We start from the raw sequence: 101,864 nt of genomic DNA, 5'->3' as shown, positions 1-101,864 counted from the left end.
TCGCCGTACCGGGATGGCCGTTGCCGACCCTCTGTACGGCATCGGCGGCCAGGACGCGGGCGGTGTCGACGGCCCGCTGGTCCAACTCGGTCCACTCGAGGTCTGTGGTGGTCGGCTTGGTGCTCACCCTGGGTCAGGGCTCCTCTCCACATGTCACACATGTCGAATTTGCCGGTGCACTGGGCGCCCCGGCCGCTGTCGAGCCTACCCCCGTAAGAACGTGCCTTTTTTCGAGTCATTCCAGACTGCCGGGACTCGTCGGGATCCGCCTCCCGACCGGGCCGTTCTGCGTTCGGCAAGTGAATACGGAGCCGCTCGTCCGAGTGCTCAATCGAGTGCTGACCGGCTCCTTCGACGGCACTGCCCAACACGACCCGACCCCCGCGAATGTCCGGGTCTGGGCAACGTCTACAGTGGCGTGGTACGCGCGAGCCTTTACCCGGACTTCACACGGGGAGGCTTGCTGGGATGTCTCTGTCAGGGGTGTGCGTGACGGCCGTTGAATCCCGTCCAGCGGGGATTATCGGGACGAGCCAGAGCCCGAGCCACCGGCCGTTCGGGGCCCGTGTCAAGGCGTTCGTGGCGCTGACCAAGCCACGGATCATCGAGCTGCTGCTGATCACCACGGTTCCGGTGATGTTCCTTGCGCAGCAGGGTGTCCCCGACCTGAAGCTCGTCCTGCTGACCTGCATCGGCGGCTACCTCTCCGCGGGTGGCGCCAACGCGCTCAACATGTACATCGACCGCGACATCGACGCGTTGATGGACCGCACCTCGCAGCGTCCGCTGGTCACCGGGATGGTCAGCCCGCGCGAGTGCCTCGCCTTCGGTATCGCCCTCGCCGTCGTCTCCACGCTGCTGTTCGGCCTCGCCGTCAACTGGCTCTCGGCCTGGCTGTCGCTCGGAGCGCTCCTCTTCTACGTCGTCGTCTACACGATGATCCTCAAGCGCCGTACGTCGCAGAACATCGTGTGGGGCGGCATCGCCGGCTGCCTCCCCGTGCTCATCGGCTGGTCGTCCGTCACGAACTCCATGTCGTGGGCGCCGATCGTCCTCTTCCTCGTCATGTTCTTCTGGACGCCGCCGCACTACTGGCCGCTGTCCATGAAGGTCAGGGAGGACTACGCGCGCGTCGGCGTGCCGATGCTGCCGGTCGTCGCCTCCAACAAGGTGGTCGCCAGGCAGATCGTGTTCTACAGCTGGGTGATGGTCGCGGTGTCGCTGCTGCTCACCCCGCTCGGCTACACGGGCTGGTTCTACACGGCGGTCGCGCTGCTGGCCGGCGGCTTCTGGCTGTGGGAGGCGCACGGCCTGCAGAACCGGGCCAAGGCCGAGGTGACCGGCGCCAAGCTCAAGGAGATGCGGCTGTTCCACTGGTCGATCACCTATGTGTCGATCCTGTTCGTGGCGGTCGCGGTGGACCCCTTCCTGCGCTGACCGACCGACGGGTGGGGTGCGTGGTCAAGGCCACGCACCCCACCCGTCGCCGTTTGATCTACCCGTCGGTAGCATCCTGGCCATGGCAGACACGCAGCAGGTGGACCCCAAGGACGAGCGCAAAGTGACCCGGCTCGCCAAGCAGATCAGCGGCTTCTCCAAGGAGCACGGCGGGGCCGAGGGGCAGGTCGCGTACATCGGCGAGCGCGGCGCCCGCATCGTCCTCGTGGGCGAGGACGGCGCCTGGGGCGACCTCGTCGCCCCCTCGTACGCCCTCGCCGAGAAGGCGGTCGAGAAGTCCGGCATCACCGTTCACGAGGACTTCGACGGCGAGTTCGCGGCGAAGGTCAGGACGGGCCCGTACGAGTGGAGCCGCATGGCGGGAATCCAGGTCGGCGGCCCGAGCAACGACTGAGACGCGGCGGCCGTTCGCACGGGGTGTGTGACTGCAACACCTCGTGCCCGGTTCACCCGTTAGGACCTGAGAAGGACAGAGTCCGAGCGCGGGGAGTCCGGGATGATCGAAACGCCGTCCCTCGTGGACCAGTACTGTCACGGCGTCCTGAGAACGGAGCTGGGCCTCGGTACCTTCGAGGCCCAGCTGGCCCGGACCGAGGGACCGCCGGCGCCGGGCACGACGCTCTTCGACACGCAGACGGGGTTCGCCGTACGCCGTTGGTGCCCCCCGCTGCTCGGTCTGGAGCCGCACTGCCCGCCCGCCCGTTATCTCGCCCGGCGCCGTGAACTAGGCGTACTGGAATCGGGCCGCAGACTGCTGCGGGGCAGCGGAATCACGACGTATCTCGTCGACACCGGGTTGCCCGGAGACCTGACCGGCCCCGTCGAGATGGCCTCCGCGGCGGACGCCCGGGCCCGGGAGATCGTGCGCCTCGAACTCCTCGCCGAACAGGTCGCCGACACCTCCGGCACCGTCGAGTCCTTCCTCGCCAACCTCGCCGAGTCGGTGCACGGCGCCGCCTCGGGCGCCGTGGCCTTCACCTCCGTGGCGGGCGTACGGCACGGACTCGCGCTGGCGCCCGAGCCGCCGGGACCGGGCGAGGTGCGCGGCGCCGCCGGCCGCTGGCTCGCCGAACGCCGGGTGGGCGGGGAGCTGAGCGATCCGGTGCTGCTACGGCATCTGCTGTGGATCGCGGTCGCCTCCGGACTGCCGCTCCAACTGCACGCCGGGCTCGGCGAACCGGGGCTGCGCATCGACCGTACGGATCCCGTGCTGCTCACGGACTTCGTCCGGGCCACAGCGGGCCTCGGCACGGAGCTCGTGCTGCTGCACGGCTACCCCTACCACCGGCACGCCGCCCACCTCGCCGGGGTCTTCCCGCACGTGTACGCCGACTCGGGCGCCGCTCTCGTACGGACCGGGGCCCGCGCCGCCACCGTCCTCGCGGAGATCCTGGAGCTGGCCCCCTTCGGCAAGATCCTCTTCTCCAGCGGGGCCCAGGGCCTGCCCGAGCTGCACGTGGTGGGGGCGCGGCTGTTCCGGGAGGCGCTGAGCCGGGTGCTGGGCACCTGGGTCGCCGAGGGGGCGTGGTCGCTGGCGGACGCGCAGCGGGTGGCGGGGATGATCGCGGCGGGGAATGCGCGGCGGGTGTACGGGTTGGAGTGAGCTACCGGCTGTGAGCTACGGCTGTGAGCCACGGCTGTGAGCTCACTCCTCCAAGCCCGGGGCAGCGTCTAAGCCCGGGTCAGCGTCGGCTCGCTCGAAGGCCCCGGCACATCGGCCGACGCCTGCGGCCGCTCCCGCAGGGCCAGCAGCACGCGCAGTACCGCGATCCACACCAGGGCCGAGCCGAGCATGTGCAGGCCGACGAGGATCTCGGGAAGGTCGGTGAAGTACTGGACGTAGCCGATGACGCCCTGCGCGAGCAGGATCAGGAAGAGGTCGCGGGTGCGGCCCAGCGGGCCCTTCGGGGCGTCGACCGCCTTGAGGACGAACCACAGGGCGAACGTCAGCGACACCACGATCCAGGCCAGCACCGCGTGCACCTTGCTGACGGTCTCCCAGTCGAGCGGCATCCGCTCGACCTCGCTGGAGTCGCCCGCGTGCGGTCCCGCGCCGGTCACGACCGTGCCGACCAGGATCAGCAGGACGGAGGCGGCGACCAGGAACCACACCAGTTGCTGCACGGACTTGCCGACCAGCGGGCGCGGCGTTCCGTCACCCTCCCGGGTGCGCTGCCACATCACCGTGGCGATCGCGATCAGGGCGGACGTCGCCACGAAGTGCGCCGCGACCGTGTACGGGTTGAGGCCGACGAGGACCACGATGCCGCCGAGGACCGCGTTGCTCATCACGACCCAGAACTGTGCCCAGCCCAGCCGGGTCAGGCCGCGTCGGGACGGCTTCTCGGCGCGCGCGGCGATGATCGCCCAGCCGACCGCCGCGCACAGCACGTACGTCAGCATGCGGTTGCCGAACTCGATGGCGCCGTGGAAGCCCATCGCGCTGGTGGCGGTGAGCGAGTCGGCGGTGCACTTGGGCCAGGTCGGACAGCCGAGCCCGGATCCGGTGAGCCGTACCGCCCCGCCGGTGACCACGATCACCACCGACATGACGAGCGCGGCGAGCGCCGCCCGCTGGACCGTCCGGGGGGTCGGGGTCCAGCGTTCGGCGATGAAGGCGAGCGGGTTGCGGACGGCCGCTACGGCGTCGGCGCGGGTCACGTTTGGCACGCGCCCATCGTAGGGGGACCGCTTGTGCACGCTTTCACGAGGGTCCCTCGCGGGCTTACTCCCAACGGAAGAAGCGCCCCGCGGCGGCCAGCCCCACGACCGCCCACACTGCGAGGATCCCCAGGTCGGCCCACGGCATCCCGGCGCCGTGCTGAAGCACGTCCCGAAGCCCGTCCGACAGGGCCGAGATCGGCAGCAGCCCGAGCACGTCCTGGGCGCCGGCGGGGAACTTGTCCAGCGGCACGATCACCCCGCCGCCCACCAGGAGCAGCAGGAAGACCAGGTTGGCGGCGCCCAGCGTGGCCTCCGCCTTCAGCGTGCCCGCCATCAGCAGGCCGAGCCCCGAGAAGGCGGCCGTGCCGAGGACCAGCAGAAGCAGCACGGCGAAGGGGTTGCCATGCGGCGACCAGCCCAGGGCGAAGGCGATCACCGTCAGCAGGACGACCTGGAGGACCTCCGTGACCAGCACGGCCAGCGTCTTCGCGGCCATCAGGCCCCAGCGGGGCAGCGGGGAGGAGGCCAGGCGCTTCAGGACGCCGTACCGGCGCTCGAAGCCCGTGGCGATGGCCTGCCCGGTGAACGCCGTCGACATCACGGCGAGCGCGAGGACGCCGGGGGTCAGGAAGTCGACGGCCTCGCCCGCGCCCGTGTCGACGATGTCCACCGAACTGAACAGCACCAGCAGCAGCGTGGGGATGACCACGGTGAGCAGCAGTTGCTCGCCGTTGCGCAGCAGCATCTTCGTCTCGAGCGCGGCCTGGGCGGCGATCATGCGGGGGAGGGGCGCGGCCCCCGGCTTCGGGGCGTACGCGCCCGTGGCGGCGGTGGTCATGAACGCAGCTCCTTGCCCGTGAGCTCCAAGCCGTGCCTTCCCGGGGGACGACCCCCGGGCCCCCGGCAGGTCCGTGTGTGAGCCGGAATCATGAGCGCAGCTCCTTGCCCGTGAGCTCCAAGCTGTGCCTTCCCGGGGGACGACCCCCGGACCCCCGGCAGATCCGTGTGTGAGCCGGAATCATGAGCGCAGCTCCTTGCCCGTGAGCTCCAAGCCGTGCCTTCCCGGGGGACGACCCCCGGACCCCCGGCAGATCCGTGTGTCAGCCGGAATCATGAACGCAACTCCTTGCCCGTGAGCTCCAAGAAAACGTCTTCCAGGGTGTGCCGTTCGACCGAGATCTTCTCCGGCATGACTCCGTGCTGCGCACACCACGAGGTGACCGTGGCGAGCAGTTGCGGGTCGACCTTGCCGCCGACCCGGTACGAGCCCGGCGTCAGTTCCGCGGCCGTGCAGTCGGCGGGGAGGGCCTTGAGCAGGGAGCCGACGTCGAGCCCCGGCCGGCCGGAGAAGCGCAGGGTGTTCTCGGCACCGCCGCGGCACAGCTCCTCCGGGGAGCCCTGGGCGATGACCCGGCCCGCGTCGATGATCGCGACGTCGTCGGCGAGCTGCTCGGCCTCGTCCATGTAGTGGGTCGTGAGGATCACGGAGACGCCGTCCGCGCGCAGGTCCCGCACCAGGTCCCAGGTGGCGTGGCGGGCCTGCGGGTCGAGGCCGGCGGTGGGCTCGTCCAGGAACACCAGTTCCGGGCGGCCGACGACCGCCATGGCGAGCGCGAGCCGCTGCTGCTGGCCCCCCGAAAGGCGCCGGTACGTGGTCCGGCCGCAACTGCCCAGCCCCAGACGCTCGATCAGCGCGTCCACGTCCAGCGGGTGGGCGTGCAGCTTGGCCACGTGCCGCAGCATCTCGTCGGCCCGGGCGCCCGAGTAGACGCCCCCGGACTGCAGCATCACGCCGATCCGGGGGTTCAGCTGACGCGACTGTCTCACCGGGTCGAGGCCCAGGACGCGCACCGTGCCGGAGTCCGGCTTCCGGTACCCCTCGCAGGTCTCGACCGTCGTCGTCTTGCCCGCGCCGTTGGGGCCGAGTACGGCGGTCACGCCCGCCTTGGCCACCAGGTCGAGGCCGTCCACCGCGGTCTTCGTGCCGTACCGCTTCACCAGGGCCTGGACCTGGACCACGGGCTCACTTCGCATGGGTCCAGAGTCTAGGTTCGCGATCGGCGGCCCAGACCGGCGGGTGCGAGATCTCCACCTCCGCCCCGGGCGGGGCCTCAGACCTCGTCCTCACGCGACCGGTGCACCGCCAGCCACCGCTCCGCGTAGGCCACCGCGTCCGCCAAGGGGAACAGCCGTACGTCGGCCGCGCCCACCTTTCCGCGTACGACGGGACGGTCGCGCTCGAAGTCGTACCCCAGCTCGTCGAACCGGTCCGAGTCGATCGACACCTCGGTCACCACCTCCCAGCCCGTCGGTCCGGGGCGGCCCACCTTCACGCGCGGGGCCGGTATGCGGTACTCGGCCAGGTGGAAGCCGGTGCAGGCGTCGTAGCCGGCGCCCAGCAGGAGCACCCGGGCGTCGAGTGACTCCAGGCGGGCCAGGGGGCTGTGCTCGCCGAGCCGGCAGTCGGTGCCGTGTCCCTCGGTCACCTCCGCCGCGCGCGGGCCGAGCGCCGCGAACGAGGTCTGGGGGTGCGCGCTGCGCAGGGCGCCCGGCCAGGTCCGTACGGTCTCCGGGATCACGCCGACTCCGCGGCTGGGGGTGACGTGGGGGTCGTACCCGGGCATGGTGGCCCGGATCGTCTCCCACCAGGCCTCGGGCACCGGCGGGTTCGCCCAGTGTGCCGGGTCCGAGAGGTCGCCGGACTGCGTGGGGACCACCAGGGTGCCGTCCGGACCGAGCGCGTCGAGCACTCCTTGGACGACTGCCACGGCTCCTCCGCAGACCCAGCCGAGCGAGCTGAGAGAGGAGTGGACGAGGAGGGTTTCGCCTGGTTCGACACCCAGTTGGCGCAGCTGGGCCGCGATGGTGTCGCGGGTGACAAGAGGGCCGGTGGGAGGGGGTGTGGGCATGGTTCCGGAGTGTCCCGGACCGAGGTCTCCGGCGCCACCGATTTGATCGATCAAAGATCGTTTGCGCAGGTCAGCTTAGGTAAACCTAAGTGACGCAGGGCACCGCCCGGTGGTTCGGGCACGGCTTGCCTGCCTCAGAGGAATTACGCAACAATGGCGTTGTGAAAAACGTCGGCGAGGCTCGGGAGACCCCCACGGGGGCCCCGCAGGAGGAGCTAGCGACCGGTGAGCGCTCGACGCGCAACCGGGTCGCGCGGTCCATCCTGGACCACGGGCCGTCGACCGTGACCGAGCTGGCTGGACGCCTGGGGCTCACCCCGGCGGCCGTACGCCGGCATCTGGACGCCCTGGTCGCCGACGACGTCGTGGAAGCGCGCGAGCAGCGGGTGTACGGAGCGCGGACGCGCGGCCGGCCCGCCAAGGTCTTCGCGCTCACGGACTGCGGCCGTGACGCCTTCGACCAGTCCTACGACAAGCTCGCCACGGACGCCCTGCGCTGGATCCAGGATCGGTTCGGCGGGGACGAGGCGGTCGTCGCCTTCGCCCGCGCCAGGATCGCCGAGCAGGCCACCGCCTACCGCAAGGCCATCGAGGCCGCCGCGCCCGAAGAACGGACCGAAGCGCTGGCCAAGGCCCTGAGCGCGGACGGGTACGCTGCTACGGCGCGAAGCGCACCGGTCGGCGAGCAGCTCTGCCAGCACCACTGCCCGGTGGCCCACGTCGCGGAAAAGTTCCCGCAGCTCTGCGAAGCGGAGACCGAGATCTTCTCCCAGCTGCTCGGCACGCACGTCCAGCGACTGGCGACCATCGCGCACGGCGACGGCGTCTGCACGACGTTCATCCCCAAGATTTCCCACACCACTGATATCGCATCTGCAAGCACGGCCGGGAGGAACCCCGCATGACTCTCCCCACGGAGACTGCCCACCCCGAACTCGAGGGCCTGGGTAAGTACGAATACGGCTGGGCCGACTCCGACACGGCCGGCGCCTCTGCCAAGCGCGGCATCAACGAGGACGTCGTCCGCGACATCTCGGCGAAGAAGTCCGAGCCGGAGTGGATGACCAAGCTCCGCCTCAAGGGCCTGCGCCTGTTCGGCAAGAAGCCCATGCCGAACTGGGGCTCGGACCTGTCGGGCATCGACTTCGACAACATCAAGTACTTCGTACGCTCCACGGAGAAGCAGGCGGAGTCCTGGGAGGACCTGCCCGAGGACATCAAGAACACGTACGACAAGCTCGGCATCCCCGAGGCGGAGAAGCAGCGCCTCGTCGCCGGTGTCGCGGCCCAGTACGAGTCCGAGGTCGTCTACCACCAGATCCGCGAGGACCTGGAGGAGCAGGGCGTCATCTTCCTCGACACCGACACGGCCCTGAAGGAGCACCCGGAGCTCTTCAAGGAGTACTTCGGGACCGTCATCCCGGTCGGTGACAACAAGTTCGCCTCCCTGAACACCGCCGTGTGGTCGGGTGGCTCCTTCATCTACGTGCCGCCGGGCGTGCATGTCGAGATCCCGCTCCAGGCCTACTTCCGCATCAACACGGAGAACATGGGCCAGTTCGAGCGGACCCTGATCATCGTCGACGAGGGTGCCTACGTGCACTACGTCGAGGGTTGTACGGCCCCGATCTACAAGTCGGACTCGCTGCACAGCGCCGTGGTCGAGATCATCGTCAAGAAGAACGCCCGCTGCCGTTACACGACCATCCAGAACTGGTCGAACAACGTCTACAACCTGGTCACCAAGCGCGCCGTGGCGTACGAGGGCGCGACCATGGAGTGGATCGACGGCAACATCGGCTCCAAGGTGACGATGAAGTACCCGGCCGTCTACCTGATGGGCGAGCACGCCAAGGGCGAGACCCTCTCCATCGCCTTCGCGGGCGAGGGGCAGCACCAGGACGCCGGCTCCAAGATGGTCCACATGGCGCCGAACACCTCCTCCAACATCGTCTCCAAGTCGGTGGCGCGCGGTGGCGGTCGTACGTCCTACCGTGGTCTCGTCGAGATCGGCGAGGGTGCCCACGGCTCCAAGTCGAACGTGCTGTGCGACGCGCTGCTCGTGGACACCATCTCCCGCTCCGACACGTACCCGTACGTGGACGTCCGCGAGGACGACGTGTCCATGGGGCACGAGGCGACCGTCTCCAAGGTCTCCGAGGACCAGCTCTTCTACCTGATGAGCCGTGGTCTGACCGAGTTCGAGGCGATGGCCATGATCGTGCGTGGCTTCGTCGAGCCGATCGCGAAGGAGCTGCCCATGGAGTACGCCCTGGAGCTCAACCGGCTGATCGAGCTGCAGATGGAAGGCGCGGTCGGTTAAGACCCGCCGCACCACAGGCAGCAGCGAATTTCTGACGTAGGAAGAGAGCAGACCGACAGCCATGGCTGAGGCTCAGAACATCCCGGTGGGGTCCACCACCGCCGGCCAGATCGCGGTGGCCGCCGAGTCCACCGTCGCCACGCGCATGAGCGCGCCCCCCTCCTTCGACGTGCAGGACTTCCCGGTCCCGCACGGCCGCGAGGAGGAGTGGCGGTTCACCCCGCTGGAGCGGCTGCGCGGGCTGCACGACGGCACCGCGGTCGCCACCGGCGACGGCCTGAAGATCGCCGTCGACGCCCCCGAGGGCGTCGTCGTCGAGCTCGTCGGCCGTGACGACGCCCGGCTCGGCAGGGCCGGCACCCCGGTGGACCGCGTCGCCGCCCAGGCGTACTCGGCGTTCGAGAAGGCGGGTGTCGTCACCGTCCCCAAGGAGACGGTGCTCACCGAGCCGATCCGCATCGCCGTGCACGGTGAGGGCGGGGTCGCCTACGGCCACCAGGTCGTCGAACTGGGAGCCTTCGCCGAGGCCGTCGTCGTCATCGACCACACCGGTGACGCGGTACTCGCCGCCAACGTCGACTACATCCTGGGCGACGGTGCCAAGCTGACCGTCGTCTCCGTCCAGGACTGGGACGACAAGGCCGTGCACGTGGCCCAGCACAACGCGCTGATCGGCCGGGACGCCACGTTCAAGTCGTTCGTGGTCACCTTCGGCGGCGACCTCGTGCGCCTGCACCCGCGCGTCGCCTACGCCGGCACCGGTGGCGAGGCCGAGCTCTTCGGCCTGTACTTCACGGACGCCGGCCAGCACCAGGAGCACCGCCTCCTGGTCGACCACAACACCCCGCACTGCAAGTCGAACGTGGCCTACAAGGGCGCGCTCCAGGGTGAGGGCGCCCACGCGGTGTGGATCGGCGACGTGCTCATCGAGGCCAAGGCCGAGGGCACGGACACGTACGAGATGAACCGCAACCTGGTTCTGACCGACGGCGCCCGTGTCGACTCCGTGCCGAATCTCGAAATCGAGACCGGCGAGATCGTCGGCGCGGGACATGCCAGCGCCACCGGCCGCTTCGACGACGAGCAGCTCTTCTACCTGATGGCCCGCGGTATCCCGGCCGACGAGGCCCGTCGCCTGGTGGTCCGCGGCTTCTTCGCCGAACTCGTCCAGCAGATCGGTGTCGACGACATCGAAGAGCGCCTTCTCGTGAAGATCGACGAGGAGCTGGAGGCGTCGGTCTGATGACTGCCTCTTCGACGTTCGTACGCGTCTGTGGGCTGAGCGAGCTGGAGGAGGACACCCCGAAGCGGGTGGAACTCGACGGCACGCCGGTCTCGGTCGTGCAGACCGAGGGGGAGGTGTTCGCGATCCACGACATCTGCTCGCACGCGAACGTCTCGCTCTCCGAGGGCGAGGTGGAGGACTGCCAGATCGAGTGCTGGCTGCACGGCTCCAGCTTCGACCTCCGCACCGGCAAGCCGTCCGGCCTACCCGCGACGCGCCCCGTCCCCGTATACCCCGTAAAGATCGAAGGGGACGACGTGCTCGTCTCCCTCACCCAGGAGTCCTGAGGCACCCATGGCAACGCTTGAAATCCGAGACCTGCACGTCACCGTCGAGGTCGAGAACGGCACGAAGGAAATCCTCAAGGGTGTCGACCTCACCGTGAAGCAGGGCGAGACGCACGCCATCATGGGCCCGAACGGCTCCGGCAAGTCGACGCTCGCCTACTCGCTCGCGGGTCACCCGAAGTACACGATCACCGGCGGCACCGTCACCCTCGACGGCGAGGACGTCCTGGAGATGGCGGTCGACGAGCGCGCTCGTGCCGGCCTCTTCCTGGCGATGCAGTACCCGGTCGAGGTCCCCGGCGTCTCGGTCTCCAACTTCCTCCGTACGTCCGCCACCGCCATCCGCGGCGAGGCCCCCAAGCTGCGGACGTGGGTGAAGGAGGTCAAGGAGACCATGGAGCGTCTCAACATGGACCCGGCCTTCGCCGAGCGCAACGTCAACGAGGGCTTCTCCGGCGGTGAGAAGAAGCGCCACGAGATCCTCCAGCTGGAGCTGCTCAAGCCGAAGGTCGCGATCCTCGACGAGACGGACTCCGGTCTGGACGTCGACGCGCTCCGTGTCGTCTCCGAGGGCGTCAACCGCGTTCGTGAGACCGGCGAGGTCGGCACCCTGCTGATCACGCACTACACGCGCATCCTGCGCTACATCAAGCCCGACTACGTCCACGTCTTCTCCGGCGGTCGCATCGTCGAGTCCGGCGGCGCCGAACTCGCCGACAAGCTGGAGAACGAGGGCTACGAGGCTTACACGAAGGGCGGACCCGTGCGCGGAGCGAACTCAGAGGAGGATGTCGCGTGACACAGCTGCCGGGCCTCCTCGACACAGAGGCGATCCGCAAGGACTTCCCCATCCTGGACCGCCAGGTCCACGACGGCCGGAAGCTCGTGTACCTGGACAACGCGGCGACCTCGCAGAAGCCGCGCCAGGTGCTCGACGCCCTGAACGAGTACTACGAGCGCTACAACGCCAACGTCCACCGCGGTGTGCATGTGCTCGCCGAGGAGGCCACGGCGCTGTACGAGGGCGCGCGCGACAAGGTCGCCGCGTTCATCAACGCGCCGAGCCGCGACGAGGTGATCTTCACCAAGAACGCCTCCGAGTCGCTCAACCTCGTGGCGAACATGCTGGGCTGGGCCGACGAGCCCTACCGCGTGGACCACGAGACCGAGATCGTCATCACGGAGATGGAGCACCACTCCAACATCGTGCCGTGGCAGCTGCTCGCGCAGCGCACGGGCGCGAAGCTGAGGTGGTTCGGCCTGACCGACGACGGCCGGCTCGACCTCTCCAACATCGACGAGATCATCACGGAGAAGACGAAGATCGTCTCCTTCGTGCTGGTGTCCAACATCCTCGGGACGGTCAACCCGGTCGAGGCGATAGTGCGCCGCGCGCAGGAGGTCGGCGCGCTGGTGTGCATCGACGCCTCGCAGGCCGCGCCGCACATGCCGCTGGACGTGCAGGCCCTCCAGGCCGACTTCGTGGCCTTCACCGGCCACAAGATGTGCGGCCCGACGGGTATCGGCGTGCTGTGGGGCCGCCAGGAACTCCTGGAGGACCTGCCCCCGTTCCTCGGCGGCGGCGAGATGATCGAGACGGTGTCGATGCACTCGTCGACGTACGCTCCCGCCCCGCACAAGTTCGAGGCGGGCACCCCGCCGATCGCGCAGGCGGTCGGCCTGGGCGCGGCGATCGACTACCTGAACTCGATCGGCATGGACAAGATCCTCGCCCATGAGCACGCGCTCACCGAGTACGCGGTGAAGAAGCTCGGCGAGGTTCCGGACCTGCGGATCATCGGCCCGACCACGGCCGAGGACCGGGGCGCGGCGATCTCCTTCACGCTCGGCGACATCCACCCGCACGACGTGGGCCAGGTCCTGGACGAGCAGGGCATCGCGGTCCGGGTCGGTCACCACTGCGCGCGGCCGGTCTGCCTGCGGTACGGAATTCCTGCGACCACGCGAGCGTCGTTCTATCTGTACTCCACGCCGACCGAGATCGACGCTCTGGTCGACGGCCTGGAGCACGTACGGAACTTCTTCGGCTGAGGAGCTGGCTGAGTCGTGAAGCTTGATTCGATGTACCAGGAAGTCATCCTGGACCACTACAAGCACCCGCACGGGCGCGGTCTTCGGGATGGCGACGCCGAGGTGCACCACGTCAACCCGACGTGCGGCGACGAGATCACGCTGCGCGTGAAGTACGACGGCGACAAGATCGAGGACGTCTCGTACGAGGGCCAGGGCTGCTCGATCAGCCAGGCCTCGGCCTCCGTGCTGAACGAGCTGCTCGTCGGCAAGCAGCTCGCCGAGGCCCAGAAGATCCAGGAGACCTTCCTGGAGCTGATGCAGTCCAAGGGCCGGATCGAGCCGGACGACGCGATGGAGGAGATCCTGGAGGACGCGGTCGCGTTCGCCGGTGTCTCCAAGTACCCCGCCCGTGTGAAGTGCGCCCTGCTGAGCTGGATGGCGTGGAAGGACGCGACGGCCCAGGCCCTGGGCGAGGCCGACGCCGAAAGGAAAACGGCATGAGCGAGACCGTTGAGATGAAGCCGGCCTCGGAGGAAGAACTCCGCGAGGCCCTGTACGACGTCGTCGACCCCGAACTGGGCATCGACGTCGTCAACCTCGGCCTGATCTACGGCATCCACGTCGACGACGCGAACATCGCGACCATCGACATGACCCTGACCTCGGCGGCCTGCCCGCTGACCGACGTCATCGAGGACCAGGCCAAGTCCGCCACGGACGGCCTCGTCAACGAGCTCCGCATCAACTGGGTCTGGATGCCCCCGTGGGGTCCCGACAAGATCACGGACGACGGGCGGGAGCAGCTGCGGGCGCTCGGCTTCAACGTCTGAGCTCCACCTGCAACCGGAGTGAACGGCGACGCCTCATGGGCGTCGCCGTTTCTCGTTCTCAGGCCAGCCCGCCCACCAGCCGGAACGCCGAGTCCGCCTGGTACTGGCCGCTGTACTGGTACGGGTCCAGGCGGAGCTTGAAGTCCTGGTGGCGCAGGAAACGGCCCGGGTAGTTCACCGACTCCAGCATGATCGCGCCGGACACCGAAGAGGTCTTGGGGCAGAACGTGGCGTCCTGCTCGAAGAGCGACGAGCCGTCGTCGCGTTCCGAGCGGAGGACGAATTCGCGGTGGCGGAGGTAGGTGCCGTCGGTCGTGGCGAAGGAGTAGCAGGAGGCGTCGGCGAGGCCCTTGACCAGTTTGAAGGTGGCGTCCTCACGGGCCGAGGCGGAGTTGATCGGGTCGAGCCTGACGTAGCTGCCGCTGACGTGCCAGTAGCGGTCGGGATAGTTCACCGAGCTGACCGAACGCCATGTCGTGGCGGGCTTCGGGCTGGACGAACCGGGTTGCGGCGTAGGCGACTTGGGCGGGTCGGCGGGCGGGGATGCGGACGCCGAGCCCTGTGGTTCGGGGGCGCTTGTGCTCGTCCGGGCGGACGGGGAGCTCTTCTGGGCGGGTGTCGAGGCGCCCGTCGTGGAGGGCGTGGCGTAGGAGATCAGGCCGGGGCCGCTCGGGTCCGCGGCGGCCGCCGGGTCCGGGGCGGGTGACGGGCTGTCGGACTGGTGCTCCGTCATGACGATCGCCGTCACACAGGCGGCGACCGTGGCTATCGCCAGCGCGCCGGCCAGCCACAGGCGTCGCGTTCCCGGCACCCGGGAGGCGTCCGGAGTCCAGCCGCTCTCCCATGGCTGGTTCTGAGCGGGCCGGGACTTGCTTCTTGGCATGCGCGGTTCCTCCGGCGGGCACCCGGGGCGGCGGCTGCGGCCGTGACGGGGAGGTAGGTGAACGGTGAAACACTAGTGGAGCCTGGGAGTTCCCGGCAGCCGTTTGCGGCGAGCGGTTTCCGCCCTCTCCGGTTTCACATCCCTCCCGGTGTTCACATCCTTTTCTCAGCGCCGTCCCAGGCTCCCGACATTCGGCCACGACAGCGTGTGAGCGTGGCTACCTCTGCACCTGCCTCCGTACGCCCTGTCTTCGTGCTCGGCTGTCCGCGTTCCGGGACCACCTTGCTGCAGCTGATGCTGCACGCGCACCCGAGGATCGCGCTGCCCCCGGAGACCCTCCCCCATAGCCTTAAGGGCATGGGGGACCCCCATCGTGCTGCCCGCCTACGAACGGCGGCTGCACTTCGGGGACTTGCGGGATCCGGGCAACCGGGCCGGGCTCGCCGCCTGGATCACCGGGCGGAAGGAGACCCGGTTCCACGAGCTGGGGCTCGACGCCGACACCGTGGCCGAGCGGGTCGAGGGCGGGCCGCCGACGCTGCGCTCCGCGCTCGGGATCACGCTCAAGGCGTACGCGGAACGGCACGGCAAGGTCCGCTGGGGCGACAAGCGGCCCGCGTACGCCCTGCACGTGGAGGAGATCCTGCGGCTCTTCCCGGACGCGCAGTTCGTGCACCTCGTACGGGACGGCCGCGACTGCGTCGCCTCGCTGCTGGGGATGCCCTGGTGGCACCGCGGCTTCCACGAGGCCGTCGCGACCTGGGCGCAGGTGATGGATGTGACCCGGCGCTACACGCGCCGGCTCGGGCCGGACAGCTGGCACGAGCTGCGCTTCGAGGATCTGGTGTCCGATCCCGAGCCTCGACTGCGGGAGCTGTGCGGCTACTTGGGCGAGGAGTACGCCCCTGAGATGGCCGAGCCGCACCGGCTGGCTCGAACGGCCGTGCCCGCCCGCAAGACCTGGCACCGGCGCACCCACGGCACCCTGGACAGCTCACGGGCGGGCAGCCGGCAACAGCGGCTGACGCCCGATCAGATACGGCTGTGCGAAGCGGTGTTGGGCGAGCGGCTGGAGCGCAACGGCTACGAGCTGAGTGGAGCGGTCCGGCCCGACCCGGCCGAACTCCTCCACTACCGCAAGGTGTCCACCCTGCGACGCGCCGCCCACGCCAGACGGCGGATCGCCGACCGCCTGGCGCGGGTGCGGGAACCGGGCCCGGTGGAGGCGCGGTGGGTCGGCACCTCCGAGTTCCGGGCGAGGCCGGGGCGGGACCGGTTCGGGGCGTGACGCGCACGGTGGCGTAGTCGTACGACGTGATCACCGGTCCGGGCTCCGTGCGAGCGCCGTTATGTACACTCGTACATATGGGATACCTGTTGCTCGCCGGCGCCATCGCCGCCGAGGTGGCCGCCACGACCTCCATGAAGTACAGCGACGGCTTCAGCAGGCTGTGGCCCTCGCTGTTGACGGCCCTGGGGTACGTCGTCGCCTTCGCGCTGCTCGCGCAGACGCTGAAGACGGTCTCGGTCGGCACGGCGTACGCGATCTGGGCCGGTGTCGGTACCGCGGTCATCGCGGTCATCGGGATGGCGTTCCTGGGGGAGGGCATGAGCTTGGCGAAGGCCGCCGGCGTCGCGCTGATCATCGTCGGCGTGGTGGTGCTGAACCTGGGCGGGGCGCACTGATGCCCCGTCGCTACGACCCCGAGCGGCGGCAGCGGATCATCGACGCGGCGATCCGGGTCGCCGGGGAGAAGGGCCTCGCCGGGCTGAGTCACCGCTCCGTCGCGGCCGCGGCCGATGTGCCGCTCGGCTCCACGACGTACCACTTCAAGACCCTCGACGAACTGATGGTCGCGGCGCTCCGCCAGGCCAACGAGGGCTTCGCCAAGGTGATCGCCTCCCGCGGCGGCCTCGCCGACCCGCGCACCGACCTGGCCGCCGAACTCGCCGGCCTGCTGGGCGAGTGGCTGGCGGGCGAGCGCACCGGCGTCGAGCTGGAGTACGAGCTCTACCTCGCCGCCCTGCGCCGCCCCGCCCTGCGCCCGGTCGCCGCCGAGTGGGCCGACGACCTCGCCGCCCGGCTCGCCGCCCGCACCGACCCGGTCACCGCGCGGGCGCTGGTCGCGCTGACGGACGGGATCTGTCTGCAGGTGCTGCTGACGGGAACGTCCTACGACGAGGAGTACGCGCGGGAGATGCTGGCGAGGGTCATCGACGCGGGCACGTGAGCGCCGGGCGGTCGCGTGAGTCCGGGAGGGGCCGTGCACCCTGGGGGGTAGCCGTGTGCCCGGGCAGGTTGGTGGGCTTGGTCGGATCGGCCGTGAGTCCGAGCCCGGTCGTGTGAGTCTGAGCCCGGTCGCGTGAGTCCGGGCCGACCCCGTGTCCGGGCCGACCCCGCGTCCGGGTGGGCCCCGCGTCCGGGTGGGCCGCGTGCGCCCCGGTTCTCGTCGGTCCCCGGACCCCGGTCTTCCGTCGACCGTGAACCGCTTTGCCGACGTCGGGGAACAGCGGGTGACATCCTCGCCCCGACCACACCCACGGAGGCCGCTACGTGACCGGACCACCGGACCCGTCCTCGCCCGAGGACGCCCAGGTCGTCGCCCAGTCTCTGGAGGAACCGGAGCTGTTCGCCCGCCTCTACGACCGGTACGCCCCCGACATCCACCGCTACGTGGAACGCCGGCTGGGCGTGGGCGCCGCCGACGACATCACGGCGGAGACCTTCCTGATCGCCTTCCGCATCCGGGCGCGCTACGACACCACCCGTCCCAGCGCCCGCCCCTGGCTCTACGGCATCGCGGGCAACCTCGTCGGCAAGCAGCGCCGCGCCGAGGTGCGGGCGCTTCGGGCGCTGGCCCGCACCGGGCACGACCCGGTCGCCGAGACCTGGTCCGAGCGCGCCGACGCCCGCGTCACCGCGCAGGCCGTGCAGGCCCCGCTCGCCGGGGCGCTGGCCGCGCTGTCCGTGGGCGACCGGCATGTGCTGTTGCTCGTGGCCTGGGCGGACCTGACGTACACCGAGGTCTCGGAGGCGCTCGGCATCCCGGTCGGCACCGTGCGCTCCCGGCTCAACCGCGCCCGCCGCAAGGTCCGTTCGGCATTGGGCGCCGACCCCGCATTCACGCTCGACGCCACGGAGGTGGTCTGACATGGACGAGATGACGGCGGTCCGCGAACTGCGGGCCGAGGCCCCGGCGGCCGAGCGCGCACCCTTTCTCGCCGGGCGTGACCGGCTGCTGCGGGAGGCGACGGGCCGCACCCGCGTCCGCCGGCTGCGGGGCGACTGGCGGCTGATGGCCGCGGCGACGGCGGCCCTGATCACGGCGGTGGCCCTGATCGGGACACAGGTGGTGGACCGCGGCCCGGACGGAGTGCAGCCCGGCGCCCGGCCCGGGTACACCCTCGAACTCGGCAGCGCCAAGGACCTCCTGAACGACGCCGCCGACGCGATCGCCGCCGGTCCCGCGGTCACCGCGCGCGACGGTCAGTGGATCTACGTCAAGACCGTCGAGACCAACGAGACGGACGACGAGCCCGGGCCGCAGACGAGCGAGGACTGGTGGCCGTACGCCGATCCGAAGATGGAGAACGGCAAGGCCGGTGACGACCACTCGCCGCGGGAGGAGTACGCGTTCCTCAGGAGCCTGCCGGACGACCCGGCGAAGGTGCGGGCGAAGGCCCGGGCCTTCTTCTACGCCACCGACAAGTCCGAGACCCGTCCCCTGCACGAGTACCGTGCCCTCGTCGCCGTCCTCAGCCGCGCCTACGCCTACGACCCCGCCGGCCTCGCCAAGGTCTACCGGGCGCTCGCCACGATCCCCGGCGTACAGGCCGCGGAGGTCGAGGACGCGGCGGGGCGCAGCGCCTACGCGCTGTACCTGAGGGACCCCCTCAGCACCTACCGGGACGAGGTGCTCCTCGACCCGGCCACCTACCTGTACTCGGGGTACCGGTCGGTGGCGGAGGGCGGCAACGGGGAGTGGGGCAAGGGAGACGTCGAGCTCGGCGGGGCACGGCTCGCGACGGCGGTGGTGGACGAGAAGGGGGAGCGGCCCTGATCCGGGCCTTCGGCAACGCCTGAGCCCGGTCGGACACGGGCCGGATGCCGGACGGTGCGCCCGGCACATGAGACGCCGTGCGCACCGGTTCGCCCTCACCCCGCCCGGCCGGTTAGGTTGCCCTCATGACCGACACGACTGCTCCTCGCACCACCGGCGCCGTTGCCGCCGGCCTCGCCACGATCGCCGCCGACGGCACCGTCCTCGACACCTGGTTCCCCGCGCCCGAGCTCACCGCAGAGCCCGGCCCGTCCGGCACCGAGCGGCTGGCCGCCGAGCGTGCCGCGGAGCTGCTCGGCCCGGGCGCGACCGCGGCGATCGGCCCGGACGCCCGCCGGGGCGTCGAGGTGGTCGCGGTCCGCACGGTCATCGGCTCCCTCGACGACAAGCCCATCGACGCGCACGACGTCTACCTGCGCCTGCACCTGCTCTCGCACCGCCTGGTCAAGCCCCACGGCCAGAGCCTGGACGGCATGTTCGCCCACCTCGCCAACGTCGCCTGGACCTCGCTCGGCCCGGTCGCCGTGGACGACGTCGAGAAGGTGCGGCTGAACGCCCGCGCCGAGGGCCTGCACCTCCAGGTCACCTCGATCGACAAGTTCCCGCGAATGACGGACTACGTGGCCCCGAAGGGCGTCCGCATCGCCGACGCCGACCGGGTCCGCCTGGGCGCACACCTCGCCGAGGGCACCACCGTCATGCACGAGGGCTTCGTGAACTTCAACGCCGGCACGCTCGGCACGTCGATGGTCGAGGGCCGTATCTCGGCCGGTGTCGTGATCGGCGACGGCTCGGACATCGGCGGCGGCGCCTCCACCATGGGCACGCTGTCCGGCGGCGGCAACGTCCGCATCACCATCGGCGAGCGCTGCCTCATCGGCGCCGAGGCGGGCGTCGGCATCGCCCTCGGCGACGAGTGCGTGGTCGAGGCGGGGCTGTACGTCACCGCGGGCACCCGCGTCACCATGCCCGACGGGCAGATCGTCAAGGCGCGCGAGCTGTCCGGCGCCTCCAACATCCTCTTCCGCCGCAACTCGGTCACGGGCACGGTCGAGGCCCGCCCGAACAACGCGGTCTGGGGCGGTCTGAACGAGATCCTGCACAGCCACAACTGAGCCCTTCGAGATCACGTATGGGTTGCTCGGCGTGACCTTCCCGTGGTTTCGGCAGATGAGACCGAAGCCCCGGCACCCTCACCACGAGGGCGCCGGGGCTTCGGTCGCCTCGCACAACGGCCCGGCTGATCGCGCCCGCAGTGGACCGGGGCCCGTACCGCACACCCGTGCGGTACGGGCCCCGTTCTGTCCGCCGAAAAAAACTTCGGAGGGGTGGCATAGCGGGGGGCGGTCGTACGCGTCACAAGGGGCACAGGGGCGGAGCGCAGGGGCCGCCGGGGAAGAGAAGGTGACGATGAATGCCGAAGGGCTGGAGAGCTTCCGGGAGTTCGTGGACAACCGGTCGTCGGCGCTGCTGAAGACGGCCGTGCTGCTCTGCGGGGGAGACCAGCACGCCGGTGAGGACCTGCTGCAGAGCGCCCTGGTCAAGGCGGCGGACAAATGGCAGCGGATCGACGAGCCCGAGGCCTACGTACGCCGGATCCTCTACCGCCAGCAGGTCAGCCGCTGGCGGCTGAAGTGGCGCAGACGGGAGGTCAGCGTCGCCGAGCCGCCGGAGGCGGGCGCGGGAGGCACCGACGCGGCGGCCGCGGCCGAACTGCGCGTCGTGATGCGCGAGGCGTTGTCCCGGCTCACCGCACGCCAGCGGACCGTGCTCGTGCTGCGCTACTTCGAGGACCTGCCGGAGGCCGACGTGGCCCGGCTCCTCGGCTGCACCGTCGGCACCGTGCGGTCCACCACCCACCGTTCCCTCGCCCGGCTGCGTTCGCTGGCGCCCGAACTGGCCGCCCTGGGCCCGGCCGGCGCCGAGTGGCAGCCGTCCCGTGACTACTCATCCGTGGAGGTGCGTCCGTGAACGTCGAAGAACTCGTGCGGGACGCACTGCGGGAGCAGGCCGCCGAACAGTCCCCGGCGCGGCCGGGGTTCGCCGACCGGGTGCTCGCGGCCCGCCGGCGCCGCCGCACACGCAGGATCGCGGCCGTCGCCGTCGCCACGGCCGCCGTGGTCGCCGTCGCGGTGGGCGTGCCGATGCTGGACTCGGGCCGGGGCACCGACGTACGCCCCGCGGACGTCGTACCGAAGACCGAGGTCAACGCCCGTCCGGACCAGTCGCCGCCGCGCGAGCTGATCTCCGCCGGGAACACCGGACTCGCCGCGTACTTCGTCCCGAAGACCGTCAAGAAGACGGCCGACAGCGCCGTCTACGAGCGCACCTACTGGCTGCTCGACCAGAAGACCGGCAGGTACGAGAAGACCACGAGGTGGTCCTGGGTGGCCGTCGCCCCCGGTATGAAGACCGCCGCCGTCCTGGAACAGGACCTGCCCGCCTCGCGGATCGGCCTGCTCGACCTGACCACCGGCAAGGTCGCCCGGTGGATCCGGGTCGACCACCCGGTCGGCGGACTCGCGTTCTCGCGCGACGGCCGGAAGCTGGTCGCGACGACCTACGACGAAAACCCCGACCTACGGGTGAAGACCGAGGGCTCCGACGGCTGGGACCAGAAGGAGCCGTCGAGCCGCACCGGGTTCCAGGTCCTCGACGTGGCCTCCGGCAAGGGCTCCTGGACCGAGGTCAAGCTCGGCGGCGACCCCGAGGACCCCATGGGAGGCTTCCTCAACTCCCGCCAGGACTTCGCCCTCACCGCCGACGGCAGGCACGTCTGGTCCGGCAACCCCATGGGAGACATCGGCAAGCAGTTCTACGACCTCTCGGGTGCCGAGGTCTCCGCGCCGGCGAACGACAAGTACCTGGAGTGGTACGTCGACGCGGGGAAGTCGCCCGACGGCAGGCTCGTCGCGGGTGACTTCGCGGGCGAGAAGTGGAAGACCTCCTCCTGGGTCGTCGACGCCGCGACCGGCAAGAAGACCGAGGTGCACGGGCAGCAGCTGCTCGCCTGGGTCGGCAACATGTCCCTCATCGCCTGGGACATCGCCAAGGGCGGCAAGAACGAGTTCCACCAGCGGCTTGTGCTGGTCACCATCGGCAGCGACAAGGTCGTACCGCTCAGCGGCTTCCGCAAGGGCAACGACGGGGACGCCGGGCGCTGGGAGCCCGTCTTCGCCGAGCGCTGATCAGGCGGCCATGAGCTGTTCGTACGCCGCCAGCAGCCCGTCGACCGTCTCGCGGTCGGCGGGTCGCAGCGGTGCACGGACGGGGCCCGCCGGCAGGCCGAGTGCGTTGAGGAGGGCCTTGGCGGTAACCGCGCCGGGAAGGCCCGCCGACATCATCGACTCGATCAGCGGCGTGGCCCGTTGTTGGAGGCGGGCGGACACGGGGGTGTCGCCCGCCTCGAACGCGTCCAGGACCGCACGGAGCCGGGCCGGAACGACGTTGGCGACCGTGCTGACGTATCCGGCGGCGCCCACCGCGTAGAGGGCGAGGTTGTGCTCGTCGCAGCCCGCGTAGTACGCCAACTCCGTGCGGTCCAGGACCTTCTGGGCGCCGAGGAAGTCGTAGGAACAGTCCTTGACCGCGACGATCCGGGGATGCTCGGCGAGGCGGATCATGGTGTCCGGCTCGATCCGGGTGCCGGTGCGGCCCGGGATGTCGTAGAGCACGAGGGGCAGCCCGGACGCGTCCGCGACCTCCCGGAAGTGCGCCTCCAGGGCGTCCTGCGGGGGCCTGCTGTAGTACGGGCTGACCACCAACAGGCCGTCCGCGCCCGCCTTTTCGGCCGCCAGGGCCAGCTCGACGGTGTGCCGGGTGTCGAAGGTGCCCACACCCGCGACGATCGACGCCCGCCCGCCCACCGCCTCTCGTACGGCCGTGACGAGCGCGGCCTTCTCCGCGTCCGTCGTGGTCGGCGACTCACCCGTCGTACCCGACAGGACGAGCCCGTCGCACCCCTCCGCGACCAGTCGGTCGGCCAGCCGCTGCGCGCCGTCGAGGTCGAGCGCGCCGGCGTCGGTGAAGGGCGTGATCATGGCGCAGAGGGTGCGGCCGAAGGGGCGAGGTGTCGTCATGGGGGTAGTCTCGGCGCGCCGACAGTGAAGCTCCACTTAATTCTTCTACGAGGTATCGCTAAGTGATGCTGAGAGGTTTTCAGGTCTGCGTCGATCGCAGGCCCTATGTGCAAGTCGGTCCCTCATGGGTCACCATGGCCAGGACGGTCATCGGTCCCTGGTCATGGGAGGCGTCATGAAGCTCGGCAAGGCACTCGCCACCGGAGTCGCGGAAGAGCGGCCGCAGGTCCACGAGGAGGAACTCGAGCTCCGCGCGGAGATCGAGGAGCTCAAGGAACTGAAGGCGCCCGAAGAGGTCCCGGCCGCCCGATGAGACTGCGGCTCCCCGAGGAACGCCCGACGGAGCCGCCGACCGGATACAAGATCGCCCACCCGGTGCTGTCCCAGGACGGCGCCCGGGCCGGGTTCACCGGTGTGTCGCTGGGCGGCGCGCTGCCGTACGGAGTCCTGGCCGACGCGTCCTGCGTCTACGGCCTGCGCCACCGGGCACCGCACCGCCGCTGCGACTGCGGCTTCCACTGCGTGCACGACCGCACGACGGCCGAGGCGCTGCTGTGCACGGCCGAGCACCGTACGGCCGTCCTGCTCGAGGTCTCCGTGCTCGGCCGGTACATCCGCTTCGAGCGCGGCTTCCGGTACGCCCGTCAGCGCGTCCGCACGGCGACCGTCGGCCCGTGCGCCTGCGGCGCGGTCGCGGCGGCGCTGGCCGACGCCGGCTGGGGCAGACCGGGGTGGTGCGCGCTGGCCCCCTCCTGCGCGGGGTGCCTGCGCGGCCGTACGTCCGTCTCGCCGGCAGGGTTCGCCCGGCTGGCCGGAGAGGGGCTGCGGGTGGTGGCGGGGGACGGCCTACGGCCGGCGGGGGGCGGGCTGCCGCCGGTCGTCGGTCCAGGGGCGACCGAGGGGCTCGGGGTGCCCGAACTGGTCGCGGAGGCCGCCCTGTTGCAGGCGCGGCTCGACTGGTTCCAGAGCCAGCTGGCCCGGCTCGGCGAGCACGGTCCGGGAGGCGGGCCGCAGGGGTAGCGGGGGCAGGTCAGGGTACTCGGGGGGTCCGATACCGAGAGGAGGCGGAACCGTGACCGGGACCATGGCCCCCAGGCCGGTACATGACGAACATCATTCGGTGGGCGACCTCGTCGGACAGGCCACCGAACAGCTCTCCCGGCTCGTACGACAGGAAGTGGCCCTCGCCAAGGTGGAGCTCGCGCAGAAGGGCCGTCGCGCAGGACGCGGCGGCGGGCTCATCGGCGCCGCGGGCGCCGTCGCCTACGCCGGCTTCCTCGCCCTGGCCGCCACGGCCGCCGCCGCGCTCTCGCTGACGCTTCCCGTCTGGGCGGCGGCGCTCATCGTGACGGCCGTCCTGTTCGCACTCGCGGGCCTGCTCGCGGCGACCGGCCGCGCCCAGCTGCGGCGCGCCGCACCGCCCACGCCGGAGGAAGCGCTCGGCAGCGTCAGGGCCGACGTCGAGGAGATCAGGGAAAGGGCGCACCGATGACCGACAAGGCAGCGCAGGGACACGAGTCGGGCGGCGAGGCCGCGCAGGATGTCGGCGCCAAGGGGCCCGACGAGCTGCGCCGGCAGATTGAACGCACCCGCAGCGAACTCGGCGACACGGTTGAGGAGTTGGCCCAAATGGTGGATGTGAAGGGTCGTGTCCAGGCGAGGGCCGCCGACCTCCGCGACAAGGCGGGCGCGATGACGGTGCAGCTGCGCAGCAGTGCGGCGCAGGCCGGGCACACGGTCCAGGACCGGGCGAGCCATGCGGGGCAGGCCGTTGAGCACACCCTGCCCGGGCCGGTCCGCACCGCCGTGCATGTCGGGGCACGTCATCCGCGACCGGTGCTGGTCGTGGGGGCGGCGGCGGTGGGTGCGGTGGTCGCGGTGGGGGTGGTAAGGCGGCGTCACGGACGGTGACGGTTGGGGTCGGGAGCCGGGGTTGCCCTTGGGTGGGGGACTCCGGCTCCCGGCGTTGGTGCCGACGTCACCTGGGGCTTTGCCTCCGGTGACGTCGGCCTGTACTCACCCGCCACCCGGCTCGGTCGGCCGAGGGGTGACGTCGTCACCCCTCCCCGTCACTCTTCCCGTCACTTTCCCCGCGCCGCCCGCAACCTCGCGGGCCACTTCCTCGTGTCCCTCGGCTCCACGTACGGCTCCTCCGTCGCCGGACGGCCGTCCGTGATCGCCCGCTCGCGGGCCAGTTCGGCGTCGAACTCCAGGCCCAGGAGGATCGCGATGTTGGTCAACCAGAGCCAGACCAGGAACACGATGGCGCCCGCCAACGTGCCGTATGTCTTGTTGTACGAGCCGAAGTTGGCCGCGTAGAGGGCGAAACCGGCGGACGCGCCCAGCCAGATCAGGGTGGCGAGGACGCTGCCGGGGGAGATCCAACGGAAGCCGCGGCCACGGACGTTGGGGGCGGCCCAGTACAGCAAAGCGATCATCAGGATCACCAGCAGAAGCAGTACCGGCCACTTCGCGACGTCCCACACCGCGATCACCTCGTCACCGATCCCGATCGTGGTGCCGGCCCGCTCGGCCAGCGGCCCCGTGAACACCACGATGAGCGCGCTCGCGGCCAGCATCAGCATCAGCACCACGGTCAGCGCGAGCCTGAGCGGCGTCAGCTTCCACACCGGGCGGCCCTCCGGCAGGTCGTACACCGCGTTGGACGCACGGATGAACGCGGCGACATACCCGGACGCCGACCACAGGGCGAAGAGCAGGCCGAGGACGGCCAACACGCTGCCGGTGCCGCCGCTGTCGCCGAGCTGGACCACCGCGTCCCGCAGGATGTCCCGGGCGGGGCCCGGGGCGAGGTCCCCGATGTTGTCGAGGATCTTGTCCGTCGCGCGCTGTCCCAGCACGCCCAGCAGAGAGACCATCACCAGCAGCGCCGGGAAGAGCGACAGGACGCCGTAGTACGTCAACGCGGCCGCACGGTCGGCCAGTTCGTCGTCCAGCAACTCCTTCAGCGTGCGCCACACCACCGCCCGCCACGACCGCGCGGGCAACTCGGAAGGGCTGTCCTTCTCGGACTTCTCGGACTTCTCCGCCTTCTCCGGCTGCTCCGACTTCTCGTCCCGCTCGTCTTTCTCGTCCCGCTCGTCTTTCTCGATCCGCTCGTCCCTCTCGGCCCATTCGGCCTTCTCGTCCATGACCAGCCGGGTCTCCCGAATTCCCGCCCCGAATCGCGGACTTGACCTGAATCTTGGTTGAGGTTGAAGGGTGGTCGGTGCACGCATCCCGTACCGACCGACGGAGGCCCGCCGTGACCCGCCGTACCGACGCCCACCCCGATCTCACCCGCCCCGACGTCGGCGCCCCCTTCTTCAGCACCTGGCGCGTGGCCACTCCCGAGCGGCAGAAGGCGGCCGTCGAGGCGATCGCGCACACCTGGGAGCACAGGCCCTGGCCCGCCGCCGATCTGCTTGGCTACCACGTCTACACCGGCCACGACGGTGAAACGCTGATGCACCATTCGCAGTGGGCGAGCGAGCAGGCCTACGAAGCCTTCGTGCAGGCTCACCGCCAGGAACGCAACGACGAGATCGACACCGCCGTACCGGGCATCGAGCGCGTCGAACTGAACCGGTACCGGTACTACCGCAGCGAGGAGCGCGCCGCCTGCGACCATCGTGTGCCCGGCCTGATCGTGGCCGTGCGGATCGACTTCGAGCCCGGCACGGCCGAGCGGCGCCGCGACTGGATCGACCTCCTGCTGCGGACCGACCCCGGCCCGGTCGCCCACCGCGGCCTGATCGCCGCCCACTTCCATCTCGCCGGCGACGGCACCCACGTCCTCAACTACGCGGAGTGGGAGACCGCAGAGGCGTACGACAAGGCCATCGCCGTGCCGGTAGACGAGGAGTGGGAACGGGTGCGGTCGTACCCGGGCGTGAAGGGCTTCACGGGCAGGCGCTACGACCACGCCCTCGGCCTCGTGCCCGAGTGAACCCGGAGGGTCGACCGAACACTGGAATCGTCTGGACAAAAAAAGTGTTCGGTGAGACGCTGGATCCATGCTGGACGTGACCGTGATCGAGGACCCCGAGGCCGCAGCCGTCTCCCTGGACCCCATAAGGGCCCGGCTGCTCGCCGAGCTGGCCGCAGGCCCCGCGTCGGCGGCCATGCTGGCCGGCAAGGTCGAACTGCCCCGGCAGAAGGTGAACTACCACCTGAAGGCGCTGGAGCGGCACGGCCTGGTCGAGCTGGCCGGCGAGCGCCGCAAGGGCAATGTCACCGAGCGGCTGATGCGGGCGACCGCCGCGTCGTACGTCATCTCGCCGCTCGCCCTCGCCGCCGTGCAGCCGGACCCGGACCGCTTCCGGGACCAGCTCTCCGCGCGCTGGCTGCTCGCGCTCGGCGCCCGGCTCGTCCGTGACGTCGGCTCGCTGATCACCGGCGCGGCGAAGGCCCGGCAGCGGCTGGCGACGTACGCGCTCGACGGCGAGGTCCGCTTCGCCTCGGCCGCCGACCGGGCCGCGTTCATCCAGGAGCTGACGGCCGGGGTGAGCGCGCTGATCCGCAAATACGACGCCCCGGATACGGAGGAGGGCCGCGATCACCGGATCGTCGTCGCCGTCCATCCCACGCTCAAGCCCACGGGCGACGCCGCCCGACCTGCATCGGAACCGCACGAGTAGTTCTCAGGAGCCCGCCATGTCCAAGGAATTCGAGATCGCCCGCGAGTTTGAGGTCGACGCCTCACCGCAGCAGGTGTGGGAGGCCATCACCGCCGGGACCGACGGCTGGCTGTGGCCGATGGAGGCCCCCGAACCGCGCGAGGGCGGCAAGGGCCCCTTCGGTTCCACGGTCACCGCCTGGGACCCGCCGCACCGCTACACCAACCGGGTCGAGGACGTAGAGGGCATCTCCGAACAGACCCTCAACCAGCTCGACTACACGATCGAACCGCGTGACGACGGCCGGCGCGCCTGGGTGCGCTACGTGCACAGCGGCATCTTCGTCGACGACTGGGACAACCAGTACGACGGCGCGAGCAAGCACACGGACTTCTACATGGCGACCCTGCGCCAGTACCTGCTCCACTTCGCGCCCCGCACAGCCGCCTTCACCACCTTCGACGGCCCCGACGCGTCCAAGACGCCGGACGCCTTCGCCGTCGTCGGCCGGGCGCTCGGCCTCTCGGACGACACCGCCGAAGGGGCGCCCGTCCAGGTCCGTGGCCCTGAGGGCCGAGTGCTGGACGCCGTCCTGGACTTCCGCAACCCGTACTTCATCGGGCTGCGTACCGACGACGCCCTGATCCGCTTCTTCGGGCGCAACCACTGGAGCTACCCGGTCGGGATCAGCGTCCACGACTTCGCGCCCGGCGCCGACGCGGCGGCGGACGAGGCAGCCTGGAAGGGCTGGCTGAACGGCGTGTTCAGCCAGCCCTGAGCACTGCGAACCGGTCGGCGGCTACGGCTCGAACCGCAGTACCTGCGGGTCGTGGTCGCTGATCTGGTCGTTGAACTCCGCGTTGATGTGCACGCTGTCGTACTCGAAGTCGCAGGACCGCCGGATCGACGGGCTGACCAGGATCTGGTCGAGGACCTGGGCGTTGCCCTGGTAGACGTACGAGTAACGCTCGCTCTTCGGCAGCGACTTGATCGCCGACCAGAGCGCTCCGTCGCTCTCCAGGATTTCGGCGGTGCCGGAGAACTCGAAGTCGTTGATGTCGCCGAGGGTGATGACGTCCGCGCTCTTCTGGGTCGCCAGGATGTCCTTCACGAACGCGTTCACCGCGGTCGCCTGGAGGGCGCGCTGGGTCTCCGAGCTGCGCACCGGCGGCTGGTACTGCGAGGTCAGCCCCTGGTCGCCGCCCTTGGAGTTGAAGTGGTTGGCGATCACGAAGACCGTCTTCCCACGGAAGACGAACTCGCCGGCCAGCGGCTTGCGGCTGCTGTTCCAGGCGGTGTTCGTCGGGTCGATGCGGCCCGGGGAGACCGTCAGCGCGGCCTTGCCCTTCTCCTTGGTGACGCCGACGGCGGTCGTGGCGTCGCCGCCCGCGCGGTCGGTGAAGGAGACCCGCTCCGGGTTGAACAGGAACACCTGGCGGATGTTGCCGCCCGGCTCGCCGCCGTCGGTGTTGTTCGCCGGGTCGATCGAGCGCCAGTCGTACTCCGGGCCGCCGGCCGCGACGATCGCGTCGATCAGCTTGGTCACCGTCTGGTCGGCGGCGACCGTGCCGTCGTTCGTCGCGCCGTTGTTGTCCTGGATCTCCTCCAGGGACACGATGTCGGGCGACCGGAGATTGTGCACGATCGCGGAGGCGTGCTCCTCGAAGGTGGCGTCGCTCGGGTCGAGGTTCTCGACGTTGTACGTCGCGACCGCGAGCTCGCCCTTCTTCTGCTTCTCGGTGGTCTCGCGCGCCAGGCCGGCGCTCTTCAGCGTGCCGATCCGGTTGGCGACCAGGGTGTAGCCGCCGAACTGGTTGTAGTCCAGCGGGCCCGCCGTGGTGCCGGTGAGGACGTCACCGACGTTCGCGGTCGGGAAGTCGGCGGTCGCGCCCAGGGACTGGATCTGGAGCCGGCCGGTGTTCTGCGACTCGTAGGAGCCGTAGAGCGTGGCGCCGCGGCGGTTGTTGTTCTCGCGCGGCTTCACCGTGACCCACAGCTCGGTGTACGGGTCGGTGGCGCCCACCACACGGGTGTCGGCGACCTGGACGTTCATGCCCTCAAGGGACTCGTAGTAGTCCAGGGCGTACTTCTTCGGCTGCAGCGTCAGAGCGTTGACCGAGCCGCTCGCGGCACCGTCGCCGGCCGGGGTGTAGGCGCTCGGCACCGACCTGGCGTCGACGACGGTGGCGGCCGGGACCGCGTTGCCGCTGGAGACGACGGTGACCGTCGGCTTGGTGATCTCGGTCAGCGCCTGGTTGCCGGAGGAGGAACCGCCCGGGACGTACTCCGAGACGGTGCCGGAGACGGTCACGGCGTCGCCGACCGCGACCTTCGGGGCGGAGCTGGTGAAGACGAAGACGCCCTCGCTGGTGGCGGGGTCGGCGTCCGGGTTCGGGTCCTGGATCCAGAAGCCCCTGGAGGAACCGTAGGTGCGGACGCCGGTGACGATTCCGGCCACGTCCGTGACCGCCTTGCCGGCGTACGGGGATATCCGGGTCGTGCCCTGGATGTCATGGATGCTCACGGAGTCCGCGTGCGCGGGCGAGGTGAGCACGACGGTGGACGCCGCGGAACAGACGGCGGCGACGGTGAGCGCGGCGAGACGCGCGGAAGACTTGCTCGGCAACGGGATCCCTCCGGGGACGTGCATGGGCGCCGGGACGAGGGTGAAGCGGGAGGCGCGTATGACGCGCGTAGAAAGAGAGTGAACACTTGTCCCCCCGACTTCTACGCGCGTCAATCTCGTGCCTGGTCAGGCCACTTGTCAAGGTTTCAGCCATGTACGGGCCCTGACCGGGAGATGAACCGGGCGGCATGGGTGGAAAGCGGTCTAGGCTGAGCGGTTGAGTGGTACGACGCGCCCCATAGGAGAACCAGCCGATGTCAGACAGCTCCCCCCTGCCACCGGTGCGGCTGCACCCCGAAGCGGAGCTGGCGCGGGACGCCCTGTCCACGCCCCTGCTGTCACGGGCCGCGCGGCTCGCCCGCTGGGCCGGACCCGAGACGCGGATCGACGCCGGGGGCGGACTCGTCGAGGAGCAACTGCCCGCCGCGGCTCAGGTGCTCGGGCTGAGCGGGGACGACGCGGCGGCGTACGCGAGCGAGGCCTGGCGGGTCGCCGTCGACACCGGGCTCGTCGAGGTCGTGGACGAGGAAGCCGGCACCGTCGCCGCGGGCGAGGATCTGGCCCTGCTCACCGGCGGCGCCCCGCACGACGTGCTCGGCGTGTGGCTGGCGGCGCTGGAGACCGTGCTCGCCGACGCGAGCGTGCCGGACCTGGACGACCTGGTCGGCGCGGTGAACCCCGAAGAAGGCGTCGGCGAGATCGACTTGTCGTCCCTGGACTGGGACCCGGAGGCCGAGGCCGAGTTCCTGGACGGTGTACTCGGCAACCTCTACCTCCTCACCGCCGGCGAGGACGGGCCCGGCCAGGCACCGGTCCCGCTGCCCGCGCTGGCCGCCTCGGTGATCGTCCCCAGCGACATGGGCGAGCCCACCAACGACGTGCTGGAGCAGGTCTCCGACGCGATGATGCGGCTCGACGACCAGTTCCGGCTGCTGGAGCCGGTCGGACTCGTGGTGTACCAGCCCGTCGACGAGGCGCTGATGGCCGACACCGACGAGGAGCCCGCGTCCACCGTCGACGACACCGACGTCTCCCGCTACGGCATGGTGCGGCTGACCCCGCTCGGCCTGTACGGGCTGCGGGCGCGGCTCCTCGAAGCCGGGTTCGAGGCACCCGCGGTCGGCGACCTCGTGGACAAGGGCGCCGACGCACTGCTCGACGGCACCGCCACCTTCCCGCCGACGGCCGCCCAGGCCGAGACCGAGCAGTGGCTGGCCCGCCGCGAGTCCCTCGCCGCGGCACGGGAGTTGCTGGCGGCGGCACGGGGTCTGGATGCCGGTGCACCGCTGCGGCGACTGCGCTGCCAGCAGGCGCTGTCCCTGGTGGGCGACGAGGCCGAGCCCGCCCTGCGCGAGGTCCTCGACGACCCCGAGCTCGGCGGACTGGCGAGGGTCTGGCTTGCCGAGCGGGGCGCCTTCGACGTGCCCGCACCCTCCGAGGAGCTGGTGTTCTGGCTGACCGTCGACACGCTCGCCGCGCAGCTCGCTGCCGAGGGCAACTCCGACGAGCTCAGGGGCCTCGTGGAGGGACTCGCCCAGCAGCACAGCGGGTTCTTCGCGGCGGCCTGGCGGGTCGACCACCCTGCGACGCCGGACGTGCTGGAGGCGATGGGGCGGCTGCATCCGGACAAGAAGATCGCGAAGGAAGCGCGGAAGGCGGCGTTCAAGGCGCGGTCGCAGCAAGGGGGTTGAGCCGGATGAGCCGGACAGTCGCAGCCCTCGGGGCCTGTCCGGCGGATCAGGCCGGAGGCGGGCACGGGCGGGTGTGAAGTCCCGTTGGGGATCTCCTGGGGCGGTGCGTACGGGTTCATGGAACAGGGCCCGGTGAAGTCGCCCGGTGTTCAACCGGCGTTCAGGCATGGGCGGGACGGTGGCGCGGACCGAGGTCCGCCACCCTCCACGGCACACCCACCGTCACAGGAGACACCATGTCGCTCACCCGCAGGGACTTCGCCAGAAAATCCGCGATCACCGGTGCCGGTGTCGCGCTGGCGGGCAGCGTCGGCGCCCTCGCCACCGCTCCGAACGCCCTCGCGTCCACGGAAACCGAGAGCACGCAGGAGTCGGGGGACATCCACGGCGGTGTCGGTTACGGCCCGCTGATCCCCGACCCGAAGGGCATCCTCGCGCTGCCCGCCGGGTTCACCTACCGCATCCTCACCTACAGCGGGAAGACCAGACTGGAGTCGGGCGAGTTCACCCCGTCCAACCACGACGGCACGGCCACCTTCGACGGCCCGCGCGGCGCCACCCTCCTCGTCAACAACCACGAGCTGAAGGGCCCGCGCGCCAACTGGCCGCACCCCGTGCCGCTCACCGAGGGCCTCGTCTACGACCCCGCGGCCTCCGGCGGCTGCACGGTCGTCGAGGTGCGCCCCGACGGACACGTCGCCGAATGGGTCGGCATCGCCGGCACCTCCACCAACTGCGCGGGCGGCCGCACCCCTTGGGGCACCTGGCTCACCTGCGAGGAGAACTCCGACCGGGCCGGCACCAACGGCATGACCCAGGACCACGGCTACGTCTTCGAGGTCGACCCGATCGACCGGCGCGCCAACAAGAGCCCCAAGCCCCTGAAGTTCTTCGGCCGTTACGACCACGAGGCCGTCGTCATCGACCCCAAGCGCGGCCACGCCTACCTCACCGAGGACGCCGCGAGCCCCAACGGCCTCCTCTTCCGCTGGACCCCGCCCGAGGGCTTCGAGCACGGCCGCGGCAAGCTCCGCACCCTCGCCGACGACGCGGGCGTCCTCCGGGCCCCCAGGTGCTACGACTCCGGCGGCAAGTTCGTCGACGACCTCTCCCGCGCCACGAAGATCGGCACGGTGTACGGCGTGGACTGGGTCGACGTGCCCGACCGCGACGGCAAGACCGTCGCCGTGCGCAAGCAGTTCGCCGCCGGCGAGATCACCCGCGCCCGCAAGCTGGAGGGCATGTGGTGGGCCGACGGCGGCGCCTACATCGTCTCCTCCTACGCCCGGGCGGAAAGCCCCGTCCAGCACGACGGCCAGGTCTGGTTCTACGACCCCAAGCGCCGCACCCTCACCCTGAAGGTCCTCCTCGGCGTCAACCCCGACCCGTCCGTGGACGGCGCCTTCGACGGCCCCGACAACATCACCGTCTCCCCGTACGGCGGCCTCGTCATCGCCGAGGACGGCGAGGGCATCCAGCACCTGTTCGGCGCGACCGACAGCGGTCGTACGTACCCGATCGCCCGCAACGAACTCAACGTCGGCACCGAAGAGGAGCCGGAATACAGCGAGTTCACGGGCGTGACCTTCTCGCCCGACGGCCGGACCCTGTTCGCCAACATCCAGACGCCGGGCATCATGCTGGCCATCACCGGGCCCTGGAAGCGCCAGAAGCGCGGGTAATTAATTCGGTCGCCCATCCAGAGTTGCGCCTCCTACAGTGAGATCACAACGTCACGCACCTCCCGGTGCGATGGCAGCGGCTACTTCTCTTCCAAAGAATCCAATGCCGCGGCCGACTTGATCTCGGGAGGCGCAGCTCATGGTGGGTGCCCGGTGCGCAGGCAGCGGTTACTTCGGGCCACGGTATGTTGCGGGTTCGAATCCCGTCATCGACCTCGGGTCGGTGTGGCGGAAATGGAAGACGCGCCGTGTTGTGTACCGTCGCCGACTCTGATCTCGGGCATCCACCTTTTGCTGTGCCTTCCTCCGAAACACCGATGAATTCGGGGGGAATTCACCATGGCACGCTTCAACACCAAGGCTGCCAAGGCGCAGCCGACCTCACGCGTCACCTCGACCGGCCGGGTGCTCCGTACCTTCGAGGGCGGCCGAGGCCGCGAGCGCGACGCGCGTTCGGAACTCTTCCTGCTCGCGGTCTCCAACTTCGTGTCGCAGCAGACCTTCTACGAGACCGGCGCCGCCCGGGACGACCGTTTCGCTCGCCTCGTCGGCGAGCTCGCCGTCACCGACCCGGTGTGGACCGCGGGCCTGCTCGGCTGGCTGCGCGGCGAGGGCAACCTCCGTACGGCCGCGGTCGTGGGCGCCGCCGAGTATGTGAAGGCACGGCTCGACGCGGGCCTCACCGACGGCCCGTCGAACCGGCAGGTCGTCGACTCGGTGCTCCAGCGGCCCGACGAGCCCGGTGAGCTGCTCGCGTACTGGACCGCCACGTACGGCCGCAACGTGCCCAAGCCCGTCAAGCGCGGCATCGCCGACGCCGTACGTCGGCTCTACGGCGGCAAGTCGCTGCTGAAGTACGACACCGCGTCGAAGGGCTACCGCTTCGGCGACATCCTCAACCTCGTGCACGCGGCGCCGGCCCCGGACAAGCCGTGGCAGGGCGAGCTGTTCCAGTACGCGCTCGACCGCCGGCACAACCCGGACACGGCGGTGCCGCCCGTGTCCGACCGTGTCCTGACCGCGCACCGCGAGCTGATGGCGCTGCCGGTCGAGGAGCGGCGTGCGGTCGTCACGTCGGACGGCGGTGCCGAGCGGCTCGCGGCGGCCGGGATGACATGGGAGGCGCTGGCGGGCTGGCTGCAGGGGCCGATGGACAAGGCGGCCTGGGAGGCCGTGATCCCTTCGATGGGCTCGATGGCGCTGGTCCGCAACCTGCGGAACTTCGACGAGGCCGGAGTTTCGGACGAGGTGGCCGCCCGGGTCGCGGCGAAGATCAGCGACCCGGCCGAGGTCGCGCGTTCGCGGCAGTTCCCGTTCCGGTACCTCGCCGCGTACCAGCACGCGCCGTCGCTGCGCTGGTCGTACCCGCTGGAGCAGGCGCTCGGCCACTCGCTGGCCAATGTGCCCGCGCTGCCCGGCCGCACGCTGGTGCTCGTCGACCGTTCGGGCTCGATGTTCTACTCGCGGCTGTCCGACCGCTCGGAACTCACCCGGGCCGACGCGGCGGCGATCTTCGGTACGGCGCTCGCGCTGCGGGCGGCGGACGCGGATCTCGTCGAGTTCGGCACGAGCAGCAACGAAGTGCCGTTCCGCACGGGCGAGTCGGTGCTGAAGATCCTCGGCCGCTTCGGCGACCTGGGCGGCACCGACACCACGGGCGCGGTGCGCCGGCACTACCGGAAGCACGACCGGGTGCTGATCGTCACCGACGAGCAGTACGCCTACAGCCACTACGGCGACCCGACCGAGCAGGTCCCGGCCGACGTGCCGGTCTACACCTGGAACCTGGCCGGGTACCGGGCCGGCCACGGCCCGTCGGGCAAGGCGAACCGGCACACGTTCGGGGGGCTCTCGGACGCGGCCTTCCGGATGGTGCCCCTGCTCGAAGCGGCTCGGGACGCCGACTGGCCGTGGGCTGCCTGAGCCCGAAAGCGGGGCCCGCACTTCACGGGGGGTGCGGGCCCGCCCTTGTCTCGGCCCGGATTGACATCTAACATTTCAATCCATGGAATCCGTGCCGCGCATCCTGCTCAGGGACCGCGCCTACGAAGCCATCAGGGACGCCATCGTCACCGGGGAGATCGAACCCGGCGCCGTGGTGCGCGACGCCGATCTCGCCGAGCGGCTCGGGCTGTCCCGGGCGCCGGTCCGCGAGGCCTTCGCGCGGCTGGCCGAGGAAGGGCTGCTGGAGAGCAAGCCGCAGAGCTACACACGGGTGACCCCGGTGGTGGCCTCGGACGTACGGGATGCCGCCGCCGTGGTCGGCGCCATGCACGAGCTGGTCACGCGGGTCGCCGTGCCACGGCTGTTCGCCGCGGACGTCGAGGCGATGCGCGCGGCCAACGAGCGGTTCGCGGCCGCCGTCCGCGCCGGTGACGTGGACACCGCTCTGCGTGCCGACGACGACCTGCACGACGTCCTCGTCCGCGTCAGCGGCAATCGCGCGGCCGCCGCCACCGCGGCCCGCTACACCCCCCTCATCCGCCGCCTGGAGCGACGACGCTTCGGCGAGGGCGGCAACTGCCGTTCGGCCGGCCTGCACGACCGGCTGATCGAGTCCTGCGCGGCCCAAGACGTGGACGAAGCGGTCCGTGTCACCGCGGAGATCTGGCGAGGCCTGGCCGAACTCGCCGACAGCGACTGATCCCCATCCCGGGAGGACCCATGTCCCTTTCCCCGTCTCTCTCCTCCTCTCTTTCCTCGTACGACCGCTACCCCCTCCTCTTCGGCCCGTCCCCCGTGCACCCCCTGGAGCGGCTCACCGCACACCTCGGCGGCGCCTCCCTGTGGGCCAAGCGCGAGGACTGCAACTCCGGTGTCGCGTACGGCGGCAACAAGACGCGCAAGCTGGAGTACCTGGTCGCCGACGCGCTCGCCAAGGGGTGCGACACGCTCGTCTCCATCGGCGGGGTGCAGTCGAACCACACCCGTCAGGTCGCCGCCTGCGCCGCCCGTGCCGGGCTCAAGTGCGTCCTGGTGCAGGAGAGTTGGGTGGAATGGCCCGACTCCGTGTACGACAGGGTCGGCAACATCCTGATCAGCCGCCTTGCCGGAGCCGACGTGCGACTGGTCAAGGCCGGGTTCGGGATCGGGTTCAAGGAGAGCTGGGAGCAGGCGCTCAGGGAGGTCGAGGAGGCGGGCGGCAAGCCGTACGCCATTCCCGCCGGCGCCTCCGACCACCCGTACGGCGGCCTGGGCTTTGCCGGCTGGGCGTATGAAGTAGCCGAGCAGGAACAGGAGTTGGGCGTCTTCTTCGACACCGTCGTGGTGTGCTCGGTGACCGGGTCCACCCAGGCCGGCATGGTCGCCGGGTTCCGGGCGCTGGAGGAGGCGGGCGGGCGGCCGCGGCGCGTGATCGGCATCGACGCGTCGGCGGCGCCCGTCCGCACCCGGGACCAGATCGCCCGGATCGCCCACAACACCGGACAACTCATCGGCGTACAGAAGGAGTTGACGGAAGCGGACGTCGAGCTGGACGACCGCTACCACGCGGGCACCTACGGGATCCCCGACGACACCACGCTGGACGCGATGCGGCTCGCGGCCCGCACCGAGGGGATGGTCACCGACCCCGTGTACGAGGGGAAGTCCATGGCCGGGATGGTGGACCTGGTGGCGCGTGGGGAGATCGGGCGGGACTCGACCGTGCTCTACGCCCACCTGGGCGGACAGCCCGCGCTGAACGCGTACAGCGCGCTGTTCTAGCTCCCTTCCGGCGCACTGTCCTGCTCCTGGCCTGCAACACCGACTGTGCCGTCGTGATGGCCGGGGCCCTGACGGGCGTCGTCCCGCTGATCATCGTGTTCCTGCTCGGGGCCCGGCACTTCCTGCGGGACCTCGCCGCCGGGGCGACGAAGATGTGATCACCCCGGCGCACACGAGGAGGGCGGTCAGCGCGATCAGCGCGCCCACGCCGAACGCGCGGGCCGAGCCCTCGGTGAGGATCTCCGACGGTGACCCGGTGGCATGCCGGGTCGCCGTGCCGTAGACCGTGACCAGGATCGACAGTCCGAGGGTGCCGCCGAGCCACTGGAGGGTCTGGAGCAGTCCGGAGGCGGCGCCCGCCTCGCGGGGCTGGACGCGGGCGAGGATCGTCGCGTTGAGCGGCATGAAGCTCAGGCCGGTGCCCACGCCCATCAGCAGCAGCGGGCCGAGCAGGCCGACGGCGTAGCCGTCACCGGGTTCGAGCCGCCACAGCCAGGCGCTCGCCGCCGCGAGCAGGGTCATGCCGGTGAGCAGGACCGGCTTGGCGCCGAGGCGGGCGATGAGGCGCGGCACGAAGCGGACGGTGGTGAACATCGCCAGCGTCAGCGGGAGGAAGGCGAAGCCCGCACGCAACGGGCTGTAGTCCAGGACCTGTTGGCCGATCAGGGTGAGGAAGTAGAAGGCGCCGAACATGCCGGCGGGCAGCAGCAGGATGCCCGCGTAGCCGCCGGCGCGGTCGCGGTCGGCGAAGAGCCGCAGGGGCAGGATCGGCTGGGTCGCGCGGGCCTCGACGAGGGCGAAGCCCACCAGCAGCGCGGCCGCGGTGGTGAAGCCGAGCAGCGCCTGGGTGTCGCTCCAGCCCTTCTCCGAGACCCGGATGAACGCGTACACCAGCGAGGTCGTCCCGGCCGTCCCGGTGAGCGCGCCGGCCGCGTCGAACCGGCCCGCGTGGCGAGGGGCCTCGGCGACGAAGCGGGGCAGCGCGAGCGCCACCGCCAGCCCGATCGGTACGTTGATCAGGAGGGCCCAGCGCCAGGATGCCCAGGTGGTGAGCGCGCCGCCGAGGACCAGTCCGAGGGAGGCGCCGATGCCGCCCATGGAGGAGTAGACGCCGAGGGCGTGGTGGCGGCGGGGGCCGTCGGGGAAGTTGGTGGTGATCAGGGCGAGGGTGCTGGGGGCGATGAGGGCGGCGCCGACCCCTTGCAGGGCGCGGGCCCCGAGCAGCCAGACGCCGTCGCCGGAGAGTCCGCCGAGGAGGGAGGACGCGGCGAACAGGAGCACGCCGGCGGTGAGCGTGCGGCGGCGGCCGATGATGTCGCCGACCCGGCCGCCGAGCAGCAGCAGGCCGCCGAAGGCGAGGGTGTAGGCGTTGAGGACCCAGGACAGTGCGGTGGGGCTGAAGTCGAGGTCCCGCTGGATGTCCGGCAGGGCTACGTTGACGACGGTGGAGTCGACGCCGACCATCAGGTAGGCGGTGACGACGACGAACAGGACGGTGCCGAGCCTGGCGGTCTGTTCCGGTGGAGCGGAGAGTGTGTCGGAGGTCGTGGACGGTGTGGACGGGACGGACATGGAGTTCTCCCGGTCTGGCGTCCCCGGCTGAGGCGCGGGCGGGCAGGGCGAACTGCCCGCGGAGAGTGAACCTGGTAAGCGGGGACTGTCTCCGTTTAATGTCGGACAAGATACGGAGAGGGTCCCCGGTTTTGCAAGGAGATTCTGGATGACGCAGGTCAGACCCATGCGCGCGGATGCCCGTCGCAACTACGAGCGGTTGCTGAAGGTGGCCGCCGAGGCCTTCGCCGAGCACGGGGAGGGCGCGTCGCTCGACGACATCGCCAAGCGGGCGGGGGTCGGATCCGGCACGCTCTACCGGCACTTCCCGACGCGGCAGGCGCTGCTGGAGGCGGCGTACGTGGACCGCATCGAGGCGATCGCGGCGCGCGCGGACGAGCTCGCCGGGCACCTGCCGCCGGGCGAGGCGCTGGTGGAGTGGCTGAACGAACTCAGCGCCGGGATGATCCAGGTCCGCGGACTGAAGGCGCTGCTCGGCTCGGCCGTCACGGACGGGAGCTCGGCCGCGGTCACGCTGTGCGCCGGCACGATGAAGTCGGCGGCGACGCGGCTGGTGGAGGCGGCACAGCGGGAAGGCACCCTGCGGCCGGACGTGGAGCCGATCGAGATGCTCCGCCTCGCGCACGGGGTGGCCACGGCGTCGGAGCTGGCGGACGGGGAGGGGAAGGCGATCCGGCGATATCTGTCGCTGCTGATCGAGGGGCTTCGGCCGGGGACATGAGGGCGGCGGGCGCCCCGACGAGGGGGCGCCCCGGAGCCGTACCGGCCGCTACAGCGACTGCGCCGCCGGCTTCACCATGTTCCGTACCGTGCGGGCCTTCACGAAGTCGCCCATCGCCGTCATCTCCCACTCGCCGGAGAACTGCTTGATCAGCTTGGCCATCATCACGCCGGTCTGCGGTTCGGCGCTGGTGAGGTCGAAGCGGACGAGCTCCTCGTCGGTCGCGGCGTCCAGGAGGCGGCAGTAGGCCTTGGCGACCTCGGTGAACTTCTGGCCGGAGAACGAGTTGACCGTGAAGACCAGGCCGGTGACCTCCTGCGGGAGGCGGCCGAGGTCGACGACGATCACCTCGTCGTCACCGCCGCCCTCGCCGGTGAGGTTGTCGCCGGAGTGCCTGATCGCGCCGCCCACGATGGACAGCTTGCCGAAGTAGCAGCTGTCGATGTGGTTGCGCTGCGGGCCGTACGCAATGACCGAGGCGTCCAGGTCGATGTCCTTGCCGCGGTACGCCGGCTCCCAGCCGAGGCCCATCTTGACCTGGGACAGCAGGGGCGCCCCGCCCTTGACCAGGGAGACGGTCTGGTTCTTCTGGAGGCTGACCCGGCCCTTGTCGAGGTTGATCTTCCCGGTGCCGGGTGCGGCGGCGGGCGGGGCCGGGGGAGCGGCCGGGGCCGGGGGCGCGGTCACGCGCGGGTCCAGCGGCGGGGCCGGAGGCGCCACCGGGGTCTGCATGGCCGGCGCCGGCGGGGCGACCGGCTGGGCCGGCGCTGCGGGCTCCTCGACCGAGACGCCGAAGTCGGTGGCGATACCGGCCAGGCCGTTGGCGTAGCCCTGGCCGACCGCGCGGGCCTTCCAGGCGCCGTTGCGCAGATAGACCTCGACGATGACCAGGGCGGTCTCGGTGCCGAGCTGCGGGGGCGTGAACGTGGCCAGGACGCTGTTGTCGTCCGCGTTGCGGATGGTGGCCGTCGGCTCGATGCCCTGGAAGGTCTGGCCGGCCGCGTCAGGGCTGGCGGTGACGACGATCTTCTCGATGCCCGGGGGGACGGCGCTGGTGTCGACGATGATCGCGTCGGGGGCCGTACCGCCGCCGGAGCGGTAGGTCACGCCGGGGCCCGTGGGCTGGTTGTAGAAGATGAAGTCGTCGTCGGAGCGCACCTTGCCGTCGGCGGTGAGCAGCAGGCCCGATACGTCGAGCCGCACCGGGGCGGCGACGTCCACCGTCACGCGGGCGGCGGACAGAGGGATGTTCGAGCCGGGGGTCATAGCTGTCATGCCCCCTTGAACGAGCGAGGGCGTTTTACCGTTCCCTTACCCGAGGCCAATCGGGTCGGTGTCCGTCACCCGGGGGGCCGAGCCCGACGAAAAGGCCCTCCCCCCCCGGGTGACGGTTCAGGCGCCTACTTGAGGTACACGATGCCGTCCGTGGTGACCGTCGGGCGTCCCGAGGTGCCGACGACCACGATCTTGACGGTGTGCTTGGCGCTACCGGACCAACTCTTGGTCCAGATCGCGTCGCGGTACTTCGTGGTCGACGACTTCAGGTCGACGGTCGTCACCTTCGTGCCGTCGACGTAGACGTACGCCTGGCCGGAGGTGGCCGCCCGGGACACCACCCAGGCGACCGAACGGCCGGTGAAGGTCCAGGTCAGCGAGGCGTTCTTCGATGAACTGGAGTACGACTTGCCGCCGAGGTAGTTGGTGGAGGACTTGCTCGTCCACGTGCCCGACCTGACGGCCGAGGTCTCCTGGACGATGAGCGGCGTGCCGGACACGGACGCGGTGGCGCTGTTGCCCGCCTGGTCGGAGGCGGTCATGGACCAGGCGGTCGCCGCGCCGGACTTGGCCGTGTGGTTCGCGGTGGTCACCGTCGGGCCGTAGGTCGCGGCGACCGGGGCGGTCAGCGAGACCTGCTTCAGAGCGGCGCTGTCGGCCGCCTTCCAGCTCAGCTTCAGCGGAACGGCCGTGGTGTTCACCGTGCCGGTGCGCAGGGCGAGGTTCGGCTTGGTGGTGAACGACGGGGCGGTCGTCTCCGCGACGACCGTGGCGGCCGTGGACGTGACGGTCTTGCCCGACTGGTGCGTGGCGCGCACCTGCACCTTGTGGGAACCCACCGCGAGCGTGGCCTTCGCCGAGGTGGCGCTGCCCGCGGCCGTGGCCGCGGTCTTGCCGTCGACGAGCAGTTCGTACTTCGAGATCAGCGACGACGGGGTGGTGGCCGCCCAGCCCACGGTGACGCCGGCCTTGGTGTAGTACGTCGTGCCCGAGACGCCGCCGCTGACGGACTTGATCGTCAGGCCGGTGACAGGGCCCGCGGCCCAGCCGCGGATGGTGGGCAGCTTGGCGTAGAGCGAGTCGCCGGGGCACTGGGTGTTGTAGCCGTCACGGTGACCGTGGACGGTCGGGAAGCTCAACTGCGCTCCCTGCGCCCAGGACTTGTAGAAGTAGTTGGTGCCTGCCGCGCCCGCCGTGAGGGTGGTGGTGCCGTTCGGGTCGACACCGTACTGGCCGAGCTTCCAGGCGGCGATCTTGGCGACCGAGACCAGGGCGGCCTGACTCGGCGTCACGTCCGTGTAGGTGCCGAGGACCGAGATGCCGGTGGTCTCGGTGTTGAAGCCGTAGGCGTGGGCGCCCATCACGGGCAGGTCGACGCCGCCCTTGCGGCCCTCGTAGACGGTGCCGCACTTGTCGACGAGGAAGTTGTAGCCGATGTCCTTCCAGCCCTCGTGCTTGACGTGGTACGTGTAGATGCCGCGTACGACGGCCGGGGCCTCGGCGCAGGTGTAGTCGTTGCTCTCGGCGGTGTGGTGGACCACCACCGCCTTGATCTTCCCGCCCGGCAGATAGCCGGGTTCCTCGGGGCTGATCGACTCGTCCGCGCCCCATCCGGCACGCGAGGTGATCGCGGGGCGGGGTGCGGTGGACGGCGGGGCCGTGGGCGCCGCGGCGCTCGGGCTCGCGGACGTCGGTGTCGTCGCGGGAGCCGTCGGGGTGGCGCTTGCCGGAGCCGACGTCGTGGGAGCCGAAGTCGTGGGAGCCGACGTCGTCGGGGCCGACGAATCGCCGGGCTCGGTGGTCGCGGTCTCGCTCGCCGTGGTGTCCGAAGGAGCGGGCTCGCTCGGGTCGGCCGTCGCCGTCGGGGCCTCGCTCGTGTCGGCCGCGAAGGCCGCCGGTTCCATCCCTTCCCCGCTGCTCTCGCCCGGGTCGATCATGTCCAGCCGCAGCCCGGCGGGAAGCCGGTCGGAGGTACGGCCGTCCGCGGTGACCCGCACCTCCACGCCGTCGGACGGCCCCACCCACGCCGGTTCGGTCCCGCCGCGCCGGGCCGTGCTCTCGCCCTGCCCGCTGTCGCCTTCCAGCCGCAGCCAGTCGGACCACTGTCCGCTCTCGGTGGCCCGGGTGCGCGCCTCGATCGTGCCCGTGACCCGGACCGACGGGTCGGCCCAGGTGATGCCGAGCATGCTGAACGGCTTGGTGTCCTGCTGCTTCAGAGCCGCGCGGGTGCCGCGTTCGGCCGTCGGCAGCGCGACCGTACGGGACTGAGTCGTGACCGGGCCCGGCTTGTCGTCGCCCTCCGCGCTGTCGGCGGACTCGCCGGGGGCGCCCTGGAGGACTAGTACTGCGGAGAGCCCGGCGACGGCCGCGGCGGCCGCACCCCAGACGTATCGAGGTCTACCCATGGTGGTTTTGTGCCGTCCTTCGTGAAGGCGTGAGGGGAACCAGGTCGGTGGGGCAGGCCGCGCTCAGAGAGAAGGGGCGGCCCGGGGGGAGACTCCCGAGACCCGTGGAAGGTTGTGCGGTTGATGTGAAGTCCGGAGAGCGGACTGTGGGCGCGGCCGCTGTCCAGCGGACACGCCGAGAGCGAGATGGATCACTGACGTGAAGCCGGATGGCAAAGCTCCCGTTGAGCGCAACTGTCCCTATTTACCACCCTTTTACTCAAGGTGCCTTCACGGGTGCATCACATATGTGGTGAATCTATGAACACAAAGACCGGAGGATCAAACGTGATTCACAAGCCTGCGTCGCCCGGACGCAGACATCTCCGGCCGCACGGGGGAACCTCTCGCTACTTGGAGGGAACTCTCTCGCCGGCCTGGCCGTGACGCTGCTCGACGGCGCGTATGCCGTGGCAGCCACCCGTGAACAGAGCATCGAAGCCCCCAAGAAGACGGCCGTCACAGAGGCCGCGGACCTCGCCTCCGCGCGGGTCGCCGCCCGACTGTCGGATGCAGATCACCCTCCAGTGGAAGGGCGGCCTGCCGAAGCCGCAACTCGACGGCACGCGGGCCGAGTACACCAACGCCGTTCCGGGCGCGGACGTGGTCGTCGAGGCCACCCGTACCGGCTTCGAGCAGTTCGTCGAGATCAAGCAGCAGCCTGCCGAGGGCGGCTACACCTACACGCTGCCGCTGAAGGCCAAGGGCCTGATAGCCAAGCAACTCGCCGACGGCAGCGTGCAGTTCACCGACAAGAACAACAAGAAGCAGGCCGTGATGCCTGCCCCGGTGATGTGGGACGCCACCGTCGACGAGCGGTCCGGTGAGCACACGCACCACGCCAAGGTCGGCCTGAAGGTCGTGCAGAAGGGCTCGTCCGTCGACCTGGTGGTCACCCCGGACGCCGGCTTCGTCACCGTCGACCCTTCCACGTCTTCGCTGTCGAACGTCTTCGATCCCAGTCCCCTCCTGGTCGTCCCCGCGGTGTTGTGGACCGTGGTCGCCGCAGCCGCGGTGATCGCCTCGGTCACGCTCTCCGGCCGGGCCAGGCGCCGGGAGCCGGAGTCCGCCGTCTGGAACCCGTTCGGCCCGGACCTCCCGTACGTCGCCCTCGCGGCGGTCGCCGGGTACGCGGTCGCCGCCGTCGTCCGCGGCGAATTCTCCCTGTCGGCCGCCGCGTTCGGCATCCTGTGGCCGGCGATGGCGGCAACGGCCCTCGCCTACGCGGCAGGACGGCGCGGCCGAACCCTGCCGCGCTGGGCCGGCCCGGCCTTCGCCGCGGTGGGCGCCGTCCTGTACGGGGCACTGGCGATATGACCTCCTGCGCCCGACGGCCGCGCCGTCGGGGGCAGGACCGGCTACGGCACCACCACGATCTTCCGTCCCACCCCTGCCGCGAACTGCTCCAGCGCCTCGGGATACCGCTCCAGCGGGATGCGGTCGCTGATGAACACGTCGGGGTCGAGCACCTCCTTCGCGAACAGTTCGGCCGCCCGCTCGAAGCTGTGCAGTACCCGCCATCGACCCGGTGATGGTGATCTCCTGGTTGTAGATGCGGTACGGGTCGATCCTCACGCGGGTCGCGTAGTCGGCGACGCCGAACTGCAGGAAGGTGCCGGCCTTCGCGACCCGGTCGAGGCCGTCCTGGATCGCCGCCGCATTGCCCGTCGCGTCGACCACGACGTCCCAGCCCTGCGGCCGTTCCAGCTCGTCCGCGTTCGCCGCCGACCCGGAGACTCCGAGCCGCTGTGCCGTCTCCAGCCGCGCCGGATTCAGGTCCACCACGTCCACGCTGGCCGCCCCGGTGCGCTTGGCGAGCTCCAGCATCATCAGGCCCATCGTTCCGGAGCCGTAGATCAGCACGTGGGCGCCGAGCCGTGACCGGAGCACGTCGTAACCGCGCACCGCGCAGGACAACGGCTCCACCAGCGCCGCGTCCTGTGTGCGGACGTGTTCGGGCAGCTTCACGCAGTTCGCCACCGGTGCCACCGCGTACTGCGCCGCGCCGCCCGCCGTGGTGACACCTATCGCGGCCCACCGTTCACAGAGGTTGTTGTGGCCCGTACGGCAGTACCGGCACTCGTAGCAGTACAGCGAGGGGTCCACCGCGACCCGGTCGCCCACCGACACCTCCGTGACCCGGGTGCCGACCCCGACCACCGCGCCCGCGAACTCGTGCCCGGGAACGATCGGCAGCTCGGGCGCGAACTCGCCCTGGAGGATGTGCAGATCGGTCCCGCACAGCCCGCAGGCCGCGACCTCGACGACGACCTGGCGCGGCCCGGGAGTCGGGTCCGGGACCTCGGTGACGACGGCGCGGCCCACGGACTCGATGACGGCGGCCTTCATTTGACGGCTCCCAACGACAGGCCCTGGACCAGCTTGTCCTGGGCGGCGAACCCCGCGGCCAGCACCGGCAGGGAGATCACGAGCGACGCGGCGCACACCTTCGCCAGGAACAGGCCCTGGCTGGTGATGAAGCCGGTCAGGAACACGGGGGCGGTCTCGGCGACCACGCCGGTGAGCACTCGGGCGAACAGCAGCTCGTTCCAGCTGAAGATGAAGCAGATCAGGGCCGTCGCCGCGATGCCGGGGAGTGCGATCGGGGCCACCACGCGCGCCAGGATCGTCGGCAGCCGCGCCCCGTCCACCCGGGCCGCCTCGATGATCGCCACCGGGACCTCGGCCAGGAAGGACTGCATCATCCAGACCGCGATCGGCAGGTTCATGGAGGTGTAGAGGATGACCAGGAGCCAGATGTTGTCGAGCATCCCCGTGTTCTTGGCGAACAGGTAGATCGGCAGCAGGCCCGCCACCACCGGCAGCATCTTCGTCGACAGGAAGAAGAACAGGACGTCCGTCCACTTCTTCACCGGGCGGATCGACAGCGCGTACGCCGCCGGGAGTGCCAGCAGCAGGACGAACAGCGTCGATGCCACCGACGCCACCACCGAGTTGATCAGCGCCGGCCAGGGGCTCGCGCCGCCGCCCGTGCCGAAGAACTCGCGGTAGCCGTCCAGGGTCAGGGCGGCGGTGAAGGACGGCGGGTTGGTGGCCGCGTCCGCCTCCGAGTGGAAGGAGGTCAGGGCCATCCACGCGATGGGCAGGAAGAACACGATCCCGGCCAGCCAGGCCACCAGGCCGAGTCCCGCACCCTTGCGACGGCCACGAAGTACGGCGATGTTGCTCATGCCCGACCCACCTCCTCTCGGAACAGGGACGACACCACGCGCAGCGCGAAGGTCGCGATGATGATCGAGCCGATGACCACCAGGACGCCCGCGGCCGAGGCGAGGCCGTTCTCGTGGGCCTGGTAGAAGCTCTGGTAGACGGTGTAGGGGAGGTTCGCCGTGCCCAGACCGCCCGAGGTGATGGTGAACACCGCGTCGAAGTTCTGGACGATGTAGATCGAGCCCAGCAGGGCGCCGAGTTCGAGGTAGCGGCGCAGGTGCGGGAGGGTGAGGTAGCGGAAGATCTGCCAGTCGCTCGCGCCGTCCACCCGTGCCGCTTCCATCTGCTGCTGGTCGCGGCTCTGCAGGCCCGCCAGCAGGATGAGCATCATGAACGGCGTCCACTGCCACACCAGGGAGGCCTCGACCGCGAGCAGCGGGGTGTTGGAGATCCAGTCGGGCTGTGGGCCGCCCACATAGTGCAACAGCCCATTGAGCAGGCCGTATTCGGGGTTGTAGAGCACATGTTTCCAGAGCAGTGCCGCTGCCACCGGTACCACCAGGAAGGGGGCGATCAGCAGCGTGCGGACCACGCCCCGGCCCCGGAACTTCCGGTCCAGGAGCAGTGCCAGGGCCAGGCCCAGCACCAGGCTGCCCAGCACCACCGTCACCGTCAGCAGGACCGTCGTCCACACCGACTGCCGCAGGTCGGCGTCGCTCAGCACCTGCTGGTAGTTGTCGAAGCCGGTGAACCGGCGGGCCTTGGGATAGAGGGAGTTCCAGTCGAAGAAGGAGATCACCACCGTGGCCACGAACGGGAGCTGGGTCACGGCGATCATGAAGATGAGGGCCGGGAGCAGCGGTCCCCGGGTGGCCCAGGCGCGCAGGCGGTCGGAGGGCGGCCGCGCGGTGTGTGCGGGAGTGGTGGCTGCCGGAGCCGTGGTCGTCGCGGTCATCGTCCCTCGTACTCCTCGGAGATCCGCTCGGCGAGCTGCTGGGACTTGTTCAGGGCCGCGTCGACGGACTGGCGTCCGGCGATGGCCGCGCTGATCTCCTGGGAGACCTTGGTGCCGAGGTCGGTGAACTCGGGGATGCCGACGAACTGGATGCCGGGCGCGGGGCGCGGCTGCACGCCGGGGTCGCCCGGCCGGGCGCCCTCGATGGCCTCCTTGGTCATCTCCTGGAAGGCGGCGGCCTCCTTGACGTAGGCGGGGTTCGTGTACGTCGACGCGCGCTTGCCGGCGGGCACGTTGGACCAGCCGATCTCGTCGCCGACCAGCTGCTCGTACTGCTTGCCGGACGCCCAGGAGACGAACTTCCAGGCCTTGTCGGGGTTGCGGGACGCGTCCTGGATGCCCCAGGCCCAGGTGTAGAGCCAGCCGGAGGAATGCGTCTTCTCGACCGGGGCGGGGGCGTAGCCGAGCTTGCCCTTGACGGGGGAGTTCGACGCCTCCAGGGAACCGGCTGCGGAGGTGGCGTCGTACCACATGGCGACCTTGCCCTGGGTCATGTTGTTGAGGCACTCGGCGAAGCCGGACTGGGCGGCGCCGGACTCTCCGTGCTCGCGCACCAGGTCGACATAGAACTTCACCGCCTTTTCGAACGCGGGGGAGTTCAGCCGTGCCTTCCAGCCCTTGTCGAACCAGGTGCCGCCGAAGGTGTTCACGACGGTCGTCAGGGGCGCCATCACCTCGCCCCAGCCCGGCAGGCCGCGCAGACAGATGCCGTTCATGCCCGGCTCGGCCCCGTCCACCTTCGCGGCCAGGTCCGCGACCTGGGTCCAGGTGGGGTGCGCGGGCATCGTCAGGCCCTCCTTCTCGAACACGTCCTTGCGGTACATCAGGAAGGACGACTCGCCGTAGAAGGGCTGGCCGTAGAGCTTGCCGTCGTCGCCGGTCAGGGACTGGCGCATCGGCTTGAGGACGTCCTGCTCGTCGTACGCCGGGTCCTTGGCGACGTAGGAGTTCATCTCGCGCAGCCAGCCGTTGCGGGCGTAGATCGGGATCTCGTAGTTGGAGAGCGTCGCCACGTCGTACTGGCCCGCCTGGTTGGCGAAGTCCTGGCTGATCTTGTCGCGGACGTCGTTCTCGGGGAGGACCGTGAAGTTGACCTTGATGCCGGTCTCTTCGGTGAAGCGGGGGGCGAGCTTTTGCAGCTCTGTCATCTGGGGGTTGTTGACCATCAGGACATTGATGGAGTTGCCGCCGGAACCGGACCCGCCTGCTCCGACCCAACAGCCGGAGAGCAGCGGGGCGAGCAGCGTCCCTGCGGCGGCCATGGCGAGCGTGGCTCGCGGTGGCCGCCGTCGGCTCTGGGTTCGCATGGATCGCTCCTGGACGTATGGGTGGATAAGGGGCGCCGCCGGGTGCGGAAGTGCCCTGCAAGGGGAGTAAGCCGGTTTTTCAGACGCGGATGACCTGTGGGCCCAGCAGTGAGTAGCGGTGGGCCTCGGCCGTCGGAAGGAGGGTGCTCGTCACGATCGCCTCCAGTGTGCCGATCTCGGCGAACCGGCAGAAACTGACCGCGCCGAACTTGGTGTGCACGCCCGCGAACACCGTACGGCGCGCGGCTCGGATCGCCTGCGCCTTGACCTCGCTGACCGCGGGGTCGGGCGTGGTCAGGCCGTGTTCGCGAGAGATGCCGTTGGCGCCGATGTAAGCGAGGTCGACGACGAAGCCGGCCAGCATCTTCGTCGTCCAGTGGTCGACGGTGGCGAGGGTGCCGGAGCGGACCCGACCGCCCAGCAGCAGCACGGAGATCCCGTCGGCCTCGGCCTCGGCCAGCGCACCCGCGACCGGCAGGGACGCGGTGACCACGGTCAGCGGCCGGTCTCTGGGCAGTGCCTCGGCGATGAGCTGCGGGGTGAAGCCCTCGTCGACGAAGACCGTCTCGGCGTCCCCCAGCAGCTCGGCCGCGGAGGCCGCGATCCGGCGCTTCTCGGGAACGTGGCTGGTGGCGCGGAACGCGAGCGTCGTCTCGAACCCGGCGCTCTCCACGGGATAGGCGCCGCCGTGGGTGCGGCGGACCAGGCCGTGGTCCTCCAGGGCGCGCAGATCCCGCCGTACGGTCTCCTTGGCCACGCCCAGCTCGGCGGCGAGCGCGGTGACATCGACCGAGCCGGTGGCACGCGCGGCCCGCACGATCTCCCGCTGGCGCTCCTCTGCCGTCCTGATGCTCATGGCCGACACCCTGCCTCCGTACCGCCGCCTTGCCCGTTCGGGCCCTGTGCGGCCCATGGGGGAAGTTCTACAGCGGCTGTGCGGCACTGACCAGGTCTGTTGCGGGCCCGATACTGCCCGGGTGTGCCCGTTTGCGGCGACGCAGGCCCGCCGTGGACCTGCGTGCCTGCGCGGCGGCGCGTGGGATCGGGCAGCGCGGGTGCCCGAACAGGGCGGCGGGCGGGCCCGTTCGGTGCCCGCCCGCCGCCCTGCTGTTGCCGAGTGCCAGTCGTGTGCTGCTTACAAGTACTAGTACGGCCAGATCGGCGGGTCGCTCACGAAGTGACCTCCGAGGCAGGCGTGCGCCACGTTCTCCGGGTCCAGCTCGCCCTGCTCGGCGATCAGCTTCTCGGCATACGGCTCGGAGTCGTCCTGCGGGTCGTAGCCGAGCGCCCGCGCGGTGGTCAGGTCCCACCACAGCCGGGTGTTGGCGGAGGAGCCGTAGACGACGGTGTGCCCCACGCCCTCGGCGGTCAGCGCCGCGTGGAAGAGACGGGCGCCGTCGGCGGGGCTCATCCACACCGAGAGCATGCGCACGCTGGTCGGCTCGGGGAAGCAGGAGCCGATGCGGACGGAGACCGTCTCGATGCCGTGCTTGTCCCAGTAGAACTGCGCGAGGTCCTCGCCGAAGGACTTGGACAGGCCGTAGAAGGTGTCCGGGCGGTGCGGGGTGTCGATCGGGATCAAGGGGTCGTCGCCCTGGGGGCGCGGGGTGAAGCCGACCGCGTGGTTGGAGGAGGCGAAGACGATCCGCTCGATGCCCTCCTCGCGGGCGGCCTCGTACAGGTTGTACGTGCCCACGATGTTCGCGCCGAGGATCTTCTCGAAGGGGGCTTCCAGGGAGATGCCCGCGAGATGGATGATCGCGTCGACGCCCCGCACGGCCTCGCGCACCGCGTCCTTGTCGGCGAGGTCCGCGACGATCGCGTTCGGCTCGCCGTGGATGGGGCGCAGGTCGAGCAGGCGCAGTTCGTAGCCGAAGGCCGGGAGCAGGTTCTGCATCAGGGAGCCGAGTCCGCCGGCTGCGCCGGTGAGCAGAACGGTGCGGGGAGCGGGCATCCTCGGGTCTCCTTGGGGTCCGCCGCCTGTGGCAGGTGGGTGCATGTGTGGACGGCATTCACATTCGTGGACACGCTAAGGATCGTCGACGTATCCCGTCAAGTATGGCGCGGACCTGGGAAATTCGCTTCTGTGACGCGGGTTTGTGTGCTTGACCGGCCCTGGAGGGGCTCTTTAGGGTGGAGGCGTTCATAAATATGGATGCAAATCATAAGCGTGAGCGCTGTTCTAGGGAGAGCCCGTGACGTCAGCCCCCCTCGCCGCTCGACTCGGCATCCCCGGCGGGCCTCTGTTCTTCCCCGTCACCGCCTATGGCCCCGACGGCTCCGTCGACCTCGACGTCTACCGCGCGCATGTGCGCCGCGGGGTGGAGGCCGGAGCCGCCGCCGTCTTCGCGTGCTGCGGCACCGGGGAGTTCCACGCGCTGGTGCCCGAGGAGTTCGAGGCGTGTGTGCGGGCCGCCGTGGAGGAGACCGCGGGCCGGGTGCCGGTCGTCGCGGGCGTCGGCTACGGCACCGCGCTCGCCGTGCGGTACGCGCGGCTCGCCGAGGCGGCCGGGGCGGACGGGCTGCTCGCCATGCCGCCGTACCTCGTGATTGCCGGGCAGGAGGGGCTGCTGCGGCACTACCGGGAGGTGGCCGCGGCGACCCCGCTGCCGGTGATCGTCTATCAGCGCGACAACGCCGTGTTCACCCCGGAGACCGTCGTCGAACTGGCCCGTACCGACGGGATCATCGGCTTCAAGGACGGGCTCGGCGACCTGGACCTGATGCAGCGGATCGTGAGCGCCGTCCGCACCGAGGTCCACGGCGACTTCCTCTACTTCAACGGACTGCCGACCGCCGAGCAGACCCAGCTCGCCTACCGCGGCCTCGGTGTCACCCTCTACTCCTCCGCCGTCTTCTGCTTCGCGCCCGAGATCGCCCTCGCCTTCTACGAGGCCCACAGAACCGGCGACGACACCACCGCCCACCGGCTCCTCGACGGCTTCTACCGGCCCTTCGTCGAACTGCGCGCCCAGGGCCGCGGCTACGCCGTCGCCCTCGTCAAGGCCGGCGTACGGCTGCGCGGACTCGACGTGGGGGAGGTGCGGCCCCCGCTGCACGAGCCGAGCGAGGATCATGTCAAGCAGCTCGCTCAGGTGATCGAGCGCGGGTATGCGCTGCTGGACGAGGGCAAGTGAACGCGGAGAGCGAGCACCCGAAGGCCGAGGACAAGCACGTGAAGGCGCAGGACAAGCATGTGAAGGCGCAGGACAGGCACGTGAAGGCGGAGGACAAGTGAAGACGTCTACGTTCGTCTACCCCTGGGACGTCAACGGGGACCCGGACGCCGCGGGCCGCATCGCCGCGCTCGGCGTGCAACAGGCGACCCTTGCCGCCGCCTACCACTCCACCCGCGCCCTGACCCCCCGCCACCCGCGCCACCGCATCGTCACCGCGGAGCACGCGGCCGTGCTGTACCCCACGGACGACCGCTGGCAGGGGCGGGAACTGCGCCCGTACGCCGCCGGCGACTGGGCCCCCGGGGACGCCTTCGGCGAGGCGGCCACCGCGCTTGCGGACGCCGGCCTGGAGGTGCACACCTGGGTCGTCCTCGCGCACAACTCCCGCCTGGGCGCCGACCACCCGGACACCTCGGTCGTCAACGCCTACGGCGACCGCTACCCGTGGGCCCCCTGCATCGCGCAGCCCGCCACGCGCGCGTACCTCGTCGACCTGGCCGCCGAGGCGGCCGTACGGCCGGGGGCCCGCGGCACCGAGCTGGAGTCCCTCGGCTGGTACGGCCTCCAGCACCTGCACGCCCACGACAAGACCGGCGGGGTCGGTCTCGGGGACGCCGGACAGTACCTGATGGCACTCTGCTTCTGCCCGGCCTGCCGGGACGGATACGGCCGACAGGGCCTGGACGCCGACGCGTTGGCGTCCGCCGTGCGGGACGCGCTGGAACCGGTGTGGCAGGGGGCGCCCGACGAGGGAGGCTGGGCGGGAGTCGAGAAGCTCCTCGGGGAGGAGACGGCCGCCGCCACGCGCGCGTGGCGCGACGACACCGCCCGCACGCTCCAGGAGACGGCCGTCGCCGCGGTCCGCGCCGCCGCTCCCGAGGGCTTCCAGGTGCTGCTGCACGCGGACCCCGTGACCTACCACGTCGGGGCCAACCCGGGAGTGGATCCCGGGCACATCCTGTCCGTCGCGGACGGCGTGGTCGTGCCCTGCGCGGGCGGCCCCGGTCTGCTGACGCCCTTCGCACAGCAGCGGCGGGAGGACGCCGTCGTCGCCGCCAACTTCGGTGTGGTCTCGGGCATGGGCGGCAGCCCGGGCACGGTCGGGGCGGACGCCGCGCGGGCCCGGGAGCTCGGTGCAACGGAACTTCGGCTGTATCACGCGGGGCTGGCGTCGGACGACGACCTGGCGGCCGTACGCAAGGGGCTCGGCGAGCTCTGACCTCGACCGCCGTCGTCCTGAGCCCGTTGAAGCCGCCGAGCGGCGCCGGGCCGACTGCGGCGGCCGGCGCCGACTTGGCCGCGTCATGGGCGACGGGGGCTGCGCCGTACACCGAACAGGACGCAGAAGAGGAGCCACGGACGGCCCGGGGAGTCGCCGGCGAACAGCGTGAGGAGCAGGGCGGCCGGCAACAGCTCGATCGTGATCAGCAGGGGCTTGCGGCGGGTGCGGTCGGCGAGCGTGCCGAGCAGGGGACCGGCCGGGTGGGGGCTCATATGGCGAGCCGGCAACGCGGTCGTTCCCTTCGCCCATGGCTCCTCCCCTCCTCCCCGGGTTGCGCGATCTGCGACCCGGTGATCGCCTTGTGCTGTCCGGGCTGTCCGGGCTGTCCGGGCTGTCCGGGCTGTCCGGGCTGTCCGGGCTGTCCGGGTTGGGGCGGACGCCGGCCGAGCTCGTCCGCGCGGCACGGGTCGAGGCCGGCGTGCGATGAGTTTTCGGGGTGCGGGCGGTCCACCCCATGAGAAGAGTCCGCACCCCGGAGGAGCAGCACATGACCCCGACAACCCTCGACCTCGGACCGCAGACACGGATCGTCGCCCGCCTCGCGGAGGGCGTGTTCGACGCGCAGCTCGGGGACGCGACACCGTGCCCGGAGATGGCCGTGCGCAACCTGCTGGGACACCTGGCCGGCCTGGCCGTCGCCTTCCGTGACGCCGGCCGCAAGGACCTGGGCGTCACGACCGACACCAGCCCGGAGGCCGCCGTGCCCGACATCGCCCCCGGCTGGCGCGAGGAGCTGCCCAAGGTCCTCGACGAACTGGCCGAGGCCTGGCGTGACCCGGCCGCCTGGACCGGCATGACCCGCGCGGGCGGCGTGGACCTGCCGGGCGCGGTCGCCGCCGCGGTCGCGGTGGACGAGCTGGTCATCCATGGCTGGGACCTGGCCCGCGCGACCGGGCAGCCGTACGCCCCGGACCCCGCCGCGCTGCAGGCGTCGTACGACTTCCTCCTCATGGCCGCCGAGGACCCGGACCGCGGAGGCGGCATCTTCGGCCCCGTCGTCCCGGTGCCCGTGGAGGCCTCGCTGCTCGACCGGGCGGTGGGGTTGAGCGGGCGGGATCCGGGGTGGACGCCGAAGCCGTGATCGATCGGCGTGCGGCCCGGGGCGAACTACGCTCCCCGCATGCCCCTCACCCTCACCGTCCTCGGCACCGCCTCCCCGCACCCGCTGCCGGACCGGCCCTGCTCCGGCCATCTGGTGCGCGGTGGCGGTGCCGAGGTGTGGGTGGACGCCGGGCCGGGGACCTTCGCTCAGTTGCAGCGGCACACCGATCCGGCACGGCTCGGCGCGATCTGGATCTCGCATCTGCACGCCGACCACAACGCCGATCTGCTCTCCGCCGTGTACGGCCTGGCCTACGGCGGGCTCACCCCGGCCGCCCCCATCCCCGTCTACGCCCCGGCCGGCTGCGCGCAGCGCCTCGCCGGGTTCTTCGGGCGGCCGGACGCGGGGTTCCTGAGCGGCATCTTCGACTTCCGGACCCTGTACGACGGCCATAGCGCCAGGCACGGCGAACTGCTCCTCACCGCGCACAAAACCAAGCACGATGTCGAGGCCTACGGCCTGCGTGCCGAAACCGGCCAACGCACCCTCGCCTACTCCGGCGACACCGGTCCCTGTGCCGCGCTGACCGAACTCGCCCTCGACGCCGACCTGTTCCTCTGCGAGGCCGACATCGACGCGCATCGCGAAGGCGAACAGGTTCATCTGACCCCTGAGGACGCCGGCGAGGTGGCCCGCGCGGCCGGCGTACGCCGGCTGCTCGTCACGCATGTGGGGCCCACGCTCACCCCGGCGGAGGCGACCGCCCGTGCCGCCTCCGTCTTCGGCGGGCCGACCGCCTTCGCCCGCGTCGGGGAGACCCGGACCGTCTGACCGGCGGTCTTTGCCGCAACGTCAACTTCCTTTGTCAGAAGCATTGACGAAACACATGCCCCCTCCTACCTTCAACCCGTCGTACTTCGTACGTCATATATGAGACGCGATACGTGAGATCCGATACGCGAGATCCGAGAGGCGCGCATGACCTCTGTGCCCACCCCGATCCCCTCCCGCACGCAGTACGTGCTGGAAGGGATCAAACACCGCATCCTCACCGGGCAGTTGACGCCCGGGCAGGCTCTGGTCGAGACCGAGATCGCCGCACAGTTCGGGGTGTCCAAGACCCCGGTGCGCGAGGCGCTCAAGACCCTGGCCGGCACCGGCCTGGTCGTGATGAGCCAGTACAAGGGCGTCACGGTGCGCATGGTGGACGCGGACATGGCGCGCGAGGTCTACGACGTCCGGCTGCTCCTGGAGCCCGAGGCGTTGAGGCGTGCCGTGCAGCGGGGGGCGTCCCTGGACGCCGCCCGGTCCGCGCTGACCAGGGCCGACGAGGCCACCGACACCGCCGAACGCTCCCTGGCCAACCGTGAGTTCCACCGCGCCCTCTACCTGCCGTGCGGCAACCCGCTGCTCGGCCGGATGCTCGACGAGGTCCGCGACCAGGCGGCCCTTGTCTCCGCCGTCGCCTGGGCGGCCTCGCCGTCCTGGGAGCGGGAGGCCGGCGAGCACCGGGAGATCCTGCGGCTCGCCCTCGCCGGTGACGCCGACGGAGCGGCACGCGCCCTTCACGCACACATCGGGTCGTTCGTGCAACGGGCCTTTCCGCAAGAGGAGTCCGGGGCCCAGGGAGAGGACGGTCAGGCATGACAGCGACGTTCGAGACCCAGCGGACGGCCCTGGCCGACGTGGTGGCGATCCCGGTGACACCGTTCGCCGAGGACGGCACGATCGACCAGGACACCCACCGGGCCCTGCTGCGTCGTCTCCTCGACGGAGGGGTCAGGACCCTCACCCCCAACGGCAACACCGGGGAGTTCTACGCCCTCACCCCCCAGGAGCGGCAGCTCGTCACCGAGTGGACCATCGACGAGACCGGCGACCGCGGCGTGATCCTCGTCGGGGTCGGGCACGACGTGCCGACCGCCATCGCCTCCGCACGGCACGCCCGTGAGCTCGGCGCCCAGATGGTGATGGTCCACCAGCCGGTCCACCCGTACGTCTCGCAGAGCGGCTGGGTCGACTACCACCGCGCGATCGCCGAGGCCGTGCCCGAGCTCGGCGTCGTCCCGTACATCCGCAACGCCCAGCTGCACGGCGTACGCCTCGCCCAACTCGCCGACGACTGCCCGAACGTGATCGGCGTGAAGTACGCCGTCCCGGACGCGGCCAGGTTCGCGGCGTTCGCCCGCGACGCAGGCCTGGACCGCTTCGTCTGGGTGGCCGGTCTCGCCGAGCCGTACGCCCCCTCGTACTTCTCCGCGGGCGCCACCGGCTTCACCTCGGGGCTCGTGAACGTCGCCCCGTCCGTTTCGCTGAACATGATCGAAGCGCTTCGATCCGGCGACTTCCCGGCCGCCATGAAGGTCTGGGAGCAGATCCGCCGCTTCGAGGAACTCCGAGCGGCCAACGGCTCCGCCAACAACGTCACCGTCGTCAAGGAGGCCCTCGCCTCCCTCGGCCTGTGCCGTCGCGAGGTGCGACCGCCCAGCAGGCACCTGCCCGAGGACGAACGGGCGGAAGTCGCCGCCATAGCCGCCGGGTGGTCCATGTGAACGGGCCGACCGGAAAGCGCCCCGAGGACCTCAGAAGCCACCAGTGGTACGGCAGCGGCGTCTCGTCGGGGCTGCGTTCCTTCAGCCACCGCGCCCGCACCCGCCAGCTCGGCTACCTGCCCGAGGAGCACCTCGGCAAGCCGGTCATCGCGATCCTCAACACCTGGTCCGACATCAACCCCTGCCATGTGCACCTGAGGGACCGTGCGCAGGCCGTGAAGCGGGGGGTGTGGCAGGCCGGGGGTTTCCCGCTCGAATTCCCGGTCTCCACCCTCTCCGAGACCTTCCAGAAGCCGACCCCGATGCTCTACCGCAACATGCTCGCGATGGAGACCGAGGAGCTGCTGCGGTCGTATCCGGTCGACGGCGCCGTGCTGATGGGCGGCTGCGACAAGTCGACGCCCGCCCTGCTCATGGGGGCCGCGACCGTCGACCTGCCCGCCGTCTTCGTGCCCGCCGGGCCCATGCTGCCGGGGCACTGGCGCAACGAGGTCCTCGGTTCCGGCACCGACATGTGGAAGTACTGGGACGACAAGCGGGCCGGCCTCATCGGCGACTGCGAGATGACCGAACTGGAGTCCGGCCTCGCCCGCTCGCCCGGCCACTGCATGACGATGGGTACGGCGTCCACCCTGACCGCCGCCGCCGAGGCCCTCGGCGTCACGGTGCCGGGCGCCTCCAGCATCCCGGCCGTCGACTCCGGGCACGACCGGATGGCCGCCGCCGCGGGCCTCAGGATCGTCGAACTGGTCCACAAAGACCGGAAGCTGAGCCAGATCCTCACCCGTGACGCCTTCGAGGACGCGGTCACCACCGTCCTCGGCCTCGGCGGCTCCACCAACGCCGTGATCCACCTGATCGCCATGGCGGGCCGGGCGGGCGTCAAGCTCACCCTCGACGACTTCGACCGCATCGCCCGCACGGTCCCGGTGCTCGCCAACGTACGGCCCGGCGGACAGACGTACCTCATGGAGGACTTCCACTTCGCCGGAGGTCTGCCCGGGTTCCTCTCCCGGATCCCGGACCTGCTCCACCTGGAGCGGCCGACCGTCTCGTACGACACCATGCGCGAGCAGATCACCGGCGCGCAGGTGCACAACGACGACGTCATCCGACCCCGGGACAACCCGGTCGCCGACGAGGGCGGGGTCGCCGTCCTGCGCGGCAACCTCTGCCCGGACGGTGCGGTCATCAAGCACATCTCCGCCGAGCCGCACCTGCTCAAGCACACCGGTCCGGCGGTCGTCTTCGACGACTACCGGACCATGCAGCGGACCATCAACGACCCGTCGCTGAACATCACCGCCGACAGCGTGCTGGTGCTGCGCAACGCCGGGCCCAAGGGCGGTCCGGGCATGCCCGAGTACGGCATGCTGCCCATCCCCGACCACCTGCTCAGGCAGGGCGTGCGGGACATGGTCCGGATCTCCGACGCCCGGATGAGCGGCACGAGTTACGGCGCGTGCGTGCTGCACGTGGCGCCCGAGTCGTACATCGGCGGACCGCTGGCCCTCGTACGGACCGGCGACAGCATCACCCTCGACGTCGAGGCCCGTGCCCTTCAACTCAACGTGGACGACGAGGAGTTGGAGCGCAGGCGGGCCGAGTGGACGCCGCCGCCGGTGCGTTACGAGCGCGGCTACGGCGCGCTCTACAACGAACAGATCACCCAGGCCGACACGGGCTGCGACTTCGAGTTCCTGGCCCGCCCGGGCAAGGTGCAGGACCCGTACGCGGGCTGAACCGCCGTACCGCCATTCAAGGCCAAGAACGAACCGCGCCACGAGAGAAAGCGCTTCACCCGAACGAGAAACACCCGCACCAGAACGCACGTCGTACCCAGAAACGGAGAACAGTCATGGCCCAAGCCGCAGCCGTGGCGAAACCGCCCGCGCCACCCCGGCGACGCCGTGCCTCCGCCACGCCGCGCAGGCTCCCGTACCTGCTGATCGCGCCGGCGGCCCTGCTCATGCTGGGCTTCATCGCCTACCCGGTCATCAGCGTCTTCTACTACAGCCTGCAGAACTACAACCCCACCAAACCGTGGCGCAACGGCTACGCGGGCTTCGACAACTTCGTCCACGCCTTCACCGACGACCCCGTCTTCTGGGACACGCTGACCTTCAGCGCCAAGTGGGTCTTCGTCGAGGTCGGGCTCCAGCTGATGTTCGGTCTGGCGCTGGCCCTCATCGTCAACCAGACCTTCGTGGGCCGCTCGCTCGGACGCGCCCTGGTCTTCTCCCCGTGGGCCGTCTCCGGCGTGCTCACCTCCGCGATCTGGGTGCTGCTCTACAACTCCCAGACCGGCATCACCCGTTACCTCGCGGACATGGGCATGGGCTCCTACGGCACCAGCTGGCTGTCGGACACCTCCACCGTGTTCCCGGCGGCGGTCGTCGCCGACCTGTGGCGCGGTGTCCCCTTCTTCGCGATCCTCATCCTCGCCGACCTGCAGTCCGTCTCGAAGGACCTGTACGAGGCGGCCGAGGTCGACGGGGCCAGCCGGATCAAGCAGTTCTGGCACATCACGCTGCCGCACCTGAAGGACGCCATCATCCTGTCCACGCTGCTGCGCGCGGTGTGGGAGTTCAACAACGTCGACCTCCTCTACACCCTCACGGGCGGCGGACCCGCCGGCGAGACGACGACACTCCCGCTCTACATCGCCAACACCAGCGTCGACGCGCACAACTTCGGCTACGCCTCCGCCCTGACCACGGTGGCGTTCGTGATCCTGCTCTTCTGCTCGATGGTCTATCTGCGCCTGAGCAAGTTCGGAGGTGGGGACAAGTGAGCACCAAGGAGGCCACCGCGGTGGCACCGGCCCCCCGGCGCACGGTTCCCGAACCGCAGCGCCCGGTCAAGAAGCGCCCCGCCTGGGACGAGGCACCCCGCTGGCAGATCTATCTGCCGCTGTCGATCTACCTCGTCTTCACGCTGATCCCCTTCTACTGGATCCTGCTCTTCGCGCTGCGCCCGGCCGGCTCGACCTCGCTCGTGCCCTGGCCGATCACCTTCGACCACTTCGAGAAGGTGTGGACCGAGCGCAGCTTCGCCACCTACTTCCAGAACAGCCTGCTCGTCGGTCTCGCCACCCTGGTGATGACGACCCTCGTCGCGCTGGCCGGCGGTTACGCGCTCGCCCGGTTCAACTTCAAGATCAAGCAGGCCTTCATGCTGGCCCTGCTGTGCTCCCAGTTCGTGCCGGGCGCGCTGCTCCTGGTCCCGCTGTTCGAGATCTTCGCCGAACTGAAGATGATCAACTCGCTGGGCAGCGTCATCATCGCGGAGACCGTCTTCCAGCTGCCGCTGTCGATGATCCTGATCAGCAACTTCATCAAGAACGTGCCGTACTCGCTGGAGGAGGCGGCCTGGGTCGACGGCTGCAACCGGTTCACCGCGTTCCGGATCGTCGTCCTGCCGCTGCTGCGGCCCGGTCTGATCGCCGTCGGCTCCTTCGCCTTCGTGCACTCCTGGAACCACTTCCTGTTCGCCCTGATGTTCCTGAACAACCAGAGCAAGCAGACCATCCCGGTCGGCCTCAACACCCTGATGAGCGCGGACAGCGTCGACCTCGGCGCGCTCGCCGCGGGCGGCATCATCGCGGCCGTACCCGTCGTGATCGTGTTCGCCTTCATCCAGAAGTGGCTGATCACGGGCTTCAGCGCAGGGGCGGTGAAGGGATGAGGAAGCGTCACCTCGTAGTGGCCCTGGGCCTGTTGGGGATGCTCTGCATCCCCGCCCACGCCGAGGCCCGCGACATCAGCCGCGACACCCTCCCCGCGAACGACGGCTGGGCGGCCGCCGACGGCGGCACCACCGGCGGCGCGGCGGCCGACGACGCCCATGTGTACACGGTCACCGACCGCGCCGGACTCGTCCGCGCCCTCGACGGCGGCAGCGCCACCCCGAAGATCATCAAGATCGCCGGGACGATCGACGCCAACACCGACGACACCGGCGACCACCTGGACTGCGCCGACTACGCCACCGACGGCTACGGCACGAAGAAGTACCTGGCCGCCTACGACCCCCGCACCTGGGGAGCGGCCAAGCCGAGCGGCCCGCAGGAGGAGGCCCGCCAGGCGTCGGCGGCGAAGCAGGCCGAGCGGATCGTCCTGCCGGTCGGCTCCAACACCACGATCGTCGGGCTCGAAGGCGCCGTGCTGAAGGGCGCCAGTCTCCAGGTGAAGAACGCCGACAACGTCATCGTCCGCAACCTCGAACTGCGCGACGCGTACGACTGCTTCCCCGTCTGGCAGCCCAACACCGGCGGCCTCGGCGACTGGAAGACGGCGTACGACAACCTGTGGCTGACCGGAGCCACCCACGTCTGGGTCGACCACGTCACGGCCTCCGACAAGGGTCACCCGGACGAGAAGGAACCCACCTACTTCGCCCGCAACTACCTGCGGCACGACGGCCTGCTGGACATCACCAACGGCTCCGACCTGGTCACCGTCTCCTGGAGCCGGTTCGCCGACCACGACAAGGCGATGCTCATCGGCAACGGCGACACGGCCACCGGCGACCGCGGCAAGCTCCGGGTGACCCTTCACCACAACGAGTTCGAGTCGGTCGTCCAGCGCGCCCCGCGCGTCCGCTTCGGGCAGGTGCACCTCTACAACAACCGGTACGTGGTCGACGAGGGGGACTACCGCTACTCCGTCGGTGTCTCCACCGAGTCCGGGATCCACGCCGAGAACAACGCCTTCACCACCCCCGGCCACGTGGAGGTCGCCGACCTGGTCAAGAGCTGGAACGGCACCGCCCTGCACCAGACGGGCACCCTCTTCAACGGCTATCCGGTGGATCTGCTCGCCATCTACAACGCCTACAACTCGGGCAGCGAGCGTGACCTCACGGCCGACGTCGGCTGGACACCTACCCTGCACACAAAGATCGACAGCGCCGAGGTGGCCGACCGAGAGGTGGCACGCGGCGCGGGCGCAGGGAGGATCCCATGACCGTAGACATCGTCCTGGCGGGCGCGCGGGGCCACGGCCGCTGGCACCTGGACAACATCCGCAGGCTCCAGGACAAGGGGATCGTCCGGATCGCCGGCATCTGCGAGCTGACTCCGCTGACCGCGGACGAGCTTCCCGAGGGCCTCGGCACGCCCGAGCAGTCCGCGGACTTCGGCGGCCTCCTCGACTCGACCGGCGCCCGGATCGCGGTGATCTGCACACCGATCCCGACCCACACGGACCTGGCCCTGACGGCCGCGCGAAGGGGCGTGCACCTCCTGCTGGAGAAGCCGCCCGCCCCTTCGTACGCCGAGTTCCGCCGCATGGCGGACGGGGTCGCCGAAGCCGGGGTCCGCTGCCAGATCGGCTTCCAGTCGCTGGGCTCGCACGCCGTGCCCGCGATCCGCGAGCTGATCGCCGAGGGCGCGATCGGCGACGTGGCCGGCGTCGGCGGGGCCGGCGCCTGGGCGCGCCCCGAGGCGTACTACCGGCGGGCACCCTGGGCGGGCAAGCGGCGGCTGAACGGCGTCGACGTGATCGACGGGGCGCTGACCAACCCGCTCGCGCACGCCGTCGCCACCGCCCTCGCGCTGGCCGACGCGTCGCACGCGGAGGACGTCGCCGGGATCGAGACCGAGCTGCTGCGTGCCAACGACATCGAGTCCGACGACACCTCCTGCGTCCGCGTCACCACCACGCGGGGCCTCCCGGTCACCGTCGCCGCGACCCTGTGCGCCGAGGACCCCGACGAGCCGTACGTCGTCGTGCACGGCGGCAGCGGCCGGATCACCTTCTGGTACAAGCAGGACCGCGTGCTGCTCCAGCGGGCCGACCACGGCCCCGAGGAGTACGAGTACGGCCGCACCGACCTGCTGGAGAACCTCGTCGACCATCTCACCGACGGCGCCGACCTGCTGGTCACCCCGGACACGACCGGCGCCTTCATGAAGGTCGTCGAGGCGATCCGCCGGGCCCCCGACCCGGCCCCGCTGCCGGAGAGCGCCTGGCACCTGCTCCCGGACGAGCAGCGCAGGGTCGTCCCCGGCATCGACGGACTCGTCGCGGCCGCCGCCGACAACCTCGCCCTCTACTCAGAGCTGGGCGCCTCGTGGGCGCCACGAAAAGAGGTGAGCACCTGATGACGACCAACGACTCGCCGGTGCTGCGCGTCGCGGGCCGACCGGTCGGCCGCTACGTCACCCGGCCCGAGCTGCCGCCCCGGCTCTCCCCGCGCCCGTACCTGCACCCCGTCACCACCCTGGCCGGCACGGCTGTCACGGAGCTCAGCCCCGCCGACCACATCCACCACCTCGGCGTCGGTGTCGCCGTTCCCGACGTCGAGGGGCACAACTTCTGGGGCGGCCGCACCTACGTCCGCGACCGGGGCCCGACCGAGCTCGACAACCACGGCGCCCAGCGCCACACCACGTTCCAGCTGCGCGATCCCGACGGTTTCGTCGAGGAGCTGCGCTGGGTGGCCGCGGGCGGTGAGCTGCTGCGCGAGCGCCGTACCGTCGCCGCCACCGAACTCACCGACGCCGCCTGGGCGTTGGACTTCACCTTCTCCCTCACCAACGTCACCCCGGACTCGCTGTCCATCGGCAGCCCGGCGACGAACGGGCGCCCCGGGGCGGCCTACGGCGGCTTCTTCTGGCGGGCCCGCAAGGAGCCCGACGCCCCGCGGGTCTTCACCGCCGGCACCGAGGGCGAGGCCGAGATCCACGGCACCCGCGCCGACTGGCTCGCCCTGGCCGGTTCCACCTGGACCCTGGTCTTCGCCGGGGTCACCGAACAGACCCGCCGGGACCCGTGGTTCGTCCGCACCGCCGAGTACCCGGGCGTCGGCTCGTCCCTGGCCCACGACGAGCGGCTGCCGATCGCGCCGGGCGACACCGTCGTACGCCGGATCGTCACCGTCGTCGCCGACGGCCGCCTCGACCGGGACGGTGCCGCGGCCCTCATACGCAAGGCGGTGAGCCTGTGACCGCCGAGACCCATACGGATCCCGCTCCGACCGCCGAGACGTACACGGATCGCGCTCCGACCGCCGAGACGTACACGAACCCCGTTCTCAACGCCGACTGGTCCGACCCGGACGTCGTCCGCGTCGGCGACGACTTCTACCTCACCGCGTCCAGCTTCGGCCGGGCCCCCGGCCTGCCGCTGCTGCACTCCCGTGACCTGGTCAACTGGACGCTGGTCGGCCACGCCCTCGAACGCCTCGAACCGGCAGGCGAGTTCAGGTCTCCGCGGCACGACTGCGGGGTCTGGGCGCCCTCGTTGCGCCACCACGACGACCGCTTCTGGATCTTCTGGGGCGACCCCGACCAGGGCATCTTCCAGATCAACGCCCCGGAGATACGCGGTCCTTGGACCCGTCCGCAGTTGTTGAAGGAGGGCAAGGGGCTCATCGACGCCTGCCCCCTGTGGGACGAGGAGACCGGCGAGGCCTACCTGGTGCACGGCTGGGCCAAGTCCCGCTCGGGCATCAAGAACCGCCTCACCGGCCACCGCATGCACCCTGACGGCACGTCACTTCTCGACGAGGGCAAGGTGATCGTCGACGGGGACCGCATCCCCGGCTGGTTCACCCTCGAAGGCCCCAAGCTCTACAGGCACGACGGCTGGTTCTGGATCTTCGCCCCCGCCGGGAGCGTGGAGACCGGCTGGCAGGGCGCCTTCCGCTCGCGCGGCTTCTTCGGGCCGTACGAGGAGAAGATCGTCCTGGAGCAGAAGGACACCGACGTCAACGGCCCCCACCAGGGCGGCTGGGTACGCACCCCGTCCGGCGAGGACTGGTTCCTGCACTTCCAGCAGCGCGGCGCCTACGGCCGGGTCGTCCACCTCCAGCCGATGCGCTGGGGCACGGACGGCTGGCCGGTGCTCGGCGACGACGGCGCCCCCGTGGCCGTACACAGGAAGCCCGACCTGCCACCGCAGCAGGCCGCCGCGCCCGCCACCGACGACGACTTCCCCGGGGGACGCTTCGGCCGTCAGTGGCAGTGGACGGCCAACCCGCAGGACGGCTGGGCCACCCAGCACTCGGGGGACGGCCTCAGGCTGGCCTGCGTCCGCTCGGCCGACGCGCACGACCTGCGCAGACTGCCGAACGTCCTCACCCAGCGGCTGCCGGGCGTCCCGTCCGCCGTCGAGGTCGAACTGGCCCTGCACGGCGAGGAACCGGGAGCTCGGGCCGGGCTCGCGGTCCTCGGGGACGCCTTCAGCTGGATCGGCCTGCAGCGGGGGACCGACGGGACGGTCCACCTGGTCCACCGGTTCGCCGAGGCCGTCGCGGAGAAGGAACGCGACGCCGACCACCCGCGGCTCGCGCCCGAGGGGCGGGCCAGGCTGCGGATCGAGATCGGCGCGGGAGCACGCTGCCGCTTCTTCTACGACGTCGGGGACGGCCTGCGTCCTTCCGGCCAGGTCTTCGCCGCCACCCCCTGGCGCTGGGTCGGCGCTCTGCTCGGCCTGTTCGCCCTCGCGCCCGTCGGCCCGGGGCATGCGGGCGCGGCGAGTTTCACACAGTTCAGGATCAGCCCGCTGTAACGCACCCCTGCTGTAACGCACCGCACGCGTACGCCTGTTGAACGCATTTGTTGAACGCCTGTTGGGAGCCGCAATGACGCACCTCCATAGCAAGCGCTTGCCGAGACCTGGTTCGGGGCACGGCAAGGTCGTCGCCGCCGTACTCGGCCTCGTGGCCGCGTTGTGTCTCGGCACGGTCGGGGAGGCGAAGGCCGCGGCCACGCCTGCCGCGGCCCCCTCGGCAGCGGCCGACCGCTGGACCGACCGGGCCCACGGTTTCGCCTCCCTCGCGGGTGGCACCACCGGCGGCGCGGGCGGCCAGGTCGTGACCGTCACCGACCAGGCCTCGCTGGCCAGGTACGCGGCGGCCGAAGAGCCGTACGTCATACGGGTGTCGGGCGCGATAGCAGTCGAACCGTTCGGCTCGGACATCGTCGTGACCTCGAACAAGACGATCATCGGCGTCGGCGACACCGGCGAGATCGTCCACGGGGAACTCCATCTGAACCCCGGCACGAGCAACGTCGTCATCCGCAACCTGACGATCCGCGACTCCTACGTCGAGGGCGACTGGGACGGTAAGACGACCGACTTCGACGCGATCCAGATGGACACCGTCGACCACGTGTGGATCGACCACAACCGCTTCACGCACATGGGGGACGGACTGCTCGACATCCGCAAGGACAGCCAGTACATCACCGTCTCCTACAACCAGTTCAGCAACCACAACAAGGCGTTCGGGATCGGCTGGACCACCAACGTCCAGACCCAGATCACCATCGACCACAACTGGTTCACGGGCACCAAGCAGCGCAATCCCTCCGCGGACAACTGCGCCTACGCCCACCTCTACAACAACTACCTGTCGGCGCAGGTGGCCGACGGCGACCCGGTGTGGACGTACGGGAACTGGTCGCGCGGCCAGACCAGGATGGTCATCGAGAACAGCTACTTCGACGGTGTGCAGCATCCCTATCAGGCCGACGCCACCGCCGAGTTGGTGGAGCGCGGGTCGATCCTGCGGAACACGACCGGGCGCACCGACGAGTGGGGTGCCGCCTTCGATCCTCGGGAGTTCTACGACTATCGCCTGGATCCGGCTTCCGCCGTGCCGGCGCTGGTCCAGCGGTTCTCCGGGCCGCAGCAGCGCATCGATACCACGCTGCACGTCCCTGCCGACTACCCGACCGTGCAGGCCGCCGTGGACGCCGTGCCCGACGGCAACGCCGTGCCGGTGACGATCGCGGTCGCGCCGGGCACGTACCGGGCGAAGGTCCTCGTCCCCGCGACGAAGCCGAACATCGTGCTGCAGGGGACTGGACAGGATCGGTCCGACACCGTCATCGTCTACGACACGCCCGCCGCGTACGGCGGCTCCACGGGGAGCGCGACCGTACGGATCGCCGCGAACGACGTCACGGCCCGCAACCTCACCTTCAGCAACGACTTCGACGAGGCCGCGCACGAGCTCAGCGGCGAGCAGGCGCTGGCGATGAAGACGACCGGCGACCGGATCGTCTTCGAGGACACCGCCTTCCTGGGCAACCAGGACACCCTGATGACCGACAGCCCCAAGCTGGACGTGATCAGCCGGGTCTACATCCGCGACTCGTACATCGAGGGCGATGTCGACTTCGTCTACGGACGCGCGACCACCGTCATCGAGCGGTCCGTCATCAAGGCGCTCAGCCGGGGCTCCACCACCAACAACGGCTACATCACGGCGGCTTCGACGTGGACGGGGAACCCGTACGGATTCCTGATCACGAAGTCGAAGGTCGTGAGCGACGCGCCCGCCGGCAGCTTCCACCTCGGCCGGCCGTGGCATCCGGGCGGCGAGCCGAACGCCGTCGCCCAGGTGCTGTTCCGTGAGACCGAGTTGCCTGCCGCGGTCAAGTCCTCGCCGTGGACCGACATGAGCGGCTTCTCGTGGAAGGACGCGCGGTTCGCCGAGTACCGGACGTATGGGCCGGGAGCGGATGTCACCGCGGACCGGCCGCAGATGAGCGACGCCGACGCGAGGACGCACACCGTCGCCAACTACCTCAAGGGTGCGGACAACTGGGCTCCGTACGCCCGTCACTGACCCCCACAACTTCACATCTGTGCTGGATCCAGAAGAAGAGAGCCGACCAATGAAGATCAGCATCCGTAGAAGCAGGCGCGCCGCCATGGCAGTCGCCCTGGGCTCCGTGCTCGCGCTCACCGCCACCGCGTGCGGTGACGACGGCAGCGGCTCCGGCGGTGACAAGGGCGCCGAGGGCAGCGGCAAGGGCAAGATCGTCTTCTGGGACAACAACGGCGGTGTCCGCACCGACATCTGGAAGGAGATCATCGCCGACTTCGAGAAGGCGAACCCGGACATCGACGTCGAGTACGTCGGGATCGCCTCCACCGAGTACCAGTCCAAGGTCGACACCGCCATCCAGGGCGGCGGCCTGCCGGACGTCGGCGGTGTCGGCGCGGCGATGATCGCGGCGATCTCCGCGCAGAACGCGCTGGACCCGCTGGACGACCGGCTCTCCAAGTCCTCCCTCAACGGCAAGCTCAACGAGGACATGGTCAAGTCGCTGAAGGCGGCCGGCGGCGGTGACGACACGCTGTACTCGATCCCGACCTCCGCCAACAACGGTGTCCTCTACTACCGCACCGACCTGTTCGAGCAGGCGGGCCTGGACGAGCCGACCACGTGGGACAAGTTCTACGAGGCCGCGGACAAGCTCACCGACAGCGCCAAGAACGAGTTCGGCTACACCATCCGCGGTGGTGCCGGCTCCATCGCCCAGGCGCTGGACGCGATGTACGGGCAGTCCGGCATCACGTCCTTCTGGGACGCGAGCGGTGAGAAGACCACGGTCAACGACCCGAAGAACGTGGCGGCGCTCGAGAAGTACACGGCCCTCTTCAAGAAGGACACTCCGGCCGCCGACCTCAACAACGACTTCACCAAGATGGTCGCCCAGTGGGACTCCGGCACGATCGGAATGCTGAACCACAACCTGGGCTCCTACCAGGACCATGTGAAGGCGTTCGGGACGGACAAGTTCCGGGGCATCCCGCAGCCGATCGGTTCCTCCGGCAAGCGTGTTCAGGTCTCCAACCCCGTTGACGGACTCGGGCTTTTCAAGGGTTCCAAGAACAAGGAAGCCGCCTGGAAGTTCATCGAGTTCGCCACCTCGCACGAGCAGAACTCGAAGTTCAACGAGTCGGCGGGGCAGGTTCCGGCGAACAACGACGCCGCCAAGGATGCGTGGATTTCGAAGGCCGAGCCCACGAAGCTGGCGGCCGAGGCGCTGACCGACGGTTCCACGACCATTGTCCAGCTTCCGTACTACCTGCCTGACTGGGGCACGATCTCGAAGTCGGACAACGAGCCGAACTTCCAGAAGGTGCTGCTCGGGAAGATGAGTGAGAAGGACTTCCTGGACACGCTGGCGGAGCAGCTGAACACGGCTCAGGCCGAGTGGAACGAGCAGAACGGCTGAGAGTTCGCTGGTCCGGCTTTACGGCCGGCTGCGGATTCGTCGTGGCCGGCCGCGCCCACGCGGCGGAGCCGCATGTCGGGTACGGCCCCGCGCCCCTTCGGGGGCGCGGGGGTTACCTCCGCTTGAAAGGCACCTTCATCTCGTAAAACCGTCGAGAAAGGCACATCGTCGTGTCCCTCACCCGCAGACAGGTCACCACCGCGGCGCTCGCCGCCGTTCCTCTTGCTTTCGCGGCCGCCCCGGCGCAGGCCGCCTCCTCTTCAAAGAGGACCCGCACTCTCTTCATCGCCGGTGACTCCACCGCCGCCCAGAAATACGCCGACGCCGCTCCCGAGACCGGGTGGGGCATGGCGCTTCCGTTCTTCCTGCAGAAGGATCTGCCCGTCGCCAATCACGCGGTGAACGGGCGCAGTTCGAAGAGTTTCGTCGACGAGGGACGGCTCGACGTCATCCTCTCCGCGATCCGGCCGGGGGACCTTCTGCTCGTCCAGTTCGCGCACAACGACGAGAAGTCCACGGACCCCACTCGTTACACCGAGCCCTGGACGACGTACCAGGACTATCTGCGCCTGTACATCGACGGTGCCCGGGCCCGCGGTGCCCGGCCAGTGCTCGCCACGCCCGTCGAGCGGCGGAGGTTCGACTCGAGCGGCAACGCCGTGCCGAGTCACGGCGACTATCCGGCGGCGATGCGTGCGCTCGCCGCGGAGGAGCGCGTGCCGCTGCTCGATCTCCAGGCCCTCTCGCTCGCGCTGTGGCAGAAGCTCGGCGTCGAGGAGACGAAGAAGTACTTCAACTGGACTGCCACCGAGCAGGACAACACGCACTTCAACCCGCCGGGCGCGATCGCCGTGGCCCGGCTGGTCGCCGCCGAGCTGCTGCACCACCGGGTGCTGGCACCCCAGGACGTGCGTCGGCTCGACGCGGAGATCCCGGAGTCCTGGATCACCTGGCCGACGGCCACCGCGTAACCACCTTTCATCGAGAGAGAGCCGCACAATGAATGCACAGAGATGGCATGGGCATGCCACAGGCGTGGCCGTGGTCGGCTGCACCGCCCTCGCCCTGACGCTCACCGGCACCACCGCCCAGGCCCACACCTCCCGTGACCTGGCACGACAGACCCTCGCCGCCAACGACGGCTGGGCGTCGTACGGGACCGGGACCACCGGCGGTGCCGCCGCCGACGCCGAGCACGTCTACACCGTCAGCACCTGGGCGGAGTTCAAGGCCGCCCTCGCCGCCGGGGGCAGCGCGCCGAAGATCATCAAGGTGAAGGGGACGATCGACGCCGTCTCCGAGGGGTGTGAGGCCTTCGCCGCGCCCGGCTACGACTTCGACGCCTACCTCGCCAAGTACTCGCCGGAGGCCTGGGGGCTCGACACCGACCTGAGCGCCGAGCCCGCCGACAGCCCCGAGGGGCTGCGCAGAACCTCGGCCGCCAACCAGGACACGGCCATCAAGGCGAAGATCCCGGCCAACACCACGATCATCGGGGTCGGCAGGAACGCCGGCATCAAGGGCGCCAGCCTCCAGATCAAGGCCGTGGACAACGTCATCGTCCGCAACCTCACCTTCGAGAGCCCCGTCGACTGCTTCCCGCAGTGGGACCCCACCGACGGCTCCAAGGGCAACTGGAACTCCGAGTACGACACGGCCGTCGTCTACGGCTCCACCCATGTGTGGATGGACCACAACACGTTCACCGACGGGGAGCACCCCGACAGCGCGGCGCCCACCCACTTCGGGATGCTCTACCAGCAGCACGACGGCGAGCTGGACATCGTCCGCGGCTCCGACTACGTCACCGCCTCCTGGAACGTCTTCACCGAGCACGACAAGACGATCCTGATCGGCAACAGCGACAGCGAGTCCACGGCGGCGGGCGACCGGGGCCACCTGAAGGTCACCTTCCACCACAACCTGTTCTCGAAGCTGGTCGAGCGCGCGCCCCGGGTCCGCTTCGGGCAGGTCGACTCGTACAACAACCACTTCGTGGCGGACGACTCCTACTCCTACAGCTACGGCGTCGGCAAGGAGTCCCAACTGGTCGCCGAGAAGAACGCGTTCACGCTGCCCGACGGGGTCAGTGCCGCGAAGGTCCTCAAGAAGTGGAACGAGGCACCGGTCACCGCCGCCGGGAACTACGTCAACGGCACGGCCGTCGACCTGATCGCCGTGCACAACGCGGAGATCCCCGCCGAGACCCTGCAGTCGGGCGCGGGCTGGACGCCGACCCTGCGCACCAAGGTCGACCCGGCGAAGGCGGTCCCGGTGATCGTCGACCACAAGGCGGGCGCCGGCCGGCTGCGCTGACACCCCGTGAACCGGCCGGGGCGGGACCGCACCGCACCCCGATCAGGGGTGCGCCCGCCCCGGCCCACACCGCCCACACCCCCCACGCGAGGAAGCACCGAACCACTCTGCCGAGCCGCACATCCAAGGAGCACCCGCATGTCCTCGCCCCACCTCCAACTCCCCCTGTCCAGAAGGGGATTCCTGATGGCGAGCGCCGGAGCGGGCGCCGCGCTCGGGCTGGCCTCGCTGCCCGCCGAGGCCGCCGCCGGGCCCCGCCCGTTCGGCCGGTACGGGTCACCGGCCGCGCGCCTCACCCCGAAGACGCTCTACGTCGACCAGCGGGGCACCGGCGACTTCACCACCGTCCAGGCCGCCGTGAGCGCAGCCACCACCGCCGGGTACACCCTGGTCATCGCGCCCGGCGTGTACCGCGAGACCGTGTCCGCCGGCGCTGTCGACCCGGCCACCGGGCAGCGCACCGAGGCCGCCGCCGAGATGACCTGGATCGGCGCGAGCGAGGACCCGCGGGACGTCGTCATCGTCTACGACAACGCGGCCGGCACCCCGAAGCCCGACGGCTCCGGCACCTACGGCACCACCGGCTCCGCCACCACCCTGATCCGCACCGACGGTTTCACCGCCCGCCGGATCACCTTCGCCAACGACTGGCTGCGCGCCGACCACCCCGGGATCTCCGGCACCCAGGCCGTCGCCATCAAGGTCCTCGGCGACCGCTCGGCCTTCCACCACTGCCGATTCCTCGGCCACCAGGACACCCTGTACGCCGACTCCTTCGCGCTGACCGTCTTCGCCCGGCAGTACTACTCGCACTGCTATGTCGAGGGCGACGTCGACTTCGTCTTCGGCCGGGGCACGGCGGTCTACGAGAACTGCCACTTCCGCACCCTGAACCGCACCGACCTGGCGGCCGCCCCGTACGGCTTCGTCTTCGCGCCCTCCACGGCCGGCGCCAACCCGCTCGGCTACCTGGTGCTCCGCAGCCGGATCAGCAGCGAAGCGCCGGACGCCCACTACAAGCTGGCCCGCCCCTGGGTACCCAGCTCCGACACCACCGCCCGCCCGATGCTCACCGTGCGGAACACCTGGCTCGGCCCGGGCATCGACGCGGTCGCGCCCTACACGAACATGTCGGACGCCTTCCCGTGGCAGAGCCAGCGGTTCGCCGAGTACCGCAACTCGGGACCGGGCGCGGAGATCACCGTTCCTGCCAACCGTCCCCAACTCACCGACGAACAGGCCCAGTCGGCGACGCGGTCGGCCTACCTCGGTGACTGGACGCCGTGGAAGGGGGAGCGCTGATGCGCAGGCGCACCCTCCTCACGGGAATCGCCGGCGGGCTGGTCGCGGCCGGCGCCGGTCCCGCACGGGCGGTGGGCCGCCGCGTCCTGCACGTCCGCCCCGGCGACTCCGTGCAGGCGGCCGTCGACGCGGTGACCGGCCCGGCCTGGACCATCGTCGTGCACCCCGGGACGTATCGCGAGGTCGTCGACATCCCCGCCGACAAGGCGGAGTTGACCCTGCGCGGTGCCACTCGCGACCCGCGTGACGTCGTCATCGTCTACGACAACGCCAACGGCACCCAGAAGCCCGACGGCTCGGGAACGTACGGCACCGCCGGCTCCGCCACCTTCACCTCGGCGGCCCCCGGTCTCACCGTCCGCGACCTCACCCTCGCCAACGACTGGCTGCGCGCCGACCACCCCGAGATCACCGGGACGCAGGCGGTCGCGGCGTACACGTACGGCGACCGCACCCACTTCGAGAACGTCCGTCTGCTGGCCCACCAGGACACCCTCTTCGTCGAGACGACCGCGCTGGACGCCTTCGACCGGCAGTACTTCCACCGCTGCTACATCGAGGGAGACGTCGACTTCGTCTTCGGCCGGGCGACCGCGGTGTTCGAGGACTGCCACTTCCGCACACTGCAACGGGACGTGGCCTTCACGCCCAAGGGCATGGTCTTCGCCCCGTCCACCGCCCGTGCCAACCCGCACGGCATCCTCGCCCTCCGCTCCCGGATCACCTCTGCCGCCGAGGACGGGGCGTACAAGCTGGCGCGCCCCTGGGTGCCGACGTACGAGACGACCGCCTGGCCGTCCCTCGTCGTGCGGGACACCCGGATCGGGTCCGGGATCGACGCGGTGGCGCCGTACACCAACATGCGGGAGGCGTATCCCTGGCAGACCATGCGGTTCAGGGAGTACCGCAACTCGGGTCCGGGCGCGGAGGTCACGGTGCCGGAGAACCGGCCTCAACTCACCGACGCGGAGGCCGCGTTGCACACCAGGTCGGCCTACCTCGGCGACTGGCGGCCCCGTGCGTAGGGCGGTGACCGCGCTCCTGGCCTGCCTGTTCCTGCTGGTGCCGACCGAAGCCTCCGCCTCGTCCACCCGCGCCCCCGTCGGCTGGGCCTCGACCGGCACCGGCACCACCGGCGGCGCGGGCGGCACCACCTGGACGGTGCACACCCGCGCCGAGCTCAAGGAGGCCCTCGCGAACGGCGGCGACCCCACCGCACCCAAGGTGATCCGGGTCGTCGGCGACATCAACGGCCATGAGGCGGACGACGGTTCGCTGCTCGGCGAGCAGGACTACGCGCCCGGATACGACCTCGCCCGGTACATGTCCTGCTTCGGCGAGGACGGCGCCGTCTGGTCCGACACCCGCTACGACTACTGCAAGCAGCAGCGTCAGCTCCGCCAGTCGGGATCGAACCAGGAGAAGGCGCAGATCCAGCTGACCGTGCCGAGCAACACCACCCTCGTCGGCGTGGGCGGCGACGCGCGGCTCCTCGGTGTCTTCCTGACCGTCAACACCGGCACGAACATCATCGTCCGGAACCTGCACCTCGAAGCACCCGTCGACCACTTCACCACCTGGTCCCCGGGCGACGGTACGCAGGGCAACTGGAACGCCCGCTTCGACGCGATGACCGTGATCACCGGGAAGAACATCTGGGTCGACCACTGCGTCTTCACCGACGGTCGTTTCCCCGACCGCGAGGCGCCGTCCGGCTTCCACGGCGAGCACGTCCAGCGGCACGACGGTCTCCTCGACATCGAGGACGGCTCCGACTTCATCACGGTCTCCGACAGCCGTTTCACCGACCACGACAAGGCGATCCTCATCGGATCGGGGGACGGCCGCGGCGACCGGGACCGCGGGCATCTCAAGGTCACCTTCGTCCGCAACCTCTTCACCGACATCGTGCAGCGCGGCCCCCGCGTCCGCTTCGGGCAGGTGCACGTCGTCAACAACGTCTACCGGGGCCGGGCCGCCGACACCCTGTACGCGCTCGGCGCCGGGCTGGAGTCCGCGATCTTCTCCGAGCGCAACGTCTTCGTGTACCCGCGCGGCAACCCGGCCCTGGCGGTGGCGAACTACGGCGGCGAGCACTTCCGGGACGCCGGCTCCTGGTTCAACGGCCGTCCGGCCCGCCTGAACGCTGTGGCGAGCGGTCTCGGCCTGACGAGCGAGGTCGGCTGGGACCCCGCCGACGTCTACGACTACCGGCCCCTCACGTCCCCGTCGGCCGTCGAGCACCACGTCCTGCGCCACGCCGGCACCGGGAGGCAGTATGAGTGAGCCGTTCGGCCGCCGGACCTTCGTGGCGGGAGCCGCCGCGGCGGCGTTCCTCGCAGGTGCGCCCGGCCCGGCGGCACAAGGCGCCGAGCTGGTCGGCGGCAACCTCCCCGACTTCCACCCCGCGCTGAAGGACCAGCTGCGCTTCCCGCTCGCCTGGGGCACCTCCCCGGTCCGCGACTTCAAGTCCTGGCGCCGCACCGCCCGTTCCAAGGTCGAGGAACACCTCCTCGTCGACCGGCAGGACGGGACGCCGTACGCACCGGAGTTCACCGCCGGCCCCCAGGGCGAGGGATTCACACGCGAGTCGGTGACTCTCTCCCTCACCTCGTACGAGCGCGTCCGTGGCACTGTGCTCACCCCGCACGGCACCGGCCCCTTCCCCGCCGTGCTCCTCCTCCACGACCACGGAGCCAAGTTCGACATCGGGAAGGAGAAACTCGTCCGTCCCTGGTACGACGACACACGCCTCGCCTCCGCGCAGGCATGGGCGGACAAGTACTTCAGCGGCCGCTTCGTCGGCGACGAACTGGCCAGGCGCGGCTACGTCGTCCTGTGCCTGGACGCGCTCGGCTGGGGCGACCGCGGCCCGCTCACCTACGACCAACAGCAGGCCCTCGCCTCCAACTTCTACAACCTCGGCTCCTCCCTCGCCGGGCTCATGGCCCGCGAGGACGCCCGCGCCGCCGGGTTCCTGGCCGGTCTCGACCGCGTGGACGCACGCCGGGTCGCGGCCGTCGGGTTCTCCATGGGCGCCTACCGCGCCTGGCAGACGGCCGCGCTCAGCGACGACATCGCCGCGGCGGCGAGCGTGTGCTGGATGACGGGCCTCAAGGAAATGATGGTGCCCGGCAACAACACGCTGCGCGGGCAGTCGTCGTACTACATGCTCCACCCGGGGCTGCCCCGGTTCCTCGACTTCCCCGACGTGGCGGGCATCGCCGCACCCAGGCCGATGCTCTTCTTCAGCGGTGCGCTGGACACCCTCTTCCCCGCCGACGGCGCACGGGTGGCCCACGACAAGCTGCGCGCCGTCTGGCGTTCGCGTCACGCCGAGGAGCGGTTGCACCTCAAGACCTGGCCCGACCTCGGCCATGTCTTCGTCGACCGTATGCAGGACGAGGTCTTCACCTGGCTGGACCGCGTCCTGTGACCCCCTCCCCAACCGCACGACGAAAGGACCCGCACTCCATGTCTCGTCGTACCGCTCTCACAGCCGTCGCGGCGCTCTCCCTGGGCGCCGGCCTCGCCGTCCTCCCCACCCAGGCGCAGGCCGCGACCGTGGTCGTCAGCAACTCGACCGACCTGTCCAACGCCCTCAAGAACGCCACCGCCGGCACCGTCATCCAGGTCCGCGGCGGCACCTACTACCCGACGGCCACCCTCCAGTCCACGGCCAACGGCACCTCCTCCGCGCCGGTCACGCTCACCGCGTACGGCTCGGAGACGGTGAAGATCGACGGCTCGTCGCTGCCCGACGGCGACTGGATCTTCAAGCTCACGGCGGACTACTGGAACGTCTCCAACATCACCTTCCAGAACTCCCCGGACAGCGCGGTCGTCTGCCAGTCCTGCACCGGCACCTACTGGAACAACATCAAGACCATCAACGGCGGCGACTCCGGCTTCACGCTCACCGGCGACGGCACGGTCAACAACACCGTGAAGAACATCGACAGTTACGGCCACTACGACGCCGCCACCCACGGCGAGAACGCCGACGGCATCGCCGTGAAGTTCGGCTCCGGCACCGGCAACCTGATCACCGGTGCCCGCCTCTACAACAACTCCGACGACGGCCTGGACTTCTGGTCCTTCTCCTCGCCCGTCACCGTCGAACACACCTGGGCCATGGGCAACGGCAAGAACCGCTGGTCCGACTCCGCGTTCGCGGGCGACGGCAACGGCTACAAGCTGGGCGGCGACGGCGAGGTCGTCGCACACGTCATCAACAACTCGGCCGCCTGGGACAACGCCGGCAACGGCTTCACCGAGAACTCCAACAAGGGCGCGATCGTCATCAACCGCACCACCGCCTACGCCAACGCCAAGTGGGGCTACTACTTCGCCACCGGCGCCGCCCGCCTCGGCAAGAACCTCGCCGTCAGCAACGGCAGCGGCTCGGTCAGCAAGAGCTCCTCGGTCGTCTCCTCCGGCAACAACTGGGACAGCGGCATCAGCACTCCCGCCTTCCGGTCGACGGACGCGAGCAGCACGTACAACGCCCGCAGCTCGAGCGGCACCCTGCCGGCGACCACGTTCCTGACGACGGGCAGCACGACCATCGGCGCGACGATGGACTGAGCCGTCCGGGGCGCTTGACCCGATTTTTGCCTGTGGAAGTGGTCTCGATCGGGCAACGGGTCTCGCGCTCGCGGGGGTGACGCGCGTAGAAAACTGTGTCATGCATAAGCCACTGCGTATCGCTGCCGTCACCGCCGCCTGTGCCGTCACCGGTGCCGCCCTGTACGGCGCCGGTGCGGCCACCGCCGGTCAGTCCACGGCCAACTCCACGCACGAGCCCTACAACATCGGGCTTCTGGTCAAGGACATCGACACCTACTACGGCACCGCGCTCGACGCGAACGGTGTCTACCAGGCGTCCGCGGACAGCCCGTACGCCAAGGACCTCGCGCGCATCGACGCCGCCGCGAGGAAGTACATCGACCAGGCGGCCCGCAAGGCCCACCACAGGGGCGAGGAGCCCGCGGTCGTCTTCGACATCGACGACACGCTGCTGCTCAGCCTCGACTACGAGAAGCGCAACAACTACACCTACAGCTCGGCCAGTTGGGCGGCCTACGTCAACAAGGCCGACCGCCCGGCCGTCTTCGGCAGCCCCGAACTCGTGCAGTACGCCGAGAAGAAGGGCGTCGAGGTCTTCTACAACTCGGGCCTCAGCGAGGCGCAGCGCTCGGCCGCCGTCGAGAACCTGAAGAAGATCGGCGCCGACGTCAACCTCGACGCGGACCACGTGTTCCTCAAGAACACGGCCAACCCGCCGTCCTACCTGAGCGGTTGCGCCACGCCGGGCACCTGGACCTGCACCACCGTGCAGTACAAGTCCGGTACCCGGCAGCACATCGAGAAGGACCTCGGGTACGACATCATCGCCAACTTCGGCGACCAGTACTCGGACCTCGACGGCGGTTACGCCGACCGGACGTACAAGCTGCCGAACCCGACGTACTACGTCAGCTGACGCCCCGTATCGACTCCAGCGTCGGCACCACCGGCTTGATCGTCCCGTCGGCCGCGAACTCCATGCGGTCGATGGTGGTTTCGCGGTGCATGCCGTCGCCGCCCGGCCTCCCGGGGCCGTTCAGGGCGAACCGGTGGTAGACGACGTACCAGTCGTCGGTGCCGGGAACGTTCACCACGGAGTGGTGGCCGGTGCCGAGGATGCCGTACTCGGGACGCTTGGACAGGATCGTCCCCCGCTTGGTCCACGGGCCGAGCGGGGACGGTCCCGTCGCGTAGGCGACGTGGTAGTTCTCGCTGCGGGTGTCGTCCTCGGACCACATGAAGTAGTACGTGCCGTTGCGCTTGATCACGAAGGATCCCTCGCGGAAGTTGTCCGGGGTGATGTCCTTCACCTGCGAGGCGTCGAAGGACACCATGTCGTCGTTGAGCGGCACGACGTATCCGTGCCCGTTGCCCCAGTAGAGGTACGACGTCCCGTCGTCGTCCGTGAAGACCGCCGGGTCGATCATCTGGCCGCTCAGTGAACCGCCCTTCGCCACCAGGGGTTTGCCCAGCGCGTCCTTGAAGGGACCGGCGGGGGAGTCCGCCACCGCCACGCCGATCTGCTGCTCGGCGCAGAAGTAGAAGTAGTACTTGCCGTCGCGCTCGGCGATCGCCGGTGCCCACGCGTACTTGTCCGCCCACGTCACGTCGGGCCCGAGGTCCAGGATGACCCCGTGGTCCTTCCAGTGGACCAGGTCCTTCGACGAGTACGCCTTGAACTGCGTACCGCCCCAGCCCTGGAAGCCGTCCGTCGTCGGGTAGATCCAGTACTCGCCGTTCAGATAGTGCACGTCGGGGTCGGCGTTGAGGCCGGGGAGGGTGGGGCTGCCGGTGCGGACCGCCTCGACCGTCCAGGTGCGGGTGGTGCCGTCGGCGGCTCGCACGGTGTACGTCTGCGGCTTGCGGAAGTCCCGCAGGGTGCCCGACCTCGGGCTCACCGTCGCGCCCGCACCCACCCAGAGCTTCGGAGCGAGGCCGCGCAGAGCTGCTTCATCGATGCCGGGCTCCATCGGCAGCACGACCTTCGACGCGGCCTCGGTGACGACCGCGTACCCCTTCTGGCCCTTCGCCGTCGCGTCCACGACCGATGTCGGCGTCGACGGGTACGCGGCCAGCAGCCGGTCGTACTCCGCCTGCGTCACCGGCAGCACCGTGCCGTGCCGCGGGCTGGCGGGCAGCTGGTAGTTCGTGGACATCGTCCACTTCCCCGAGTCGAGATCGGTGGTCTCGAAGGGGACGTAGCCGCGGCCGCCGTACTCGTCGATGAACAGGTACCACTTCTTCTCGGTGTTGGACTTGAAGACCGTCGGACCCTCGCCGCGGTCGAGCGAGCCGCTGCCGATGCAGTCGGAGACGAAGTCGTACGACGTGTCCGTCAGGCTCGTCGACTTCTCCCCGGTGATGAACTTGGAGCAGGGCGAGCTGGAGGACGGGTCGCGCTCGTCCTTGGTGTAGCGGTAGTAGCTCTCCTTGTATTTCACGACCGTCGAGTCGATGACCGAGTAGCCGGGGTCGTCCCAGACCTTCGGCTCGCTGAAGGTACGGAAGTCCTTCGTGGTCGCGTAGAGCATCTTGTTGTACGTCGATCCCGTGTGGTCGGGATCGTCGTCGGCGTACAGCTTCGACGCCCAGAAGACGACGAACTCGCCGAGCGAGTCGTCCCAATAGGCCTCCGGCGCCCAGGTGTTGCCCGCGTTGTCCGGGGCGACCTTCACCAGGCGCTGGTCGGTCCAGTGGACCAGGTCGGTGGACTCCCAGATCATGATCGACTTACTGCCGTGCCGCTGGACGTAGTCCCAGCTGCCACTGCTGTTCCGGTACATCTTCAGGTCGGTGGCGATCATGTAGAACTTGTCGCCCTCGGGGGAGCGGATCACGAACGGGTCCCGCAGCCCCTGCTCTCCGGTCGTGGACGTCAGAACCGGCTTGCCCGCGTTCAACTCCCGCCAGTGCAGGGGGTCGTTGCCGCGACTGAGGGCGTAGCGGATCTGCTCGCCGTCGGCGGTGCCCTCGCCGGTGAAGTAGGCGAAGAGATAGCCGGCGTACTTGGGCTGCTGCACGGGTGGTGCTCCTGACTGGGCAGTGCTGGGGGGTACGGCGAGGAGGGAGAGGAGAAAGGCCAGCAAGGGGGCCAGGAGCGTGTGAGCGGTACGACGTCTGGGGGGTCGCATGACACATCCTGTGTGGGTGTGGGGGTTTCTGTTGGGTCGGTTCGCCTTCGGAGTGTCATGGGAGGGGGACAGCTGGTCAATCGGTGCGGATGGGGTCGGCGGGAGCGAAAGTTTCGATCGCTTTCGTGGGACGGCGGCAACCTTTCCGGCCGGGGCGGCGACCGGATGTCAGAAGCGGGCCGGGGCGGCCCCTCCGGCCCGCTTCGCCCCCATCCCCTAGGAAAGGAACGCCCCGTGCGTCTCAGCACCGGACGTCACCGCAGGACGCGGACCCTCTCGATCGCCGCGGCGGTGGCCGTCGCCGCGTGCGCGGGCGGCGTGTACCTCGGTCTCTCCAACGGAGGAGCCCAGGCCGCCACGACGACGGTCACCGTCTCCTCCACCGCCCAGCTGGAGTCGGCCGTCAAGAACGCGTCCGCCGGCACCGTCATCCAGGTCCGCGCCGGCACGTACGCCCCGACGGCCACCCTCAAGTCCACCGCCAACGGCACGAGTTCGGCGCGGATCACGCTGCAGGCGTACGGCAGCGAGAAGGTGAAGATCGACGGCTCCAAGCTGGCCGACGGCTCCTGGCTCGCCGGGATCTACGGTGACTACTGGACCGTCCAGAACCTCACCTTCCAGAACTCCCCGGCCCAGGGCTTCGTCGTCACCTCCTCGGTCGGCGGCGTCTTCAAGAACCTCGTCACCGCGAACAACGGCGACTCCGGCTTCACCCTGCGCGGCGACGGCACGACGAACAACCTCGTGCAGAACCTGGACAGTTACGGCAACTACGACCCGGCCGGGCACGGGCAGAACGCCGACGGCATCGCCGTGAAGTTCGGTTCCGGCACCGGCAACAGGATCACGGGCGCGCGGCTGTACAACAACTCCGACGACGGCCTCGACCTGTGGCAGTTCTCCTCGCCGGTCACCATCGAGCACACGTGGGCCTTCGGCAACGGCAAGAACCGGTGGGGCGACTCGGCGTTCGAGGGCAACGGCAACGGGTTCAAGCTCGGCGGCGGAGGTGTCACGGTCGCCCATGTCGTCAACAACAACGCGGCCTGGGACAACACGCTGAACGGATTCACGGAGAACTCCAACCCCGGCGCGATCGTGTTGAACCGGAACACCGCGTACGCCAATGCGCAGACGGGGTTCTACTTCGCCACGGGCAAGGCGAGGCTGGCCCGCAACCTGGCGGTGAGCAACAAGGGGGGCCTGTCCAAGCTGGGTTCGTCCACGGTCTCCGCGGCGAACAACTGGGAGAGCGGGGTGAGCACGCCGGCGTTCAAGTCGACGGACGCCACCACGGCGTACGGCGCCCGCAAGGCGGACGGCTCGCTGCCCGCGACGACGTTCCTGACCACGGGGTCCACGACCATCGGCACGACGATGAACTGACCCCACGCGCACAGAAGATCGCCCCCGCCGGTCGTCACCGGCGGGGGCGATCCTGTCGCCGGCCGAGGGGGGCTCGAACCGGCCTGCTGCCGGCCGAGGGGGGCTCAGGCCAGCAGGTCAACACAGTCGAACGACGTGCCCGGGCTGAGGTGGGCCGAGCCGGTCGAACCACTGACGATGCTGAGCTTCAGGACGTTGTACTGCGAGGTGTCCGTCTGCCACGCACCAGTAGGGACGCTGAAGGTGAACGTGTGGTTGTTCCCCCGGTAAGAACCTGTGGTGAGGGAGCGCGTGGAGGGCTGGGTGGGTGCCGAGGGGATGGCCGAAACCCAGTCGTTCACGCTCACGCGCGGACGGCCGTTGAGGAACGCGTCCGTCACCCCGACGCGCAGGGTGTGCGCGGCGGCGGCCTGCGCCTTGGTCAGCTTGAAGTAGACCAGGATCCCGTCGTTGACGTCCTTCCACATGTACGCCGGGAAGGACGCGGCCTCGCCGCCGCTGCCGATCGTGACGTTCCCCGTCCACTTCGCCGCGCGGCCGTCGGACGGGTGCGCGTACGTCATCAGCTCGGCGTTCTTGAACCCACCGGGCGTGCCGTCCCAGTCGCCGAGCCGCCAGACGGTCCGGGCGGCGGAGGGGTCGCCGGTGACGGTGATGCTGTGCAGCGACGTCGCACCCCCGGCCGTCACCTTCACCGTGCCGGTGTGCACGGCCAACTCGCCCTTGTACACGGTCATCGTGTACGTCCCCGGCAGCATCCCCTTGCAGGAGAAGGCACCCGTGCCGGCCGCGGCCTTCGCCCAGTACTGGGCGTCGGCGTTCGCGAAGCCCACGGTGTACGCGTACTCGGCGTCCATGCCCTTGAGGCCGACGCCCGCCACCCTGCCGCGGCCGGCCTTGCCGACCCAGCCGGTGATGCCGAGGCCGTCCACCCACGAGGTGTCGAGGTTCGCCTGGGAGAGGGACGACGAGGGGGCGCCGCCGTCGGTGAAGGCCAGCACGTACGGGCCTTGGAGGCCGAAGCGCTCCGGCTCCGTCTGGGCCTGGTTGTAGTGCAGGATCTCGTAGAGCCCGGCCCCGAGGTCGTTCGAATGGCGCAGCAGGGAGCGGTAGAACGGGCCGCCCGAGGCCTTCTCGTGGTTGGAGCGGACCAGCCACAGACCGACCGAGCCGGTGGTGAAGCCGACGTGGTCGTAGTCGATCGTCCGCTTGCCCGAGTAGTGCTTGGAGTGCGTGGTGCCGTCCGCGCGCCGCCACACGTCACCGGCCTCGATGACCTTGTCCGAAGCCTCGATCCAGGAGTCCGGGCCCGTGTTGGGGAACATCCCGGGCTTGATGCGCACGATGTACCGGGTGGCGGTGAAGGACGCGTCCTTCTTGTCCGTCCACAGGTAGACGTTGTTCTCGCCGCTGCGCGCCGCGTACCACTGCGTGATCGCGCCGTGCACGACCTTCACGAGGATGGTCGACCCGGTCCGCTTGATCGTGACGGTGGAGGCGCCGAGCCCTGATTCGACGTGCGAGTGCTTGCCGCCGTATCCCTCGTACTCCTTGCCCTTGTAGGCCAGGGACGTGATGTCGCCGGTCGATTTGGAGACCTTGAAGACCAGGGAGGCGCCGGTGTCGACGACGTGGTTCCTGCCGTCGTCCGAGTAGCCGAACGCCGCGGCGGACGCGGACGACAGGAGGCCGGTGCCCCCCGCGACGGCGGCGCCGGTGGCGGCGACGCCGATCGCGGAGGCCCCGAGCACGCGTCTGCGCGTGAGGTGCTTCTTGTGCGTGCTCAAGGAGTGTGCTCCGTCATGTGTGAAGGCTCATTCACTGGTACGTGATGTCAGATGAGGAGAACTTGCAGGAGGTTCCGTCCGGGCCGACACCGAGCTGGGTGGGCTCCTTGCCGGTGTTGTTGCCCTGGAAGCGGACGCAGGTCTTGATCTTCTTGCTGCTGTCGCCGTGGATGCGCACCTTGCGCAGGGCGGCGGTGTCGCCGTAGTTGGCGTTGACGCCGACGATCGAGTTCATCGGCGCGGTGACGTCCACGTCGTTGATGATGATCGTGCGCTTGTACTGCGTGGAGCAGTTGCCGCAGGAGCGCACCAGCTTGCCGGAGTTCTCGACCTGGAACTTGCTGACGACGAGCTTGCCCGCGCCGTTGAACTGGAGGACCTTGTCCGCCCCGTTCTTCGCGCCGCCGCCGTAGACCGTGTACACCGACGACGCCGACTTGCCCTTGAAGGTGGCGGCGTCCTCGCCGACGTCCAGCCACCACACGTTCTGCAGGGTGCAGCTGCCCAGGCAGTGGACGCCGTCGGCGGCCGGGGTACCGATGATCACGTTCTTGAGGACCGCGCCGTCGGCCAGCTGGAAGACCGGGTCCTGGCCCTCGTCCTGGCTGTCGCCGCCCAGGTCGCCGGAGCCGTAGAACTTCGTGAGCTTGCCGTCGTACGTGCCGGACACCTTGATCGTCGACGGCACGGCCTTGCTGCCGTTGGCGGTGGGCCACGCCGAGGCGGCGCCGGCGGGGGACAGCATCGACGTGGTGACGATCGCTGCGCCGGTGATGCCTAATGCGGTGGCTGAGGCGATCACCGCTCGCTTCGTGGTGACCCGGCGGCGGTGGCGGACGCGCTGTTCAGCTCGTGCAGTCATGCCCATTCCTTGCGTGGGAGAGGAACCTTGCGTTTCCTGGTCGCCACGGTTGAGGAAAGGGTTGCCGCCCCTTCAGGACTTTCCTACGAGTCGCCCTCGTCCTCTTCACTGGCGGCGAAGTCGCCCGCCACGGAACGCTGTTGGCCGCCCGAGGTGGCGGTGATCTCGTAGCCGTCGTCCCGCGCGTCCCGGCCGCCGCGGTCGTGGTCGTACTGGCCCGCGAACACCCACTCGCCCGGCCACACCGAGTGGCCCGGCTTGAGCACCCAGGTGTAGACGACGAAGCCGTCCTGCTCGACGACGGTCGTCGTGAAGTCGTCCTCGGGAGCGGATCGCCAGGCACCCGTCGAGGTGAGCCCGCCGGTCTGCCTGACCTTCAACCGGACGGTGAGCGCGGTGAGTTTCTCGGTCGTCTTGAGGGTCACGTTGCTCTGCCCCCAGAACTCGTTGCTGTGCGGGTCCACCGAGCCGTCCGACCACAGCGGGCCGTCCTCGGTGCCGGAGGCGGTGGGCGCCTCGGCGGTGGCGGACGCACTCGGTGTCCGCGCAGGCGACTTGCTCGGCTCGCGGGTCTCCTTCGCGCTCGGCGTCGGGTCCGGCGGCGGGGCGGGTGCGCGGCTCGTCGCGTCCGGGGACGGTGTCGCCGTGGCCGCGACCGACTTCTGCGTGGGAGTGTCCTCCTTCACCGCGGACGCCACCGCGTAGCCGCCGACGCCGAGTACGCCCGCGACCGCGGTCGTGGCGGCGACCACCCGTACCCAGCCGAACACCGGCGGGCGGGTCGCCCGGTGGTCGGTGCGGGTCTGCTCGCTCATACCGCGCTCGACGCGGGCCAGGATGCGCGCGCGGTCGGGCTCGTGTGTTCCGGCCGCCTCGTGCAGCCGGGCGCGCAGCTTGTCGTGCACGTCCCGCTGCATGGTCATCGGTCCCTTCCCGCGGCGTCGCCGGTGCGCACCATCGCCGCATGCACTCTAAGCGGTGCCGCCTGTGTGCCGAGCAGCCGCTGCAGCTCCGCCATTCCCTTCGAGGTCTGGCTCTTCACCGTACCGACCGAGACTCCGAGGGTGAGCGCGGTGTCCTTCTCCGAGAGGTCGAACGCGTGCCGCAGCACCACACAGGCCCGCTTGCGGAACGGAAGTCTGCGCAGGGCCTCCTGCACGTCCACCACGCCCGCGACGTCCGGGTTCTCGATCTTCTCCTCGCGCTGCGACCAGAACAGCGCGATGCGCCGCCGCTCACGGACCGCGCTGCGGATGCGGGTGCGGGCCAGATTGGCCACGACTCCGCGCGCGTACGCCGCCGGGTGGTCGGCCGCGCGGACCCGGTCCCAGCGGTGCCACAGCGCCAGTAACGCGTCGGCCGCCAGGTCGTCGGCGGCGTCCGCCTCACCAGTCAGCAGATGTGCGAGGCGGGACAGTTCGGCGTAGTGACGCTCGAAGAAGGCGTGGAACTCCACGGAGGCGGCGTCGTCGACGACTGTGCCCACGGGCGACCTCTCCTCACGGCGACTGGGGCTCCCATCAGGGCGCCTGTGCGTGTCATGTGTATGACATGTGATCGTCCGGCGTGGGCCGGGACGAGATCCGGAAGCGTAGCAGTGATCGTCTGCATGGTTCGTACGGGTCTTCGAACGCTGTATGGTCCCCCGACCCTGATTCCGTAACACGGAGAAAACCCGAAACGGGTTCAACGCAGGAACAATCCAGCCAGCATCCGCACACCGATCATTCAGGCAACAAGGAGCTACAACCATGTCCGCACCGCAGAAGGTGGCCGACCGGCCGAGCGGCTCGCCACCGGCGACGAACAGCGTCGACCGGTTCTTCAAGATCTCCCAGCGGGGGTCCACCTTCGCCCGTGAGATACGCGGCGGCTTCGCCACGTTCTTCACGATGGCCTACATCCTTGTCCTGAATCCCATCATCCTCGGCAGCGCCAAGGACAAGTTCGGCGATCAGCTGGATGCGGTCCAACTCACCACCGCCACCGCCCTGGTGGCCGCCGTCATGACGATCATCATGGGCGTCGGCGGCAACCTGCCCCTCGCGCTCGCCGCCGGCCTCGGCCTGAACGCGGTCGTCGCCTTCCAGATCGCCCCGCTGATGAGCTGGGACGACGCGATGGGCCTGGTCGTCCTCGAAGGTCTGCTGATCTGCGTCCTGGTGGTGACCGGGCTGCGCGAGGCCGTCATGCATGCCATTCCGCAATCCCTCAAGCAGGCCATCAGCGTCGGCATCGGCCTGTTCATCGCCTTCATCGGCTTCGTCGACGCTGGCTTCGTCAGCCGTATCCCCGACATCGCGGGCACCACGGTCCCCGTCCAGCTCGGCGCCACCGGCACCCTCACCGGGTGGCCGATCCTCGTCTTCTGCCTCGGCGTGCTGCTGACGATCGGACTGATCGCCCGCAAGGTCAAGGGCGCCATCCTCATCAGCATCGTCACCATGACGATCATCGCGATGATCATCAACTCGATCGCCGACATCAAGGCCTGGGGCCTGACCACGCCCGCGTGGCCCGACAAGGTGGTCGACACCCCCGACTTCGGGCTGATCGGTCACTTCAGCCTGTTCGGCGCCTTCGACGCGGCCGGCGTCGGCGTCGTCACCGTCGTCCTGCTGATCTTCACGCTGATCCTGTCCGACTTCTTCGACACCATGGGCACGGTCGTCGGCATCAGCGCCGAGGCCGGCCTGCTCGACGAGGAGGGCAAGGTGCCGGGCCTCGGGCGGGTGCTGCTCATCGACGGTGCCGCGGCGGTCGCGGGCGGTGCGGCCTCGTCCTCCTCCGCCACGTCCTACATCGAGTCGGCGGCCGGCGTCGGCGAGGGCTCGCGCACCGGCTTCTCCAACCTGATCACCGGCGGCCTCTTCGCCCTCGCCCTGTTCCTGACGCCGCTGCTCACCATCGTCCCGCTCCAGGCGGCCGCCCCGGCGCTGGTGGCCGTCGGCTTCCTGATGATGACCCAGGTCAAGAACATCGACTGGGACAAGTACGAGATCGCCATCCCGGCCTTCCTGACCATCGCCGTGATGCCCTTCACGTACTCCATCACCAACGGCATCGGCGCCGGCTTCCTCGCCTACGTGGTGATCAAGGCGGTTCTCGGCAAGGCCAGGGAGATCCACTGGCTGCTGTGGGCGACCTCGGCAATGTTCCTGGTGTACTTCGCGATCGACCCGATCGAGCAGATCCTGGGCGCGAAGTAGCGAAGTAGCGAAGTAGCGAAGTAGCGAAGTAGCGAGTCAGCGAACCGGTCGGGTCCGGGGACGGCCTCAGTCGAGGCTGTCCCCGGACTTCCTGTTTTTCAGCTAGTTCTTCAGCGCCGCTTCCATCACGGCCTTGGCGACCGGTGCCGCCAGCCCGTTGCCGCTGACCTCCGACCGGGCCGCGTTCGACTGCTCCACGACCACCGCCACGGCGACCTCCTTGCCGTCGGCCTTGCCGTACGACGTGAACCAGGCATACGGCGTCTGGTTGTTGTTCTCGCCGTGCTGGGCCGTACCGGTCTTGCCGCCCACCGTCGCGCCCGAGATCTGCGCGTTCGTGCCGGTTCCCTCCTCGACCACCGTCTGCATCGCCGACTGCAACTGCTCGGCGGTGGAGGGGCTGACGATCTCCGTGGTGTCCGTGTTGTCGTCGTAGTTCTCCAGGACGTCACCGCCGCTGTCGGTGATCTGCGAGACCATGTGCGGCGAGACCAGCTTGCCGCCGTTGGCTATCGCCGCCGACACCATGGCCATCTGCAGCGGTGTCGCCGTCACGTCGAACTGGCCGATGCCCGACAGGGCCGTCTGCGCCTTGTCCATGTCCTTCGGGTACACGCTCTCGTACGCCCGCACCGGCACGTCCTGAGACGCGTCGTTGAACCCGAACTTCTCCGCCTGGGCCCGGACCTTGTCCTGGCCCAGGTCGACGGCCATCTTCGCGAAGACGTTGTTGCAGGAGTACTGCAGGGCCACCCGGATCGAGGCGTTCTCGCAGGGCGCCGACGGATTCTCGTTGGACAGCACGTCGTTGGACAGCGGCAGTTGGTACGGGTCGGGGCTGTCCGTCTTCTCGTCCACCGAGGAGTAGAGCCCGTCCTCCAGCGCGGCCGCCGCCACGACCAGCTTGAACGTCGAGCCCGGCGGCAGCGGCTGACGCAGCGCCCGGTTCGTCATCGGCTTCTCGGAGTCCTTGGTCAGCTGCGTCCACGCGTCGCCCTCGCCCGTGGCGAGCGTCGAGGGGTCGTACGACGGCGTGGAGACGACCGCGAGGATCTTGCCCGTGGCCGGGTCGATCGCGACGGCGGCGCCCTTGTTGTCGCCGAGCGCGTCGTACGCCGCCTTCTGCACGGCCGGGTCGATCGTCGTGATCACATTGCCCGGGTCGGCCCGCTTGCCGGTGACCGTGTCCATCACGGTCTTCAGGCGGGTGTCCGTGCCGTCGAGCAGGTCCTGGTAGATGCCCTCCAACTGCGTCGCTCCGTACGCCTGCGAGCTGTAGCCCGTGACGGCCGAGTACAGCTTGCCGTCCGTGTACGTCCGCTTGTACTTGAGGTCGCCGCTGGTGGGCGCCGAACCGGTGACCGACTTTCCGCCCACGACGATGTCGCCGAGTGGCTCGCTGTACAGCGCGATCGCGTTGCGCCGGTTGTCCTTGTCGTCCGCGAGCGCCTTGCCGTCGTAGAACTGCACCCAGGTCGCCCTGATCAGCAGAGCGAACACCAGCAGCAGCGTGAAGACGGAGGCGCGCCTGATCGTTTTGTTCATCCCGCTCAGAAAGACGAGCGGGAGCGCACGGAACGTTCCTTTCGGCCGGATTTCTCATCGAGCGTTCATGAAGGAGCCCGACTCCGCCCGCACTCAGACTTCCAGCGTCAGCACGACCTCGTCGATCTCCTCGCCGCGGGCGTTCGCATAGCCCGTCGCGCGGGCGGTGGGGCGGAAGCCGCACTTCGTCAGGACACGCAGGGAACCCCCGTTGTCGGCGGCGGCGCGGGCGTACAGGGGGCGTTCCGGTACCTCGGTCAGCAGCGTGCCCAGGGCGGCGGTGGCGATGCCCCGGCCCCAGTACGTGCGGTCGATCCAGTACGTGACCTCGCGCTCGCCCGGCTCCCCGTACACCGCCGCGCTGCCCACCACGTCACCGTCGGCCAGGACCGTCCGCACCACGTCGGCGGAAGACCGCTGCTTCTTCCACTGCGCCTCGAAGGCGTCCCAGTCGGCCGGGTCCCTCGGGGTGAAGGCCGCCATGTGCAGGGCCTGAGGGTCGTTGAGCTGCCGGAAGAAGACCGGCAGGTCGCTGTCGTGGACGTCGCGGAGTGCGACCTGCATCGTTCAGAGCCTCCGGGTGGCGAGGGTCAGCCGGTCACGGGCGTCGAACAGCGCGTCCTTCACCATCTGCTCGTGTGCGGGGGTCAGCCGCGCCACCGGCACCGAGCAGCTGATCGCGTCGCGCGCAGGGGTGCGGTAGGGGATCGCCACGCCGAAGCAGCGCAGCCCCAGCGTGTTCTCCTCGCGGTCCACCGCGAAGCCCTGCTCCCGCACCTGGTGCAGCTCCTCGATGAGCTTCTCCCGGTCGGTGATCGTGTGCTCGGTCAGGGCGGGGAGGGTCTCGGGCAGCATCTTGCGGACCTGCTCGTCCGAGTAGGTGCTCAGCAGTGCCTTGCCCAGGGACGTGGAGTGCGCGGGCAGCCGGCGGCCCACCCGGGTGAAGGGGCGCAGATAGTGCTGCGACTGCCGGGTGGCGAGGTAGACGACGTTCGTGCCGTCCAGACGCGCCAGGTGGATCGTCTCCGTCGTGTCGTCCGAGAGGCGGTCCAGCGTCGGGCGGGCCGCCGCGACCACCTCGTCGCCGTCGATGTACGACGTGCCGACCAGCAGCGCCCGGACACCGATGCCGTACCGCGTGCCCGTCGCGTCCGTCTCCACCCAGCCCAGCTCCACGAGCGTGCGCAGTAGCATGTACAGACTGGACTTGGGATACCCGACGGCCTCCTGGACCGCCGCGAGGGAGTGCATACCGGGGCGTCCGGCGAAGTACTCGAGCAGTTCAACCGTCCGTACCGCGGATTTGACCTGCGCCCCGCCGCCTGTCTCGGCTGCCGACATCGCCCTTGACCCCTTCGTTCGACGGGAAATAGTCTCCAACAGCATATTCATCATCAGAGACGGCGTTCAGCATATCGAACGACCCTGGTGGATGACCCTAGATACTGCGGCAATAAAGCAGCAAATACGCCGAAGGAAAAGCAACATGGAGGGACCCGCGGTGGCAGCAGCACCAGTCTGGAGTGTCGACCCCCGAACCGGGAAGCAGCGCGAACAGGTTGCGGTGGAGGCCACAGCCCAGGAGGTGGACACCACCGTCCGCGCCGCGCACGCCGCGCGGGGCGCCCTCGCCGACCGAGCGGTCCGCTCGGCCTTCCTGCGCGCCGCCGCCGACGGCCTTGAGGCGTCGAAGGACCACCTCGTCGAGGCCGCCGACGCCGAGACCGCGCTCGGCCCGGTCCGGCTGACCGGCGAACTCGCCCGCACCTGCTACCAGCTCCGGGCTTTCGCGGACATCGTCGACGAGGGCGCCTTCCTCGACGTCGTCATCAACCACCCCGACGACACCGCGACCCCGCCGATCCCCGACCTGCGCCGCTACAAGGTGCCGCTCGGCGTCGTCGCCGTCTACTCGGCCTCCAACTTCCCCTTCGCGTTCTCGGTCGCCGGCGGCGACACCGCGAGCGCGCTGGGCGCGGGCTGCCCGGTCGTCGTCAAGGCCCACCCCGACCACCCGGCCCTGTCCGAGCTGGTCGCGTCCGTCCTGCGCCGGGCCGCCGCCGCGCACGGCATCCCCGAGGGCGTCGTCGGTCTCGTCCACGGCTTCGAGGCGGGCATCGGGCTGATCAAGCACCCGCTGGTCACCGCGGCGGGCTTCACGGGTTCCATTCGGGGCGGGCGTGCCCTCTTCGACGCGGCGGCCGCCCGGCCGGTGCCGATCCCGTTCCACGGTGAGCTGGGGTCGCTGAACCCCGTCGTGATCACGGAGGCGGCGGCCGCGGAGCGCGCCGAGGCGATCGGCGCGGGCCTCGCCGGTTCGATGACGCTGGGCGTCGGCCAGTTCTGTGTGAAGCCGGGGCTCGTTCTCGCCCCGTCCGGCGCGCCGGGCGACCGTCTGCTGAAGTCCCTGACCGACGCCGTCAGCGACACCGAGGCCGGGGTCCTTCTCGACCACCGCATGCGGGACAACTTCGTCGCGGGCGTCGCCGAGCGCGCCGAACTCCCGGACGTCGACTCGCCGGTGACGCCGGGTGCGGGCGGCGAGCACACGGTGAGCGCCGGCTTCCTGACGGTGGCGGCGGACAAGCTGACCAGCGAGGGCGCCTACGACCTTCTGCTGGAGGAGTGCTTCGGGCCGGTGACGGTCGTGGCCCGCTACGACGACGACGCACAGGCCCAGGCCGTGCTGTCCCGTCTCCCCGGCAACCTCACCGCGACGGTTCACCTGTCGACGGAGGAGGCGGCCGGCGAGGGGCGCGGCGCGGAGATCCTCGCCGAGCTCACACCGCTCGCCGGCCGTGTGCTGGTGAACGGATGGCCGACGGGTGTCGCCGTGGCTCCGGCCCAGCATCACGGCGGTCCGTACCCGGCCACGACGTCGACGTCCACTTCCGTGGGCGGTACGGCCATTGAGCGGTGGCTGCGGCCGGTCGCGTATCAGAACGCACCGCAGGCGCTGCTGCCGGCGGAGCTGAAGGACGACAACCCGCTGGGGCTGCCTCGTCGGTTCAACGGGCGCTTGGAGCGATAGCGCCGTAGGGGGTGCGGTGGATTGCGGGCTGCCGGTCGGTTGTGGCTGGTCGCGCAGTTCCCTGCGCCCCTGAGCCGCGCACCTGCCCCTGAGATGAACAGGTACCGGACGTGGTAATTCCCGAACTGCCTTTTCCCCTCCGTACCTACGGCCCCGACGGCAGCTGGTCCCACGAGGACGGTGTTCTCACCGGATGGGCCGGGCCCCGCCAGGACCGGTTCGTGCCGCCGACCGGCGAAGGGCTGGACCCCGCCTCCGACGCACCCCGTCTGCTGGGCGACCCCGAAGGGGACTTCCAGCTGATCGCGCGCGTCACTGTGGGTTTCGCCGGGGCATTCGACGCGGGGGCGCTCTACGTCCATGTCGGTGAGCGGGCCTGGGCCAAGCTGTGTCTGGAGTACTCCCCGGATGTGGCCACCGTCTGTACGGTGGTCACCCGGGGACACTCCGACGACGCCAACTCCTGGGCGGTGGACGGCAGTTCCGTCTGGCTCAGGGTGAGCCGGACCGGCCGTGCCTTCGCCTTCCACGCCTCCCGTGACGGAGCGCGCTGGACCTTCGTCCGCCTGTTCACCCTGGGGGACGAGAAGGAGACCGGCGCGGCTCTGGTCGGCTTCATGGCGCAGTCGCCGATGGGGGAGGGGTGCGTGGTGACGTACGACCACATCGAGTTCCGGCCCACCTGGCCGAACGACCTGCGAGACGGAAGCTGAGCGGACCCGTCACACGAACCTTGGCCGCGCCGATCCCCGGACTCACCGGCATCCCCGCCTCGAAAGCGCCGGAGACCAGCGCATCGAGCGTGCCAAGGCGCTCCTGGAGGCCACCGGCCCGCCCATGGGCCAGGTGGCTCGCGAGAGCGGCCTCGGCACGTCCGACTCGCTGCGGGAGCATCTGGTCCGGCGGACCGGGCTGACGCAGAGCGCGTACCGGGCGCAGCCCAGCCGCCTGGGAACCGGAACGCCCACCGCCACTTGACGGCAGCCCGCCGAGTGGGCGCACGTCCCTGGGGGCTCCGCCCCCAGACCCCCGACCTATGCCCACCCGCCACCCGTCTCGGTCGGCCGAGAGGTGGCCCGTGCCCGCCCGCAACCGGCGCCGCAAGGTGCGCGCACCCGCACCGCGGCGAGGCGGCACCGGGACGGCGTACGCTCCCGCACTCGCACCCGCACCGCGGCGAGGCCGTACCGGGACGGCGTACGCTCCCGCACTCGCACTCGCACTCGCACTCGCACTCGCACCGCGGCGAGGCGGCACCGGGACGGCGTACGCTCCCGCACTCGCGTACGGCGGCAAGGGGACGTGTCGGGGGGTGTCCGCCCGCAGCGGTTGGCGCGTCAACGCGTTCGCCCCCCGTAAGAAACCGATTCCGCGCCGTTCCGAGGACGGACACCCCCCGACACGGCCCCGACCCCACCACCACAACCCGCGCTCGGGAATGAACCCCGCTTCTTGAACGTTCATGCACTCGCCGGAGGGAGCCTCCGTGCCCGCACGACCTGGAGAGAGCCGAGAACATGCGCGTCGAGATCTGGTCGGACATCGCCTGTCCCTGGTGCTACGTGGGCAAGGCCCGCTTCGAGAAGGCGCTGGAGGCCTTCCCGCACCGCGAGCAGGTCGAGGTGGTGCACCGGTCGTTCGAGCTGGACCCCGGCCGAGCCAAGGGCGACATCCAGCCCGTGCTCACGATGCTCACCAAGAAGTACGGAATGAGCGAGTCGCAGGCCCAGGCCGGCGAGGAGAACCTCGGTGCGCAGGCCGCCGCCGAGGGGCTGGAGTACCGCACCCGGGGCCGCGACCACGGCAGCACCTTCGACATGCACCGCCTCCTGCACCTCGCCAAGGAGCAGGGCCGCCAGGACGAGCTCCTCGGCCTGCTCTACAAGGCCAACTTCGCCGAGGAGCGGTCCGTCTTCTCCGAGGGCGAAGAGCGGCTGGTGGAGCTGGCCGTCGCCGCAGGGCTCGACGCCGACGCCGTACGCAAGGTGCTCGCCGACCCGGCCGCCTACGCCGACGAGGTCCGCGCCGACGAGCGCGAGGCCGCCGAGCTCGGCGCGAACGGCGTGCCCTTCTTCGTCCTCGACCGCAAGTTCGGCGTCTCCGGCGCCCAGCCCGCCGAGGTCTTCGCGCAGGCGCTGACGCAGGCGTGGGGCGAGCGTCCGCCGCTGCAGCTGATCGACCGGGGGAGCGCGGAGGCATGCGGTCCTGACGGGTGCGCGGTGCCGCAGCACTGAGGAACCGTGCAGGTGGGAGCGTATGTATAAGCATCGCTAAGGGGAATCACGTAAAAATTCGCAATGGACCATAGGTTGTCAGGGCCTCACAGTGAAGACATGGAGACCTTCGAGAGCCTGGTCCGTTCCGAGTTCGCCCCGAAGAACACCTTCCTGAACACCGCGAGCAACGGCCTGCTGCCCGCCCGCACCGTGGCCGCCCTTCAGGAAGCCGCGCTGATGCGGGCCGACGGCAGGCCGCTGGACGCGCTGTACGACGACGTCGAGACCGCCCGGGCCGCCTTCGCCCGGCTGGCCGGCGTCCCGGCCGGACGGGTGGCGGCGGGCTCGTCGGTCGCCGCCCACACCGGGCTGGTCGCCGCCTCGCTGCCCGCGGGCGCCGAAGTCCTCACCGCCGAGGACGACTTCACCTCCGTCGTGAACCCCTTTTACGCCCGCGGCGACCTCAAGGTGCGGGCCGTGCCGCTGGAGCGGATCGCCGAGTCCGTCCGCCCGGGCACCGCGCTCGTCGCGGTCAGCTCCGCGCAGTCCGCCGACGGACGGATCGCGGACCTGCCGGCGCTCCGGGAGGCGGCCCGGGAGCACGGCGCCCGCACGTACGTCGACGTCTCCCAGTCCGCCGGCTGGCTGCCGATGGAGGCCGACGCGTACGACTACACCGTCTCCGTCGGATACAAGTGGCTACTCGGGCCGCACGGGGTGGGTTTCCTCGTCGTGCCGGAGGACTTCGAAGGGCTGACGCCGATCCTGGCGGGCTGGGTGGCTGGGGAGAACCCCTGGGACAGCTGCTACGGCCCCGTCACCGAACTCGCCCACTCCGCCCGGCGCTTCGACCTGCCCCCGGCGCTCTTCTCGTACGCGGGACTGCGCCGCTCGCTCGAACTCCTGGAGGAACTCGGCGTCGAGGCCGTCCACGCCCACGACCTAGCCCTCGCGGACCGCTTCCGCGCGGGCCTCACCACGCTGGGCCACGAACCGGTCCCCGCCCCCGGCTCGGTGATCGTCTCCGTCCCCGGACTCGGCCACCGCCAGCCCGACCTGAGCAGTGCCGGCATCGAGGTCTCCAACCGCGCGGGCAACCTGCGTGCCTCCTTCCACCTCTACAACACGACGACGGACGTGGACCGGCTGCTGGACGTCCTGTCGGGCTGAACCGGTGGCGCGGGCCCGCCGGGGACGCTAGGAAGGGGCACAGGGGTGGTGGTGCCGTTGGAGTCCACGGACAAGACGTCCGTCGAACCGTCTGCCGACGCGGAGTTGCACCGGCGGCTGGTCCACGGCGACGAGTCGGCGCTGGCCGAGGCGTACACGGTGTACGGCGGGCTGGTGCAGCGGGTGGCCCTGCGGGTCACCCGCAGTCCGGCCGCCGCCGAGGAGGTGGCACAGGAGGTCTTCGCCCAGCTGTGGAGCAGGCCGTACGCCTTCGACGCGCGCCGGGGCACCCTGCGCACCTGGCTGTCCGTGCTCGCCCACCGGCGGGCCGTCGACTGGGTGCGCAGCGAGGCCCGGCACCGCAAGGACGCCCGCGCCGACGACGCCGCGCTGCACACGATCCCCGACGCCGCTCCCGGCCCCGACGAGGCGGTCGTCGACCGGGAACGCTCCCTGCTGCTGCACTCCGCGCTCGCCGAACTACCGCAGCCGCAACGGGAGGTCGTGCACCTCGCCTACTTCGCGGGCCGCACCTACCGGCAGGCCGCAGTCGAGCTCGGCATCCCCGAGGGCACCGCCAAGACCCGGCTGCGCACGGCGCTGCGCACCTTGGCCGTATCTTTGGCGGATTCAGCGGATTCAGCGGATTCGCCCGACCCGCCCGACCCGGCGTGGGAAAGAGGCGCATGATGGCGATCAGGGAAGCCGTCGAGGCCAGGGAAGGAGGTGCGCGATGACCACGGAGCACGACGCCGTACGGGACCTGCTGGCCGCCTGGGCCTTCGGCGCCCTGGAACCGGCCGACGAGAAGAAGATCCCCCGGCACCTGGCCGAGTGCGAGGACTGCGCGGCGGAGGCGGAACGGCTGCGGGAGACGGTACGGCTGCTGGACGGGCCGCAGCTGAACGCATCCCCGGCCCGGCCCGCTGCCGACCTGCTCCGGCCCGCCCTGCGCCTGCGCCAGGCCGCACCCCGGGTGGCCCCGCACGCCGCCCCCTACGCCGCCGCCGTCGCCGGGCTCAAGGCGTTGCTGCGCGAGGCGGACGGCCGCTGGGGCACCCCGGTGGTGCACGACTGGGACGTGCACGCGACCGTCGCCCACCTCCTCGCCGCCGACGAGCCCCTGGCCGGCCGGCTGGGAGTCGACACACGGGTACGGCCTTCGACCATCGACGAGGACGCGCCCTGGGAGGACGCCTGGAACCGGCGTACCGCCCAGGTCATCGCCCACGAGCACGGCCGTACGCCCGAGGAGACCGTCGCCGACTGGGCCGCTCAGGCGGAAGCGCTGCTCGCGACGCCCGAGGCGCGCGATCCCGAACGGGCCGCGCCCGCCGTGACGTTGATGGGGATGCGGCTGCCGGTGGCCGAGCACTTCCTGGTGCGGGCCTTCGAGGTGTGGATCCACACCGACGACATCGGCCGCGCCCTCGGTCTGGCGGTCCCGCCGCCACCCGAGGCACACCTGTGGCAACTGGTCCGGCTGGCCGTCCGCATCCTCGGCCTGGCCCTCGGGCCCACCGCGCCGCCGGTGCTGTTCGCGGTCACCGGCGGCGACGAGTGGGTGCTGGGTTCCGAGGACGAGCCCGTACGCGCCGAACTCACCCTGAGTCCCGTCGACTTCTGCCTCCTCGTCGGCGGACGATACGCGCCCGACGAGGTGCCGCGGGGCGCCGACGGCGACGCGGCAGCCGTACAAAACGTGCTGGAGCGGGCGGCGTCACTCGCATGGCTGTGACACCGCCCGCTCCGACTCGGTTCACTTCACGGGCGTGAAGTCCCGCGCCCCGATGAACTCCGGACGCCGTACCGGCGCCGCGAACGGCTCAACCGCCTCGTTCTCCACGCTGTTGAACACGATGAAGACGTTGCTGCGCGGGAAGGGCGTGATGTTGTCGCCCGAGCCGTGCATGCAGTTGCAGTCGAACCAGGTCGCCGAACCGGCCTTGCCCGTGAACAACTTGATGCCGTACTCGCTCGCCATGGCGGTCAGCGCCTCGTCGGACGGCGTGCCGGCGTCCTGCATCTGCAGCGACTTCTTGTAGTTGTCCTTCGGAGTGGCCCCCGCACACCCGAGGAACGTGCGGTGCGACCCCGGCATGATCATGAGACCGCCGTTGGTGTCGTAGTTCTCGGTGAGCGCGATCGAGACCGACACCGTCCGCATGTTCGGCAGACCGTCCTCGGCGTGCCAGGTCTCGAAGTCGGAGTGCCAGTAGAAGCCGCTGGCGCCGAAGCCGGGCTTGACGTTGATCCGCGACTGGTGGACGTACACGTCCGAGCCGAGGATCTGCCGGGCCCGGCCGACCACGCGCTCGTCACGCACGAGGTTCGCGAAGATCTCGCTGATCTTGTGCACCTCGAAGACGGAGCGGATCTCCTGGGTCTTCGGCTCGACGATGGAACGCTCGTCGGCCCGGATCGCGGGATCCGTGACGAGCCGCTCCAACTCGCTCTGGTAGAGGGGTACTTCGTCCGGGCCGATGAGCTGGTCGATGGCGAGGAAGCCGTCGCGATCGAGGGACTGCAGCTCGGCGTGGGCGATCGGCCCGGGCGTGCCGGGCGCGGACCACACGACCGGGTCCTTGCGCTCAGTGGCCACCTCGGTGGCGCCACGACTGGGGTAGAGATCGGGGATCCTGGTAGCGGTGGTCATGGTGATGTCACACCTCCTCGGGTTCGGTGAGCAACGGGTAGACACCGTTCTCGTCGTGGTCCTCCCGGCCGGTCACGGGCGGGTTGAAGACACAGATGCAGCGGAAGTCCTCCTTGATCCGCATCGTGTGCCGCTCGTGGCCGTCGAGCAGGTACATGGTCCCGGGCGTGATCGAGTACTTCTGCCCGGTCTCGTCGTCGGTGAGCTCGGCCTCGCCCTCGACGCACACAACGGCCTCGATGTGGTTCGCGTACCACATCGACGTCTCCGTACCCGCGTACAGGATCGTCTCGTGCAGCGAGAAGCCGACCTTCTCCTTGGCGAGGACGATGCGTTTGCTCTCCCAGGTGCCGGACTCGGCCTTCACGTGCCGGTCGGTGCCTTCGATGTCCTTGAACGAACGGACGATCACGGTGCTGCGATGCCTCCTAGGTGGATGTGCGGATGGTCAGGCGGTCTCGCGGACGGCGCGGGCGAGGATGCTCAGCCCGGCGTCCAGTTCCTCGGGCGTGATGGTGAGGGCCGGCAGCAGCTTCACGACCTCGCTCTCCGGGCCCGACGTCTCGACGAGCAGCCCGAGTTCGAAGGCGCGCTGCGCGATCCTGCCGGCGCGCTCCTTGTCGTGGAACTCCATGCCCCACACGAGCCCGCGCCCCCGGTACTCCTTCACGTCGGCGAGGTTCTCCTCGGTGATGGAGATGAACGCCTGCTCGACCTGCTCGCCCCGGGCGCGGGTCTGCTTCTCCATCACGGAGCCGTCAGCCCAGTACGCCTCCAGCGTGGCGGTGGCCGTGACGAAGGCGGGGTTGTTGCCGCGGAAGGTGCCGTTGTGCTCGCCCGGCTCCCAGATGTCCAGCTCGGGCTTGAACAGGCACAGCGACATGGGCATGCCGTAGCCGCTGATGGACTTGGACACGGTGACGATGTCCGGGGTGATGCCCGCCTCCTCGAACGAGAAGAAGGCACCGGTACGTCCGCAGCCCATCTGGATGTCGTCGACGATGAGCAGCATGTCCTGCCGCTCGCACAGCTCGGACAGCGCGCGCAGCCACTCCGGGCGCGCCACGTTGATGCCGCCCTCGCCCTGCACGGTCTCCACGATCACGGCGGCGGGCTTGTTGAGCCCGGAGCCCTGGTCCTCGAGCAGCCGCTCGAACCAGAGGAAGTCAGGGACCTTGCCCTCGAAGTAGTTGTCGAACGGCATCGGTGTCCCGTGCACGAGCGGAATGCCCGCCCCGGCCCGCTTGAAGGCGTTGCCGGTCACGGCGAGCGAGCCGAGCGACATCCCGTGGAAGGCGTTGGTGAACGACACGATCGCCTCGCGCCCCTTCACCTTCCGCGCCAGCTTCAGCGCGGCCTCCACGGCGTTGGTGCCGGTCGGCCCGGGGAACATGACCTTGTAGGGCAGGTCGCGCGGCCGGAGCACCAGGTTCTGGAAGGACTCCAGGAAGGCCCGCTTGGCGGTGGTCGACATGTCGAGCCCGTGCGTGACGCCGTCCCGCTCCAGGTAGTCGATCAACGCCCGTTTGAGGACGGGGTTGTTGTGGCCGTAGTTCAGCGACCCCGCTCCGGCGAAGAAGTCCAGGTACTCGTGGCCGTCCTCGTCGTACATACGGCTGCCCTGCGCACGGTCGAAGACGGCGGGCCAGCCGCGGCAGTAGCTTCGCACCTCGGATTCGACGGTCTCGAAGATGCTGAGGTCGGGCTGGGTGATGGTCACGACGAATCGCTCCTCGTTGCGTGGGGGGTCAGGCAGAGGGAGTGAGGGACAGGGGGCCGATGCGGTAGAGCACTTCGGGGTCGTGCGGCCCATCGGGGAACAGCGCCGCGTCGAACAGCACCTCGCGCTCCAGCCGGGCGCCGTGGCGCTCGGCGAACGACGTGAACAGGCGCTCGGAGGCGGTGTTGCCCGGAGTGATGGTGGTCTCGACGGTGGTCACCCCGCGCTCGGCGGCGGTCCGCGCGACCAGCCCGTCCAGCAGGGCGGCGGCGAGCCCGCGGCCGCGCTGCGCCTCGTTCACCGCCACCTGCCAGACGAGCAGGGTGCCGGGGCGGTCCGGCCGGACGTAACCGGTGACGAAGCCGACCGGCTCGCCGCGCTCGTCACGAGCGACGGCCGACGTGGCGGCGAAGTCGCGACACCACAGCAGATAGCTGTAGGACGAGTTCAGGTCGAGGACCTTCGAGTCCCTTGCCATCCGCCACAGCGCGGCTCCGTCCGCCACCGCCGGGCGGTCGATTTGCAGGTCTGCTTGTGCGGCAGTCATGCGGATTGAATTTACCGAGGGAAATTGAAAAATGCATCGCCGGTCGGGGTTACGTACGGGCGCTGCCTGTGTTAGTCGCGTGGGCGCGTGCGGAGAAATGTTCCGGTTTGGCCGGTAAATAAGGAGCGAAACGGGCAGGATGTGTAACGCGTCACAACCATGTAATCCCCACGAGATCTGCCCGTATTCCACCGCTCGGCGTTCGCAGAATCTTTGCGTTTAGGTTGAGAAAAAGCGGGCAGAAGAATACGGGAAGCTACTCGGAATTGAATTCCCGGAATTATATCGGAATTAAACGCCGGTTACCCCGTCGATCCGCTCTCGCAAAATGTCCGCGGGCCCGTCCGGCGTGTGAGCGGCGGCGGCGAAGAAACCAGGACCTCGGCCGACGCCGGCCACCGCTACCGCCACGCATCCTCCGCGGCCCGCAGCGCCCCCTCCACATCCACGCTCAACCCCTTCGCGGCCAGCGCGGCACCGAGCGCCGAAAGACTCGCCCGCACCGCACCCCGCGTGGCATCCACCCCGTAGTGATTGACCCGGATCATCTCCTTGGCCAGCGCACCCCCACCCGCGACCAGCGGCACGGCAGGATCCGACTCCAGTGCCCGCGCCACCAATTCGGACGCCACGACGTCCGACGGAGCCCTCAGTGTCGTGGCAACCGGCGCAGCCTCGGCATCCTCGTACACATACGGCTCCAGGCCCCCGCCCAGTGCCCGCGCCCCGGCCCGCGTCGCCGTGGCGGCGCGCAGGTGCCGGTCCATCACGGCATCCAGCCCCGCCGCCTCGATCCGCTCGACACACGCCTGAAGCGCCAGCATCTCCAGTTGGGCCGGCGCGTGCAGCAGCGCCTTGCGTCCACCGTCGATCCACCGCTCCTTCCAGTCCAGCAAGGCGAGGTACGACCGCCGCGGCGCCCGAGGATTCGCCGCCATCTGCGCCCACGCCCGCTCGCTCACCGACACGGCCGAGACCCCCGCGGGCCCGCCCATCGCCTTCTGCGCCCCGATCACGCACAGGTCGACGCCCCACGCGTCCGGCAGCACCGGCTCGGCGCCGATGGAGGCGACGGCGTCGAGGTAGAACAGCGCACCGTGGCGCCGTACGACCTCGCCGATCTGAGCCACCGGGTTGGTGTTGCCGGTCGCGGCCTCCGCGTGCACCAGGGACACGAAGTCGATCTCGGGGTGCTCGGCGAAGGCCTCCCGGATCTGCTCGGCGGTGACGGCGGTGTGGAAGGGCACCGCCAGGTCGATCACGGTCGCGCCGCAGTCGCGCAGCCAGTCCCCGAAGGTCTGCCCGTACGGGCCGGTGATGACGTTGAGCGCCGTGGTGCCCGGTCCGGCGGTGGAGCGGATCGCACCCTCCAGTGGCAGCAGCGCCTCGCCCTGCGTGATCACGACGTCCTGTTCGGTGCTCAGCAGCCGCACCACACGGTCCTCGATCGACGCGAAGTGCGCCGCGGTCAACGGGGCCAGATCCAGAAACGGGTGCGTCACGGTGGTGCTCTCTTCACTCACGAGGTAACGAGTCTCACTCAAGGGGTAGAGGTGACGAGGGTAACCGCCGTCCATCGCCCGCCGACCGCCGCCCGCGACGCTCCATCCACCCGCCAGCCGCCCTCTGTCCCCCTCCATCCCCCCTCCATGCCCCCTCCTCCGACCGACGACTTCTTAGGTCGGACAGCCGTGTAGCCATCGGTTTGGTTTGAGAGACCCAAACTTCTCCTTAT

General features: G+C 70.1%; 95 protein-coding genes and 3 pseudogenes. 66 read left to right on the top strand and 32 right to left on the bottom strand.

What is annotated here, in order from left to right; all coding sequences use genetic code 11:
• Nucleotides 1-127, bottom strand: a 127-nt coding sequence (locus ADK57_RS49660) for a hypothetical protein (protein WP_159050245.1), incomplete at its 3' end; no start/stop codon positions are given.
• Between the two features lie 356 nt (nucleotides 128-483).
• Here ADK57_RS49660 and ADK57_RS45025 point away from each other — a divergent pair.
• The 3 genes from ADK57_RS45025 to ADK57_RS45015 all read left to right on the top strand — a co-directional run bounded on the left by ADK57_RS45025 (nucleotide 484) and on the right by ADK57_RS45015 (nucleotide 3,061).
• The gene (locus ADK57_RS45025; RefSeq protein WP_078973683.1) at nucleotides 484-1,437 is read left to right on the top strand and encodes a heme o synthase; all 954 of its coding nucleotides are present in this window, start codon (nucleotides 484-486) and stop codon (nucleotides 1,435-1,437) included.
• 82 nt (nucleotides 1,438-1,519) lie between these two features.
• Complete coding sequence (locus tag ADK57_RS45020; RefSeq protein ID WP_053755575.1) at nucleotides 1,520-1,852, top strand: hypothetical protein; 333 nt, start codon at nucleotides 1,520-1,522, stop codon at nucleotides 1,850-1,852.
• 102 nt (nucleotides 1,853-1,954) lie between these two features.
• Nucleotides 1,955-3,061 carry an amidohydrolase family protein gene (locus tag ADK57_RS45015; protein ID WP_053755574.1) on the top strand — a complete coding sequence of 369 codons (1,107 nt, stop codon included), beginning with the start codon at nucleotides 1,955-1,957 and terminating at the stop codon, nucleotides 3,059-3,061.
• Between the two features lie 68 nt (nucleotides 3,062-3,129).
• Here ADK57_RS45015 and ADK57_RS45010 read toward each other — a convergent pair whose 3' ends face one another.
• From ADK57_RS45010 to ADK57_RS44995, 4 genes are all read right to left on the bottom strand, one after another.
• Nucleotides 3,130-4,128: a COX15/CtaA family protein gene (locus tag ADK57_RS45010; RefSeq protein WP_053755573.1), complete on the bottom strand. Its 999-nt coding sequence runs from the start codon at nucleotides 4,126-4,128 to the stop codon at nucleotides 3,130-3,132.
• A gap of 55 nt (nucleotides 4,129-4,183) precedes the next feature.
• On the bottom strand, nucleotides 4,184-4,960 hold the full coding sequence (locus ADK57_RS45005) for an ABC transporter permease (RefSeq protein WP_053755572.1): 777 nt from the start codon (nucleotides 4,958-4,960) through the stop codon (nucleotides 4,184-4,186).
• 272 nt (nucleotides 4,961-5,232) lie between these two features.
• Nucleotides 5,233-6,156 carry an ABC transporter ATP-binding protein gene (locus ADK57_RS45000; RefSeq protein ID WP_053755571.1) on the bottom strand — a complete coding sequence of 308 codons (924 nt, stop codon included), beginning with the start codon at nucleotides 6,154-6,156 and terminating at the stop codon, nucleotides 5,233-5,235.
• A 77-nt stretch (nucleotides 6,157-6,233) separates the two neighbouring features.
• Nucleotides 6,234-7,031: an aminoglycoside N(3)-acetyltransferase gene (locus ADK57_RS44995; protein WP_053755570.1), complete on the bottom strand. Its 798-nt coding sequence runs from the start codon at nucleotides 7,029-7,031 to the stop codon at nucleotides 6,234-6,236.
• A gap of 161 nt (nucleotides 7,032-7,192) precedes the next feature.
• Between ADK57_RS44995 and ADK57_RS44990 the strand changes: the two genes are divergently transcribed.
• From ADK57_RS44990 to ADK57_RS44955, 8 genes are all read left to right on the top strand, one after another.
• Nucleotides 7,193-7,936 carry a helix-turn-helix transcriptional regulator gene (locus ADK57_RS44990; RefSeq protein ID WP_053755569.1) on the top strand — a complete coding sequence of 248 codons (744 nt, stop codon included), beginning with the start codon at nucleotides 7,193-7,195 and terminating at the stop codon, nucleotides 7,934-7,936.
• Nucleotides 7,933-9,354 carry a Fe-S cluster assembly protein SufB gene (gene sufB, locus ADK57_RS44985; RefSeq protein WP_053755568.1) on the top strand — a complete coding sequence of 474 codons (1,422 nt, stop codon included), beginning with the start codon at nucleotides 7,933-7,935 and terminating at the stop codon, nucleotides 9,352-9,354. The genes ADK57_RS44990 and sufB overlap by 4 nt, the downstream gene beginning before the upstream one ends.
• Nucleotides 9,355-9,415: 61 nt before the next feature.
• On the top strand, nucleotides 9,416-10,597 hold the full coding sequence (gene sufD, locus ADK57_RS44980; protein WP_053755567.1) for a Fe-S cluster assembly protein SufD: 1,182 nt from the start codon (nucleotides 9,416-9,418) through the stop codon (nucleotides 10,595-10,597).
• Nucleotides 10,597-10,926, top strand: coding sequence for a non-heme iron oxygenase ferredoxin subunit (locus ADK57_RS44975; RefSeq protein ID WP_053755566.1), 330 nt, complete (start codon nucleotides 10,597-10,599; stop codon nucleotides 10,924-10,926). The genes sufD and ADK57_RS44975 overlap by 1 nt, the downstream gene beginning before the upstream one ends.
• 7 nt (nucleotides 10,927-10,933) lie before the next feature.
• Nucleotides 10,934-11,725 carry a Fe-S cluster assembly ATPase SufC gene (gene sufC / locus ADK57_RS44970; RefSeq protein WP_053755565.1) on the top strand — a complete coding sequence of 264 codons (792 nt, stop codon included), beginning with the start codon at nucleotides 10,934-10,936 and terminating at the stop codon, nucleotides 11,723-11,725.
• Entirely contained in the window at nucleotides 11,722-12,978 is a 1,257-nt protein-coding gene (locus ADK57_RS44965; RefSeq protein ID WP_053755564.1) for a cysteine desulfurase, read from the top strand. The genes sufC and ADK57_RS44965 overlap by 4 nt, the downstream gene beginning before the upstream one ends.
• A gap of 15 nt (nucleotides 12,979-12,993) precedes the next feature.
• Nucleotides 12,994-13,461, top strand: coding sequence for a Fe-S cluster assembly sulfur transfer protein SufU (sufU, locus tag ADK57_RS44960; RefSeq protein WP_053755563.1), 468 nt, complete (start codon nucleotides 12,994-12,996; stop codon nucleotides 13,459-13,461).
• Nucleotides 13,458-13,790, top strand: a complete 333-nt coding sequence (locus ADK57_RS44955) for a metal-sulfur cluster assembly factor (RefSeq protein WP_030677253.1) — start codon at nucleotides 13,458-13,460, stop codon at nucleotides 13,788-13,790. Before sufU ends, ADK57_RS44955 begins: the two co-directional genes overlap by 4 nt.
• A gap of 58 nt (nucleotides 13,791-13,848) precedes the next feature.
• On the opposite strand, the gene ADK57_RS44950 is transcribed toward ADK57_RS44955, so the two are convergent.
• Nucleotides 13,849-14,673, bottom strand: coding sequence for an AbfB domain-containing protein (locus tag ADK57_RS44950; RefSeq protein WP_053755562.1), 825 nt, complete (start codon nucleotides 14,671-14,673; stop codon nucleotides 13,849-13,851).
• 373 nt (nucleotides 14,674-15,046) lie between these two features.
• On the opposite strand from ADK57_RS44950, the gene ADK57_RS44945 reads away from it, so the two are divergent.
• From ADK57_RS44945 to ADK57_RS44910, 8 genes are all read left to right on the top strand, one after another.
• Nucleotides 15,047-15,961 carry a sulfotransferase family protein gene (locus ADK57_RS44945; protein ID WP_199830815.1) on the top strand — a complete coding sequence of 305 codons (915 nt, stop codon included), beginning with the start codon at nucleotides 15,047-15,049 and terminating at the stop codon, nucleotides 15,959-15,961.
• Nucleotides 15,962-16,038: 77 nt separating this feature from the next.
• Entirely contained in the window at nucleotides 16,039-16,359 is a 321-nt protein-coding gene (locus ADK57_RS44940) for a DMT family transporter (RefSeq protein WP_053755561.1), read from the top strand.
• Nucleotides 16,359-16,904 carry a TetR/AcrR family transcriptional regulator gene (locus ADK57_RS44935; RefSeq protein WP_053755560.1) on the top strand — a complete coding sequence of 182 codons (546 nt, stop codon included), beginning with the start codon at nucleotides 16,359-16,361 and terminating at the stop codon, nucleotides 16,902-16,904. Before ADK57_RS44940 ends, ADK57_RS44935 begins: the two co-directional genes overlap by 1 nt.
• 323 nt (nucleotides 16,905-17,227) lie before the next feature.
• Complete coding sequence (locus ADK57_RS44930; protein ID WP_053755559.1) at nucleotides 17,228-17,824, top strand: RNA polymerase sigma factor; 597 nt, start codon at nucleotides 17,228-17,230, stop codon at nucleotides 17,822-17,824.
• Nucleotide 17,825: 1 nt separating this feature from the next.
• A complete protein-coding gene (locus ADK57_RS44925) occupies nucleotides 17,826-18,734 on the top strand; it encodes a CU044_5270 family protein (protein WP_053755558.1) in 909 nt (302 codons plus the stop codon).
• A gap of 125 nt (nucleotides 18,735-18,859) precedes the next feature.
• Nucleotides 18,860-19,849 (top strand): 2,3,4,5-tetrahydropyridine-2,6-dicarboxylate N-succinyltransferase, encoded by a 990-nt coding sequence (gene dapD / locus ADK57_RS44920; RefSeq protein WP_053755557.1) that lies wholly within the window; start codon nucleotides 18,860-18,862, stop codon nucleotides 19,847-19,849.
• Between the two features lie 295 nt (nucleotides 19,850-20,144).
• Nucleotides 20,145-20,705, top strand: a complete 561-nt coding sequence (locus ADK57_RS44915) for a SigE family RNA polymerase sigma factor (protein ID WP_053755556.1) — start codon at nucleotides 20,145-20,147, stop codon at nucleotides 20,703-20,705.
• On the top strand, nucleotides 20,702-21,922 hold the full coding sequence (locus ADK57_RS44910; RefSeq protein ID WP_053755555.1) for a hypothetical protein: 1,221 nt from the start codon (nucleotides 20,702-20,704) through the stop codon (nucleotides 21,920-21,922). Before ADK57_RS44915 ends, ADK57_RS44910 begins: the two co-directional genes overlap by 4 nt.
• Here the strand turns inward: ADK57_RS44910 and dapA are convergent, their stop codons facing one another.
• The gene (gene dapA, locus ADK57_RS44905) at nucleotides 21,923-22,813 is read right to left on the bottom strand and encodes a 4-hydroxy-tetrahydrodipicolinate synthase (protein ID WP_199830814.1); all 891 of its coding nucleotides are present in this window, start codon (nucleotides 22,811-22,813) and stop codon (nucleotides 21,923-21,925) included.
• A 175-nt stretch (nucleotides 22,814-22,988) separates the two neighbouring features.
• Between dapA and ADK57_RS50745 the strand changes: the two genes are divergently transcribed.
• The 4 genes from ADK57_RS50745 to ADK57_RS44890 are packed head-to-tail and all read left to right on the top strand — an operon-like array spanning nucleotide 22,989 to nucleotide 24,724.
• Nucleotides 22,989-23,126: a hypothetical protein gene (locus ADK57_RS50745; RefSeq protein ID WP_199830813.1), complete on the top strand. Its 138-nt coding sequence runs from the start codon at nucleotides 22,989-22,991 to the stop codon at nucleotides 23,124-23,126.
• On the top strand, nucleotides 23,123-23,833 hold the full coding sequence (locus tag ADK57_RS44900) for a hypothetical protein (protein ID WP_053755553.1): 711 nt from the start codon (nucleotides 23,123-23,125) through the stop codon (nucleotides 23,831-23,833). The genes ADK57_RS50745 and ADK57_RS44900 overlap by 4 nt, the downstream gene beginning before the upstream one ends.
• Nucleotides 23,834-23,885: 52 nt before the next feature.
• A complete protein-coding gene (locus ADK57_RS44895) occupies nucleotides 23,886-24,305 on the top strand; it encodes a phage holin family protein (protein ID WP_053755552.1) in 420 nt (139 codons plus the stop codon).
• Nucleotides 24,302-24,724, top strand: coding sequence for a DUF3618 domain-containing protein (locus ADK57_RS44890; protein ID WP_053755551.1), 423 nt, complete (start codon nucleotides 24,302-24,304; stop codon nucleotides 24,722-24,724). The genes ADK57_RS44895 and ADK57_RS44890 overlap by 4 nt, the downstream gene beginning before the upstream one ends.
• Before the next feature lie 170 nt (nucleotides 24,725-24,894).
• Here ADK57_RS44890 and ADK57_RS44885 read toward each other — a convergent pair whose 3' ends face one another.
• The gene (locus ADK57_RS44885) at nucleotides 24,895-25,965 is read right to left on the bottom strand and encodes a YihY/virulence factor BrkB family protein (protein ID WP_078973681.1); all 1,071 of its coding nucleotides are present in this window, start codon (nucleotides 25,963-25,965) and stop codon (nucleotides 24,895-24,897) included.
• A gap of 113 nt (nucleotides 25,966-26,078) precedes the next feature.
• Between ADK57_RS44885 and ADK57_RS44880 the strand changes: the two genes are divergently transcribed.
• The 3 genes from ADK57_RS44880 to ADK57_RS44870 all read left to right on the top strand — a co-directional run bounded on the left by ADK57_RS44880 (nucleotide 26,079) and on the right by ADK57_RS44870 (nucleotide 28,210).
• On the top strand, nucleotides 26,079-26,762 hold the full coding sequence (locus tag ADK57_RS44880) for an antibiotic biosynthesis monooxygenase (protein WP_053755550.1): 684 nt from the start codon (nucleotides 26,079-26,081) through the stop codon (nucleotides 26,760-26,762).
• A 67-nt stretch (nucleotides 26,763-26,829) separates the two neighbouring features.
• Nucleotides 26,830-27,453, top strand: coding sequence for an ArsR/SmtB family transcription factor (locus ADK57_RS44875; RefSeq protein ID WP_053755549.1), 624 nt, complete (start codon nucleotides 26,830-26,832; stop codon nucleotides 27,451-27,453).
• 16 nt (nucleotides 27,454-27,469) lie between these two features.
• Nucleotides 27,470-28,210 (top strand): SRPBCC family protein, encoded by a 741-nt coding sequence (locus ADK57_RS44870; protein ID WP_053755548.1) that lies wholly within the window; start codon nucleotides 27,470-27,472, stop codon nucleotides 28,208-28,210.
• Between the two features lie 21 nt (nucleotides 28,211-28,231).
• Here the strand turns inward: ADK57_RS44870 and ADK57_RS44865 are convergent, their stop codons facing one another.
• The gene (locus tag ADK57_RS44865) at nucleotides 28,232-30,058 is read right to left on the bottom strand and encodes an endonuclease/exonuclease/phosphatase family protein (protein ID WP_053755547.1); all 1,827 of its coding nucleotides are present in this window, start codon (nucleotides 30,056-30,058) and stop codon (nucleotides 28,232-28,234) included.
• Nucleotides 30,059-30,312: 254 nt separating this feature from the next.
• Here ADK57_RS44865 and ADK57_RS44860 point away from each other — a divergent pair, with 254 nt between their 5' ends.
• From ADK57_RS44860 to ADK57_RS44840, 5 genes are all read left to right on the top strand, one after another.
• Complete coding sequence (locus tag ADK57_RS44860; protein ID WP_053755546.1) at nucleotides 30,313-31,749, top strand: hypothetical protein; 1,437 nt, start codon at nucleotides 30,313-30,315, stop codon at nucleotides 31,747-31,749.
• Between the two features lie 236 nt (nucleotides 31,750-31,985).
• Entirely contained in the window at nucleotides 31,986-33,431 is a 1,446-nt protein-coding gene (locus tag ADK57_RS44855; protein ID WP_053755545.1) for an alkaline phosphatase PhoX, read from the top strand.
• A 339-nt stretch (nucleotides 33,432-33,770) separates the two neighbouring features.
• Nucleotides 33,771-35,354, top strand: coding sequence for a TROVE domain-containing protein (locus ADK57_RS44850; RefSeq protein ID WP_053755544.1), 1,584 nt, complete (start codon nucleotides 33,771-33,773; stop codon nucleotides 35,352-35,354).
• Nucleotides 35,355-35,436: 82 nt separating this feature from the next.
• On the top strand, nucleotides 35,437-36,075 hold the full coding sequence (locus ADK57_RS44845; RefSeq protein ID WP_053755543.1) for a GntR family transcriptional regulator: 639 nt from the start codon (nucleotides 35,437-35,439) through the stop codon (nucleotides 36,073-36,075).
• A 20-nt stretch (nucleotides 36,076-36,095) separates the two neighbouring features.
• Complete coding sequence (locus ADK57_RS44840) at nucleotides 36,096-37,136, top strand: 1-aminocyclopropane-1-carboxylate deaminase (protein WP_053755542.1); 1,041 nt, start codon at nucleotides 36,096-36,098, stop codon at nucleotides 37,134-37,136.
• Nucleotides 37,137-37,226: 90 nt separating this feature from the next.
• On the opposite strand, the gene ADK57_RS44835 is transcribed toward ADK57_RS44840, so the two are convergent.
• Complete coding sequence (locus ADK57_RS44835) at nucleotides 37,227-38,708, bottom strand: MFS transporter (RefSeq protein WP_053755541.1); 1,482 nt, start codon at nucleotides 38,706-38,708, stop codon at nucleotides 37,227-37,229.
• 148 nt (nucleotides 38,709-38,856) lie between these two features.
• On the opposite strand from ADK57_RS44835, the gene ADK57_RS44830 reads away from it, so the two are divergent.
• Nucleotides 38,857-39,429 (top strand): TetR/AcrR family transcriptional regulator, encoded by a 573-nt coding sequence (locus ADK57_RS44830; protein ID WP_053755540.1) that lies wholly within the window; start codon nucleotides 38,857-38,859, stop codon nucleotides 39,427-39,429.
• Nucleotides 39,430-39,477: 48 nt separating this feature from the next.
• Here the strand turns inward: ADK57_RS44830 and ADK57_RS44825 are convergent, their stop codons facing one another.
• Together ADK57_RS44825 and ADK57_RS44820 are read right to left on the bottom strand one after the other, a co-directional pair.
• On the bottom strand, nucleotides 39,478-40,695 hold the full coding sequence (locus tag ADK57_RS44825) for a TerD family protein (protein WP_107091801.1): 1,218 nt from the start codon (nucleotides 40,693-40,695) through the stop codon (nucleotides 39,478-39,480).
• Nucleotides 40,696-40,829: 134 nt separating this feature from the next.
• A complete protein-coding gene (locus ADK57_RS44820; protein WP_053755538.1) occupies nucleotides 40,830-43,109 on the bottom strand; it encodes a peptidoglycan recognition protein in 2,280 nt (759 codons plus the stop codon).
• Between the two features lie 552 nt (nucleotides 43,110-43,661).
• Between ADK57_RS44820 and ADK57_RS48580 the strand changes: the two are divergent.
• Nucleotides 43,662-44,105: pseudogene (locus tag ADK57_RS48580) on the top strand (hypothetical protein); the annotation flags it as partial.
• Nucleotides 44,106-44,506: 401 nt separating this feature from the next.
• Here ADK57_RS48580 and ADK57_RS44810 read toward each other — a convergent pair.
• The 6 genes and pseudogenes from ADK57_RS44810 to ADK57_RS44785 form a co-directional block, all read right to left on the bottom strand.
• Nucleotides 44,507-45,497: pseudogene (locus ADK57_RS44810) on the bottom strand (zinc-dependent alcohol dehydrogenase family protein).
• Nucleotides 45,494-46,339 carry a carbohydrate ABC transporter permease gene (locus ADK57_RS44805; RefSeq protein WP_053755536.1) on the bottom strand — a complete coding sequence of 282 codons (846 nt, stop codon included), beginning with the start codon at nucleotides 46,337-46,339 and terminating at the stop codon, nucleotides 45,494-45,496. The pseudogene ADK57_RS44810 and the gene ADK57_RS44805 overlap by 4 nt, the downstream one beginning before the upstream one ends.
• A complete protein-coding gene (locus ADK57_RS44800) occupies nucleotides 46,336-47,274 on the bottom strand; it encodes a carbohydrate ABC transporter permease (RefSeq protein ID WP_053755535.1) in 939 nt (312 codons plus the stop codon). The genes ADK57_RS44805 and ADK57_RS44800 overlap by 4 nt, the downstream gene beginning before the upstream one ends.
• On the bottom strand, nucleotides 47,271-48,641 hold the full coding sequence (locus ADK57_RS44795; protein WP_053755534.1) for an ABC transporter substrate-binding protein: 1,371 nt from the start codon (nucleotides 48,639-48,641) through the stop codon (nucleotides 47,271-47,273). Before ADK57_RS44795 ends, ADK57_RS44800 begins: the two co-directional genes overlap by 4 nt.
• A gap of 79 nt (nucleotides 48,642-48,720) precedes the next feature.
• On the bottom strand, nucleotides 48,721-49,497 hold the full coding sequence (locus tag ADK57_RS44790; protein WP_053755533.1) for a DeoR/GlpR family DNA-binding transcription regulator: 777 nt from the start codon (nucleotides 49,495-49,497) through the stop codon (nucleotides 48,721-48,723).
• A gap of 288 nt (nucleotides 49,498-49,785) precedes the next feature.
• Complete coding sequence (locus tag ADK57_RS44785; RefSeq protein ID WP_053755532.1) at nucleotides 49,786-50,595, bottom strand: NAD-dependent epimerase/dehydratase family protein; 810 nt, start codon at nucleotides 50,593-50,595, stop codon at nucleotides 49,786-49,788.
• Between the two features lie 241 nt (nucleotides 50,596-50,836).
• On the opposite strand from ADK57_RS44785, the gene ADK57_RS44780 reads away from it, so the two are divergent.
• Together ADK57_RS44780 and ADK57_RS44775 are read left to right on the top strand one after the other, a co-directional pair.
• Entirely contained in the window at nucleotides 50,837-51,778 is a 942-nt protein-coding gene (locus tag ADK57_RS44780; protein ID WP_053755531.1) for a 5-dehydro-4-deoxyglucarate dehydratase, read from the top strand.
• 97 nt (nucleotides 51,779-51,875) lie between these two features.
• A complete protein-coding gene (locus tag ADK57_RS44775; RefSeq protein WP_053755530.1) occupies nucleotides 51,876-53,039 on the top strand; it encodes a hypothetical protein in 1,164 nt (387 codons plus the stop codon).
• A gap of 83 nt (nucleotides 53,040-53,122) precedes the next feature.
• Here the strand turns inward: ADK57_RS44775 and ADK57_RS44770 are convergent, their stop codons facing one another.
• On the bottom strand, nucleotides 53,123-53,314 hold the full coding sequence (locus ADK57_RS44770; RefSeq protein ID WP_053755529.1) for a hypothetical protein: 192 nt from the start codon (nucleotides 53,312-53,314) through the stop codon (nucleotides 53,123-53,125).
• Nucleotides 53,315-53,349: 35 nt separating this feature from the next.
• Between ADK57_RS44770 and ADK57_RS50315 the strand changes: the two genes are divergently transcribed.
• From ADK57_RS50315 to ADK57_RS44665, 22 genes are all read left to right on the top strand, one after another.
• A complete protein-coding gene (locus ADK57_RS50315) occupies nucleotides 53,350-53,529 on the top strand; it encodes a hypothetical protein (protein ID WP_159050244.1) in 180 nt (59 codons plus the stop codon).
• Nucleotides 53,530-53,589: 60 nt separating this feature from the next.
• Entirely contained in the window at nucleotides 53,590-54,183 is a 594-nt protein-coding gene (locus ADK57_RS44765) for a TIGR03086 family metal-binding protein (protein ID WP_053755528.1), read from the top strand.
• A 39-nt stretch (nucleotides 54,184-54,222) separates the two neighbouring features.
• Complete coding sequence (locus tag ADK57_RS44760) at nucleotides 54,223-54,975, top strand: MBL fold metallo-hydrolase (RefSeq protein ID WP_053755527.1); 753 nt, start codon at nucleotides 54,223-54,225, stop codon at nucleotides 54,973-54,975.
• A gap of 147 nt (nucleotides 54,976-55,122) precedes the next feature.
• Nucleotides 55,123-55,791, top strand: coding sequence for a GntR family transcriptional regulator (locus ADK57_RS44755; RefSeq protein ID WP_107091800.1), 669 nt, complete (start codon nucleotides 55,123-55,125; stop codon nucleotides 55,789-55,791).
• Nucleotides 55,788-56,696, top strand: coding sequence for a dihydrodipicolinate synthase family protein (locus ADK57_RS44750; RefSeq protein ID WP_053755525.1), 909 nt, complete (start codon nucleotides 55,788-55,790; stop codon nucleotides 56,694-56,696). The genes ADK57_RS44755 and ADK57_RS44750 overlap by 4 nt, the downstream gene beginning before the upstream one ends.
• Nucleotides 56,693-58,438: an L-arabinonate dehydratase gene (gene araD / locus ADK57_RS44745; RefSeq protein ID WP_053755524.1), complete on the top strand. Its 1,746-nt coding sequence runs from the start codon at nucleotides 56,693-56,695 to the stop codon at nucleotides 58,436-58,438. Before ADK57_RS44750 ends, araD begins: the two co-directional genes overlap by 4 nt.
• A 116-nt stretch (nucleotides 58,439-58,554) precedes the next feature.
• Nucleotides 58,555-59,490, top strand: coding sequence for a carbohydrate ABC transporter permease (locus ADK57_RS44740; RefSeq protein ID WP_053755523.1), 936 nt, complete (start codon nucleotides 58,555-58,557; stop codon nucleotides 59,488-59,490).
• Nucleotides 59,487-60,383 (top strand): carbohydrate ABC transporter permease, encoded by an 897-nt coding sequence (locus tag ADK57_RS44735; protein WP_053755522.1) that lies wholly within the window; start codon nucleotides 59,487-59,489, stop codon nucleotides 60,381-60,383. Before ADK57_RS44740 ends, ADK57_RS44735 begins: the two co-directional genes overlap by 4 nt.
• A complete protein-coding gene (locus tag ADK57_RS44730) occupies nucleotides 60,380-61,663 on the top strand; it encodes a pectate lyase family protein (RefSeq protein WP_053755521.1) in 1,284 nt (427 codons plus the stop codon). The genes ADK57_RS44735 and ADK57_RS44730 overlap by 4 nt, the downstream gene beginning before the upstream one ends.
• Nucleotides 61,660-62,802, top strand: coding sequence for a Gfo/Idh/MocA family protein (locus ADK57_RS44725; protein WP_053755520.1), 1,143 nt, complete (start codon nucleotides 61,660-61,662; stop codon nucleotides 62,800-62,802). Before ADK57_RS44730 ends, ADK57_RS44725 begins: the two co-directional genes overlap by 4 nt.
• Nucleotides 62,802-63,647, top strand: a complete 846-nt coding sequence (locus ADK57_RS44720; protein ID WP_053755519.1) for a PmoA family protein — start codon at nucleotides 62,802-62,804, stop codon at nucleotides 63,645-63,647. Before ADK57_RS44725 ends, ADK57_RS44720 begins: the two co-directional genes overlap by 1 nt.
• Nucleotides 63,644-65,212 (top strand): glycoside hydrolase 43 family protein, encoded by a 1,569-nt coding sequence (locus ADK57_RS44715; RefSeq protein ID WP_053755518.1) that lies wholly within the window; start codon nucleotides 63,644-63,646, stop codon nucleotides 65,210-65,212. The genes ADK57_RS44720 and ADK57_RS44715 overlap by 4 nt, the downstream gene beginning before the upstream one ends.
• A gap of 73 nt (nucleotides 65,213-65,285) precedes the next feature.
• Entirely contained in the window at nucleotides 65,286-67,280 is a 1,995-nt protein-coding gene (locus ADK57_RS44710) for a pectinesterase family protein (RefSeq protein WP_053755517.1), read from the top strand.
• Between the two features lie 49 nt (nucleotides 67,281-67,329).
• The gene (locus ADK57_RS44705) at nucleotides 67,330-68,679 is read left to right on the top strand and encodes an ABC transporter substrate-binding protein (protein WP_053755516.1); all 1,350 of its coding nucleotides are present in this window, start codon (nucleotides 67,330-67,332) and stop codon (nucleotides 68,677-68,679) included.
• A gap of 170 nt (nucleotides 68,680-68,849) precedes the next feature.
• Entirely contained in the window at nucleotides 68,850-69,650 is an 801-nt protein-coding gene (locus ADK57_RS44700) for a rhamnogalacturonan acetylesterase (protein WP_053755515.1), read from the top strand.
• A 28-nt stretch (nucleotides 69,651-69,678) separates the two neighbouring features.
• A complete protein-coding gene (locus ADK57_RS44695) occupies nucleotides 69,679-70,995 on the top strand; it encodes a pectate lyase family protein (protein WP_053755514.1) in 1,317 nt (438 codons plus the stop codon).
• Nucleotides 70,996-71,133: 138 nt separating this feature from the next.
• Complete coding sequence (locus tag ADK57_RS44690) at nucleotides 71,134-72,297, top strand: pectinesterase family protein (protein WP_053755513.1); 1,164 nt, start codon at nucleotides 71,134-71,136, stop codon at nucleotides 72,295-72,297.
• A complete protein-coding gene (locus ADK57_RS44685; RefSeq protein ID WP_053755512.1) occupies nucleotides 72,297-73,322 on the top strand; it encodes a pectinesterase family protein in 1,026 nt (341 codons plus the stop codon). Before ADK57_RS44690 ends, ADK57_RS44685 begins: the two co-directional genes overlap by 1 nt.
• A gap of 4 nt (nucleotides 73,323-73,326) precedes the next feature.
• Complete coding sequence (locus tag ADK57_RS44680) at nucleotides 73,327-74,583, top strand: pectate lyase family protein (RefSeq protein ID WP_234390594.1); 1,257 nt, start codon at nucleotides 73,327-73,329, stop codon at nucleotides 74,581-74,583.
• Nucleotides 74,576-75,733, top strand: a complete 1,158-nt coding sequence (locus tag ADK57_RS44675) for a dienelactone hydrolase family protein (RefSeq protein WP_053755510.1) — start codon at nucleotides 74,576-74,578, stop codon at nucleotides 75,731-75,733. The genes ADK57_RS44680 and ADK57_RS44675 overlap by 8 nt, the downstream gene beginning before the upstream one ends.
• Nucleotides 75,734-75,771: 38 nt before the next feature.
• Complete coding sequence (locus ADK57_RS44670; RefSeq protein WP_053755509.1) at nucleotides 75,772-76,884, top strand: right-handed parallel beta-helix repeat-containing protein; 1,113 nt, start codon at nucleotides 75,772-75,774, stop codon at nucleotides 76,882-76,884.
• A gap of 100 nt (nucleotides 76,885-76,984) precedes the next feature.
• Nucleotides 76,985-77,782: an HAD family acid phosphatase gene (locus ADK57_RS44665; protein ID WP_053755508.1), complete on the top strand. Its 798-nt coding sequence runs from the start codon at nucleotides 76,985-76,987 to the stop codon at nucleotides 77,780-77,782.
• Here the strand turns inward: ADK57_RS44665 and ADK57_RS44660 are convergent.
• Entirely contained in the window at nucleotides 77,775-79,997 is a 2,223-nt protein-coding gene (locus ADK57_RS44660; protein WP_053755507.1) for a family 43 glycosylhydrolase, read from the bottom strand. The two genes, ADK57_RS44665 and ADK57_RS44660, sit on opposite strands and share 8 nt — an antisense overlap.
• A gap of 234 nt (nucleotides 79,998-80,231) precedes the next feature.
• On the opposite strand from ADK57_RS44660, the gene ADK57_RS44655 reads away from it, so the two are divergent.
• The gene (locus ADK57_RS44655) at nucleotides 80,232-81,386 is read left to right on the top strand and encodes a right-handed parallel beta-helix repeat-containing protein (RefSeq protein WP_053755506.1); all 1,155 of its coding nucleotides are present in this window, start codon (nucleotides 80,232-80,234) and stop codon (nucleotides 81,384-81,386) included.
• 104 nt (nucleotides 81,387-81,490) lie between these two features.
• On the opposite strand, the gene ADK57_RS44650 is transcribed toward ADK57_RS44655, so the two are convergent.
• The 4 genes from ADK57_RS44650 to ADK57_RS44635 form a co-directional block, all read right to left on the bottom strand.
• Entirely contained in the window at nucleotides 81,491-83,173 is a 1,683-nt protein-coding gene (locus ADK57_RS44650; protein WP_053755505.1) for a rhamnogalacturonan lyase B N-terminal domain-containing protein, read from the bottom strand.
• A gap of 31 nt (nucleotides 83,174-83,204) precedes the next feature.
• Nucleotides 83,205-84,035: a pectate lyase gene (locus ADK57_RS44645; RefSeq protein WP_053755504.1), complete on the bottom strand. Its 831-nt coding sequence runs from the start codon at nucleotides 84,033-84,035 to the stop codon at nucleotides 83,205-83,207.
• A gap of 83 nt (nucleotides 84,036-84,118) precedes the next feature.
• A complete protein-coding gene (locus ADK57_RS44640; protein ID WP_053755503.1) occupies nucleotides 84,119-84,958 on the bottom strand; it encodes a hypothetical protein in 840 nt (279 codons plus the stop codon).
• Nucleotides 84,955-85,521, bottom strand: a complete 567-nt coding sequence (locus ADK57_RS44635; RefSeq protein WP_053755502.1) for a SigE family RNA polymerase sigma factor — start codon at nucleotides 85,519-85,521, stop codon at nucleotides 84,955-84,957. Before ADK57_RS44635 ends, ADK57_RS44640 begins: the two co-directional genes overlap by 4 nt.
• A gap of 265 nt (nucleotides 85,522-85,786) precedes the next feature.
• On the opposite strand from ADK57_RS44635, the gene ADK57_RS44630 reads away from it, so the two are divergent.
• Nucleotides 85,787-87,244 (top strand): NCS2 family permease, encoded by a 1,458-nt coding sequence (locus ADK57_RS44630; RefSeq protein ID WP_053755501.1) that lies wholly within the window; start codon nucleotides 85,787-85,789, stop codon nucleotides 87,242-87,244.
• Between the two features lie 102 nt (nucleotides 87,245-87,346).
• Here the strand turns inward: ADK57_RS44630 and ADK57_RS44625 are convergent, their stop codons facing one another.
• The 3 genes from ADK57_RS44625 to ADK57_RS44615 all read right to left on the bottom strand — a co-directional run bounded on the left by ADK57_RS44625 (nucleotide 87,347) and on the right by ADK57_RS44615 (nucleotide 90,130).
• Complete coding sequence (locus ADK57_RS44625) at nucleotides 87,347-88,789, bottom strand: peptidoglycan D,D-transpeptidase FtsI family protein (RefSeq protein WP_053755500.1); 1,443 nt, start codon at nucleotides 88,787-88,789, stop codon at nucleotides 87,347-87,349.
• Between the two features lie 93 nt (nucleotides 88,790-88,882).
• On the bottom strand, nucleotides 88,883-89,353 hold the full coding sequence (locus ADK57_RS44620; RefSeq protein WP_053755499.1) for a GNAT family N-acetyltransferase: 471 nt from the start codon (nucleotides 89,351-89,353) through the stop codon (nucleotides 88,883-88,885).
• A gap of 3 nt (nucleotides 89,354-89,356) precedes the next feature.
• A complete protein-coding gene (locus tag ADK57_RS44615; RefSeq protein WP_030679188.1) occupies nucleotides 89,357-90,130 on the bottom strand; it encodes an IclR family transcriptional regulator in 774 nt (257 codons plus the stop codon).
• Nucleotides 90,131-90,290: 160 nt separating this feature from the next.
• Between ADK57_RS44615 and ADK57_RS44610 the strand changes: the two genes are divergently transcribed.
• The 7 genes and pseudogenes from ADK57_RS44610 (at nucleotide 90,291) to ADK57_RS44585 (ending at nucleotide 96,944) form a co-directional block, all read left to right on the top strand.
• Nucleotides 90,291-91,820: an aldehyde dehydrogenase (NADP(+)) gene (locus ADK57_RS44610; protein ID WP_078973684.1), complete on the top strand. Its 1,530-nt coding sequence runs from the start codon at nucleotides 90,291-90,293 to the stop codon at nucleotides 91,818-91,820.
• 110 nt (nucleotides 91,821-91,930) lie between these two features.
• Nucleotides 91,931-92,533: a DUF1349 domain-containing protein gene (locus tag ADK57_RS44605; protein WP_053755498.1), complete on the top strand. Its 603-nt coding sequence runs from the start codon at nucleotides 91,931-91,933 to the stop codon at nucleotides 92,531-92,533.
• A gap of 76 nt (nucleotides 92,534-92,609) precedes the next feature.
• Nucleotides 92,610-92,798 (top strand): annotated as a pseudogene (locus ADK57_RS48570) (AraC family transcriptional regulator); the annotation flags it as partial.
• 539 nt (nucleotides 92,799-93,337) lie between these two features.
• Nucleotides 93,338-94,054 (top strand): DsbA family oxidoreductase, encoded by a 717-nt coding sequence (locus ADK57_RS44600; protein ID WP_053755497.1) that lies wholly within the window; start codon nucleotides 93,338-93,340, stop codon nucleotides 94,052-94,054.
• 99 nt (nucleotides 94,055-94,153) lie between these two features.
• A complete protein-coding gene (locus ADK57_RS44595; protein WP_053755496.1) occupies nucleotides 94,154-95,206 on the top strand; it encodes an aminotransferase class V-fold PLP-dependent enzyme in 1,053 nt (350 codons plus the stop codon).
• A gap of 45 nt (nucleotides 95,207-95,251) precedes the next feature.
• Nucleotides 95,252-95,896, top strand: coding sequence for an RNA polymerase sigma factor (locus ADK57_RS44590; protein WP_053755495.1), 645 nt, complete (start codon nucleotides 95,252-95,254; stop codon nucleotides 95,894-95,896).
• A 43-nt stretch (nucleotides 95,897-95,939) separates the two neighbouring features.
• A complete protein-coding gene (locus ADK57_RS44585) occupies nucleotides 95,940-96,944 on the top strand; it encodes a maleylpyruvate isomerase family mycothiol-dependent enzyme (protein WP_053755494.1) in 1,005 nt (334 codons plus the stop codon).
• Nucleotides 96,945-96,965: 21 nt separating this feature from the next.
• Here ADK57_RS44585 and thpD read toward each other — a convergent pair whose 3' ends face one another.
• From thpD to ADK57_RS44560, 5 genes are all read right to left on the bottom strand, one after another.
• Entirely contained in the window at nucleotides 96,966-97,862 is an 897-nt protein-coding gene (gene thpD, locus ADK57_RS44580) for an ectoine hydroxylase (protein WP_053755493.1), read from the bottom strand.
• Nucleotides 97,863-97,869: 7 nt separating this feature from the next.
• Nucleotides 97,870-98,274 (bottom strand): ectoine synthase, encoded by a 405-nt coding sequence (locus tag ADK57_RS44575; RefSeq protein WP_053755492.1) that lies wholly within the window; start codon nucleotides 98,272-98,274, stop codon nucleotides 97,870-97,872.
• 36 nt (nucleotides 98,275-98,310) lie between these two features.
• Nucleotides 98,311-99,582, bottom strand: coding sequence for a diaminobutyrate--2-oxoglutarate transaminase (gene ectB / locus ADK57_RS44570; protein ID WP_053755491.1), 1,272 nt, complete (start codon nucleotides 99,580-99,582; stop codon nucleotides 98,311-98,313).
• 28 nt (nucleotides 99,583-99,610) lie between these two features.
• Nucleotides 99,611-100,129 carry a diaminobutyrate acetyltransferase gene (gene ectA, locus ADK57_RS44565; RefSeq protein ID WP_053755490.1) on the bottom strand — a complete coding sequence of 173 codons (519 nt, stop codon included), beginning with the start codon at nucleotides 100,127-100,129 and terminating at the stop codon, nucleotides 99,611-99,613.
• 401 nt (nucleotides 100,130-100,530) lie between these two features.
• Nucleotides 100,531-101,631 (bottom strand): pyridoxal-phosphate-dependent aminotransferase family protein, encoded by a 1,101-nt coding sequence (locus ADK57_RS44560; RefSeq protein ID WP_053755584.1) that lies wholly within the window; start codon nucleotides 101,629-101,631, stop codon nucleotides 100,531-100,533.
• Nucleotides 101,632-101,864 lie beyond the last annotated feature (233 nt).

The sequence above is a fragment of the Streptomyces sp. MMG1533 genome, from assembly GCF_001279775.1.
GTDB lineage: Bacteria > Actinomycetota > Actinomycetes > Streptomycetales > Streptomycetaceae > Streptomyces.
This window is presented reverse-complemented; position numbering and strand designations above follow the sequence as displayed.

Bases quoted from the DNA above. Each gene is read 5' to 3' on its own strand.
- ADK57_RS44975 (WP_053755566.1), top strand. From the start codon at position 10,597: ATGACTGCCTCTTCGACGTTCGTACGCGTCTGTGGGCTGAGCGAGCTG.
- ADK57_RS44665 (WP_053755508.1), top strand. From the start codon at position 76,985: ATGCATAAGCCACTGCGTATCGCTGCCGTCACCGCCGCCTGTGCCGTC.
- ADK57_RS45020 (WP_053755575.1), top strand. From the start codon at position 1,520: ATGGCAGACACGCAGCAGGTGGACCCCAAGGACGAGCGCAAAGTGACC.
- ADK57_RS44640 (WP_053755503.1), bottom strand. From the start codon at position 84,958: ATGACCATGCAGCGGGACGTGCACGACAAGCTGCGCGCCCGGCTGCAC.
- ADK57_RS44690 (WP_053755513.1), top strand. From the start codon at position 71,134: ATGTCCTCGCCCCACCTCCAACTCCCCCTGTCCAGAAGGGGATTCCTG.
- dapD (WP_053755557.1), top strand. From the start codon at position 18,860: ATGACCGACACGACTGCTCCTCGCACCACCGGCGCCGTTGCCGCCGGC.
- ADK57_RS44850 (WP_053755544.1), top strand. From the start codon at position 33,771: ATGGCACGCTTCAACACCAAGGCTGCCAAGGCGCAGCCGACCTCACGC.
- dapA (WP_199830814.1), bottom strand. From the start codon at position 22,813: ATGACGACACCTCGCCCCTTCGGCCGCACCCTCTGCGCCATGATCACG.
- ADK57_RS44790 (WP_053755533.1), bottom strand. From the start codon at position 49,497: ATGAGCATCAGGACGGCAGAGGAGCGCCAGCGGGAGATCGTGCGGGCC.
- thpD (WP_053755493.1), bottom strand. From the start codon at position 97,862: ATGACCACCGCTACCAGGATCCCCGATCTCTACCCCAGTCGTGGCGCC.
- ectA (WP_053755490.1), bottom strand. From the start codon at position 100,129: ATGACTGCCGCACAAGCAGACCTGCAAATCGACCGCCCGGCGGTGGCG.
- sufC (WP_053755565.1), top strand. From the start codon at position 10,934: ATGGCAACGCTTGAAATCCGAGACCTGCACGTCACCGTCGAGGTCGAG.
- ADK57_RS44900 (WP_053755553.1), top strand. From the start codon at position 23,123: ATGAGACTGCGGCTCCCCGAGGAACGCCCGACGGAGCCGCCGACCGGA.
- ADK57_RS44785 (WP_053755532.1), bottom strand. From the start codon at position 50,595: ATGCCCGCTCCCCGCACCGTTCTGCTCACCGGCGCAGCCGGCGGACTC.
- ADK57_RS44825 (WP_107091801.1), bottom strand. From the start codon at position 40,695: ATGACCCCCGGCTCGAACATCCCTCTGTCCGCCGCCCGCGTGACGGTG.
- ADK57_RS44645 (WP_053755504.1), bottom strand. From the start codon at position 84,035: ATGACTGCACGAGCTGAACAGCGCGTCCGCCACCGCCGCCGGGTCACC.
- ADK57_RS44675 (WP_053755510.1), top strand. From the start codon at position 74,576: ATGAGTGAGCCGTTCGGCCGCCGGACCTTCGTGGCGGGAGCCGCCGCG.
- ADK57_RS44585 (WP_053755494.1), top strand. From the start codon at position 95,940: ATGACCACGGAGCACGACGCCGTACGGGACCTGCTGGCCGCCTGGGCC.
- ADK57_RS44770 (WP_053755529.1), bottom strand. From the start codon at position 53,314: ATGAGCCCCCACCCGGCCGGTCCCCTGCTCGGCACGCTCGCCGACCGC.
- ADK57_RS44670 (WP_053755509.1), top strand. From the start codon at position 75,772: ATGTCTCGTCGTACCGCTCTCACAGCCGTCGCGGCGCTCTCCCTGGGC.
- ADK57_RS44925 (WP_053755558.1), top strand. From the start codon at position 17,826: ATGGACGAGATGACGGCGGTCCGCGAACTGCGGGCCGAGGCCCCGGCG.
- ADK57_RS44800 (WP_053755535.1), bottom strand. From the start codon at position 47,274: ATGACCGCGACGACCACGGCTCCGGCAGCCACCACTCCCGCACACACC.
- ADK57_RS44860 (WP_053755546.1), top strand. From the start codon at position 30,313: ATGTCAGACAGCTCCCCCCTGCCACCGGTGCGGCTGCACCCCGAAGCG.
- ADK57_RS44725 (WP_053755520.1), top strand. From the start codon at position 61,660: ATGACCGTAGACATCGTCCTGGCGGGCGCGCGGGGCCACGGCCGCTGG.
- ADK57_RS44840 (WP_053755542.1), top strand. From the start codon at position 36,096: ATGTCCCTTTCCCCGTCTCTCTCCTCCTCTCTTTCCTCGTACGACCGC.
- ADK57_RS45000 (WP_053755571.1), bottom strand. From the start codon at position 6,156: ATGCGAAGTGAGCCCGTGGTCCAGGTCCAGGCCCTGGTGAAGCGGTAC.
- ADK57_RS44685 (WP_053755512.1), top strand. From the start codon at position 72,297: ATGCGCAGGCGCACCCTCCTCACGGGAATCGCCGGCGGGCTGGTCGCG.
- ADK57_RS44955 (WP_030677253.1), top strand. From the start codon at position 13,458: ATGAGCGAGACCGTTGAGATGAAGCCGGCCTCGGAGGAAGAACTCCGC.
- ADK57_RS44845 (WP_053755543.1), top strand. From the start codon at position 35,437: ATGGAATCCGTGCCGCGCATCCTGCTCAGGGACCGCGCCTACGAAGCC.
- ADK57_RS44720 (WP_053755519.1), top strand. From the start codon at position 62,802: ATGACGACCAACGACTCGCCGGTGCTGCGCGTCGCGGGCCGACCGGTC.
- ADK57_RS44600 (WP_053755497.1), top strand. From the start codon at position 93,338: ATGCGCGTCGAGATCTGGTCGGACATCGCCTGTCCCTGGTGCTACGTG.
- ADK57_RS44695 (WP_053755514.1), top strand. From the start codon at position 69,679: ATGAATGCACAGAGATGGCATGGGCATGCCACAGGCGTGGCCGTGGTC.
- sufD (WP_053755567.1), top strand. From the start codon at position 9,416: ATGGCTGAGGCTCAGAACATCCCGGTGGGGTCCACCACCGCCGGCCAG.
- ADK57_RS44875 (WP_053755549.1), top strand. From the start codon at position 26,830: ATGCTGGACGTGACCGTGATCGAGGACCCCGAGGCCGCAGCCGTCTCC.
- ADK57_RS44820 (WP_053755538.1), bottom strand. From the start codon at position 43,109: ATGGGTAGACCTCGATACGTCTGGGGTGCGGCCGCCGCGGCCGTCGCC.
- ADK57_RS44950 (WP_053755562.1), bottom strand. From the start codon at position 14,673: ATGCCAAGAAGCAAGTCCCGGCCCGCTCAGAACCAGCCATGGGAGAGC.
- ADK57_RS44710 (WP_053755517.1), top strand. From the start codon at position 65,286: ATGACGCACCTCCATAGCAAGCGCTTGCCGAGACCTGGTTCGGGGCAC.
- ADK57_RS44890 (WP_053755551.1), top strand. From the start codon at position 24,302: ATGACCGACAAGGCAGCGCAGGGACACGAGTCGGGCGGCGAGGCCGCG.
- sufB (WP_053755568.1), top strand. From the start codon at position 7,933: ATGACTCTCCCCACGGAGACTGCCCACCCCGAACTCGAGGGCCTGGGT.
- ADK57_RS44705 (WP_053755516.1), top strand. From the start codon at position 67,330: ATGAAGATCAGCATCCGTAGAAGCAGGCGCGCCGCCATGGCAGTCGCC.
- ADK57_RS44740 (WP_053755523.1), top strand. From the start codon at position 58,555: ATGGCCCAAGCCGCAGCCGTGGCGAAACCGCCCGCGCCACCCCGGCGA.
- ADK57_RS44730 (WP_053755521.1), top strand. From the start codon at position 60,380: ATGAGGAAGCGTCACCTCGTAGTGGCCCTGGGCCTGTTGGGGATGCTC.
- ADK57_RS44835 (WP_053755541.1), bottom strand. From the start codon at position 38,708: ATGTCCGTCCCGTCCACACCGTCCACGACCTCCGACACACTCTCCGCT.
- ADK57_RS44660 (WP_053755507.1), bottom strand. From the start codon at position 79,997: ATGCGACCCCCCAGACGTCGTACCGCTCACACGCTCCTGGCCCCCTTG.
- ADK57_RS44940 (WP_053755561.1), top strand. From the start codon at position 16,039: ATGGGATACCTGTTGCTCGCCGGCGCCATCGCCGCCGAGGTGGCCGCC.
- ADK57_RS50745 (WP_199830813.1), top strand. From the start codon at position 22,989: ATGAAGCTCGGCAAGGCACTCGCCACCGGAGTCGCGGAAGAGCGGCCG.
- ADK57_RS44805 (WP_053755536.1), bottom strand. From the start codon at position 46,339: ATGAGCAACATCGCCGTACTTCGTGGCCGTCGCAAGGGTGCGGGACTC.
- ADK57_RS44870 (WP_053755548.1), top strand. From the start codon at position 27,470: ATGTCCAAGGAATTCGAGATCGCCCGCGAGTTTGAGGTCGACGCCTCA.
- ADK57_RS44915 (WP_053755556.1), top strand. From the start codon at position 20,145: ATGAATGCCGAAGGGCTGGAGAGCTTCCGGGAGTTCGTGGACAACCGG.
- ADK57_RS44760 (WP_053755527.1), top strand. From the start codon at position 54,223: ATGCCCCTCACCCTCACCGTCCTCGGCACCGCCTCCCCGCACCCGCTG.
- ADK57_RS44625 (WP_053755500.1), bottom strand. From the start codon at position 88,789: ATGAACAAAACGATCAGGCGCGCCTCCGTCTTCACGCTGCTGCTGGTG.
- ADK57_RS44620 (WP_053755499.1), bottom strand. From the start codon at position 89,353: ATGCAGGTCGCACTCCGCGACGTCCACGACAGCGACCTGCCGGTCTTC.
- ADK57_RS44750 (WP_053755525.1), top strand. From the start codon at position 55,788: ATGACAGCGACGTTCGAGACCCAGCGGACGGCCCTGGCCGACGTGGTG.
- ADK57_RS44765 (WP_053755528.1), top strand. From the start codon at position 53,590: ATGACCCCGACAACCCTCGACCTCGGACCGCAGACACGGATCGTCGCC.
- ADK57_RS44995 (WP_053755570.1), bottom strand. From the start codon at position 7,031: ATGCCCACACCCCCTCCCACCGGCCCTCTTGTCACCCGCGACACCATC.
- ADK57_RS44630 (WP_053755501.1), top strand. From the start codon at position 85,787: ATGTCCGCACCGCAGAAGGTGGCCGACCGGCCGAGCGGCTCGCCACCG.
- ADK57_RS44830 (WP_053755540.1), top strand. From the start codon at position 38,857: ATGACGCAGGTCAGACCCATGCGCGCGGATGCCCGTCGCAACTACGAG.
- ADK57_RS44935 (WP_053755560.1), top strand. From the start codon at position 16,359: ATGCCCCGTCGCTACGACCCCGAGCGGCGGCAGCGGATCATCGACGCG.
- ADK57_RS44795 (WP_053755534.1), bottom strand. From the start codon at position 48,641: ATGCGAACCCAGAGCCGACGGCGGCCACCGCGAGCCACGCTCGCCATG.
- ADK57_RS45015 (WP_053755574.1), top strand. From the start codon at position 1,955: ATGATCGAAACGCCGTCCCTCGTGGACCAGTACTGTCACGGCGTCCTG.
- ADK57_RS44755 (WP_107091800.1), top strand. From the start codon at position 55,123: ATGACCTCTGTGCCCACCCCGATCCCCTCCCGCACGCAGTACGTGCTG.
- ADK57_RS50315 (WP_159050244.1), top strand. From the start codon at position 53,350: ATGGCTCCTCCCCTCCTCCCCGGGTTGCGCGATCTGCGACCCGGTGAT.
- ADK57_RS45005 (WP_053755572.1), bottom strand. From the start codon at position 4,960: ATGACCACCGCCGCCACGGGCGCGTACGCCCCGAAGCCGGGGGCCGCG.
- ADK57_RS44595 (WP_053755496.1), top strand. From the start codon at position 94,154: ATGGAGACCTTCGAGAGCCTGGTCCGTTCCGAGTTCGCCCCGAAGAAC.
- ADK57_RS44615 (WP_030679188.1), bottom strand. From the start codon at position 90,130: ATGTCGGCAGCCGAGACAGGCGGCGGGGCGCAGGTCAAATCCGCGGTA.
- ADK57_RS44885 (WP_078973681.1), bottom strand. From the start codon at position 25,965: ATGGACGAGAAGGCCGAATGGGCCGAGAGGGACGAGCGGATCGAGAAA.
- ADK57_RS44855 (WP_053755545.1), top strand. From the start codon at position 31,986: ATGTCGCTCACCCGCAGGGACTTCGCCAGAAAATCCGCGATCACCGGT.